The sequence below is a fragment of the Rheinheimera maricola genome (assembly GCF_016918075.2).
Taxonomy (GTDB): domain Bacteria; phylum Pseudomonadota; class Gammaproteobacteria; order Enterobacterales; family Alteromonadaceae; genus Alishewanella; species Alishewanella maricola_A.
In genome coordinates, this window is the sequence record NZ_JAERPS020000006.1 from 1 (window position 1) to 115343 (window position 115343).

Here is a 115343-nt window from a genome sequence, read left to right on the forward strand (position 1 = left end):
AGTGAAAATGAGGTTTTACGTGCTGTTTGCTTACTAAATGCGCTTTTTGCATATTTTAACTACAAATTGACTGCAAACAAGCTGTTGTTTATGGTTGCGGTTTATTACCTAACCGCTAAGATAAGGCTGCTTTATCTTATTAAAGCATTCCGATAAATAGAACTAAGTGCTTAGGATATGATTATGTTACCCACTTTACGTGCTTCTTTGCCGTATACACTGGCATTAGCGGTGTTGGCTTATCTTGGCTTTACCTTTCTTCCTGTGCTGGGGTTTGCTCAGGAAATTTTCGTGGTAATTGGTATTATGTTGGCCGGTATATTAGTGCCGGTGTTGATTGATGTAAAAGGCCGGGCGTCTGTGGCTTCTTCAGCAGCACCTTTGGCGGCAAATGACTACAAAGGCGATACGACTACCTTATATGTAGGTAATTTACCTTATCGCGCAAACGAAGATGCGGTGAAAGAATTATTTCAACGTTTTGGTGTTGTTGTTAATGTACGCCTGATGAAAGACCGTCAAACAGGTCGCCGCCGTGGTTTTGGCTTTGTTGAAGTGGCCGCTAAAGACGGCAATAAAATGATCCAAAAGTTGAATGACTTTAATTTTCAGGAAAGAACATTAAAAGTGCGCGAAGCCAAAGAGCGTCAGGATAGCGACGACGCTGAAGAGTAAACGTTAGCAGTTTATAGAAGGGAAGCATTGGCTTCCCTTTTTTAATGGTAAATATCAGCCGATGGATATTCGAGGTTGGCTCAAACTGTTCTGTGCCTTAAAATAGCCGTTTTGGTTAAGCAGAGCGATAAATGAGCGTAGGTCAGGTTTTCCCCGAGCAGTATTCACAGCAACTTGAAGATAAGGTTGCCGCCGTGCAGCAACTGCTGTCAGATTTTAATGCACCGGCAGCAGAGGTATTCCGCTCTGAACCCGCTCACTACCGTTTACGCGCTGAGTTCCGGATTTGGCACAACGGCGATGATATTTATCATGCCATGTTTGACTCGCAAACACGTGACAAAGTACGTATTGACTACTTTCCGGTAGCCTGTCGCACCATTGCTGACTTTATGCCACAGCTGCTGGAAAACATTCAGTTTAATCACGAGCTACGCTATAAATTGTATCAGGTAGATTATCTGGCGACCTTGTCCGGCGAGCTGCTGGTTTCGCTGATTTATAAGCGACCGTTAACCAACAGCTGGCTGGAGCAGGCGAAACAATTAACCGATAAATTGGCCGGACAATATAAGGTGAAGTTTATCGGCCGCTCGCGCAAGCAAAAGCTGATGGTAAGCACTGACTATGTCACTGAACAATTTGAGTTAGATGGGCAGCCGTTGCAGTATCAGCAGGTAGAAGGCAGCTTTACTCAGCCCAATGGGGAAGTGAACCGCCATATGCTGAGCTGGGCGAAGCAAATTGCAAAGCAACTGTCCGGGGATTTACTGGAACTGTACTGTGGTAACGGTAATTTCTCAGTGGCACTGTCTCCCTGTTTTAATAAAGTTGTCGCAACAGAAATTTCCCGCACCTCAATCAAATCAGCACAATATAACATTGCGCTGAACAAGGTCGACAACCTGCAAGTGTTGCAGATGTCTGCCGAAGATGTCGCGGCGGCTTTGCAGCAGGGCACCACGCTTAAACAGCTGGATTTAGCCGATATGCAACTGAATACGGTGTTAGTTGATCCACCCCGTGCCGGACTGGACAGTGGCACAGAGCAATTAGTCAGCCGCTTTAATGATATTATTTATATCTCCTGCAACCCGACAACACTGGCAGAGAACCTACAAGTGTTGAGCAAAACTCATGATGTGCTGCAATTAGCTGTATTTGATCAGTTTCCTTATACCCATCATATAGAAAGCGGTGTTTGGCTACGTAAGCGCCAAAGCCCGTAATATCAACATCAGCTTTTAGGTTTGCGGCCATAACCGGCCGCGCCATGCGCCAACCAGCGTAACTGCGTGATGGTACGGCTGGTTAAATAGCTATACTGCTCCGGCGGTGCATCCAGCGCATCGGCGCCGGTATGAAATACCAGTATTACCATCGCTTCAGCCTGAGCGCGGGCCAGTTCATCCGGGCAAGTGGTTTCTTTACGCAGATACTCGGCCAATTCGGCAACAAAATGCTGAATTTCACGTGCTACGGCACTGCGGAATGCTGCCGATGTACCGGAACGCTCACGCAACAATAAACGAAACACGTTGCTGTTGCCGGTGACAAACTCCATAAAGGTCTCAATTGATGTGCGGATCACGCTGCCGTTTTTTTCAATACGTTGCCGCGCCTGGCGCATTAGCTGCCGCAGCATTAAACCAGCTTCATCTACTAACGTCAGCCCGAGCTCGTCCATATCGGCAAAGTGGCGGTAAAAAGATGTCGGTGCAATACCCGCTTCCCGTGCGACTTCACGCAAACTTAAACTGGCAAAGCTTTTATCAGCGCTCAATTGCGAAAAGGCTGCGTTAATAATCGCCCGCCTGGTACGTTCTTTTTGCTCTGCTCTGGACACGAAAATCTCTCTATTCACCGAAACAGTCTATTTTATACCTTGACCGGCCGTTTGTGGCCAGTAGAATGAGCGAACAGTTGTAAGCTAAACGGCATTCTATGAAACAAGCCCCGATTATTTGGACCAACGTCCTGCTGTTCTCTGTTACTACGCTGGTTGCTGCTATTGGTGTACCTTGGTACGCTTTAACTGTTGGCTTTGGCTGGTCTGAAGTAATTGCCACAATTATTTGTCTTGGCTACTGTGGTATGTCTATTACCGCCGGCTACCACCGGCTATGGGCACATAAAACTTATGAGGCTCATCCATTTCTACAGTGGTTTTTTGCTATTGGCGGAGCTTTCGCGTTGCAAAATAGCGCGCTGCATTGGTCAGCTGATCATAGGGTACATCATCGCCACGTTGATAATAACGACAAAGATCCCTATTCAGCGGGTCGCGGATTTTGGTACAGCCATATTGGTTGGATGTTACGTGATTACCCTGGTGTGGAAAAGCCCTGCTACAACGCAGCTCGCGACTTACAAAAAAATCCCATCGTAATGTGGCAGCACCGCAATTATCTCTGGCTTACTATTGCGACTAACTTTGGCATTCCCTTGCTACTAGGCATCATCAGCGGCAATATACTTGGCATGTTACTATCTGCTGGCTTTCTACGGCTAGTACTTAGCCATCATTTTACGTTTTTTATTAACTCACTAGCACATATTTGGGGTAGCCAGCCTTATACTGATCAAAATTCTGCACGTGACAATGGTGTCCTGGCTTTTCTGACCTACGGTGAAGGCTATCATAATTTCCACCATATATTTGAATCAGACTATCGCAATGGTATTAAATGGTACCAGTTCGATCCAACAAAATGGTTTATTAAAACCGCTTCCTGGATAGGCTTAACCCGCAACTTGCGTGTGGTGCCGGAGGAACGTATTGCGCAGGCCAAAGCCAAAATGCAGCTGCAACGTGCTATCGCCAATATTAAACAACGGCCAAATGCTGAGCAACTACTGCAACTATTGGAACAAGAATACGAACTGTTGATAGCCAGAATGCAGGATTACTACCAATTGAAGAAGCAAATGTTGCAACAGCGCAAAGAGCTTATTGTCGCGCAGTACCAAGCTGTGGACTTCAAACACAGCTATGCTGAGTTTCAGCTACATCTGCAACAGCAGCAACAACACTGGCAACGGCTGGTTACCGCGTTTAGCTAATTGAAAAAAGAGACTTAGGTCTCTTTTTTTGTGCCCGAGACCTGATATGCTCAAGTCATGAGCCTGTTGTTAATGAGATATACCCGTGAGCCAGAAGAAAACCACTGCAAAGCCTAAATTTGATTTCGACGCCATCGTTATAGGCACGGGCCCTGGCGGTGAGGGAGCCGCTATGTATTTGGCTAAAAGCGGCTTAACCGTTGCCGCTATAGAACGCTATCAGTCCGTAGGCGGGGGCTGTACACACTGGGGCACCATTCCGTCCAAAGCATTACGGCATTCAGTTAGTCGGTTAATTGAATTCAACGAAAACCCGCTGTTTCAACTTGATGAACAACATACCAAACTGACTTTCTCACAAATTTTGAAACATGCCGCCGGCGTGATCCGCAAACAAGTACGACTGCGCACCGGCTTTTATGACCGCAATCAGGTAAGAATATATCAGGGTGAAGCGCAATTTATCGATAGCCAGCGCTTAAGCATTCGCAGTGATGACGGTAGCTGTTTTGAATTGAGTGCAAAAACCATTGTTATCGCCAGTGGCTCCCGCCCATACCGGCCTGCAGACGTTGACTTTACCCACAGCCGCATTTACGACTCTGATACCATTTTATCGCTGCAACATGACCCCAAACATATCATTATTTACGGTGCAGGCGTTATCGGCTGTGAATACGCTTCTATTTTCCGCGGCTTAGGTGTCCGGGTTGATTTGGTCAATACCCGCGACCGCTTACTCTCATTTATGGATGCTGAGATATCTGATTCATTAAGCTATCACTTTTGGAACTCTGGCATGACGATTCGTCACGGCGAAGAGTTCGACCGCATCGAAGGTAAAGAGGATGGCGTGGTGTTACACCTGAAATCCGGCAAAAAAATGAAGGCGGATTGTTTTTTGTTTGCTAATGGCCGTACCGGTAATACCGATATGCTGAACCTGGCGGGCATTGGTCTGGAAGCGGACAGCCGCGGCCTGGTAAAAGTGAACAAGCAATACCAAACCAGTATCGACAATATATATGCTGTTGGTGACGTTATTGGCTACCCCAGCCTGGCCAGCGCAGCTTATGACCAAGGGCGCCTGGCAGGTGAAGCCATTGTTAAAGGTAATTTAGACGGACACTTGATAGCTGATATTCCGGCAGGCATTTATACCATTCCGGAAATGAGCTCCGTTGGTAAAACAGAGCAGGAACTTACTGCTGCTAAAATCCCTTATGAAGTCGGTCGCGCCCAGTTTAAACACCTGGCACGGGCGCAAATAGCCAACACCAGCGTTGGCAGCTTAAAACTATTGTTTAACCGTGATACGTTAGAAATACTTGGCATACATTGCTTTGGTGAACGTGCAGCAGAAATTGTACACATTGGTCAAGCTATCATGATGCAAAAGAATGGCGGCAATACCTTAGAGTATTTTGTTCACACCACATTTAATTACCCAACAATGGCAGAAGCTTATAGGGTTGCAGCTCTAAATGGCCTCAATCGACTGTTTACTGACTAAATGTTTGATATAAAACATTAATTAATCAGGCAATAAGCTTAAGTATTTATCTTTGTTTTGCCAGATAAATCGTTGTAAACTCAATTTAATAATAATTAAATAAATAGCATGTGTGGAGTTTTTTTATGGTACGGCTTCAATACAGTTTGATATTGCTGTTACTAACTTGTACTTGGCAGGTCAAAGCAGATTTTCCCACAGCAAATGCCTTATTTGAGCAACAAGAATATGCCTTGGCGAAACCAAAACTTGAAACTTTGGCCGAGCTTGGGCACTTGGAAGCACAATATTTGTTATCCCGCATGTATGCTGAAGGCTTGGGAGTCGATCAAGATATCAAGCTGGCTTATGCCTGGACATTGATTGCCCGAGATAGGCAGCATCCGCAGGCTGATGTGCAATATCGCAAGTTAAGGACGAAGCTACCTTCACGAATGGAGGGTAAGGAAGTATTTACTTCACTTAACAACCAGTATGGTGAAGCGGCATTGGCTGGTAACTTATATCCAACTGCCAACCGCTATGTATCGGGTAGCAGCGCACTAAAACCGATTGCGCAGCCGGAGCCAGATTATCCCAGCTATTTTGAGCGGGCAGGTGTTGCTGCGTGGGCGGTAGTTCACTACGACGTTAGTGAGAATGGCACTGTTGAAAATGCAAAAGTGATTGCTACATTTCCAATAGATGGTATCAACGAGTATGTTTTAACTGCGATACGAAGCTGGCAGTTCGAGCCGCCGAAAGATTTGTATGGCGACCCGATGCGCATGGAGCTGCAATCGCATACCTTCAAGACGAAAAGTACTAGCGGCTCACAAACCAGAAAATTTCAACGCGAGAGTGAAGAATACATTAGCGCAATTCTAGCGGCGGCCAAAGCTGAGTCTGCAAAGTACCAGTATTTGTATGCGGTGCTGGCTGAAAACGGTATTGTTAAGAACGAGAACCCTATCAACTGGTATCTGCAAGCTGCTATAAACGGGCATCAGCCGGCACAGTATCGCCTGGCGCAATGTCTTATTACTGGTAATGGCTGCGATAAAGATCCCAGCAAAGCAGTAAACTGGTTGGCTATATCGGCTGATGGCGGAGATCCACGTGCGGCCTATCTATTAGCCCGGGAATTACTCGATAGTAATAACGTTAAATACGATCCACGCAAAGCGGCAGCTTATCTGGAGGTAGCAGCATTACAGGAGTACATGCCAGCAATCACCGAATATGCGTCATTGTTGGCAATGTCTGACGACCCAACATTGCGCGATCCACAAAAGTCAATCCGCTTGGCTGAGCAAGGCCGCACCATCGATGCAAATAATCCTAATTTACTGTCGACATTAGGCGTAGCCTTTATTGAGCTAGGGCAGCAAGGGCGTGGCGAGTCGATGCTACGCCAAGCAGTAGATGAAGCCAGAAAGCGTAATTGGACAATAGAAAATTTTGAAGATTTACTAGCTGATTATCAAACAGTTACTGCTGATAACAACTAATCTGAAGCCCCGGTATCACCGGGGCTGCGTTTTTTAGCTACTCGGTAATTTCAGCATTCATATGATAAGTACGGCTAAATGCATGTACTGCGTCAATAAACACACTAACCCGTTCTGGATCGACATCTGGCGTAATACCATGGCCTAGATTAAACACATGCCCAGAGCCTTGACCGAAGCCATCTAAAATCATCTGCACTTCCTGACGGATACGCTCAGGAGAGCCAAGCAGAATTGACGGGTCCATATTGCCCTGTAATGCCACTTTATCACCCACCCTGGCTTTAGCATCACGGATATTAATAGTCCAATCCAAACCCAATGCATCGCAACCGGTATTGGCTATAGCCTCTAGCCAAAGACCACCATTTTTTGTGAACAATGTCACTGGTACCTTACGGCCGTCAGCCTCACGCGTTAAGCCGTCTAAAATCTGCTGCATATAACCCAGCGAAAACTCCTGATAATCGCGAGGAGTTAACACCCCTCCCCACGTATCAAAAATCATCACAGACTGTGCACCGGCAGCAATTTGAGCGTTGAGATATAGCACAACGCTTTGTGCCAGTTTATCCAGCAACAAGTGCAATGCTTCGGGCTCACTAAACATCATCTTTTTGATCGTACCAAAGGTTTTACTGCTACCCCCTTCCACCATGTAAGTTGCCAGCGTCCAAGGACTGCCGGAAAAACCAATTAATGGCACACTGCCATCAAGCTCACGGCGAATAGTTCGCACCGCATCCATTACATAGCGCAACTCCTGTTCTGGATCCGGAATGGGTAAATTCGCAATATCCAGAAAATCCCGTACCGGCCGCTGGAACTTAGGTCCTTCGCCCTCACCAAAATACAAGCCTAAACCCATCGCATCGGGTATGGTCAGAATATCGCTAAATAGAATAGCCGCATCCAAGGCATAGCGTCGCAACGGCTGCAAAGTCACTTCACACGCCAACTCTGGGTTCTTGCACAAGGACATAAAATCACCAGCCTGGGCTCGTGTTGCGCGGTATTCTGGAAGATAACGGCCAGCCTGGCGCATCATCCATACCGGAGTCCTGTCTACCGGTTGTTTTAATAAAGCTCTAAGGTACCGATCATTTTTTAATTGCATAGGTTGTCCACCATTTACACATTTCCCGGCATTTTAGCATTGTGACAGCCCAGCGCCTATGATTTCGCGGTAAATGCTGTGTTCAGCTTTTTTCTGTTCTATGCTTGTCAGCAGTATATCAATCTGCTATAACATTGCTGCGCTAGTGAAGAATAACAAGTAAGAAGCTCGTTGAAACGGGACCACGCAAAATTTAGTTAAGCCACTTTTAAGTGGCTTTTTTATTGCCTGCATTTTGCTGTAGTTGCATAATAATTTTGCCTGATAGTGTTTGTATCGACGGCACTTCTGGTAGCGCAGCTAAATCAAACCAGTGTGCTTCTTCAATTTCCTGTGGCTGGCAAATAATGTCACCACCGGCATAATCGGCAATAAATCCGGTCATTAATGAATGTGGAAATGGCCAGGGCTGGCTACCAACATAACGTAGGTTGGTAATATCAACGCCAACTTCTTCTTTGACTTCACGTACTGCTGCTTGCTCTAACGTTTCGGCAGATTCAACAAATCCAGCCAGAATAGAATAAAAGCCTTTCCGATGACGGCTGGAACGCGCAAGTAAGATTTTTCCATGATGAGCAATACCAACAAGTACACAAGGCGCAATGCGCGGATAACAGCGGTGACCACATTTGCTACAAAGTGCGGCCAATTCCCAACTTACTAGATTCATTGCGCTGCCACATTGACCACAAAACCGGTGTGTTTGCAAAAACAGCGCTACCTGCACAGCCCTTGCCGCTAATTGAAACACGTCATCGCCATTATCCAGCAGCTCTCTGGGCGTAACCCAGGCCGCCTCATCCGCTATATAATCGTGGTTTACCACTAAATAGACAGGCTGTGTAGCAAGTTCGCCTATCAAGCACACCTGGTCTGGCTCTGCCGATAAGGTAAGATTAGCAAAAATTCCTTGTGGTAATTGACCCTGAGCATTGAGCCAGATCCGCCCCCGATTAACTACAAACCAGAGCGCATACTGATTTGACGATAAGCTAATACTATGTTTGATCATTAGCAGTCCTCTGCTGTACCCTGTGGTTACAGGCTATCATAATGCCGTTCACTGGGCTGACCAATAAAAAAACGGTTGATCTTTAGTGCAAAATTCATTTAATTAGACACTATAGCAGCACAGCCGCTGCACTTAAGGAGAAGGCAATGTACACCCGTGTGCATACAGCGCGACAAAAATGGGGTGGCTCACTAACCGCCATCGATAACTGGCTGGATGAGAGACAGCAACTTATCGTGAGTTATTGCAAATTGGCTGCCCTACCGCCATTTGATAACAAGCGCACCACTTTGCCTTCACAGGCCGCGGTACAAGAGTTTTGTCAACTAATGGTAGACTATTTGTCGGCAGGACATTTTGAAGTCTATGAACGCATTGTGTCGGAATGTGCAGTTAACGGCACAGACAGCCGCAAACTAGCCGATAGTCTGTATCCAAAAATTGCGCTATCAACTGACCTGGCTTTGAATTTTAATGATTTATACGCTGATCATCTCAGCACACGTCACAGCGCGGCGTTTGACAGAGAATTGTCAGAGTTAGGGCAGGCACTGGAAGAACGCTTTGAATACGAAGACGAGTTAATTAACACTTTGTATGAAAAGCACACAGACACTAGCGTATCAGCCTGATAACCAATAAAAAAGCGGCATCAGCCGCTTTTTTGTTGTTGCTAAGTTAGCTTACTCTGCAGTTTCTGCTGCAACGATTTCCAGTAATTCAACTTCGAATACCAGCACACTGTTAGGCTTAATCACACCCATATCGCGCTCGCCGTACGCCAGTTCTGAAGGAATAGTGAACTTAAACTTAGAGCCAACATTCATCAGCTGCACACCTTCAGTCCAACCTGGGATCACACGGTTTAATGGGAACTGGGCCGGTTCGCCACGATCAACAGAGCTGTCAAACTTTGTACCATCTACCAGCGTACCAACATAATGTACTTTAACGGTGTCGGCAGCCGCAGGTTTAGCACCTTCAGCCGCTTGCAACACTTCGTATTGTAAGCCTGACTCGGTTACCGTCACGCCTTCTTTTTTGGCGTTTTCTTCAAGATAAGCAGCACCTGCAGCAACCGCTTGTGCTGTTTCAGCTTCAGCAATGGCAGCTTGTTTTTCACGGAATTGCTCTTCCAGTGCCGTCATCATTGCTTGCACTTCTTCGTCATTTAATGACGTTTTATCTGCGATTGCATCTTGCACGCCACGCAAAATTAAAGCGCTATCCAAAGACAAACCCATTTTAGTGTATTCATCTAAAGTGCTGTCCAGGTAGCGGCCAACAGAAACGCCTAAACTGTATGACTGCTTCGCTGTATCGGTGTCCAATACAGCAGGTTTCTGTTCAGCTTCTTTCTGGCAGGCGGCTAAAGTAACAACGGCCAGGGCGACCAGAGACATTTTGGTAACTAAGCGCATTCGGTTCTCCAAGTTTTACGCAGCCAGGCTGCAAAAGTATGTTTTAATAGTGTCCAAAGAACTGGCCTATACTAACGGTTTGTGCGGATGAGGTTAACACCTGACATGAAATATCCTGTGTTTTTTCTGCTATTGCTGCTCACAGGTTGTGAAAAGCTGACATCTTCCCCGCCAATACATCAGTTTACACATGTAGCTCAAGGTAGTTATGCGGCAGCTGTGTCGGCAGATGCACGTTATGCCGCTGTGTCATCGATTCAACACGGTGTTGCATTGTGGGACCTGCAAACCAACGCGTTAAAGTATCAGTGGAAACATCAAGACAGCAGTGACAATCTGGTGTTTAGTTTGGCTATAAGCCATAACAACAGCCATGTATTCACTGCAGATCAGCAAACTTATGCACTTTGGAGCACTGCAACAGGTGAAAATATCGGTTTTTGGCAGGTAGACGCCGCAACAGTGCGTGATGTCGCCGTGTCGGATAACGGTGCACACTTGTTAATCGGTAAAAGCAATGGTGGCGTGCAGCATGTTACACTCGCATCTGGCCGCAGGCTGGAGTTTCTAGGCCATACTGAACGGATAAATAGCGTGGCGATGTCACCGAATGGGCGCTATGCCCTAACCGGCGGTAATGACTACAAAGCCCATTTATGGGACACCCGAAGCGCGCAAATTGTTTATAGTTTCAGCCACCCCAGCCGGGTAACCAAAGTAGCACTGGACCCACAAGGCCGTTATGCCTTTACTGCTGACAGCCAGGATTTGGCGCAAATCTGGGATATTCAAACCGGACAGTTAGTTAGCCAATTACAGTTTATTGCGCGCCAGCAGGTATTCAGCGCAGTGCAATTTAGTGCCGATGGCAAGTACCTTGCAACCGGTGCACCCTCCCGTAAACTGGCATTATGGGATGTAAAAACCGGGCATGAACTCCAGCAATGGCAGGTTGGGGTAAAGCCCGACAGTCGTCCGCCGAGTGCTGTCGTGCACGCCGTTGGCTTTTTGAACAATAATAAATTGATTAGCGAAAGCTCCAGTGGCATCGCCGAAGTATGGGAGATTAAACATGACACCAAATGAGCAGGAATTACAGCTGCACATTGTTGAGCTGGAAAGCAAACTGGCGTTTCAGGAAGACACTGTTAACAGCTTGAGTAACGAGCTGCTGGAGCACAATAAAAAAATTGACCGCCTGCAGCAGCAAGTAATGTTATTGGCAGAAAAACTGCGTAACCTGCCAGATGACCAGGGCATACTTCGGCCGGAAGAAGAGCCGCCACCGCCACATTATTAATCTTACTCGGGCTTAAACACCCCTATCACTTGTTCGGCGGCGCGGCTGGCTTTCGTTATCTGCGCCTCGGGCTGCACCATCTGGTGACCGCATTCTACGCATTCCACTTTTTCCACATTATTTTCAATAAACAACATCATGGTATCCACTGCTTTGCATTTTGGACAGCTGGCGCCAGCAATAAAACGTTTCTTTTTACGTGTTGTCATGTTGTGCCTCTTCTGGCTAGCGTAGCAATTTTATTCGCCAAGCCTTGGTTTGTTGCGGTTATACGGGTAAATTAGCAGCCCAATTCAGTTACACAGGAAAAAACATGATCCAGCTGCAACAGGTGGAACTGCGCCGTGGTATTCAGTGCTTGTTTCAGGGCGCTGATCTTACCGTATTTCCGGGGCAAAAGGTGGGAATTGTCGGTGCTAACGGTTGTGGTAAATCCAGCCTGTTTGCGCTGCTACTGAATAAACTGCATGCCGACGCCGGTAATGTCAGCATTCCATCCGGTTGGCAAATTTCTACTGTAGCACAGGAAACTCCGGCACTGGATTGCAGTGCTATGGATTACGTATTGCAGGGTGACGAACAGTTGTTTCCACTGCTGCTTAAAGTACGTACCGGTTGTAGCGAAAGTGATCTGGCGGCAGTCCATCTTCAAATTGAAGCCTTAGATGGTTACCGCGCCGAAGCCAAAGCCGGCATTTTACTGGATGGCCTTGGCTTTAGCGGCGAAGCACAGCAGCAGGCGGTAAAATCATTCTCCGGTGGTTGGCGTATGCGCTTAAACCTTGCACGGGCGCTAATGCAGCGCGCTGAACTGTTGCTGCTGGATGAACCCACTAACCACCTCGATTTAGACGCGGTGCTATGGCTGGAAAAATACCTGGCTAATTATCAGGGTACCTTACTGCTGATAAGCCACGACCGGGATTTTCTCGATGCGGTAACCGACAATATCGTGCATATCGAACGCCAGACACTCACACTATACAAAGGCAATTACAGCCAGTTCGAGCGCCAGCGCGCCGAGCAGCTATCGCAACATCAGGCTAATTTTGACAAGCAGCAACGACAGGTAGCGCACCTGCAAAAATTTATTGACCGTTTTAAAGCACAGGCAACTAAAGCTCGTCAGGCACAAAGCCGGATTAAAGCATTAGAGCGCATGACCATACTGGCACCGGCACATGTCGATTCGCCATTTAGCTTTAGCTTTCGTGAACCCAAAGCACTGCCTAATCCCTTGCTGAAAATGGACAACGTGCACGCCGGTTATGCTGATAAGGTAATTTTAAGCCAGATTAAATTTCAGCTGTTACCCGGTAGCCGCATTGGCTTACTTGGCCGCAATGGCGCTGGTAAGTCGACGCTGATTAAATTGCTATCCGGCAGTATGACGCCGCAAAGCGGCGAAGTTTGGTATGCCAACGGTGTTAGTCTGGGATACTTTGCTCAACATCAGCTGGAAACCCTGCGCCCGCAAGACTCACCGCTGCAGCACCTAGTGCGCTTGGACCCATTAGTTCCCGAGCAAAAGCTGCGTGACTTTTTAGGTGGTTTTGGCTTTCACGGCGATAAAGCACTGGAAGCCTGTGCCCCGTTTTCTGGCGGCGAAAAAGCCCGCTTAGTACTGGCGTTAATTGTGTACCAACGCCCCAACCTGTTGCTACTGGATGAACCGACCAACCACCTTGATTTAGATATGCGTGAAGCTATCGTAATGGCACTGCAAGAGTTTGAAGGCGCTATCGTTATTGTCTCGCACGATCGTCATCTGCTAAGCAGTTGTACTGATGAATTTTATCTTGTAGCACACGGCCGGGTGGCCCCGTTTGACGGTGATTTAACGGATTATTATCAATGGCTGCAGCAAGACGCCCGCCAAAGCGCCAGCGCCGCTCAGGCAGACGTGCCTGCAAGCAGCAACGTGGTGCGTAAAGATCAAAAGCGGCTGGAGGCCGATTTACGTAATTTGCTACGGCCTATCAAACAAAAAATCGATAAGCTGGAGCAACAACAGGAAAAGCTGACCAAAGAGCTGGCGGCTATCGAAGAAAAAATGGCCGACCCGGACATTTATGATGCCAAACGAAAAGCCGAGCTAACGGAATTACTAGCCAAACAAGCCAGCGCCAGCCAAAGCCTTGCCGGTATTGAAGAAGACTGGTTTATGGCACAGGATGAGCTGGAGCAAAAAACCACCCAGTTCTGGCAAAGTAATGCCTAACAGGGGCGGCAAGCTGGCTAATCCGATAAGCACCGAACAGCTATGGCAGTTTAGCCTTGCGCTTTACCCCAAAGTAAAACACTTGTGTCTACAGTGGCAAGACGAGCTGGGCGCTAACGTCAACCTGCTGCTGCTACTGAGTTATCTGGAGCAACAGCAGCTGAGTTTAACCGGCACTCAGCTGCAGCAGCTCAGCGCTGAGCTGGCTTTATTCAGTACACAGTTTACCCAACCACTGCGTCAGCTACGCAAAAACGTAACCAACAGTGGCATCGCCCCAGAGTTGCAGCAGCCATTAAAGCAAAGCCTACTGCACGCCGAGTTAGCGCTGGAACGCTTAGAGCAACACTTGCTGTTGCAACATTGTCCAGCGTTAACCGCTCAGGCAACACCGCTGCTTGAGTCCTATTTTAGTCTGCTGGCTGCTGATTCGGCTAAATATGCCGCCCAGATAGTTGATCTGCGTCAAAGCTACCGTAAACCCGCCTGAGTCAACCGCCAATCTTTGATCTGCATCAGCTAAGCCGGTTGTCCCTTTGCCTACACTTGCAGTAACAACACAGCAAGAGGGCAACGTGATGAACCTGTGGCAAGAATTTATAAATGATCCAGTAATTTTTATCTCGTTTACCGGTTTAGCCATTGTGATTGGCTTATGTATCTTTTACGCCGTGTATTTTATTTACAAAGTAGAGCACGAGCAGCCGGAAAACCGCTAAGCGGCACAGTGTGGCAAGGCCGCAGCACGAAACAACAGCTCACCCGGGCAAGGGTCAGGGTTGCTGTGCAGCTGCGGCTGCGCCAAATGCTGCAAACTAAAGCCGTGGCCAGCTAACCAATCATTCAGCGCGGCGGGCACTACGCCACTGCTAAAACGCTCAGCGCTAAGCAGCAGAGCAAGATCGGCCAGCCACCGTTGCTGGCTAAAGCGCGGCTTACCCTGCCAGTCTAACTGCATCTGGCTGGCGATAAGCTGCAGCGGTGCTGTGACGCACTGCCGTAGTTGCTGTAGCAGCTGGCCAATGGCAGCGGAGGGCAAATACATCAATACCCCTTCGGCCAGTACCAACGTAGAGCGCTTTGGCACGAACACCCCGCTTTGCTGCAGTAACTGCGGTAAACTGCAACAAGACAAATCGGCCGGCAACAAAGTTAGGTTTACCGGCATAGCCTGCAGACGCTGTAATACCGCCTGTTTCAGCGCCATGGTAGACGGGCGGTCGATTTCTATAACCTGCAACTGGCTATACTGCGCACTAAGCTGCGTGCCCAAACCATCATAGCCTGCACCTATAATCAGCAGTTGCTGTATGCCTTCTTGTTCTATAGCTTGCTGCACCCAGCCAGCAATGTACTGTTTGCGCCACTGATAATGCGCCAGGATGCCGGGAAGGCTATATTGCAGCAGCTTATTGAGCACAACACGGCCGAGTTGCTTGCCTAGCAAACGCAGCAATAACCTGCCACGCCAACCACTGTGCAACAACGCCTGCTGCGCCAACTGCTGGCTAACGCTGGCTGGCTCCATAGCTGCTGCATCTGGCCAACATTGGCCGGCACAAATTAACAAACTGGTATTGCTCATACCGCCTCCTGACTGAACAGGGCGCTGTAATGTCGGTACCAATTACTTTGCAAGCGCTGCGCCGGATCATAACGGCGTTTCGCCTGCAGAAACTCAACAAAGTTCGGGTAACAGGCCAGCAGTTGTTGTTTTGTGGCAAACGGATGGTAGGTAAGAAAATAACTGCCCTTATAGCGGATAGCGATGTCGATCAGCCGGCGGAAATGACCGGCAGCCGTGTCGATTGCGGTGGCATGATGATCAATATGCAGATTAAAAATGACACAGGCATAATCTTGCTTAGCCCAAGCCAATGCTGTTTCGCTATCCTGGCGGATAAAGCGCACCGTGCCATAAATTAAATCGACCTGGTGCTGGCGAAAATCGGCTGCGCAGTCTGCCATAAACTGCTGCAGCGCAGCCTGCGGCACATAGAGCTCGGTAATCATTTCACTGCCGGCACAGCCACGGCCTAACTGCTTATCCAGTGCCAGATGATAATCATCCAAATAGATACTTAACTGATGGCTGTCAGACCAATAGCGCTGGCCGTGTGACGTCAGATAAAACTGTGAGAATTGCTCAAATGCGGCGGCTTTGTCGGTATGCGCCTGATATAACAGCTGTTGCCAGTTGGCTTTGCTTAGTCTGAGCTGCTGCGGCGCAATGGGCCTAGCTGCTACCGGCTTGTAACAGGAAAATACGCCATGGCGTAAAAAGCCGGCGGACTCTGGCGCTGTTTCGAACTGAAAATCGCCATATAAATAGCCCGATTGTACCCGTTGCGGCACGGCTTTAATCATGTCAGCTAAACTACAAAGTTCAACTTCTCGCACCACCTGTTGTCGTGGCACCAGCTGCAGAGTTGCGGTTACCACTATGCCAAATAAGCCATAGCCGCCAACCACTAGCCGGAATAACTCAGCGTTGCTCTGCCGGCTACAATGTAATAGCTCGCCATCAGCATTAACCAACTCAAAGCTGACAACATCCGCTACAAAAGGCGCCATATCCAGACCCCGACCGTGGATATTTGCCGCTATTGCACCGCCTACACTTAGCCGGTCAGCACCGGTTTGCTTCTGCCTAATACCCCAGGGGTTGGCACAGCCATGTTGCATAACATGCAGTTTACGCATTAAGTCCGGCCACTGAATACCAGCCTGCACGCTGACCTGCCCCAGCTCTGCGTCAAAATGCTGCAACTGATTTAACTTGCTCAGGTCCAGCAGTACACCACCAGTTACAAATTGCTGCCCCCCCATGGCATGACGGCCACCTGCAACAATTACCATACTGCCATCTTTATTGGCTTGCTGCACAGCAGTGATTACCTCAGCTACGGTTACCGGCTGGATGCAGCGCTGCATAACAGTTGAATTGAGCTTGGCATGCACATCATTAACCCTGATTACGTGTTCTGGCTTTTGGCACATAAAAATACGTCCTGCTAGTTGATTGTTAGCCAACACTAGCCGGCAGGTATTACGTTATGCTATACAATTAATCAGAGTATTATATTACGCTACCTATAGCGGCAGATAAGGCGACTTTGATGAACCAGACCAGTCAATTGATTACAGCATTAAAGCGCAGCCTTAAAGCCAAAGGCATGAGTTATCGTCAGCTCGCCGAGCAACTTCAACTCAGCGAAGCTAGTGTTAAACGCATTTTTGCCCAACAGAATTTTACCCTGAGCCGGCTGGAGCAAATTTGCCGGGTTTTGGATACCAACCTGTACGAACTGGCGAAAAGCAGCACATTGGCAAAGAACAGTCTGCCAAGGCAATTAAGTATGCCTCAGGAGCAGGCGCTTGCAGATGATCCAACGCTGCTGGCGTATTTGTACCTGCTGTTAAACGGTTGGCAATTTGAAGATATTAATAGCCGGTACCAGCTGGACGAGCTTAAAGGCATCCGGCTGCTGGCCACATTGGACCGCTTGAAATTGATAGAGCTTCAGCCTCACAACAAGGTGAGATTGCTGGTAGCACGCGATATACAATGGCGACTAAATGGCCCCGTGCGACGGCGCCATGAACAGCAGATCAAAATGATGTTTATTGATAATAGTTTTACTGCCCCCGAACATTGGTTACGATTGGAAACAGCCGAGTTATCCAGTGCCTCTATCAGTATTCTGCAGCGCCGCTTAAACCAATTAAGCGAGCAGTTTGCCGAACTGGCAGAGTTAGATATGGCAACCGGGCCAGCAGACAAAAAAGGGGTAGGATTACTGGTAGCGTTAAGGCCCTGGGTATTTGATATGGTACTGGCACCACCCGCTAAGCGCTAAGCGGGCTATTCCAATTGCAGATATTGCAGTTTATCAGGCACGCCATTCCAGCTATCCGCGTCGGCAGGCGCCGCTTTAACGTCAATGATATTTGGCCAAACGTCAGCCAAATCAGCGTTAAGTTGAATAAAACCATGCTGCTCTGGCGGCACCTTATCTTCCTGCACTATGGCATTGGCAGGGCATTCCGGCTCGCATAATGCACAATCAATACAAATAGTTGGGCTTATTGCCAGGAAGTTAGGCCCTTCAAAAAATGCATCTACCGGGCATACTGCCACGCAGTCGGTGTATTTACACTTGATGCAATTATCCAGTACCACAAAAGCCATAACACTACTATTTCCTGTTGTCTCAGGCTTTGGATCATACTGCAGCGCCCAGAAAAATCAAACAGCAGAGCAAACTGCTACGGACATTCGCTGCAGCTTGGCGTAAAATAGCGTTCATCTTGTGAGCGGCGGGCCTATTGCCTGGTCGCAATGACACCGATACGGACCCATTATGTTGCGCCTGACTGAAATTAAACTACCGCTAAATCACGACGAACAAGCGCTAACTGCCGCCATTCTCGACAAACTACAGATAAGCGCTAAGCAACTGCACAGCTTTACTGTGTTTAAGCGCGGCTTTGACGCCCGGAAAAAGTCGGACATTCAGTTAATTTACACCCTGGATATCGAAGTCGATAACGAAGCGGCATTGTTAAAAACGTTCGAAAAAGATCAGCATGTTAAGCCCTCACCGGATACCAGCTATAAATTTGTTACCACGGCGCCAGCCACACTAACCGAACGGCCGATCGTGATTGGCCTTGGCCCATGTGGTTTATTTGCCGGCTTACTGCTAGCGCAAATGGGCTTTAAACCCATTATTCTCGAGCGCGGTAAAGAGGTACGTGAACGTACCAAAGATACTTTTGGTTTTTGGCGCGGTAAAGAGCTTAACCCCGAGTCGAACGTGCAATATGGTGAGGGCGGTGCCGGTACCTTTTCTGATGGCAAGCTCTACAGCCAGGTAAAAGATCCGAAGCATTATGGCCGTAAAGTCATGAGCGAATTTGTTGCCGCCGGCGCACCAGACGAAATTATGTATGTTAGCAAACCGCATATCGGTACTTTTAAACTGGTGGCGATGGTTGAGAAAATGCGCGCTAACATTATTGCACTGGGCGGCGAGATTCGTTTTAGCAGCCGGGTAGATGACTTGCATATCGATAACGGTCAGATCAGCGGTTTAACGCTGTCTACCGGTGAACAACTGTATAGCAAGCACATAGTGCTGGCGGTGGGCCACAGCGCACGCGATACCTTTCAAATGCTGTATGACAAAGGCGTGTATGTTGAGGCTAAGCCGTTTTCGATTGGCTTTCGTATTGAGCATGAACAATCGATGATAGACGAATGCCGGTTTGGTTCCAACGCCGGCAACCCGATTTTAGGCGCAGCCGATTACAAGCTGGTGCACCATTGCCGTAACGGTCGCAGTGTTTACAGTTTTTGTATGTGCCCGGGTGGCACCGTAGTGGCTGCAGCCTCTGAACACGGCGGCGTGGTCACCAATGGCATGAGCCAGTATTCACGCCATGAACGCAACGCCAACAGCGCCATTGTGGTGGGTATTGACCCGGAACGTGATTACCCGGGGCACCCGCTGGCAGGAATTGCCCTGCAGCGCCAACTAGAGCAATTAGCCTTTAAAGTGGGCGGAGAAAACTACCATGCGCCGGCGCAGCTAATTGGTGATTTCCTGGCCGGCAAGCCATCTACTGAGCTGGGAGAGGTTAAACCGTCGTATACACCCAATATTAGGCTAACTGATTTAGCTCAGGTACTGCCAGAGTTTGCCATCGCCGCCATTCGTGAAGCGATACCGGCCTTTGACAGTCAAATTAAAGGCTTCGCCAAAGCCGATGGTTTACTGACCGGCGTGGAAACCCGCACCTCGTCACCTATTAATATTAAACGCGGCGCGGATTATCAAAGTATTAATACCAAAGGTTTGTATCCAGCCGGTGAGGGCGCAGGTTATGCCGGCGGTATTCTATCGGCCGGTATCGATGGTATTAAGGTGGCCGAAGCAGTGGCGTTGTCAATACTGGCAACTAATGTTAGCTCGGTGCGCTAACCCGTACTTTGCTGTGGTGCAGACTGATTTAATAACACCCGGTTACCACCACGCTTTTTTGCCCGGTACATGGCGCCATCGGCTAGCAGCAATAGCGCCTTAACATCGATACCATGCTGAGGGTAAAGCGCCACACCAATACTGGGTGCAATCTGCAGCAATTGGCCAGCCAATGCAAAGGGTTTATCCAGCGCCAGCCTCACCTTTTCGGCTAACAATAAGGCGCTGGCTGCTCCGTCAACCTGCTCCAGCAAAATAACAAATTCGTCACCGCCAAAACGCGCTACCGTATCACTTTGGCGTATCCCGGTTAATATGCGTTTGGCGGTATGCTGCAATAGCTCGTCTCCAACATGATGCCCATGCTGGTCATTAACTTGTTTAAACTTATCTAAGTCTAAATACAGCAGAGCAAATTGGCCTTGTTCACGTTCGGCTCGCGCCAGCGCAGATTTTAAACGATCGTGAAACAGCTCTCGGTTAGGCAACTCTGTCAGCTGGTCATACAAAGCATTGCGGCGCAGTCGCTGCAGCATCTGTTTACGCTCTATCGCCACAGCCACCTGCACTGAGACAAACTCAAGTAATTCCACTTCGCTGAAGCTGTAACTTGCCGCACCGGCATCATTTTGCACCATTAAGGCACCGATCACCGCACTGTGTGATTTCAGTGGCACACCAAGCCAGTTTATAGCTTTGCCAACAACCAGCGGGCGCAACTTAACCGGTACATCTGCTTGATTGTCGACATTGAGTAAAATGGTTTCCGCACGATTAATCACTTCAGCACACAACGCCAGCACATCACAACTGTCGTTATCATCAGCTGTCGGCGACAACGCCGCATTGTGAGCAAAGGTTAGTGCGGCATTATCTGAGCCTGGTAACACGATGGCAAAGCGCCACATAGGTATTAAATCAGCAATAATGTGCTGAATACACTGATACAGTGCAGCCAAATCGTCACAGGCAAACGCGGCTTCTGATATGGCATACAGCGCAGCCTGACGCGCTTCAATTTTTTTGCTACGGCTAATATCACGCGCCACCGCTACCCGGCGTTTGTCGGTAGCAGACCAGCGTGCCGACCATAGCAGGTGTACTATTTTGCCGTCTTTACGAATATAGCGGTTTTCAAAATCAACTTTAACGGTGCCAGCATTAATCTCGGCAGCAGTTTTTAACGTGCGTTCACGATCATCTGGATGCACCAGCTCTATCATTAGTCGACCCAGCATTTCCGCTGGTGTGTAACCGAAGATACGCTCTGCACCGGCGCTGACAAATTCAAAGCGGCCAAACTTATCTACCACGCAAATGGCATCAAGCAGTAAATCAATATAGTTGCTCAACGCTTTATAACTATCAGTATTCATACAGTGACAGCAACAAACAGCATAGAAGTGCATAAACCTTAGCACGGCTGCAAGCAGTTAGCAGGCTATCTCCACTGATTTTTATACAAAAATCAGCTAGCCTGCCCTCTAATGGCGCCAGATGCCGCTCAAGCAGCGGCCAAATGTGGCGCTAACGCTGCAATAAGCCAGTAAAACAGCGATAATAACAGGGTGCAACAGCACCCTGCTGGCTTAAGGTTTAAACATAACCGGGCTGGTGAAGGGTTTTACACCCAGCACCGGATAGATCTCATCCGGCTTGTAGTAATGCTTACCTTTAAATACCAGTGCTACTTTGCGGATATCGGCAATATTACTTGTCGGGTCGCCATTGATTAGCAGTAAATCGGCATCTTTGCCAACACTAACCGAGCCACTGTGATATGCCGCACCCACCAGCCGCGCTGGCTCATAGCTGGCGATCCGCAAAACATCCAGCGCGGGTATGCCAGCCATGGCATACAATTCCAGCTCGCGGTGCAGGGTAAAACCGGCAATATGATCGGTACCGGGCACTATTGGCACACCGGCGTCATACAGCTTTTTTACCATGCGCAGCATGGCCTCGGCCGACTTTTGATACACCGGTTGCAGTTCAGGCGCAATATTCATTGCAGCGCCTTTTAACTGCCTGACGACGCCGGGCGGCAAGTGAGTAGCGATAGCCGCAAATTCCGGATCAATTTGTTTATTTTGCCCCAATAGCAAACTGCGAAAAGTAGCAACGGTAGGGTCGACCACAATTTGTTTAGCGGCCAACAACTGAATAAAGTCCTTTACCGGTTTGCCGGCTAAATCCAGGCTGCCTGCTTTCTCACCCACTAACGAAAACCTTAACTGGGTACGCGTATCCACTTCGGTACCAGCCAGAAAGTTTAAAAACAGCATATTTACATGCTGAATTTCATCAAAACCCTGCTCTACGGCCTGGCGTGCGGTCATAAACGCCGGCACATGGCCACTTAGACGCATGCCTCGGCGGTGTGCATGTTCGGCAATCGGTTTTACCCAGCTAGGGTCTATTGAGCTGTAAATCTTAATTTGCAGATAACCGTTGTCAGCAAACCAGTCTATTTTATCATGTGCTTCCTGCAAGGTATTAACCGACAAGCCAGCCGAATATTCGCTTTGTTTATCAAAAAAGCCAGCACGATAGACACGGTTGCCAATTAACTCATCACTGTTAAACAAGCCGGCAATTTCCATAATATTGTCATGATTGTTGCCGATATCACGCACGCTAGTTACGCCGGCAGCGATATTAAGTAAGCCGTCGTTTTTCGATAAATGGCCGTGCATGTCCCACAAACCGGGAACTATGGTTTTACCGCGCGCATCCAGTACCTGCGTACCGGCTGGCACAGTTAGCCCGCTGGCAACTGCCATTATTTTACCGTTTTGCAACAGGACATCAGTATTGCGCAGCACTTTGCGTGTCAGCACATCGACCACATTGCCGCCTTGCAGCAGCACGCTGTTGTAGTTGTAGCTCAGATGTTTGGCTATATCGGCCAGATAGTCATTCTCGGCCTGCTTTTGTATTTTTGTTAGTTCGGCAAAGTTCTCCAGGCTAAAGCCGTCGCGGATCACCCGCATAAAACCGCCGAAGTCTTGGGCGAAATAGTGGCCGTCTTGGTCAAACCAGCCAAACGATGGGTTAAATGCCAGACCACTAATGGCATACAAAGTGACTTGTTTACTGTTGCCGCCATTGCTTACTGTCACTGTTTTCAGCGCATCCAAACTGGCGGTGCCACCAGGAAATAAGTCAACTGAGCGGGTTGGCGATGCCAGTAAAGCTTTCATCAGCACATGGCTGGCTGCACCGGCCTCATCCGCAGGAACATAATAACGTGTTGCGGAAGTTTGCAGCATGCCGTCATCTTTATTGCCAGACCAGCGGGCTACACCGTCAAGCAGACTGAATTGCTCAGCTATAGGCGCGCCAAAAGCTGAAGTGCCGCTAGCGGAGAACGCCACGGGTATGCCTTTGTCATCGACTTGCAGCGTTTCTTTTATGGTTACCACACGGTTGTTCCAGCTCATATTTAATGACGCACTGTAGTTGCCGTCATCCAGCTGAGTAATAACCTGCTCCCCGGCTTCACCTTTTTCAGAGTACAACTTATTGACGATCTTCTGCCCCTCTGCAGCAACGCCAACGCATTGCAGCATGATCAAGCTGCAGATCAGGATAGAACTGAGTTTCATGACGGGTCCTTGTTATCAGCAAATAAACTAAGTAACTATAGCAGGTCGTCAGATTCCGGCAGGTTCAAATGGGTTATCTCAGGCTTTCTGCGCCAGGCTACTGATTAACTGCTGGCAATTACGCCACACCAGTGCATAGATGGTTAATTGCGGGTTGGCACCCAAGCTGGTGGGTAATATCGAGCCGTCAAACACCGATAAATTTTGCAGTTGATGATGCCGGCCGTTTTGATCGACCACGCCCTTGGTAGCACTGGCGCTCATATTACAGCCGCCCATAACATGGGCCGACACCACGGTTTGCTTGAGCGCCTGCATAGATAATTGCAGTATTGCCACTTTAGCTTCGGGCCAGCTGTTATACAGTTTGGCATCGTGATGAATGGGTAAAACTTGCTTAGCGCCGGCGGCAAATTGCAGCTCGGCCATTGCCAGTAGTGCTTGGCGCATGCCCTGCCACAGGTAATCAGTTATCGGGTAATCCAGCACGGGCTGTTGTGCGTCATCCAGCTGCACCGTGCCGCCTTGGCTATGCGGATGAAAGCCATCACGCAGCAGCGCTATCGTCACCTGCAACTGGTTAAATTGCTGCATTAAGGCGGCATGTTGCTCTCCGGTACCGGTAAGCTTGGTGGCCATTAATACCGGATGCAGCGGCGGTACTTCCAGTTTAAAGCCAGGCTGTTGCCTATCGGCGGGCCAGACAAACTGATCGGAGTAAATAGATTGCGGCGCGCCGCTATGGCCGTTTATGGCCTCGTCAAACAAGGCGCCACAAATCACCGTCGGATGGAGGTAAGTGTGCTTACCCAAACGGCCGGACGGGTTAGGTACTTTCGAGCGCAGCAGCAAAGCCGGTGAGCCGATAGCACCGGCCGCGACAATATAGTGTTTAGCCGTAATGCGAATGCGAATATCGCTACGCGGCTGAAAGTGCTGATCGACCGGCACAGCGTCCAATCCAGTAATACTATCGCCCTGCCAGTGCAGTTGGCGCACTGAAATACGCGAGATCAGCCTGGCGCCGAGTGCCATAGCGGCTGGAATCGTGCTGACCAACATCGACTGCTTGGCATTAATCGGGCAGCCCATACCGCAATAACCTAAATTGGCGCAACCGTTCACGTTACGGTTAATTACCGTGGAGTGCCAGCCTAACGCTTCGCAGCCTTGCTGCAATTTGGCGTTATTGGCGTTGGGTGGTACCTGCCATGGGTGAATATTCAGTCGCTGCTCGGCTTGCGCAAAATAAGGCGTTAAATCATTATCACCGCTAAAGTTCAGGCCAAACTCGTGCTGCCAATAGTCCAGCGTCGGCTGTGGCGTGCGAATAGACGTGGTCCAATTTACCGTGGTAGAGCCGCCAACAGTGCGGCCCTGCAGAATGCCGATGGCCTGATCGCGGGTTTTACGCGCCGCGCCTTCCTGATACAAATTTGGATAGGCCCAGCGCTCTTGCATGACAAAATCATCACGGGTGTAATAGGCACCTTCTTCCAACAGCAACACCTTAAAACCAGCCTGAGACAATTGCTCAGCGGCAATACCACCACCGGCACCCGAGCCGATAATAACGATATCAGCTTCAAACTGCTGGTCTTGGGTAAATTGGCTGGCATCATGATGGCTTTTTTGCATTAACGAAACCTCGGGGCGCTGTAGGCCAGTGCTTGCCAGTGCTCGCTTTGGCCATAATAAGCGCCATATAACAGCTCGCGCAGGCCATGATAGGCTTGCTGCAATAGCGCTAAATAACTGTCGTGCCACTGGTTGAGCAATTGCAGCCGCTGGTTGATGCTAAGGTCGGCCAGCGTGTTGACATGCCCGGTCAGTCCCAGCTGAGTAACGCGGTTAGCCAGCAGATTAAACAGCTGGTTTAGCTCTTGCTGCTGGCGCAATGGCAAAAACGGTAGAAAATCGCTGATAGCGATTTTAGTGCGATCAAGCTCAGCAGCGGCTAAGGTCGCTTCTTCTGGTAAAGCACCGTACAATAGCGCCGGTAGCAACGCCGATAACACCAGATCGCGGTTGCTGCTATCCGGCGCCAGGCTATGCTGCCAACCCCAGATAGCTAAACCGCTGCCCAGGCTGGCTGCTGCACCTAAGCTAATGCCAGTTAAGATAAATTTGCGCCGATCCATAGTGCCGCACCTGCTGTAAAAGTGAACTCATTGTTTATCAGGATACGCTAATTTGCAAGCCCAGATCAGACCAGTAAGCCAAAGCCTATTTCAACCTGCCTGGTGGCTAAAGCACGCTCATCTGCAAACCATTTTTGCCAAATATTTAAGCCCGAAACAGCAGGTAAGCACCCAGGCAGAAATGTTTAGCTTACCCGACGGCGATGAGTTACAGCTGAATTGGTTAGCGGCCACTGACGACCAGGCGCCGTTAGTTATCCTGCTACATGGTTTAGCCGGTGATATTAACAGCCACTATATTCAGGCCATGTTGGCACAGTGCCAAACACTTAACTGGCCAGCTGTACTGATGCACTTTCGTGGCTGTAATGGTAAACCGAATAAACTGCCGCGCGCTTATCACAGCGGCGATACCGCAGATGCTGCGCTGGTAATAAACGAGGTGCAACGACGCTACCCAAACCGGCCTTTGGTAGCAGTCGGTTATTCGCTGGGTGGTAATGTACTGCTGAAATACTGCGGTGAACAGGCTGAAAAAAATCCGCTGGCTGCCGCAATAGCCGTTTGCCCGCCGTTATCTCTGGCAGCCTGCGCCAAACGCATCAATAGCGGTGCCAGCAAGCTATATCAGCGTTATTTACTCGGCCGGCTAAAACGCAGCACCTTAGCAAAACTGCAACAATTCAACGAGTTTCCGTTGCCGTTAACGCCACAGCAGGTGCAGGGTTTTAGCAGCATTGAACAATTTGACGAGCATTACACCGCGCCAATTCATGGTTTTTTAAATGCACAAGACTATTACAGCAAAGCCAGTAGCAAAGCATTTTTGCGCCATATCTGCATACCTACTCTGATTATCCATGCCAAAGATGACCCGTTTTTGTCTGACGACGTGATCCCCAAACCCGACGAGCTTAATCCGCATATTCATTACGAGCTTACCAGCGGCGGCGGCCATGTTGGCTTTGTGTATGGCAGCGTGCTAAAACCTAAATTCTGGTTAAATCAGCGTATTCCGCAGTTTATTATTGAGCAATTAACAAAATGATTATTCCTTATACCGAGATCGCCGAAGACACCCTAAACAACCTGATTGAATACTATGTGCTGCGCGAAGGCACTGATTATGGCGAACAAGAAATGGCTATGGCAGAAAAAGTGGCGATGGTACAGCGTCAACTGCAAAGCGGTGAGGTGGTTATTGTCTATTCAGAGCTGCATGAAAGCATCAACCTGATGCCAAAGCAGTTGTTTTTACAACAAGCTGAGCATACCGACGCGTCATAAAAACATCATCCGCTTTACATCAAAATGTCATGACAGATGCTGAAACTGATTTATTAATTCCATAATAAACTCAGGATTTCAGCATGTTAAAACGTTCTATACTCGCACTTAGTATTGTAACCATATTATCGGGTTGTTCTTTAGAAGGCGACGATGGTGCCGCTGGCGCTAATGGCGCGACTGGCCCTGCTGGTCAAACTGGTCAAACAGGACAGCCGGGCAAAGACCTGCCGCGCGAACTGAATATTGAAGTAGTCGGCCGTTTTAACACCGGCATTTATGGCAAATCTGCTGCTGAAATAGTGCAGTTTCATAAGGCGTCAAATTCTGCCTTTGCTGTGAATGCCGCAGAAAACCGTATTGAAGTGATTTCGTTAGCAAATCTGCCCATCGCTGCAGTCGGTAACGGTATTACCGACGATAGCTTAAGCTCTGTACCTTTTACTTTCCCTAACAGCGTGACAGTGAAAAACAGCGATGGTACCGATATGACCGTCGCCCTGGGCGAGGCTAATTCAATCGCCATTTATGGCGATGTGCTGGCCATTGCCGTAGCAGCCCCGCTGAAAACCGATAACGGCGCCGTGCTGTTTTATAGCTTAAGCGCTAGCGGCGTTGGTACTCTGGTTAAAGCTGTCGCAGCAGGTGCGCTGCCGGATATGGTTACCTTTACCCCGGATGGCACTAAGGTATTGGTGGCCAACGAAGGCGAACCAGATACCGATTACAACGCCGACCCGGAAGGTAGCATTTCGGTGATTTCATTAACCGATGGCGCACCGGCCGATGTGGCCGACACCATTAATCTAACCAGCGATATGGTGTTTAGCTCTGATCTACTCTCAAGCAGCGATTACAACACAGATGCAAAACGTCGCACCTTGCTACAAACTGCTGGCGTTAAATTTGCCGGACCGGCTGGTACCACAGTGGCGCAGGATTTAGAACCGGAATACATCACGGTAGCGGCTGATAGCAAAAAGGCCTGGGTGTCACTGCAAGAAGGCAATGCCATTGGCATTATTGATTTAACCGACATGACCATTGAAGTTAAGGCACTGGGCATGAAAGACTGGGGCCAGTATCTGATAGACGTCAGCAATGAAGATGAAGTGGCATCATTTCGCAAACTGCCTAACGTATATGGCCTGTATCAGCCAGATTCTATAGCCTCTTATCAATGGAATGGCGCCACCTTTATTGTCTCGGCTAACGAAGGCGACTCACGTGATTGGGATGCGTATTCAGAAGATATCCGCGCCGCCGATATTATCGACCCGGACGAATTGAATAAAACCTTTAGCACTGAACTGCAAGCGCTGTACGACGCCACTGGCGGCGATGATGGCTTAGGCCGGTTAAAAGTCACCGCAGCACTGGTAGACCCGGATAACGACGGTGTAGTAGAAAAACTGTATGCCTATGGCGCCCGTTCGTTCTCTATCTGGGATCAAAACGTCAATATGGTATTCGATTCGGGTGACGATTTTGGCCGTATCTCTGCGGCCATTCTCGGCAATAACTTTAACAGCGCCCATACCGAAAACAAAGGTGATAACCGCTCTGACGACAAAGGCGGCGAACCGGAAGCCATTGATGTCGGCACTATCGAAGGCCGCACCTACGCTTTTATTGCTCAGGAGCGTAGTGGTGACTTGTTTATCTATGATGTGACCAACCCGTTCCAGGCCAGCTTTGCCAGCCACTATATTAACCGTGACTTTAGTGCCGATTTTGAACTGGACGATGACTTAACCGAGCCATGTGATACCACCGAAGGTATGGACTGTACTGAAGTCCCGCTAGCCGGCGATTTAGGCCCGGAGAGTATAAAGTTTGTGCCTGCCAGCGACAGCCCGAACGGCAACCCGCTGCTGATTATTGGCAACGAGGTTAGCGGTAGTGTAACGGTATATCAGGTAACTGAACTTTAACTCAGACTAACTATACCAAAGCGGGTCGGCAACATACTGGCTCGCTTTGATGAATATCTCTTAGTATACTGCTGTCTTCTAAGTAAAACGGAGTGTTGTAACCAACCTGTATGAGCCTTTTAATTGCATTTGCGCTTTTGTCAATTGCGGTATCCTTTGTTTGTTCTATCCTCGAAGCAGCCCTGCTATCGATTACCCCCAGTTATATTGCCCAGCAAAAGCTCACGCGGCCTAAGCTGTATGAACAGCTAAAAGTGTTAAAAGATAAGATTGATCAGCCATTGGCGGCCATTCTGACACTAAACACAGTTGCGCATACCGTCGGTGCTACCGGTGTTGGCGCTCAGGTGACTATCGTATTTGGCAACGGCTATCTGGGTATCACCTCAGCGATAATGACGGTGCTAATTCTGGTACTGTCTGAAATTATGCCGAAAACCATTGGCGCCCGTTATTGGCCAACACTGGCACCGGTGCTGCCTTCGGTGCTTAACGCAATGATCACAATGTTAAAGCCATTTATCTGGTTATCAGACCAAATAATGAAGTTGTTTGGTGGTGGCCAGCACGAGCATGATTTGCGTCAGGAAATTAAAGCCCTGACGGTATTAGGCCGTGAGCTGAATAAACTGGATGAAGATGAGCAGCGGGTAATCGCCAATATTCTAGATTTGCATGATATTAAAGTGCGCGACATTATGACACCGCGTACCGTGTGCGAAACTGCCAGCCCGGACGAAGCGCTGGACAGCTTTGCCGAGCGTGTCAAGGTAGGCCAGTTCTCACGCTATCCGGTATTGGACAAAGACGAAGCACCGCTGGGTATCGCCTTTCGCTACGACATGCTTAATATTACCGACCAGCAAACCGTCGCCGATTTAATGAAACCGGTAAAAGTGGTTTCCGACAAAATAAGCGTCGAGCAGCTGATGACACAGCTGATGCACGAGCGCCAGCATATGTGTTTAGTGTATGACGAGTACGGCAGCTGGCTGGGTTTGGTAACGATGGAAGACGTAATAGAAACTATTATAGGCCAACCGATTATGGATGAAACCGACGATATTCCGAATATGCGCCGCTTTGCCAAACGCCGTTGGGAACATAAGCTGAAGAATATGTCAGACGACTGAACTAAACTGCACCAAAACAAAACAGGCCGCAATTGCGGCCTGTTTTTATTTAACAACAACTTACGGTTTTAACGGCGCTTTTAACGCTTCTGTCATACCGTTAATATCACCGGCTTTTAAGCCAATCTCCGACAGCAATGAATCCAGAATAGGCGCCTGGGCGCGATAGCGCAGCGCGCTGTTTACTACCTGATCGGCCAGTGAACCGTTACCGCCATCATTGGCAACACCGTCACTACCGCCGCCCTGAGTTCCCATACCATTAACCTGCAGGATCTTAATATCGCTGATCTGCTCCATTGGCTTCACGCTCTGGGCAATAATATTCGGCAAATGTTCAATCAGCGCAAGTCTTATCTGCATGGCAATTTGCTCGGCTGACAAGGTATTTGCCGCTGCGTTAATTGCCTGTTTACCTTCTGCTTCTACTGCATAGCTGCGTGCCTTAGCATCAGCTAACAGCAATTCAGCATCCGCTTGACCTCTGGCCGTTAAACGCTCTTTATCGGCTTGGCCTTGAGCTGCAACCCGCAAGGCTTCCGCCTGATCTTCGGCAGCTTTTTTCTCTGCTTCAGCCGCAACCACCAAATGGATCGCATCCTTTTCCGCCTGCTGCCGCGCCTGGATCAGCTCAACTTGCTTGGCCCGTTCTGCTTGCTCAGTTTGTCGCACGGTAATAACGCCTTCTTCCTGTTTTACCGCTAAGGCACGCGCTTTATCCGCCTCGGCTTTAGCTTCAGACTCGGCACGGGATTTCTCTGCTACCGCGATAGATTTCTCTTGAGATGCTAACTCGACTGCTTTTTGTCGCTCAATCTCGGCTTGCTCTACTGCACGCTGCTTAGCGATATCCATTTCACGCACAGCACGGTCTTTTTGAATGGTCTCATTATCGATATCGCGCTCAGACATAATGCGCTTTAAATCAATTTCACGCTGTGAGGCAATTTGTGCTTCTTCGGCTTCACGCTTTTTTTCTGCCTGTTCGCGGGCAATTTCTGCCATTTGCGACGCCCGGCGAATAGATACTTCACGCTCTTGTTCTAAGCGGGCGTACTCTTCTTCACGCGAGATGTTTAATTTTGCTCGCTCTGCTTCGAGGTTTTTTGTCTTAATAGCTAAGTCGGTTTCCTGCTCAATGTCGTTGCGAATTTTACGGCGTGATTCAATGGCCTGCGTCAGCTTAGTTAAACCTTCGGCATCAAACGCATTTTGTGGGTTAAAATGCTCAAACGCAGTTTGATCTAAACCGGTTAAGGATACCGACTCCAGCTCTAAACCGTTTTTCAGCAAGTCTTCCGATACTACGTGCTGTACTTTTTGCACAAAATCAACGCGCTTTTCATGCAGCTCTTCCATCGCCATTTCAGCGGCAACAGAACGCAGCGCATCAACAAATTTACCCTCTACCAGCTCTTTCAGCTCTTGCGGGTTCATGGTTTTTAAACCCAATGTTTGCGCCGCATTCGCAATCGCATCTGCGGTCGGTTTTACCCGCACATAAAACTCAGCGGTCACATCGGCGCGCATGCGGTCACGGGTGATTAAGGCTTGCTCGTTAGCGCGGCGCACTTCCAAGCGCAGCGTATTCATATTGACCGGAATAATTTCATGCAATACCGGCAGTACCAAGGCGCCGCCATTCATAATCACTTTTTCGCCACGAAATCCGGTACGAACAAAGGACACTTCCTTAGTCGCCCTTTTATATAGCCGTGCCAAAATCATGCCCAGTATCAGCAAACCGACCAGTACCGCTCCGGCGATGATTAAAATATCAATTAAATTTAATGCCAACATTTACTGCTCCTTTTTAAAAAACCTTCCGTTGTGGCAGGTACTTAGCCCTGCTCTGACAAATGCGGGTTAGGGTTTAACATCGCTTTGTATACCGCGCCCTGACGCGACAACAACAGCACTTCATTGCCTTGGGTAAACTCTTGCGCAGCATCATCCGGTTCCAGCTGCACATAATGGCTATAACCGTGTTGGTCGCGTACTTTAGCTTCCGCCGGATAACCTGGCCGCGCCGTGCCCAGTGTAATAACGGCAATACGGCCAATCAGGCTGTCTTCGCTAACCGCAGTGGTTTCATCACGCGGCATTATGGCTTGCAGCACGCCGCCACCGAGCCGCACTAACGGCAGGCTGAGCGCCAATACCACAGGTACCGCTAACCAACCCGGAGCCAATATACCCAAGATACTTTGCAGCACACCCTGCAACAGTAAACCGAGCAGGCCAAAGCTGAGCAAAAACAGCACCAGCAGCATCAGCAGTGGCACTTCACCTATGCGCAACCAGCCAAGAAATCGGCTAAGTGCAGTATCAGTGTCAATCTGGCCTACTTCTGCGTGCGGGCTAATATCAGACTCGGGTAATAAGCTATCTAATGCCGACGATACGCCGGCACCAAATAAGGCTGCTACGCCTTCGAGCAGCGCAATCATCAGCATTAACACCAGTGCGATACTAAAGGCCATGTTCTCACTGGCCAGCATCAGACTAAACACTAACTTTTACCTGCTTTAAGCGCCGCCAGGCGCTCGGCAACGCGGTTCTTACGGGCTAACTCTTCCAGCTCTGCTAATTTGCCGGCGTTGCCAAGGTTGGTGTCGCGCCCGGCAATGCCAGAAGCTTTCTCTAACACCCGGCCAAAGGCATCGCTGGCACGGCTAGCTTTATCTGCAGCAGCATCACCACGCTGAGTGGCGGCTGCAGCAGTTTGCGAACTCGCCTGCTGTGCCTGGACAAAGGAGCGCAGTTCAGCCTGCATTTCGCGCTTTTTCGCCTGCAGCGCCTGCACAAAACCTTCCAGCTCTTTTTCCCGTGCCGCGCCATCAGCAATGGCCGCTTCCAGTACCGGAATGCGCGCTTCAATATCCATCTGCTCGGCAATACCGGCTTCAGCTAAATCATCGCGGCCATTGGCTACTGCTACTTCCAACTGACTGGCCAGCGCTTCGTAGCGGCTGTTTTCTTCCATCAGTTTTTTGCTGGCCAGATGCTTCTGTGCCACTTGCTGGCCAAGCTCAGTGCGGGTGTCAGCAATGGCGGCATCCAGCTCCCGGATGGCTTGTTCCATCACCGTTTCCGGTGCGCTGTTTTCTACTGCGTCTACCAGTGCATTAACACTGCCGCTGACCAGACGCGCGACACGGCGGGTTATACTTTCACTCATTGCGGTGCTCCTTGTATTGCCAATTTGTGTTCATGGATCAGGGTTGCCAAGCCAAGCATGCCTTGTACCAGCTCGGTCTCGGCACCTGCGGTTAGTGCCAATGGCATTAACAATTCATTCAACCGGCATAGCTTTAGCATGACTTGTTGCTCGGTCTGTTGCAGCTCTCGGCTATTTAAGCTGCTGCAACTGGCGGCCATAGTTTGCAACGTCGCCAATAAATCAGGTAGTGCATCCAGCACTCGCACCAACAGTTCACTATGCTGACTTAACTGCTGCTGCCGCACCAGTAACTGGCGCTTTATTTGCCCCAGCCATTCCTGCATCTGGGCCAAATTCTGGCCATAATCAGTAAAACCCTGATGCCGACGCCGGGTTTCCGCCAGTAATGCGCGCAATTTATCCGATGGTGTATGAGCGCCATCATATTCAAGGCCACTAATAAATTCGGCATCTTCGACACTGATCCTGGCGCTGAAAGGCACCGTTTTCGTGCTCATATTGCGCTCCTTACCACTCGCCTGTGTGCGTTTATAGTTTATTGTATTCAAATGAATTCAAAAGTAAACAAATATAACCGTTATATTGATACTTTTGCTACCTATGTTGTTAAGCCATAAAAAAACCAGAAGCTAAGTTCTGGTTTTTTATCAATAAATGGCTGTAATAGTTGAACGGTTGTTACACCTTAAACTTACTCACCAGCTCGTTCAATTGAATAGCCAAGCGGGTTAATTCACTGGCGCTGGCTGTAGTCTGGCTAGACCCTTCCGCCGTTTGTGAAGCTAAGTCGCTAATGGTAATAATATTGCGATCAATTTCACGTGCCACCTTAGACTGCTCTTCTGCAGCGCCGGCAATAACATGGTTCTGATCACTAATCGCCATAATATTCTCAGCGATAAGCTCCAGCGCGTCTGCCGCAGATTTTGCAACATTTTGCGCATTATCAGCATTGCCACTAATTAACTGCATCGCATTAACAGCTTCTTTAGCAGAAGACTGCACTTGCTGGATCATTTGCTCTATTTCGCCGGTAGAGGTCTGGGTACGATAAGCCAAGCTACGCACTTCATCAGCAACAACAGCAAAACCACGGCCTGCCTCACCCGCGCGGGCGGCTTCAATCGCCGCATTTAGCGCCAATAAGTTAGTTTGGTCGGCCACGCTGCGGATCACTTCCAGCACCTGGTTAATTGACGACACTTTGTCTGCCAGAGTATTAATAACCTGAGTGCTCTGACGTACATCAGAATTCATTTTTTCGATCACGCTACTGGTTTGTACCACTTTTTGCGTACCGTCTCTGGCCAGGCTAGCCGACTGTGAAGACGCCTCAGAGGTTTTTAATGCTGTACCCGCTACTTCATCTACCGCTGAGCTCATTTCAGTAATCGCGGTAGCGGCCTGTTGCACTTCATCATTTTGCAGTTGCAGTGCTTTGGCAGACTCATCAGTAATCACATTCAGCTCTTCAGCAGCTGACGCCAGCTGACTAGACGAGCTGGCAATATGGCCAATGGCATCACGCAGTTTTTTCTGCATTTGTTTTAGCGCCTGTGCCAGTTCTGTCAACTCATCGCTGCCATCAACAGCAAGCGTCTGCGTTAAATCGCCATCAGCGATAAAGCGTGCGGATATAACCGCTTGCGCCAGTGGCTGATTTACACTGCGAGAAATCAGTATCGCTATTACCGCCGCCACTACCACGGCAATAATAATAAGCATAATAACCGCCATTTTTGCTGAGTCATAAGTGGCAATCGATTCAGCACGCGCGTTAGTCGCAGCCCTTTGATTTAATTCGTTCAATTTACTCAGCTGCGTTGCCATTTCATCTGCCAGCGGATTCATCTGGTCAAGTAAGTCTTGTGCTGCACCGAGCTCTTCTTGCTTTAACAATTCTAAGGCTTTTCGTTGTAGCTCAAAATACTGCAGCTCAACCTGTTCGAATTGCTCAAAAACTTTGCGCTCTTCCGGCATATAGATAGTAGCGGCGTAATTTTTTTTCGCCTTTTGTACATCGGCATTAATGGCGTCAATACGCGCAAAGGTTTTGCCCTCTTGTGTCAGGTCGATAGCTAGTAGCAGCCTTAGTGTTAACGCTCTTGAGCTGGCTGCAAATGACTCTACCTGCCCCAATGCACTAATCGCCGGTAACAACTTGGACTCGACAATATCAGCCTGCGTTCTGACTTTTGACAGACTTTGCAAACCGAATAACCCGGTTATCGTAAGCAGCAGCGCGAGTGCGCCAAAGGCTGCTAGCAATCGTTTTTGTATTGTTATTAACCGTAACATCTGTCACCTCTGTTTGCCTGCCGGGCAGTTATCTAACTTATGCTTACATTACATGAAGCGATGGGAAATGTCTTACTAAACAGTATTTAGCGACCATACTCGTGTTTACTTTAGCCAGATTGTTTCGTGCTTGCCAGCTGTTGGCCTAAATTATGTTTAGCGTAGTAGCAAAAAACATCAATAAAAAAAGCCGCATCTGCGGCTTTTTTTATTGATGTGATGATTACAACTGCGGGCCGGCCGCTACCAATGCCCGCCCTTCGTCGTTGTCAGTAAACTTAACAAAGTTATCGACAAAACGTTTAGCTAAGTCTTGTGCTTTAACGTCCCAGTCAGCTTGGTTGGCATAAGTATTGCGCGGGTCAAGAATAGACACCTCATCCACACCTTGCAACGCGGTAGGCATAGCCAGGTTAAAGTACGGCAACTGCTCAAACTCAGCGTTTTCAATACTGCCATCCAAAATAGCATCAATAATGGCGCGAGTAGCTTTTATTGAAATACGCTTGCCACTGCCATTCCAGCCGGTGTTAACCAGGTAGGCTTCAGCACCAGAATCTGCCATACGCTTCCCCAACACTTCAGCATATTTTGTTGGGTGTAGGCTTAGGAACGCGGCACCAAAACAACTGGAAAATGTTGGCGTTGGCTCAGTTATACCGCGCTCTGTACCGGCCAGCTTAGCGGTAAAGCCAGACAAAAAGTGGTACTTGGCTTGATCTTTGGTCAGTTTAGACACTGGTGGTAATACGCCAAAGGCATCAGCGGTCAAAAAGATTACTTTCTTCGCGTGGCCGGCTTTAGATATAGGTGTGACTATATTATCGATGTGATAAATCGGGTATGAGACACGGGTATTTTCGGTCTTTGAACCATCATTAAAATCGATTTCACCATCTGCCAATACTGTAACGTTTTCCAGCAGCGCGTCGCGACGGATCGCGTTGTAAATATCCGGCTCATTCTCTTGCGACAGGTTAATGGTTTTAGCGTAACAACCACCTTCAAAGTTGAACACACCGTCATCATCCCAACCGTGTTCGTCATCACCAATCAATTGGCGCTTAGGGTCGGTTGACAAAGTGGTTTTGCCGGTACCTGACAGGCCAAAAAACACCGCAACATCACCGTCTTTACCCACGTTGGCAGAGCAGTGCATAGAGGCAATACCCTGTAATGGTAAAAAGTAGTTCATCATTGAGAACATACCTTTTTTCATCTCACCACCGTACCAGGTACCACCAATTAGCTGAATTCGCTCACTCAAGTTGAAGGCAACAAAGTTTTCCGAATTTAAGCCATGTTGTTGCCAATGCGGATTAACGCATTTTGCACCGTTCATCACGATGAAATCGGGTTGGTAAGTTTCCAACTCAACATCCGTAGGTCGGATAAACATGTTCTTAACGAAATGCGCCTGCCAGGCCACTTCGGTAACAAAACGTACCGCTAACCGGGAGTCAGCATTGGCACCGCAGAATGTATCAACAACAAACAAACGCTTGCCTGACAGCTGCTTAGTCACTAAAGCTTTCAGTTCACTCCAGACTTCAGTTGTAATGGCTTTGTTGTCGTTTTTACCTTGATCAGACCACCACACCGTGTCGCGTGTTGTGTCATCGCGCACGATGTATTTATCTTTTGGTGAGCGGCCAGTAAAGATACCGGTATCGACTGAAACCGCGCCCAGTTTGGTCAGTTTGCCTTGTTCATAACCTTGTAAATCAGCACGGGTTTCTTCCGCAAACAACTGATCATACGAAGGGTTATAAATAATTTCCGTGACATCTGTGATGCCGTATTGGCCCAGATCCAGATCGGACATGATGTAACTCCTAAGGGTACTGTAGGTAAGGGTGCAGTCTCTGGCGGACTTAACTTTCAGGTATTCTTGTCACAATGTCATACTTTTCTGTGCAAAAACCCAGCGCCATAATAGCGTTTTTCCCAGCCAAAAGATAGTTAGCAAATAGTATGATTTGGCCAAAAACCGCGCCAGTACTGGCATCTGGCAAAGCTATGCAGTTTTTGCAGATAGTTATGAAAAAAGCTGTTGTAGCAGATGAAAGGTTTCAGCGTTAAATGCTAAGGCTACGCTCTGTGCGCCGGGCTTTAATTAATTGTGGCCACGGAATGCTGGCTTGTCCCATCACCATAAAATCCGGATTAGCCAGCGTATCGCGCTGGTTATAGCTTAATGCGAAAAATTCACTGTCCAAAATTTTACCTCCGGCTTCCTCGACAATGACATGTACGGCGCCGGTATCCCACTCACCGGTAGGCCCCAGTCGCAGATAACAATCCGCTTTGCCCTCAGCGACCAGGCAGCTTTTCAGTGAACAACTACCCAAGGCGATATATTCCACCTCGTCTTGGCTTTGCAGCAAATCTACTATCGGCTGTAGCGGTTGACGCCGGCTGATAGCAATTTTTAACCTATCGCCAGGCTGATGATTGTTCACACTGATACGGTTAATTAAATTGCGCTGTTGTTTAAATGCGCCATGGCCACGGCTGGCGTAATACACTACATCTTCTTTCGGCCAATAAATAACCCCCAGCGCTGGCCAGCCATGCTCCACCAACGCAATGCTGACGGCAAAGTCGCCGCTGCGGGCTACAAATTCCTGGGTGCCATCCATCGGGTCAATTAACCAATAACGTGGCCAGTCCTGGCGCTGTGACAACGGCGCCAGGTTTGATTCTTCAGAAATAATCGGGATGGTTGGGGTTAACTCGGACAAGCGGTCGATAATAATACGGTTGGCGGCTAAATCGGCCGAAGTCACGGGGCTGGAGTCTGTTTTTTGTTGCTGTTGAAAATCGCCGCTTTGGTACATATGCCATAACTCTGCACCTGCTTCACGAGCGGCCGATTTTACAGGGTCAAGCAGTCTGCTTAAAAACATCCGGATTCGCTTCCAAATATTGCTGCGCCAATAACAGGGCGGCGACACTTCTGGCTTCGGTAAAATCGGCCTGCTGCAGCAACGCCGCACTGTGCTGCCTCGACCAACGCACTAACTCTAATGGCTCTGGTTCATCGCCTACCAAGCTTTCTGCATATAAATCAAAGGCAAGAACTATATGCATTGTAGCATTAAAATAGCCAGGAGCTAACGCCAACGATTTTAACTGAATAAAACGACCGGCACCAAAACCAATTTCTTCTTTTAACTCTCGGTTTGCCGCGGAAATGATGTCTTCACCCGGATCGATTAAGCCTTTTGGGAAACCTAACTGGTAGTCATGAGTACCGGCGCAATATTCCCGCACCAGAAAAAAATGTTCCGCGTCCGGACAAGCGATAATCATTACGGCACCGCGGCCGCTGCCACGCATGCGCTCGTACGTTCGCAACTCACCATTGCTGAATTTCAGTTCCAGCTGCTCAATTTTAAACAAACGGCTTTGCGCCACAATATCAGCAGATAGAATGTCCGGCTTTTGTTTGCTGCTGTGTTTATCATCCTGCCGCTGCGTCATGCTGCCACCTCTGATACAATCCCAGGCTGCTACTATAAAACGATTAACGGGAAAAACCTATGCTGAACTGGGCTGAAATCGACACCGTGCTACTGGATATGGATGGCACCTTGTTGGACTTGCATTTTGACAATTACTTCTGGTTACAGCATTTACCCAAACGCTGGGCCGAAATTAGCGGCATCAGCCAGAGTGATGCAGAGGCGCAGTTAAAAGCCGAATATGCTGAACTAACCGGTAAACTTGAATGGTATTGCCTGGATTACTGGGGTAAACGGCTGCAACTGCCGATTAACGAGCTTAAACGCGAGGTTATGCATAAAATTGCTATGCGCTCTGATGTGCCGGAATTTCTAACCGCGTTAAAACAAAGCGGCCGTAACATCGTGCTAGTAACCAATGCCCACCCCGACAGCTTGTCATTGAAAATAGAACGCACAGAACTAACAAAGTATATTGATACGCTTATCTCAACGCATGAATTTGGCGTAACAAAAGAAAACTGGGCATTGTGGCAAAAGCTGCAGCAGCGCCTCGGGTTTGACCCGACACGAACACTGTTTGTTGATGACAGCCTGCCTATATTAACCGCAGCGCAGAACTTTGGTATCAGACACTTGCTGGCGGTGGCGAACCCAGACAGCCAGCAACTAAGCCGGCAAATTACTGAGTTCCCAGCTATAACCGACTACAGTGTATTGTTGGATGACATCCGCAACTACGCTGGTGGCAACAACTAAAAACGAATCGGATAACGCCCCTGTGCATCTGCTTTGCCAAGGAACTGCATCGCCTGATGCACTTCTTCTGGCATAGCGTCGTCTGGTTTCAAGGTACCATTGACCAGTAACTGCTCAGCGTTAATCACTGCTTTAATATCCATACCCAGTAAATTATTGCCATCAGTGGTTAGCACTACGGTACCGTTATCACAGCGCAGCTCACCAAACAAATTTTGCAGTTCCAACCAGGTTCCGGTTGGTGTTTGTAGCCTGGCATCTTGCCAACTGGCATTACCCTGCAAGTTACTGCACCAGGGTTGGCCTTGCTCAAATTGTGCAATATCAAGCACCAGCTCACCGCTGGCATCTACCGGCAATGGCAAAGGCAACATGGGTAAAATTTGCGCAACAGGTAACTTTAACAGGCTGTGTTGCAGGGCAGCACCAGCAAAACCGTAACTGGCGTTGCTTTTCAGGTACGGCTGACTCGGCTGCTGGGCACTACCACTTTGCAGCGCAAACTGCAGCTTACCGGTTAACAACTGCCAGCCATTTAAATGCCAGCTCACCGAGCTGAATTGCAGCTGCTGATAGCGCACAGCGCTGACGTCGCCCTGCCATAAGGTGCCAGATATGGCGCCTAGATGCAAAGATGCCGGCAATGGCACCAGTTTTAACCACCAACTGGCCGGCGTACACAACAACATAAACAACAGATAGCTGCTTACCCCAATTATGCTTAACTTGGTCTTGCTCATAGGCCCTGCTTACTCCACTACCATACGTCGCACCCGCACAATGCCGGGCTTTTCTGCGGTAGCAATATCTAAACTTACCAGTTTCACGCCATGCTGATACTGTAGTGCATGGAGCCAGCCCAACAGCCGCTCGAAACTAACATCATCCAGCACCAGTGTTAGCTGGTCGTTAGATGGTTGCATCCGGCTAACACTGATTGCATTGCTGCGAGCACTGTTGCTGATAATTTGCGGCAAACTTTCGTTGCGGCTAACCGCAGGCCCGGCTGCAGAGAGTTGCGGCAACAATTGTTGCAATTGGCTAAGCTGACGCTGAGCCGCCTGCAGCTTTTGCTGCTGTGCGTCACCGGCTTGATGTAGGGGTTGCCATAGCAACCAATAAAACATGCCCACTACCACTACAACTGCAGCACTACCCACCAGACGTTGCTCGCGTTGCTGCAACGAAGCCCACCAGCTTAATAATTGTTGCTTCATACTTTGCCCCGTATCGCGACACTGCCCTGCACCTTCCCAGCGTCATTGCTCAGTGCACCCTGCTCAACGCTAAAGCCAGCTTGCTCCAGTGCAGTTTTTAACTTCTCAAAGCTCTGAAAACCGTCACCCTTAGCCTGAAAGCGCAGTTCGGTGCGCTTGCCATCAAAACGCAGGTTTTCCAGGCTGATATCCGGTACCTTGGCCAACTGCTGCTGCAGACTATGCAATAATGTCAAAAAACCCTGCTCGGCATCGCCGCCAACTGCTGCCAGCTTCTGTTGTAATTGCAAATTAAGATTAACAATGCGTTCATTCGGAAAAGCTTGCAGGTACAGCTCGCGGCTTTGCTGCTGCAATACAGCACTCTGCTGGTTTAACTGCCAATTGTTTAACCCCAGCTGCAGTAAATACAGGACTAAACAAGCAGCGCCCAATATGGCGCTACTGCGCCATAGCTGCAAATTGCGGTTGACCTGACGCTTAGGTTTGTAATCGCCTTGCAGCAAGGTGAAATCATGCAGCTGCAGTTGGCTGGCTAACAATGCCAGAGGCAGCTCAGGCTCTGCCAGCTGATGACTTTGCATTAACTCCTCTGGCCACGGGCTGTAACTGGTTAACATCGGTAATGCGGCCAACTGTAAAAAGTCGCCCCACCAGGGTGCATCCACAGCAGACACTTGCCAGCTTGTTTGTTTTAGCAACCATTGGCCCTGCAGTTGAATACAGGCCGGTAGCTGCTGTTCCGGCAACAATAGGGCATCGGGTAACATGCGGCTAACACTAAAGCCAGCGTCCTGCAACCAGCTTAGCCACTGCTCCAAACGCTCGCGTTGGCATACCGCCACCTGTTGGCTATAGTTGCCATCGTGCTGTATGGTTGCCCCAAGGGCGAGAAACAGCTGCTCAATATCTTCAGCTTGCTCCTCCTCCAGCATATACGGCAACGCCTGTAGCAGTTGCCGATTCGGCTTGGCAGGCAAGTTAACTTGTTTTAGCACCACGTCGGATGCCGGCACCAGCGCAATAACCGGCCGACTACCCAGCCGTTGCGCCAGCTCGGCCAATTGCTCGGCGCCAGATAGCTCGCCACTGGCAATGACATCCTGATTATGGCTGGCCCATACCAGCCAGCTAATGCTCTGATCTGCCCGGCTACCTAGCCGGATCACCAACTGTTCACTCACCCCTGGCCTCCAAATCGCCGAGCCAATATCTTGACCTGATTATTCTCATTTATTTTTAGTATCGACGTTAACACGAAACCACTCTCTAAATACGCTGCTGTCGCCGTTAACTGAAAGCTATCCGATTTTACTGACAGCATGCTTTTCGCCTCGTCCGGCACTGTAATACTGCTAAGTTGAGGTAGCGCAAACAATTCATCCAAGGTGGCAAAACCTTGTTCTGGCCTGTCAGCGATAATATCCTGCGCTGTTTGCTCAGTGAGTTCGGGGATCAGTGCAGCCAATAATATCGCCGTGTCCTGGGTCAATGTATTCACATTCAGCAGCAAGCTATTGTCTTGGGGCACCACGCAAACATAAGGTAGCAAAAGCTGATAATCTGCCGGTGTTATGTCCAGTATGACCCGCAATTCCGACACACTAGCCATCAGGCTGTTAGCACTGTAATACGGAAATTGCAGTGACGCATAATCATCTTCTTCTGCGCTGCCTGCCGCACTGAGTAAACTGTCTTCGTCCAGCCAATCTCCAAGCCGTGCAGTCAGATACTCCGCCGGCATGTTCAGCTGCGGCGCTTTAAGCTCCAAAAAACGCTGAAAGGCTTTTTGCGCCGCACTTTGTTCTACCTTGCCACCGCTTTGCGGCGCGACATTCTCCAGTGCATTTAAATTAAAACAACTGCGCAAGTCGATAATATCGCCGCTGATATTGCCATCATCTACCGGAAAAGTAGCGCCCTGCAGTGCCCAGTCTTGTGACAAATTCACCGTTTCCTGACCAGCCAGCGTGCGCGACAGCAGCACCCGGCTAAATTGCTCAGCGCCCATGGCATACCAGAATGCTTGCTGTTGCTGTTGTATATTTTGTTGCCGCTGTAATTGCAACTGCAACCGGCCAGTCATATTTACGGAGATCACCACCACAATGGCGATGATCATGAGGACAGCAACCAACGCCACACCCCGTTGCGAGCCTGGATACCTCACCCTCTGCCTCCCGCCGCTACTACAGCGTCAGGAAGAATAAAAATGCGTTGCAGGCTACCGAGGCTCTCATCAGTGAGTGTTACCCGTACCGCCCGTGGAAAATTAGCATCCTGCCAGCTTTCCAGCCATTCTTCGCCTTGTAGATAATGCAGTTCGAACCCGGTCAGACCGGTTTGCAGCTTTTGCACTTTCGGTTCTGTACCAGTAACGGCATCTGGATATAAGCTAAATAAGCGCTGCAACGTGCCTTCTTGCAAGCGGTAAGCCACCGTTTGAATTTCACTGCGTGGTAAAATCATCCCCGGATTACGCCAGCCATGGCGGGTAAAGCTGACACCATGACCTTCGCTATCCAACAGAAACTTTTCACCAAATAAACGATACTTTGCCGGCGTCTCGCCGTTAATGCGCACATGCCGCAGACTAATTTGCATAAAATCACGCTCCAGCATCAGCATAGTACGCTGCAATTGTACCAGGCGCTCATTGGCATGTTGTGATAGTTCATCACTTTGCGTTACGCTGCTCAACACGGCAACCGACGCTAGTCCAACAAAAGCAAAAATGGCGGCTGCCAGCAGCATTTCAATAAACGTAAAGCCTTTGTTGTGCTTAACCACTAGGCTTACCTTTATAACTTTGTAGCTGATACAGCACTTCATCCGGGGTTTCAGCCAGGCTGACGCTGATTTTTATCAGGCGTAAATCATCATCCGTTAATTTGCTTAGTTGCTGTTGCCACACCCAGCTACGATTGGCCATCTCCAGCTCACCTTGCTGTTTTTCTTTACCAGGCCACTCTGGCTCAAGCATGGCCAACTGCATTTGATTACTCGCGATATAGCTGGCTATTGTTAAATCGTCTAGCTGACTTAAACTGCGAATATGCGCCGAACTGGCCTGCATAATAGCCATACCGGCGGTGGCAAAAATAGCCATAGCGACCAGCAGTTCAAGTAAGGTAAAGCCGCTGCGTTTCATGGTTTTTCCGTGGTGGCCATGGTTCGGCTTAGCGGAATGGCAAAATCGGTACTGATACTGCTGTACAGTAGAGTCAGATCTGAGCTTTCGGTTAACAACAGTTGGAATGGACTAATCTCACCAGAGGATAAAATAAACACCTGCGGCAACACTGGCACCTCGGTTTCATCATCAGTCTGTTCAGCATCCTCAAGCTGCCAGTCTAGCTGGCTAAGTAAGTTACTGTCTTCACCTGGCAAGCCTTCCAATTCCAGGCTAAGGCTAATATCAGTGGGTAGCTTGTATTGCTGTAAACCCGCTGGTTCCTCAGCCTCTAACCACTTGTTATCTGCAGTGTTGTAATACAAAAATCCGTACCGATCGGCCCGCACATACAGGCCCCATTCCTGCTGCTTTAACATTGCTGTTTCTGCAACAAACTGAAACAACTGCTGAACACGTTCTGCTTCTTTGTCCAGCCGTTCTTCCCGTGATTCGCCGCTGAAATTCATCACTACGGTAGTAGCCAGTAAGCCAATTAACAGCATAACCAGCATCACCTCTACCAGAGTAAAGCCGCGACGATAGCACTGAGTAGGCAGCTGGCGGCACATTAGTTGCTGCTGCTCTCGTTGGCATCCAGATTCCAGTTGCCGATGTCGTCATCACTGCCAGCCGTGCGGTCCGGCCCTTTGCTTAAAATGTCAATCCGGCCCACCTGGCCCGGGCTGACCAGAATATAATCTTCATCCCACGGGTCTTTTGGTAAACGGCGAATAAAGCCACCTTCAGGGAAAGACCGCGGCACTGGCTGCGACGTTGCAGCAGTAACCAATGCCTGCATACCCTGCTCCGTGGTTGGGTAAAAGCCATTACGTAAACGGTACATATCCAATGCACTTTCTAACTGCTGAATATCCACTACCGCCTTTTGTCGTGCGGCTTGCTCCTGGTTGCCAATCAGGTTGGGCACCACCATGCTGGCAATTATGCCCAGGATCACGATAACCACCATCACTTCTAACAGAGTAAAGCCGCGCTGCGGCTTCGCTTTTAATTGCCTTAACATATTAACCACCACCTACCATATTGTTTAACGCTAAAATGGGTTGCAAAATTGCCATTACAATAAATAACACCATGCCTGCCATTACGGCGACCAGTACCGGTTCAAACACTTTTAATGACACGCTGACCAAGGTTTCAAACTCGCGATCCTGGGTGTTGGCCGCGCGCTCCAGCATCGAATCCAGCTGGCCACTTTTTTCACCACTGGCAACCATATGCAGCATCATGGGCGGGAATAACTTGGTCTGTTCCAAGGCGTTACGCAATGAGGTACCTTCCCGTACCCGGGCGGTGGCATCAGTAACAGCTTGCTTCATATAGGTATTGCTTAATACATCGGCGCTAATACGCATTGCCTCTAACAATGGTACTGCCGACGCATTTAGAATACTTAAGGTCCGGGCGAAACGGGCGGTGTTCAACCCCTTGGTCACTTTACCCATAATACGGCTGCGCAACACCAGCGCATCCCAGCGAAAGCGCACTGCAGGCTTCAACAAGGCGCGTTTAAACATGACCAACGCCAGTATGATACCCAACAGCACTAAGATACCGTAGGCCCGCAGAAAATCGCTGGCGCCAATTAAAAACAAGGTTGAACCCGGTAAGCTTTGGCCCATATGTTCAAACTGGCCAACTATTTTCGGTACCACAGCCGCCAGCAAGATAGAAATCACCAATACGGCAAAGCACGTCAGGATAATAGGGTACAGCAGCGCCTGCAGGATTTGGCTGCGCATATGCTGGCGCTGCTCGGTGTAATCAGCCAACCGGTTTAACACCTGGTCTAAATGGCCGGATTTCTCCCCTGCCGCGACCATGGAGCGAAACAAATGGTCAAACACATGCGGAAACTCAGCCAGGCCCTCGGCCAGGCTATAGCCTTCAACAACTTTAGAGCGCACCGCCATCATCATATTTTGCAGCCGCGGTTTATCGCATTGTTCGGCCACTGCCAGCAGAGCACTCTCAATGGGCAACGCGGCTTCAACCAATGTAGCTAACTGTCGGGTAATTAGGGCCAGCTCAGAGGCAGAAATCTTGCGTTTAAACCATTGCTTGCCACTGGCTAACAGCTTTTCTTGCTGCGATGCCAGCTCTACGCTAACCGGGGTGAGCTTTTGCTCACGCAACAGTGACCGGGCATGCCGGGCATTGTCAGCCTCAAGCACGCCCTTGCTGTTTTTGCCTTTGGCATCTATCGCCTGATATTCAAACGCCGGCACTTAGACATCCTCACGCGTAACACGCAGCACTTCTTCCAGCGTGGTTTCGCCGTTTAGTACTTTGCTAAAGCCGTCTGCCCGAATACTCGGGCTATGTTGACGCACATATTTCTCAATCGCTTGCTCACCTTTGCCGTTATGAATAAGCTCTCGAATATGCTCATCTACCAGCAGCAGCTCGTGAATGCCGGTTCGGCCACGATAACCCGTGTGATTACAATGCTCACAGCCGGTGGCGCGATAGATAACTACGCCGTCTTTTTTTGCTGCACCCAACAAGCTGCGTTCTTCTTTATCAGGCTCGTGCGCAGTTTTACAGTGCGGGCATAATGTACGTACCAGCCGTTGCGCCAGCACGCCGAGTAAACTGGATGACAATAAAAAGGCCTCAACACCCATATCTTCTAAGCGGGTTATGGCGCCAGCTGCGGTATTGGTGTGCAAGGTAGACAATACCAAGTGGCCGGTTAAACTGGCCTGCACCGCAATTTGTGCAGTTTCTAAATCACGTATTTCACCCACCATCACCACATCCGGATCCTGGCGCAAGATGGCCCGCAAACCGCGGGCGAAAGTCATATTAACTTTGCTGTTTACCTGCGTTTGACCAATACCTTCCAGCTCATATTCAATTGGATCCTCTACCGTAAGAATATTGCGGTCTTTGGTGTTAATTTCCGTTAGGCCAGCGTACAGCGTGGTACTTTTACCCGAGCCGGTAGGGCCCGTTACTAAAATAATACCGTGAGGTTTTAAAATCAGCTGTGAAAACGCCTGCTGTACCGACAACGTCATGCCGAGGTCAGCCAGGTTCAAGTGGGAATTATTTTTATCCAACAAACGCATCACTACCCGCTCGCCATGGCTAGACGGCATGGTAGACACCCGCACATCTACCGCTCGGCCGGCAATACGCAAACTGATGCGGCCATCCTGTGGTACACGTTTTTCGGCGATATCCAGCCTGGCCATAACTTTAATCCGCGATACCAGTAAGCTGGATAAACGCCGGTTTGGCCGCAATACTTCGCGCAAAATGCCATCGACCCGAAACCGTACGATCAATGCTTTTTCAAAGGTCTCTACATGAATATCTGAGGCGCCCAGTTTAATGGCTTCACCTAGCATGGCATTAATCAGCTTGATAATGGGCGCGTCGTCTTCGTTCTCCAGCAAGTCTTCACTTTCCTGAATATCATCCGCCAGCGAGGCTAAATTCACTTCATTGCCAATATCTTCCATTAGCTGCTGAGCTTCACTGGAGTCACGCTGATAACTGGCCTCCAGCATGGCTTCAAACTCGGTGGCCGATAAGCGCTGCATCTGAAATGGCTCGGCCAGCATGCGGCGTACTTCCAATACCGCTGCCGGCGCAGTGCCGGTGTGGATGTATAACTGCCAGCCGTGTGGTTGTTGCTGCAGCAAGACACCATGGCGTTTAGCAAAACCAAACGGCAGGCGAATGCGACTGCTGGCCGGTTTTACCTGTTCTGCTTCCAGCGCATCCATTAGTCTTGCTTCCCTGCTTTGCTGCTATCCGTTACGGGCTGCTGATTCATGTAATCATCGAATGTCGGCGGTAAAACCAGCGACTCATCCCACTCCGGTAACACCACCTGATTGGTGAATGGCATTAAACGGATACCTTCTTCGTCACGTTTTAGCTGCTCAGCACGTATATAGTTATATTTGGTCTTAGAAATACCAGAAATCTCCGAGCCTTCCCGCACTATGGTCGCTTTAATAAACACCATTAGGTTACGTTTTTTCTTTGAAACGCTGGTCGACTTAAACAAATGCCCCAGAATAGGAATGTCACCTAATAGCGGCACCTTTGACTCACTCTCCTGCACGTCTTCATCAATTAAACCACCCAACACCACAGTCGCGCCGTCATCTGCCATGACGGTGGTTTTAATTTCACGTTTATTAATGGTGATGTCCACCGCAGTAGCGCCGCCGATACTAGACACTTCCTGCTCAATGGTTAGCTGCACCGCGGTGCCTTCGTTAATTTGCGGCGTAACCTTTAGTTTAATACCCACTTCCTGGCGTTGAACCTGCTGAAACGGGTTAGTATTATTGGCGCCGGTGGTTGAACCGGTGATCACCGGTACTTCCTGGCCAACCAGGAAGAAGGCTTCCTGGTTATCCATGGTAGTAATATGTGGCGTTGCCAGTACGTTTGAGTTAGTGCTGGTACGCACGGCCTGTAAAATCGCCGCCCAGTCGCCTTTATAAAAGCCCAGCATAGCGCCGTTCAAACCGCTAAGCACATTTGCCAGCACTGAATAATCGCGGTTAGAATCTGGTGTGTTGGTAGTAACCGGATTCCCGTTACCGTCTATGATGACAGTTGAGGATCCTTTAGTAATTTGCGATGCTACCGCCGCACCACCGGCAACACTAATAATAGGAATTGAATTACCACCAGAAAAATTGGTACCACCACCGTTGGCATTTAGCCATTGCACACCAAAATCGGTACCGTCACCTTCGAATACTTCAACAATAATGGCTTCTACCAGTACCTGGGCGCGACGAATATCCAGCTGGCGCAATACTTCTTCCAGCGAGCGCATCATATCCGGCTGTGCGGTAATCACCAACGAGTTAGTATCTTCATGTGCATCAATACTAATTGCCCGGCCCGGATTTGCCGCACCACGCCCGCCCTGGCCACCGGCCGCAGCTGTACCCTGCACTTCTGCCACTATTGATTCGCTCACGCCTTTTAACACCGGCACCAGCTCTTCAGCTTTGGCATATTTTAAGTAAAACACCCGGGTATTGCCGCTGGTTTGTAATTCGCTGTCTAACCGCTTAGCCAACTCTATTACCCGTTGCCGGGCTTGTAATTCACCACTGACTATCACACTGTTGGTGCGCTCATCAGCCACAATGCGAGGTACCAAAAAGTCGGGCTGCTCGGCCCGGCCCTGGCTTTTGTATATGCTTTCGAGGATCCGCACAATTTCCGGCGCTGAAGCAAACTGCATTTTGACAATTTCCAGCTCCTGGTCGCCAGCTTTGTCTACCCGCTGAATAATATCCACCAAGCGGTTTACCACCGCAGCTGGGCCAGTCATCATAATAACATTGGATGGGTCATAGTTCACCACATGGCCACCGCCAGCCTGGTTGCTAAACTGACGTAACAGTGGGGCCAGCTCGCGTACCGACACATTACGTACCTGTACCACCCGGGTTACCATTTCGTCACCCTGACCTGGCTGTTCGTCGGTTACTACCGGAATATTGCTGGTTTTGGCATCTTTGTTGCGCACTACTTTTAATACGCCGTTGTCCATCTCCACCACAGCAAAGCTATACACTTCCAGCACGTTTAGGAAAAACTGGTAGTACTGTTGCTCGTTCAGCATTTCATAGCTGCGCACATTAATGCGACCACGCACTTGCGGGTCGACAATAATGGTTTTTTTCAGGTTCATACCAACAATATTGATAAACTCGTTAATATCGGTGCCTTTAAAGTTCGGGGAGTACATAACCTCTTCCTGCGCGACTAAAGCGCCACCCGGAACCACAACAGTAAGCGCAGCCGCAACCAGCAAGCTGGCCAGCGAACGGCGGGAGAATAAAGAAAATTGCCCTGATTTCATTATTTTACAACCAGTTAGTTTTAATAATTATTGTGACAGACTGACCAGAATATCCCTGATCTCACCATCGCGTTCTATTTTAATTGCCGCCTCTTTGGCGTCGCGCAATTCGTTAATGGCGCCCATCGCTTGCTGCATATCGGTTAACGCAATGCCATTTATTTCAACTGCCAAATCGTTGGGCTGTAAACCCAACTGGCTAAACAATGCAGGGTCTTTACCCGGCATTAAGCGGTATCCCATTAATTGGCCATTATTGCGATGCGGTGTAACGCGAATATAGTCAAAAAACCGCATTGGCTCAGCTATTATTTGCTCGCGGCTGATGTCCAGCTCTTCGTTAACCTGCAGCGGCCGCATTTCCATCGGCTCTGGCTCTGGCACCGGCGCCATTTCATTGCCATCTTGCTCTGCAACGGGCTCATCAGCACGGCCAAGGCCGGCATTCGCCTGCGCCACACGGGTATATTCAATACCATCCAGCATCAGGGTTTCAAAACGGCCAGCCTGCTGTAACAGCACACGGTCTGACAGCACCTGTTTTAATACCGCATTAGTGCCATCAATCTTATCGTCTACGGCATAGGTTGATTCGATGCCACGGCTTTCAATAATGGCGCTACCTTGGTTGGGATCTGCACCTACGGCTACCAGGCCGGTAAGCTTAACATTGAGCTGCGTTTTAGGCGCTTCCGTTACCACCGGTGCCGGCTCTGTAACCGCCACCGCCGTTGCTTGGCCAAATAAGGCGAAGCTGGTTAACGCTGCCAAACTAACACCAGAAGGTTGCTTGGCTGACTGCGACGACACAGAGTTGCCAGGTGTTAAATTATTGCCTGTTGGCGTAGGTATTAGCTGCCAGCTTAACTGCGCCAGCAACCAAGCCAAAACAATAACCAATAGCAGATTCAGCACTTGCTGTACCCGGTTTAGTGGCACCTTTTGTAGCTGCCCCATTAACTGCTGTGTGTTTAATAACGGCTTCATTGCACACTTCTGCCTAAAAAGAAGAATTTATCTTACCCAGTTGTCTGGCAGGCAACAAGGCCGGCACCAGTTTTCACAAGGTATTAACCATGTTTTTTTAATTGCTGTCACCATTTTGACTGCTTTGGCACTATAATGGCGATCTTAGTTCGACAACCTCAGTTATAAATTATGTCATCAGCAAAAGCTGCTGCGCAGTCTGACAGCCAATCGTTACGTTTAGATAAATGGCTGTGGGCCTGTCGCTTTTATAAAACCCGCGCTCTGGCCAAAGAGATGATCGAAGGCGGTAAAGTACATTATAATGGCCAGCGCTGCAAAGCCAGTAAAACGGTAGAACCCGGTGCAGTGGTAAAATTGCCGCAAGGCACCGACGAAAAAGTCGTGATAATATTGGCATTATCCGATAAACGCCTGGCGGCACCACTGGCACAACAGCTATATGAAGAAACCGCCGACAGCATTGAACAACGGGCAAAACGGGCCGAGCTGAGAAAAACCAACAGCTTGTTTGCACCGCATCCGGACACAAAACCTGACAAAAAAGAGCGGCGTAAGTTGCTTTTATTAAAATCGCAGCAGTAAGAGAACAGCATGAATTCAGATCATTTATTCCGCTTTTTATTTCAGAACCGTAATGTGCGAGGCGAACTGGTGCAATTGGCAGGCAGCCTGGACCAAATGCTGTTGCACCATGACTACCCGCAACCGGTAAAGCAGTTATTAGCTGAACTGGTCGCTGCGACCAGCCTGCTTACTGCAACTTTAAAGCTAGATGGTGACATAGCGGTGCAAATTCAGGGCGACGGCCCGGTCCGTTTTGCCGCTGTGAACGGCACCAACCAGCAGCAGTTTCGCGCTGTAGTGCGGATGCAAGCCGAAATCTCCGGCAGCAGTTTTCGTGAACTAATTGGCGAAGGTTATTTACTGGTCACCATTACGCCGAAACAGGGCGAACGATATCAGGGCATTATTCCATTAAGCGGTGACAGCCTCACCAGCACGCTGGAAGCCTATTTTGCCCAGTCAGAGCAATTACCTACCCGCTTATACCTGTATACCGATATGCAACCTCAGCAATGCCGCGCTGCCGGCTTTATGCTGCAAGTGTTGCCGGTCGACCAACAAAAAGCCAAAGCTGATTTTGACGATTTAGTCATATTAAGCGACACCCTAACGCAGGACGAAATACTCAACTTACCTGCCGAGCAATTACTGTATCGCTTATTTCACCAGGAAGAAGTCGAGCTCTTCCCAGCCCAGCCGGTGAGTTTTGTTTGTGGCTGCTCTAAAGATAAGTGCGCTTCAGCTATTGTTAGCCTTGGCCGTGAGGTAATTAACGAGCACATCGCCGAAGGCAAGCTGGATATCAGCTGCGAATACTGCAACACCAGCTATCACTTTAGCCCGGACGATCTAAACGCGTTGCTGCAAAAAATGTAGTTTGGCAGAGCTGCCGTTATATGGCGGCTCTAACCTTCGTAACATAGCCATTGGCAAGGATGCCGTCGGGCAATCTAATCGCTGCTTAATATCACCGTCCAACACAGCCTGTAATGGTGATAAAAATCAGTTTATTAGCTATGACTACGGTCCGCTCCCAATTTAGATCAATTCATTATATTGATTGTGTTGGGTGATTTATTTCAATAGATCCGATGACCCTTTGTGCCTATAGTGCAGCCCTGAACGCACATGCCGTGCGTTGGCCTTGCGGAGTTAGCTTTATGCAGCAGAGTACAACAATGACCGTCGCTATGCGGCTTGGTTTGGGTTTTGGGGTAATCCTGGTGCTAATGGTCGCGCTAACCTTGTTTGGTGTGCAGCGAGTTAGCCAAATTAATCATACGCTTTCTCAGATCACTGAAGTTAATTCGGTGAAGCAACGCCATGCGATAAATTTTCGCGGTAGTGTGCATGACAGAGCAATAGCCCTGCGCGATGTTACGCTGGTGGCAGATATGTCGGCGCTACCTGCTGTACTGGCTGATATCAACCGTTTGCAGGCGTTCTATCTGGAATCCCGATTGCCGATGGATCAGTTGTTTCAGCGCAGTGCAGATATCAGTTATGAAGAGCAGCAGCTGCTCGACAACATTCATCGTATAGAGCAAGCTGCCCAACCTTTGGCGGCTGAAGTTATTCGCTTGCGCCAGCAAGGACAGCAGCAGGCCGCCCAGCAGCTTTTGTTGCAGAAAATGAGCCCTGCTTTTGTGGGTTGGCTAGCCAGTATCAACGCTTTTATAGATTTTCAGGAGCAAAAAAACCAACAGGCAACGGATTACATACGCGGTGTAGCCGCCGGTTTTGCAGTGTCTATGGTGTTGTTAACCTTGGTAGCTATTTTCATCGGCAGCGCTACCGCGTGGTATATAAGCCGCTACTTCCATCACGCTTTGGGTGGAGAACCCGCGCAAGCAGCACAGATAGTTAGCCAGATAGCAAGTGGCGACCTGACCACACAGATAAAACAAAGCAAACCTAACAGCATGTTAGCGGCTGTAGCGAGTATGCAGCAGCAGTTGCGCCAAACGCTGAAACAGGTCATTGACGGTGCGGCTACTGTTTCTGCGCAATCAAAAGAGCTTGATATAGCATCAAAAGAAGCATTGCGCTCGGCTGAGTTGCAAGCGTCGGCTTCTACAGCCTCTGCCGCCAGTATTGAACAGATGACAGTAAGTTTGCATGAGGTAGCCCGTACTGTGCAATTGACAGAGCAAAACTCTGAAAAAACTGCAGAGCTGTCTGGACAGGGTGCAAAACTGGTTAAGCAAGCCGCAGCTGAAATCGCTGAAGTAGCCAAAACGGTGCAGCAATCAACCGGCCAGATTAGTAGTTTGCAGCAGCGCTCAAAAGAGATTGCCGGCATCGCAGGCGTTATCCGCAGTATTGCAGAACAAACAAACTTGTTGGCGTTGAACGCTGCCATTGAAGCAGCCAGGGCTGGCGAGTCGGGTCGTGGTTTTGCCGTAGTCGCGGATGAAGTAAGGCAACTGGCCGAACGCACCAGCAAAGCCACCACGGAAATCGCCGCTATGATTCAGTTTGTGCAGGACGACACACAGCAGGCTGTGCAAGCGATGGAAACCTCGGCACCACGTGTTAGCCAGGGTTTAACGCTGGCTAATCAGGCTGCGGCTATGTTGGAACAAATCAGATTGCAAGCAGAAGACTCCTTGCACAATGTCCGCGATGTGTCCCGTTCTACCAATGAGCAATCTGCTGCGGTTAGTGAATTGGCCAAGCATGTCGAACAAATTGCAACAATGGCACGAGACACAGCAGTTACCATGCAACAGAACCGTGGTGTGGTGGCAGCGCTACAAAAAATAGCAACGGGCTTAACCAATCAGACTAACCGATTTAAAACAGACTAATAAAGTCAGTATTTACCATAAAGTCAGGCGTAATTTGGTCAGTATCTTCGTGCTAAGTTGTAATTTAGACTTAACTGCTGCAGCATTGAAACAACAAGGGCGTAATCTTTTGAATTACGCCCTTTTCGGTTGTAGGAGCCTTTGCCTTTTTTCGCCTTAACCGCGCGAGTTTGAAACAACTTACTGGTGACTAGGGCCTTTATCGCATTATCGCGGATCTCGCCGCGGCCATGCTCGAACGCCGCTGGTTTACTCATCTTGCTACTCCTGTTGAAAAAACGCGCAACGTGTAACTGCGCTCTTGGGTCTTAGTAAGGGGGATAAGTTCAGTGTGAAACAGAAATTGCAAAAGTTGGCATGGCGGCAATTCGCATCCTGCATAAATCAATGAATTATCCGTCACACCTTTAGCAGTTTATCCGTTGCAGTGAAGCTGCTATCTTAACCGCTAATTGGCCTGCAGGGCAAAACGCCCTTGCTGTTAGCCAGATGGATGCCTCAAGGAGAAGTGCTTGTCAGAACAGCCAGCCTGCATTGCATTTGACGATCTCAGCGGTAGCGTGACGGTGAACGGCGTCAGTTACAATTTGCGGCCCAAGACCTATGAATTGCTGAAGTTACTGGCGTCTGCGCCTGGCCGGGTGTTTAGTAAGGCGGACATTTTAACCGCAGTCTGGCCTGATACCGTGGTAGAAGAGCAGGCCATTTTTCAGTGCGTTAATGAAGTTAGAAAAACCTTTGCTGCCACGGAGGCGATTAAAACCTACCCGCGCAAAGGCTATGCCTGGGTATTAGCGGCGGAGCCAACCGCAGCGGCAGTAGCTGGTAAAACGGCCTCACAGCAGCCGCCGCTATGGCCCGTGTGGGTAGCAGCTACGCTGGTGCTGGTAATCGCACTGAGTGCATGGCTTAGCGTGAGCGACCGCAAAGCCGCGCCAGCCAGCACGATGCAAAGCGGCAAAACACTGCTGGTGCTGCCGGTTAACGTGCAACAGCTGGACAGCAGCCAGCACTGGCTACGCTACGGCGCTATGGATGCGTTGATCCAGCAATTGCAGACCGATAAACAGCTAAACGTGTATCAGCTGGCCGATGTGCTGGCCATTTTACAACGCTTGCCGGCGGCGGCAGAGCCTGACATCAGCGCGTTGTTTGCCGTATCCGGTGTCAGCGAAATAGTACAGCTGGAACTAACCGGCGTACCGGGTGATTACCATCTGCTGTATACCCTGTACCGGCCGGACAGTCGTAATAAAGGTCTGCTACATAGCAACCGTATTGAGCAAGGGCTACCTTTGTTAGCACAACAGCTTAGTACGGCGCTGGCGGGTCACCCGGCGGCCGCACCAGGTTTTGATCAGCAATTTCAAAATGATTTACTGGCAACGGCGCTAACGTTTCTGGCTGCTGATGAGTTAGATTCAGCCCGGTCATTTATTGAAAGCGCGCTGGTAAGCGAGCCAGACCATGTATTTGCCCTGTATTTACTGGCCGGTATTCATCTGCAGCAACAGCAGCCGCAAAACACCCTGACACTGAGCAAACGGGCTTTGAGTCTGATTGGCGCCAACCCATCGCCGAACACGTCACCCTATCACGCACGTTTACTGTTCCTGCAGGGTACCGCCCGGCTGCAGCTTGGCGAGCTGACCGCTGCCGCGCCGCTACTCACTGAAGCTGCCGCTCTGACGTACCGCGATCAGGACTGGTTGTATTATGCTTACAGCCAGGCAATGGCGGGCAACAATGCTTTGTTGCAACGCGATTTCGCCACAGCTTACCCCTTACTCAGCACGGCACTGCAGTATCAGCAGTTGTTGGCGTGCCCGCAGGGAATTGCTCAAAGCCAGCTCGATCTGGCCAGCTATTTTTTGCTGACAGAGCAACCCGAACAGGCACAGCAGTACCTGCAGCAGAGTAAACAGCTGGCCACCCGCCAGGGGCTGGTGAAGCTGTTACCGGACATTGCCCATCTGGAACTGGCACTGCAGCAACAGCCGTTATAGCACCGCACTACGCCATTTATAGCTAACTTATAGTCAACTTAGAGCGCTCTTTAAGGACTGTCGCAGTGACATAACCGACACTCAGTGCCAGGCCGGGTAAACGTTACCGGGCCATCTATGAAGGTCAACCCGATGTCATACTCAGCCTGCGCTTTAGTGCGGCTAATCGCCTGCTTGCTACCGTTAAGTATCGCCAGTGTAACGCAAGCACAGCAGCCCCCTGTCAGCGCTATACCCCCTGCGACGAATACGCCCTTGGCGTTCAGCGGCGCCAATATTGTCTCCGCTCAGTTAGCCCAGCCGGTGCTTAATGCCAGCGTGCTGGTTAAAAACGGCCGCATTGTTGCGCTGCAACCTGCTGACGCGGCGATACCGGCGGAATATCAACATCTTGATGTCAGTGGCAAATGGCTGCTACCGGGCTTGATTGATGGCCATGTTCACTTGGCGCAGTCGGGTGGAGCTTTTACCCGGCCAGACATCATTGCTGCCGAAGCCGTATTGCCCTATCAGCAAGATCAGTTACAGCTGGCCATCGCCTTACCACAGCTGCTGCAAACCTATGTGATGTTGGGTGTAACGGCAGTATTTGATATGGGCGGCCCGGCCGCGCGCCTGCCGCTTTATCAGCAACTCAGTCAAAACCCCACTATGCCGGCTATTTACGCCGCCGCCCAGCTACTGGCACCGATGGCCGTACCGCCACTTAGCCCGCATGACGGTGCAACATTCAGCCAGGCTACCTCGGCAGCACAAGCGCTGGCGCTTACTACCGCACAATTACAGCAGCCAGCTGCAGTGCTGAAGCTGGTATGGAGCCATGAAACCGGCCTTAACTCTGAACAACTGACACTGTTGTATGCCGACGCTATTGCGCAGGCCAAGGCGCATGGCCGGGTAGTTGCCGTGCATGTAGAAGAACTGGCTGCTGCCAAAGCCGCCATGATTGCTGGCGCCGATATACTGGTGCATGGCGTGGTGACAGAGCCACTGGATGCAGAATTTATCCAACTGGCGCTAAAACACCAGGTTAGTTATATGCCTACCCTGAGCGCATACCAGCACTATAAAGAAATCTTTCTGCAACGGCTTAGCTTTAGTCAACTGGAGCAACAAATGGCCGATCCTGGCGTACTGGCGTCGTTTGCATTACTGAAGCAACACAGCACTAAAACCGGGCAACTGTTTCAGCTACTAAGCCACTATAGCCAGTTTATTGATGCGCCAGCCACCAGCCTGGCCCAACTTAGCGCAGAAGAGCAGGACATCGTCGCGCAGCTTAGCCGGTTGTTTTCTAACGTCAGCAGCAATATTCAGCAACAAAACCTGCTACAAGCGCTGGCTGGCGGTTTAAATGTGGCTTTTGGCACCGATGCCGGCAACCCCGGCACATTACATGGCTTGGCGATTATCAGAGAAATGCAGGCCTGGCGCGACGCCGGTGCCAGTAATAGCCAAATTTTCCGCGCCATGACATTGGGTAACGCCCGGGCGCTGCGGCTCGACACCACTATCGGCAGTATCAGTGTTGGCAAGCAAGCCAATTTTATTATTCTGCCGCAGAACCCGTTGGCAGCAGACTATCGCTTTGCCTTGCCGGAACGGGTAGTGCAACACGGCCAGTTGGTCAACTTCACTACAGCAGACCATGTTGTTACCAACAGCAAGGAGGCCTTATGAACCTGTCGCGGCTGTTTGTTATAGCGGCAGCAGCCCTGCTGTCGTGGCAAGCCTGTGCCATTGTTATCCGCCATGATGTGGCCGATCAGCAGTATTGGGCCACGACGGCGGACTTTCCGCCGCTGGCAACGCTATACACCATTGGCGTGCACGGCAGCCTGATTGCGCCGCAATGGATAGTAACCGCTGCCCATGCTGTGTTCTGCGTTGAACCCGGCGCGCATATCCAGGTAGGCGGTCAACAGTTTGCGGTCAGTGCCGTGTATGCCCATGCCGGTTACCGACTGGATAAAGACAATGATATTGCCCTGATTAAATTACAGCAGCCGGTAACGGCATTAGCGGCTGCCCGCCTGTATCGCGACACCGATGAACAGGGCCAGGCACTGTGGTTTATTGGCGCCGGTGCCAGCGGCAATGGCAATACCGGACAGACCATCTCGTTAAAACAAAATAACGGCCAGTTACGTAAAGCGCAAAATACCGTGCGCAGTACCTCAGCTACCGAGCTGTTTTTCCGCTTTGATAAAGGCAACAGCGCCTTGCCGCTGGAGGGAGTATCTGGCAATGGCGATAGCGGCGGGCCGGCGTTTATCCGCCGTGGCGAGGACTTTTATCTGCTTGGCGTTAGCTCCAGAGCAAACTCCTGGTTTAAGGCGGTGGGTGAATACGGTGTTGAGGAAGCCTATAGTCGCATTTCGCACCATGCCGGCTGGTTGGAGGCGGTGATGGCAGAGAGCCCGCAGCAGCTGACACAGCACACTACGCAAAACCGCTTTATACCACCAGGCACCGCGGATCTGCCGCAACTGTGCGCCAGGCTAAACTTTTAAACATCCTGCGCTAAATAAGTGGTGAATTTGTCTGTTTGCTGAGAAGGAAAATACTATCTAAAGTATTTTCAGGGGCTGCTATGGCAGCCCCCTGTTTTGTCAACACGCCCTAGTAACCCATACCTTTATTCACTATCGGTACATCATTCTGGCTACCGGGGCGGGTGCCTGTTAAACGATAACCGTTAGCCAGGTTGCCGTCGTGGCAATCCAGCCGCTGCCTAATGCAGCCGTCTAACACCGCCTGCAAGGCTTCTGGATGCCAGGCATTGAACCAGTCGCCGTGTAACGACATACCACCTGGTGTCGTGGTACTTACCTCATACATATCTGAGGCAAAACGCCAGCCCCGGCTGGAGCGGCTTTGTGGATCGTACACTTCGGGTTTTACGCCATAGGCATAATGAAAACTGACACGGATAATAGGCACCGGATGACTGGCAGGGCACACTGTGCCATTTGGCCCACCAGTATTTACCGGATACGCCAGGTGGCTTTTGTGATCAGCTGAGTCAAGATCAGTGCCGTTCCAGCAACTGGGGAAAAAGATATCCATTCGCAGTCGATCAGGCGCTGTACATTCTGGAATACTGGCGCTCCAACGCGGATTAGTCGCGTCACTTGATTCCCAAGATTGGCAGTGCCAACGCACAATCGACGTGTCCTGCTCCATACCAGGCATCCCCATATGACTGCCGGCAATCATCTTTAACCCCAGCGGTATAGGTTGAATTGACGATAAATCATCAACACCGGCCGAGTAATAAAAAATTTCGTGCGCTTCATCATCGCCGCCTACCACTGCCGGCACAATTTGCCACGCCGGATCGCCACTTTCATCTGTCAGACGTTGACTGGTTTGCGGGTCGTACAAAGGTGCCAGTAATGCTGGCACCCAATAGGCTGAGCGGTTTAACGTATTCCCCTGACAACTAGACTCGCCGCTGGTAAAAAGTGAAGCGATATCGCTGTTTTCATCCAGCAAGGTATTACCATAAAAGCGATGCAGGTGGGCTGCATCTTTCTGGCCGGGATACACTATAGGATCGTTATAGCCAGAGTGAGACAAATCACAATTTATCCGCATAATGCCGCGCCAGCTATTGTCATTGGTTGCGTCCGGTTGCACGGTAGTTGCTATCAGCTCCGAGTGCACTGAGCTGAAATAAAGGGGCCGACACTAACCACAAACAGGATTTCATAGATTACTCCTTATACGGAAAATGCCAGAGACTCTGCTGCCTTAGTTTAAGCAGCGAACAGACTCTCTGACCAACCTGTTTATTGTAAAGCGGAGAGTGTCAGATGTGTGTCAGCACAGCGCAAAGTTACGTAAAGCTTATGACACAGGCGGACGATCGGCGATTAGCAGCGGGAGTTTCAGCGTTACCCGCAGACCCGACGGAACTCGATTCTCGGCGCCAATGTCGCCTTTATGGGCAGCCATAGCCGCCGAGGCAATCGCCAGCCCAAGGCCGGTGCCACCGGTCTCGCGGTTGCGGGCGGCAGAGGCACGATAAAAGGGCCGGAATACTGCCCGCAGGTCTTTTTCTGCCAGGCCGGGGCCGTCATCAATCACCGTCAGACTGAGTATGCCGTGTGCTTGGTTACACTGCAGACTTACCTCTGAGCGGGCATAGCGCAGGGCGTTTCTGAGTACATTCTCCAAAGCGCTATGCAGTAAACGATGATCAGCTTCTATCACCAAGCCGCGTGGAAAGTCGCATGTGAAATGGGTTCCTTTTTCTTTGGCTTCAAAGCTAATATCTTCACACAGTGGATCGAGCACAGTTTCCAATTGCATGGCCTGTAATTCAATAACCTGCTGTGCAGCATCCATTTTGGCTAAGGCCAGTATTTGTCCAAGCATGGTGTCAATACGGTTAGCTTCTTTTTCGATGCGTTTCAGTTCTGGAATAGGCTGCTGCTCTCGCTGATAAGCAATACCAATGGCAACCTGCAAACGAGCCAGCGGTGAGCGCAGTTCATGGGAGATATCTGCCAAAATACGTTTTTGGCTTTCAACCATCGCCTGTAACCTGGCTGCCATATCATTGAATTCCCGCCCCAGTTCGCCCACTTCATCACGCCGTTGGGCGGCATAATCAACACGACTGGCCAGATCCCCGCCTGCCATTGCCCTGGTTGCTTGAATAAGCTTACCAATTGGGCGTGAAATGGACCAGGCGAACCCAAAACACAGCGCGCCACTTAAACATAGGAGTATAGCTATAAGCACATAAGGCATTTCACGGATGCGCATTAACAAGTCTGGTGGTTGCATCTTGCCTGCGAACAGCAGAAAATTTTGGTCATTCAGCGTCAAAGGCAGTGGGCCGGTAAACTGCCAGTGCAGGCTGTCAAGTTGCAGCATTCCTTGCTGCTCACTGAGCAGTAAAAAGGGCTTCAGTTCAAACCTTCTGGGCAGCGGGAAACTGCTAATAAAGCGTTGCTCTGATACTGACAGCAGCAACAGATCGGTCTGACCACGGGTGCCCAGGCGTCGCAACAGGGCGGGCAGCGGCAGCACCTCGCCACTACCACGATGAAACAGGCTATTCAGCCGTGCACCTGTCTCTTGCAATAGCTTTATTTGCCCGGCATCGGCTTGCGAGTAACGTAGTTGTTCACTTAAATGACGAGAAGCCAGTAAGGTAGTGATAACAATGATTATCGCGCTTATCCAGAACCATAAAAATATGCGGCCAAACAAGCTGTTAGCAGGGTTAAGCCGTTGCCAGCGGCTGTAGCTCATGCTTGCTTCACCAATATATAGCCAGACCCTCTGATGGTTCTGATGATATCTTGCGGTTGAATATCAGCCAGTTTGCGGCGAACGTTGCTAACATGCATATCGATGCTACGGTCAAAGGGGGTCAGTTTACGTCCCAGCACCTTTTCACTGAGTTGTTCTTTACTCACGAGTTGGCCAGCATGCGCCATCAATAGCTGTAACATGCTGAACTCGGTACCCGTAAGGATTAACATTGTGTCGGCCAGCTTGGCTTGTTGTGCAGAGGGATCCAGATAAAGATCATTAACCCGAATGGGCTGGCTTTGTGTCAGCGTGGGCAACTGCTCCAGCCGACGCACAATGGCTTTAATTCGGGCCGAGAGCTCTCTGGGGTTAAAGGGTTTAGGTAAATAATCATCGGCGCCCAGCTCAAGCCCAAAGATTCGATCGAAGTCATCGCCTTTGGCAGTCAGCATTATTACTGGCGTCATGTGGGTACGGCGTAATTGCTTGAGTACCTCGAATCCATCGAGCTTTGGCAACATTACATCCAATAAAATCAAGTTGAAATGCTGGCTGCTTGTCGCCATTTCCAGCCCCTGCTGACCATCATGAGCGATAGTTAGTTGATATCCCTGTGGAGTCAGAAAGTCTGTCAGTAATTCCGTCAGCTCATAGTCATCATCAATCAACAATAGGGAAGTCGTCATAGGCTTTAATCCAGCTATCTGTCTGCGCTGATACTAACGCTGCCTTGCTATTTAAAACAAGGCCTCCGGCAGACTTTACACAAGTTTTACAGTGCTATTTCGTTACGCCGTAGGCTCAGCGAAATGGGTCGCTAAACTTTTCGTCAATCAGCATCGCCTCATCGGTCAGCGTATGCATAAACGCCAGTAAGGCGGCCTTTTCCTCTGCGCTGAAATTGAAATTGTTAACTTGTCCATCGCTGCCCAGCAAGGGTGGTTGCAAGTTTGGATGCCGCTGAATACCACTGCTGTAATGTTCTATCACCTCTTCCAGCGTGGCAAAGCGGCCATCATGCATATAGGGCGCAGTAACCGCAATATTACGCAAAGAAGGCGATTTAAATCGTCCACTGTCACGTGGATCCCCTGTCGTTTCCGCCAGGCCAACGTCTTCGCCAGACTGAGCATCCAATCCATTCACCGTGGCCGATGAGTTGCCCAGAGGCCCGCCGGGTAACGGTCCGGTAAAGGCCTCACTGCTATGACAACCCGCACAGCCAACTACGTTACCATTTCTAACTTCTTTAGCCAGATAAAATAAGGACTTACCCTGATTTTCCTGCGCTGTAAAGGCAGGGAAATTATCCAGAGGCGAAGCCACTTCTGCCCGTGCTGTATCATATTTTGAGCCGGTGCTCACCATAGCCCTGATAAACTGTGCCAGAGCATCGGCAATGCGGCCACTGGAAATATCGGCATCACCAAAGGCTTGTGCAAACAAGGGCGGATAATAGTCCTGCTGACGCACAATCTCTTCCAGCTCTGGCAACACCAGGCCCATTTCCACCGGGTCCTGAAATGGCATTAGTACCTGCTGTTCCAGCGTACCAGCCCGCTCATCCCAGAAAAACCGCCCATTAGCATAAAACCGGGCATTGGTCAGGCCCATGGAGTGCCTGCGGGTTTCACCACCGTCAAAGCCGACACTAAGGGTTCTGGCATCGGAAAAGCCATTTACCTGAGCATGGCAGGATGCACAGGCCACCGTGCCGTTAGCACTTAGCTTTTTATCATAAAACAGCACCCGGCCCAGCGTAGCACCAGCATCAGTAACCGGATTGTAGACCGGGGTATTGTCAATATTGCTTGCGGCATACTGAAAAGGCATCTGTGCAGGAAAATCATTCTGGGTATAGTGGGCAGGCAATTCTATCTGCGCATAGTTATGTGGGGTTTGCGGAAGATTAAGTGCGGCCAAAGGATCAGGGGCTGTACCAACATTCGTTTCTGATTCGGCAATAGGGGTTTGTGCCTGTTCACCACCGCAGGCAAACAGGAATATTGCGCTGGCCATAGACAAAGCAGCTTTAACATGTTGATATTTCATCACTATATTTCCTGAGCATTTTCTATTTAATACTGTTTTGACAGCACGGGTTGGTCAAAAGAGGCATAGGTTGTAGAGTCATTCTACCTGTTCAAGCGTCAAGAACTGCCAGCTGCATGTAAAGCCTTGTAAAGATGCCGGATCTACGAAAGTAGTAGAAAGTGGAGAAAGAAGGTGGTCTTTAAATGATGCTGCAGTGTTCCTACAGCAATCCAGATGTCGCGTGATGTCAGCAACAGGCAAAAAAAGTAAAGTATTTGTCAGTGCACGGCGCTGGTGTTGTGGTCTTAACAACAGCACAGCGCTGCCAGGCAACCTAACCTGCAGTTAAAAACGTCTGGTAACTGCGATTATGGCTGACCTGCTGATACTGGTAACCCAACTTATCCAAATAGGCAGCAATATCATCATGGCTGGCGGCTTCAAAACCAGCCAGCACATCACCGGTGGCGGCGCCGTGGTTACGGTAATGAAACAGCGTGATATTGCAGTGCTCGCCCAGGGTATTTAAGAAATTCATCAGTGCGCCGGGGTATTCCGGAAAGTTAAACTGGTACACCTGCTCCTGTAACTGCCGTGGTGGCATACCGCCGACCATATGCCGCACGTGTAGCTTGGCCAGCTCGTCGTCGGATAAATCCTGATAGTCGTATCCGGCGTTGCTAAGCAGCTCTTTTACCGTGTTCAGCTCCTGCTGGCCGTGGCGTAGTTTAATACCAACAAATATATGCGCCTTGTGATCACTGGCATAGCGGTAGTTGAACTCTGTAATCGCCCGCCCGCCCAGGGTTTGGCAAAAGCGGCGAAAGCTGCCTTTTTCTTCCGGTATGGTAACGGCAAACACGGCTTCTTTTTTCTCGCCCAGTTCACAGCGCTCAGACACATAACGCAGCGTATCAAAGTTTAAATTAGCCCCGCTTAACACAGCAGCAAACTGCTGTGGCTTGCTTAGCGTGCTGTTTTTCAGCTGCTGGCTGTACTTTTTTAAACCCGCCAGCGCTAAAGCACCGGCCGGTTCGGCTACGGCGCGTAAGTCATCAAATATATCTTTTATCGCCGCGCATATTTCATCACTGCTTACGGTAACTACTTCATCACAAAAACGTTTTGCCAGATTAAAATTCTCTGTGCCGATGCGTTTTACCGCCACGCCGTCGGCAAATAAACCCACCCGCTCCAGCGTCACCGGCTCGCCAGCCGCCAGCGCAGCTTTTAAACAAGCGGCGTCTTCCGGCTCTACGCCGATAACTTTAACATTCGGCTGTATGGCTTTGATATACACCGCCATACCGGCCATTAAGCCACCGCCGCCAACCGGAATAAACACCGCATTTAGCTGGTTATGCTGGCTAAGCAACTCTTTGGCCACCGTGCCCTGGCCTGCGATAACGTCGCAATCATCAAACGGTGGGATATACAGCGCGCCTTCGCTGTTGGCCAGGTTAATGGCGTAGCTGTTGGCCTCGTCAAAGGCAGTGCCGTGCAACACCACATTGCCGCCCAGCGCTTTCACTGCGGCGACTTTGATTTCCGGTGTGGTGATAGGCATAACGATGGTGGCGTTAATGCCCAGTTTACTGGCCGATAACGCTACGCCCTGGGCATGGTTACCGGCCGAGGCGCACACCACACTGGCTTCGGGGCTGTGCTGTTTTACTTTATGCAGTTTATGAAAAGCGCCGCGCAGTTTAAACGAGTATACCGGCTGTTTGTCTTCGCGTTTTAGCAGCACATTATGGCCCAGGCGCTGGCTGAGTTTAGTCATGGCATCCAGCGGGGTTTCTACCGCGGCCTGATATACCGGCGACAGCAAAATTTCACGCAGATACTGCTGCATCAAGTCGGTATCTGTTTGCTCTGCTTGTACTGTTGCCAGGTTACTCATTATTGCTCCGGTTGTATTAATTTACTGCATACTCTCAAGCGAAGACCAGAAACTGCTAAACAAGGCGTCTCCGGCAGGGAAGCCGGAGAGACAAATTCGTCAGGAACGAATTTGAACTGCGCCAGCAGCCCTTCGGGCAAGCTCCATGGAAGGAGCTTGTAACCCTACAGGGACGTATTTACGGCGTCCTTGTGTGCAGTTTGTGGTCGTAGCCTGCAACTCAGGTTCATACTCAGCGCCAAGGAAATACTTTCTTCGCCGCCTTCAAGGAGCACATCCCTGTGCCCTCTCAGCCTGCGCGGCATCCCTGCCGCTGCTACGAAAGTACACCTTGTCCCTTCGTCTCAAGTCTTGCTGCTTGTGCCATCCGGCAAACTTAAGTTTCAAGCGCAGACAGGTAACAACTAAGCGGGGCCTCTCCAGCAGGGAAGCTGGAGAAGAGTTTACATGGACGTATTTACAACGTCCCCGCGTGATGTTGCCTGTCGTAGCCTACAAATCCAGTTCAAGCTCACGGCAAGGAAATGCTCTTTTCGCCGCCTTCTACAGCACGTCCCTGTGCTGTCTCAGCCTCCGCGGCATCCCTGCCGCTGCTGCAAGAGCACACCTTGCCTATCGCCTTACGTCTTGCTGTTTATTCTTCTAACTTAGACAAATCCCGCACAGCACCTTTATCTGCGCTACTGGCCAGCAAGGCATAAGCTTTTAACGCAGAGCTAACCACTCGCTGGCGGCTCTCTGGCTTCCACCCCAACTTACCTTTGGCATCCATCGCGGCACGGCGCTGCACCAGCTCGTCATCGCTGATAGCAATGCCAATTTTGCGCTGCGGAATATCAATTTCGATTTTGTCGCCTTCCTGCACCAAGGCGATAGCACCGCCACTGGCGGCTTCCGGTGACACATGGCCGATCGACAAACCCGAAGTGCCGCCGGAAAACCGGCCATCTGTGATCAAAGCACAGGCTTTACCCAAGCCCATCGACTTTAAGTAACTGGTTGGGTAAAGCATTTCCTGCATACCCGGGCCACCTTTGGGGCCTTCATAGCGGATAATTACCGCATCGCCGGCCACGACTTTGCCTTTTAAAATGGCGTCTACCGCATCGTCCTGGCTTTCAAAAATGCGCGCGCGTCCGGTAAAGACTAAGTTTTCCGGCTCTACTCCGGCGGTTTTAACAATACAGCCTTGTGGCGCCAGGTTGCCAAACAACACCGCCAAACCGCCATCTTGCGAGTAAGCATTTTCTTTGCTGCGAATACAGCCATCAACACGGTCGTCATCCAGTGTCGGATAACGGCAATTTTGCGAAAAGGCCTGGGTAGTGCGGATACCGGCCGGACCGGCCAGATACATTTGTTTAGCCTCTTCATTGCCGCTGGTTTTGATATCCCATTGCTCCAGCACCGCGGCTAAACTACTGCCTGCCACATGCGGTACATTGGCGTTTAACAAACCGGCGCGGTTTAGCTCGGCCAAAATGCCAATAACACCACCGGCGCGGTGCACGTCTTCCATATGGTATTTCTGCGTTGAAGGCGCTACCTTGCACAAATGCGGCACTATGCGCGATAAGCGGTCGATATCAGCCATACCGAAATCGACTTCCGCTTCAATTGCCGCGGCCAGTAAATGCAATACGGTATTGGTCGAGCCGCCCATGGCGATATCCAGCATCATGGCGTTTTCAAAGGCGGTTTTATTGGCGATATTGCGCGGCAAGGCGCTGGCGTCATCATGTTTATACCAGCGGTTGCACAGCTCCATTATCCTGAAACCGGCCTGCACAAACAGCTCTTTGCGGTCTGCGTGGGTCGCCAGCAGCGAGCCGTTACCCGGCTGGCCCAAACCCAAAGCTTCAACTAAACAGTTCATTGAGTTGGCGGTAAACATACCCGAGCAGCTGCCGCAGGTCGGGCAGGCGCTACGTTCAATTTGCTCGCTGTCGCTGTCGCTTACTTTGGGGTCGGCCGCCGATACCATGGCATCGACTAAATCCAGCTTGATGATCTGATCGGATAATTTTGTTTTACCCGCTTCCATCGGCCCACCAGAGACAAAAATAGCCGGTACGTTTAAACGCATCGCCGCCATTAACATGCCTGGGGTAATTTTGTCGCAGTTAGAAATACACACCATGGCATCGGCGCAGTGGGCGTTGACCATATATTCTACCGAGTCGGCGATCAGCTCGCGCGACGGCAGGCTGTACAACATACCGCCATGGCCCATGGCAATGCCGTCATCCACCGCTATGGTATTAAACTCTTTGGCAATACCGCCGGCATCTTCAATGCTTTTTGCCACCAGCTTGCCTAAATCGCGCAGGTGCACATGGCCGGGTACAAATTCGCAAAATGAGTTTACTACCGCAATAATCGGCTTACCAAAATCGGTGTCTTTTACGCCGGTGGCACGCCAAAGGGCGCGGGCACCTGCCATATTGCGGCCTTCGGTAACGGTGGCGGATCTTAACTTTGGCATTGCGGTACTCCGTGTATTCGGTAAATAAAAAAGTATAGGTTTAATTCAGTGTTATGCGCTTAGTACAGCCAGTTCGGCTGATACCAGTTCCAGTTGCTGCACGTCATACAGTTTATGCAACTGGCTGGTTAATAAATGAATGGGCTTATCACCACTAACGGTCAGTGTAATATTCAGGCTGTTGGCATCACTGCGCGGGGTCAGCTGTAACCCGGCTAATTCATAGCCGCGATAGCGGGTAACCTGCAACAGGCGCTCAACCACGGCCGGGGTGTTAGTGGTGGTAATGTTCAGTACATGGTTCATGCTTTAGCCTCCGTGATCATCTCTTCATTAGCAGCACCCGGCGGTACTAATGGCCAGACGTTGTCTTTATCGTCAATACATACATGCAGTAAATAAGGTCCTGGCCAGGTAAACATGGCTTCCAGTGCGCTTTCGACTTCGTCTTTTCGGGTAATACAGTGGCCCGGTATGGCAAAGGCGGCGGCCAGTGCAACAAAGTCCGGGTTGTCGGATAAATCGGTTTCGCTGTAGCGCTCGTTAAAAAACAACTGTTGCCACTGCTTTACCATGCCTAAGCGCTGGTTATCGACAATGACAATTTTTACCGGCAACCGAAAACGTTTAATGGTCGCTAACTCTTGCACGTTCATCATAAAAGAGCCGTCACCACTAACGGTGATTACTGTGTCTTGTGGCCGGGCTAACTTGGCGCCAATTGCCGCCGGCAAACCAAAACCCATAGTGCCCAAGCCGCCGCTGGATAAATGGTTACGCGGGCTGCTAAAACGCATATGCTGCGCTACCCACATCTGGTGCTGGCCGACATCACAACACACCACGCTGTTATCCGGCATGCGCTCGCTTAATTGTTTTAACATCAACGGTGCATAAATACGCTCGCCTGGGTGGTCGTAACGCCAGCCATGTTGCTGCTTTAACTGCGCACAATGGCTAAGCCACTCGGCGCAATCAGTGCCGGCCGATATTGCCGGCAAAATCTGCTTCATATCACCCAGCAGGGCTGCATCAGCGAAGCGCACCTTGTTTATTTCGGCCGGGTCGATGTCGACATGGATAACCCTGGCGTGCGGCGCGAATTTTTGCAGATTTCCGGTAACGCGGTCATCAAAGCGGGCGCCCAAACAAATTAATAAGTCACACTGCTGCACCGCTAAATTCGCTGCCTGGGTGCCGTGCATACCCAGCATACCCAAATAGTGCGCGTTGTCTTTAGCAACCGATCCCATGCCTTTTAAGGTGGTAACCGATGGCATAGGGTTAGCGGCTAAAAACTGTTGCAGCTGTGTCATGGCGCCGGCCATATGCACACCACCACCGATATAAGCCATCGGCTTTTTCGCTGCAGCTATTAACGCACGCGCCTTGCCGGCATTGGCCAGCGAGGTATAAATTGCTGCAGCTTTGGCCGCCGTTGCCGGCTCGCGGTGATACGCAATTTCTGCCAGCTGCACATCTTTAGGGATATCAACTAACACCGGGCCAGGGCGGCCACTTTTCGCAATGGCGAAGGCTTCATGCAGCGTGGCCGCCAGCTCGTCTACGCTGCGCACCATAAAGCTGTGCTTGGTCACTGCCAAGCTTAAACCTAATACATCAATCTCCTGAAATGCATCGCTGCCCATCACCGCTTGCGACACCTGGCCGGTAATGGCCACTACTGGTACTGAATCCAGCATCGCATCGGCCAGTGAAGTGATTAAGTTAGTTGCACCCGGACCAGAGGTGGCCATACACACACCAACCTTGCCAGAGGCTCGGGCATAACCGATGGCTGAGAAGGCGCCACCTTGCTCATGCCGGCACAGGTAGTGTTTTACGTTGCTTTGATACAGCGCATCGTAAATCGGCATAATGGCACCGCCGGGGTAGCCGAAAATGGTATCGACCCCGTGTTGCTGCAGCACCTGTAGTACCAATTCTGCGCCTTTCATGTTCTGTCCTCTTGCCCTGGTTAAATTTTCTAACGCCCTGAAACGACAAAACCCCCGGTCCTTGCGGAGCGGGGGTTTTGTTGGAATTCGCTGTTACGCTACTTTTTTTCCAAAACACCGCCCCCGCGGAGATTAATAATCACCACGACCACGAGGACAATAATGTTCAGAACAGCAGCTAAACGCATAATATGATTCTTACTTATCTACTTGGTTAAAAATTATTTTAGTTATATAGCCTGCAAAGCAGACTGAATTGCTATTAGAAATAGCCGTCTATCAGTCTGAAGTCAACAGGTTTTTCTGATTTGCTAAAAATTTATTCCGTGTAAACTTAAACTATTCATTAGCCAGCGTGGTAGCAGCGTGGATCAGTTAGAGCTGTTTGAACTGCCCAACCCTTGTATCGGTGTGTGCCAAAGCAACAGCCGCGGCTACTGTATTGGCTGCTTACGCTCGCGTGATGAACGCTTTAACTGGCACGCTAAGCCGGTGGAAGAGCGCGCACATATCTTAAAGCTGCTGTCACAGCGGCGCGCCAGATTAAATGCGAAAGCGAAAAAGGATAACGACTCACCCACAAGTGGTGAGTCACTGGAGTTGTTTTAAGCCGCTTAAAAATGTATCTAGGCTTTTTTAATCAAGCCAATTAAAAACAGCAGCACCACCGCACCGACGGTGGCGGTGATCAATGAACCAATAAGCCCATATGACGCCAAGCCAACGGCACGAAATAAAAAACCACCAATAAAAGCCCCCACTATGCCCACAACCATATTGCCCAAAATACCGAAGCCACGGCCTTTCATTATCTTGCCAGCCAACCAACCGGCGATGGCACCGATAATTAGAAACAGAATAAAATTCATCACAAATCCTCAGTTATTGTTAACCCAGCATCGGCGTGCTGGTAGGTTAAGCAAAGCATAAAACCGTTTAATGGCAAGTAATGTGTTGGTAAGTCAGCCGGTAAGCTATGCCTAAGTACCTGCAATAATGGCACGGCGGAGTATTTGCTATAAGCTTCCGCGGCCGTCCAGCGTTGATAAAACGCTAATTGATCAGTGGCACCTGTCAGCGCTGGGTATTCGCGGCTGAAATCATCAGTATTGCGTGGTTTCAGCTGCTCTATATCTAGCCCTAGCTTATTAGTGCGGCTGACAGCCACAGCGATAGCCTGTGCCGAGTGACTGATTGATAGCTGCCACAGTTCGCTGCACACCTTTAATGCCGGCGCAGCGTCGGACGGTAAGCTAATGTCTGCGTTAGCCGGAGAAACACCCTGATACCGCAGCAACAATTGCCGCGCTAATGCCCGGCCATTACAAAACTGTAGACTGCGCTTTGTGCTAAGGCTGTTGGCATACTGCCATTCCGTATCCGTCAGGCTACTGCGGCACTGTGCTTTGGGCCTCAACTGCAGCCGATAACCAAGCCAAATCATCTGTCGATCTCTGTCCATATTGCGCTAAATACGCCGCAGCATACTGTGAAGCCCTTTCCTTGTCACACCCCTAACCGGTGTTGACGATAAAGCGCTAGCAGTGACAAGGCGTAGTTGCTGCGGTAAACTTGCCACTTTTGTGTTGCAGAGCCACTGAGCCTTTGAATCGTATCGCTATAGAACAGTTATTACCTCATCGTGGCACTGCGCTATGGTTGGATACAGTTACCCAATTGAATGCTGACAGCATTAGCGGCCAAACCGTTGTTGGTTGTCTGGGGCAATACGACCATAACGGTAACAGTCACCTGCTGTACGAAGCTGCCGCCCAGTTGTGTGCGGTGCATGGTGCCCGCCACGCGGGTAGTGCCAAGAGCGCCTATGTTGCTAAAGTACAACAGCTGCAAATACATCAACACTATAGCGCCACGCTGGCAGTCACAGTGCGCTGTCAGCTGCTAAGCCAGAATCAGGCCGGCGCGCTGTATCAGTTTAATCTTTACCAGAATTCACAATTGCTGCTTAGTGGTAATTTATTGGTGGTAATTGAATATGCTTGAATTATCAGCAGTACATTATGCCTATCCGGGCGCCGATTCTGCTGCGTTGCAGAATATTAGTTTATCGCTGCACGCTGGCGATATTGTTGGTGTGCTGGGACCAAATGGCGCCGGCAAAACCACGCTATTTTCTTTGCTCAGTGGCTTAACTCAGCCCAGTCAGGGCCAGTTGCGCTGGCAACATAATACGATACGGGTAGGCTTGGTACCGCAACATCTGGCGTTTTATGGCCAGTTGAGCATCGCGGAAAATCTGGCGTTTTTCGCAGACATCTATCAGCTAACTGGTGCACTACGGCAGCAGCAAATACAACTGGTAATCGCGGCCTGTGATCTGAGTAGCCGTCTGCAGCAGCGCGCGGCGACTTTGTCTGGCGGCTGGCAGCGGCGGCTAAATTTTGCCATCGGCATTTTGCGCCCGGCAGAACTATATTTGTTTGATGAAGCCACCGTCGGCGTCGATGCGCAATCACGCCAACAATTATTAGCAGCTGTTCAGCAGCTGGCTGCTGCCGGCAAAACGCTGCTTTACACCAGCCATTATCTGCAAGAAACCGAACAAATTGCTAACCGCATCCTGATACTGCAGCAGGGTAAATTGCTACTCGACACGCCACTAAACCAGCTGGCAGCAACTACCCGCCAACTGATACTGCAATGGCCAGAGCAGGCACCAACAGGCTGGGCGTCTTTGCTAGTCGAGCTAAGCTTAACCGCCACACCGCTAGCCAAAGGCGAACTGATTGCACTGCAAAATGAGCAACAATGGGCGCGACTACAGCAGTTTATCGTTATGCAATCCTGGCAGCCGTTATGGTTGCACTATGGCCCACCGTCGCTAGAACAACTTTATCTGCATGTTAGCGGAGGCCAGCTATGAGGTTATGGGCATTACTGGCCAAAGAGTGGCGCTTATTGCGGCGCGACGTGCATGCCGTGGCGGTGTTATTTTTAATGCCACTGACCTTTGTGTTACTGATGGCATTTGCCCTGTCTGATTTAAATGCCGGTGTGCCCGCCGTTGCCAGCGTTAGCCTGAAACAGCAGGCAGATGACCACAACAGCCGCTTTTTTGCCGCTGCGCTTAAGCAACAGCTAACAATATTGCCCGATAACCAAGATAGCTTAGTTAGTGTCATCACCAGTGCTGACTTTACTGATTTGTTACAGCAGGAGAGCGACACGCCGACGCCACAATTACAGCTGCTTTTTAACGCCAGCACACCGCCAGTGCTGCGCCAACAGGTGCGCTCTGCGGTAACCCTGGCGTTAGCGCAAACCCGGCTACAGGCTTTTTTACGCACCAATGACATGCTATCTGACGAACAAAGCCTGGCTGAACAACTGGCGATAGTGCGCCAGCAAACCGACAGCACACTAGACGAACAGGACACCGGCAGCCAGGGCCAGCTGTTACCACAAGCCAATGCCAGCCAGCACAGCGTGCCGGCCTGGTTAATTTTCGGCATGTTTTTCGTTATGCTGCCGATGGCTAATACGCTGCTATCGGAGCAACAAAGCGGCACCTTGCTGAGATTAAAATCGGCAGGTCTACCGCCGTTGACCCTGGCGCTGGGCAAATGTTTACCGTACTTTATGATCAATTTGTTGCAGTTTAGCCTGCTGGTATCGGTCAGTTATTGGTTATTACCACTGCTCGGCCTGGCACCGCTGCAGTTAAACGGTAGCCCGCTGGCCTATCTGCTACTCGCCTGCAGCATAGCGCTGTGCAGCAGTAGCTTTGGCTTTTTTATTGCCAGCCTGGTGCGCAGCAATGAGCAGGCGCTGATGCTAAGTGGCGGCTGCAATATTATTCTTGCTGCCATCGGCGGCATTATGGTACCCAAGGCTGTCATGCCCGAAGCCATGCAGCAGGTTGCCGCGTTATCACCGATGAGCTGGGCGCTGGACGGTTGTCTGGCATTATTAACCGGTCACGGCGCTATTACCGATATTGCCCCGGCAGCCGTCAAACTGCTGCTATTTGCCTGTGTCAGCTTTGTGCTGGCGTACTTTATTTTTCAATACAAACTGAGCCGGATAAAATGGACCGCACTTTATTAAGCGAACAATTAAAACACTTGCTGGTAATCGAATGTGACAAGGAAGACGAGCTAAACTGGCAGGATATTCGTAACGACGAACCATTATTTGGCAGTAACAGCCGGCTGGATTTAGACAGCTTAGACGCACTGCAATTAAGTTTGGCAGTGCAAAAACAATATGGTGTGCGCATTGAAGGTGCCAACCAGGGCCGTAAAGTACTGCACAGTATCGACAGCCTGGCCGATCATATCCTGGCCAGCGCATGACTCCGGTTTACCTTAGCCAGCTGCAGCTGCAATCGGCTTTAGGTGGCACGCTGGCTCAAGCGGCCAGCGGCTATATTCAGGGCAAGTTGCCTACGCTAATGTCAGACAACGCGGCGTTGCCGGGCGGTTATTTTGCCGTTGACGCGCCGAAACAACACTTGCATAACCGGCTGCAACAGTTGCTGCAAAGCACACTGAATGCTGCCGAACTTAACGCCGCAGATTGCCTGCTGCTAGTGGCTTCTACGGCGCTGGATGTTAGCCTGCTGGAGCAACGTTTAGCGCAAGGCGAAGCGTTAAGTATGGCGATGTTACCGGCGTTTGACGACTTTGCGGCCAGCATCAGCGCTACGTTTAATTTTGCTGCCATTCGTATAATTAACACCGCCTGCACCAGCGCTGCCAATGCGTTGTTGTATGGCCAGCGCATGTTACAGGCCGGGCTGTATCAGCGGGTGTTGGTACTCGCTTTTGAACCGCCGGGCAATATTACCCGCACTGGTTTTAGTGCCTTAGAGCTCACCAGCCATAGTGGTCAGTACCGGCCGTTTCATCCACAACGTGACGGCCTGATCCTCGGAGAAACCTACGCCACCGTTATATTGAGCAGCACCGCGGATAAAGCACCACAGGCAGTATTGCTCGGCGGCTACAGCGCCTGCGACACCCACAATATTACCACTACGGCTGAAGATGGCAGCCATATCGCCGCTGTGATGCAGCAAGCGTTGCAGCAAACTGCTCTACAAAGTAGCGATGTTAGCCTGCTTAAACTACACGGCACCGCGACAGCGGCAAACGACAGCGCTGAATACAACGGCGTTATGCGGGTATTTAACCAACCATTACCCGCATTAACGGTATTAAAGCCGTACCTTGGCCACACCCTGGGTGCCTGTGGTTTATCTGAGTTAGCGTTATTATTCGCCGGCTTGCAACAGGGAGCATTGCCGGCGTTACCCTATGCCACAGCTGCCAGCCTACCCTTTAGCCCTGCGCCGCAGCACATTGCGGCGCAGGCAGTGATCATGGCCAACTTTTTTGGCTTTGGCGGCAATAATGCCAGTTTACTGTTGAGGAGCTGCTGATGTTCAGCGTCATTGCACAACATCAATTACAGCTGGATGCCAGTACCAGCGATAAAGCATTGAAGCTGCAGCTGAGTCAGCATCTAAGCCAAATGCCGCGCCGGATGGATCGGTTGGCACTGCTAACCTTGTTGTTGGCGCTGCCTTTTCGTGGCCAGCTTAAGCCTGGTTGCGGCATTTATCTGGCGGCCGACTATCCCTCCCTAGCCAATATGTATGCTTTACTCGACACTGTAGTGGTACAGCAGCAACTACCGAAACCGTTTGAGTTTGTTAACAGTGTCAGCAATGCTGCCTGTTTTTATGCCGCGCAAATGTTGCAGCTGGATGGCCCGAATATGTTTATTGGCGCAGGCCGCGAACCCTGGCAGGCGCTGGCCGAACTGGCGTACGCCGATTTACACTGCAATGTGGTGCCAGAAGCACTTTTGATCCGCTGTTTACAGGGCAACAACCAGCTAAGTGGCGAGGCGGTGCAGCTGCGAGCGGGTAACTGGCAACCGGCGCAATGGCAATTCAGCGAGTTTGCCACTGCACCGCGCTAGTGCACGTTCGTTTATACGGTGACACCAAGCTTAGAAACCGCTGCGACTCCAGGCGGCCAGTTGTTGCATTAACTCACGCTCATGCTGCGCCAGCACGCGCAGTGATGCCGCCAGCGGCGCAAAATCTGTGTTGGCCTGTTTGGCTTTGCAGTACTGCACCAGCTGCGAAGCAAAACCGCGCCAGCCATCACCGATCTGCGTCATCTCATTAGCCGCTTGCTGCAATAATGGTTCATTCAGCTTGTCAGCAGCCTCTTGCAAAAACGACGCGTACATAAAACGAAAGCCTGCCCCACCGGTGCCAATTTCTTCTTGCATCCGCACTATATGCGTCAGGTAGAGCCGGTTATATTTCACTGCTGCTGGATCTAACCTGGCAATTTTATTTGCCAGATGCAAAATGCCGCGCACGCCAATCCAGGGTAACGGCAACCCATCCAGAATACGGCTGGTCGCCTTAATACTTTGGCGTATTAAGCGCGGCCAGTTTGGCTCAGCTGGCGTATTACCTAAGGTATACATTAAACCTTTTGGCGCCAGCGCCCCTTTGGCAAAGCGGGCTTTAGTCAGCGCAGCGGCATCGCACTGCACGACGTCTTCAAATACCGGATCACTAATAAGATAGTTATCCTGCTGTTTGCCATACACCAGTAAATTATGCGCATTAAAATGAAAACGCATTTCTGCTGGAAAATATGGTAACCAAAATACGCTGGTTTGCAGCCCTACCGCCTGTTGCTTTGCTAAGGCTTGATCTAACGCCTGCTGACCCGCAGCGGCATTACTAAAGCGCTGCGTCTGTATGGCCAGCCCCAGGCGTTTATTTAAGGTATTAATAATATGCTTTGGCGGCATGCGGTAAGCAATCAGTGGCATGCCATTCAGTTTGATAATAGGCAAATAGGCAAAGGCCAAAGCTGACGACAAGCCGAACACCATCGGCTCACTAATAGCAAAGCCGGCATTGGTTAGCAGGCTGGACATCACACCGCTTTCGCAATGCGCACTTTGTTGGTGGCTAAAAGTCATATTATTCCTGCTGATTGCCAACTGACTGATACGCTAGCAGCTGAGCCAGCGGCACGGCCAGCGCGTCGCTGTAACGTTGTAGTATTGCCTCCGGTAAGCGCCGATAGCGGGCCGGGTTAAAATGACGTCGGATGCGCCAACACCAAAAACCGCTGACCTGACTTAGGCCGGCTTCATCCAGTCTCGCCTGATACATTAAAAACGGCAGTGGTGACACCAACCCTTGCTGCCATTGCAGGTACGCCTGCTCCGCTTGCTGTTGCAGCGTTTGCACTGCCAGCTGGGTTGCATAAGCTTCGGTATCCCAACCACTGCTCTGGCTTGGCGTGTAACGGCCATCGTCCGTAGTCACATACAGCAGTTTTTTATGGCCGCCGTAGCTGCTGCTGTCGTGCTGCGGCACTTCGTTAAGCTTCATGGCCTACCACTTCTAGTAACATAAAAGCACTGGAGAAACGGCCACTCTCCGGGATGTAACACAGAATTGTCTCGCCTGGTTGCAGGCGGCCGCTGTGAAACAGCTCTTCGAGCATAATAAATATTGAGGCTGAGCCGGTATTGCCTTTGCTGGTCAGATTGGTAAACCATTTACTTTGCGGGATAACAAAGCCAACATTCTCAAGCCCCTGCAACAAACGATCACGGAAGTATTCTGACGAATAGTGTGGCAAGAAATGATCAATCTGTTCGCTTTGCAGTGGATGTTTTTGCAACACCCGCCGCAGTGCTTGCTCTACCGTCACCGGCACTATGTTGTCGTTTAACAGTTTAACATCCTGTTTTACCGCCATAACCGACTGCTCTGCGCGGCTGTCAGCGTCAAAGCGGGTCCAGCCCTGCAGGCCACTTTCAGTGTGTTCGGCGCCGGCGTACATGCAGGCCGGTAGCTGGTTTGCAAACGACATCACTTCGATCCAGTGAATGCGCAGGCTCAAGCCATCGGCGGCCGGTTCATTTTGCAGCCAGACAGCGCCTGCACCATCTGACAACATCCAGCGTAAGAAATCTTTTTCAAACGCCAGCTCTGGCTGCTTGCCCAGCTGCGCTAGCTTGACATCAGCTTCGGCACTAAAGTTACGCGCATGCATCATATTTGATGCCACTTCTGAGCCGCAAGCCACAGCATTGCGACTGTTGCCGCTGGCGACACTCATCCAGGCGTACTTCAGTGCAGTAATACCACACAGACAAATACCAGCAGTCGCCACCACTTCACACGGTGGGTTGCCCAGTTCACCATGTACCATTACCGCATGGTTGGGCATCAGTTGATCCGGCACTGAGCTACTAGCGGCTAAACATTCAATGCTGTTTAACCGTTCTGGCGTCTGACACAGCTTACGGATCGCGGCAGCAGCCAGTTGGGCATTATTCATGCCCGGCTCACCACTGACAGGGTCAATTACATAATGCCGCTGCTTAATACCATTGCTGCGCAGTATTAGCCGCCTGGCACGGGAAGGCTTGTCGCCAACCAGCCCCAATCTGGCTTCCATTTGCTCATTAGACACCGCATCAAACGGCAGCTCGGCTGCAATGCGACTGATATAAACCGGGTGTATCGACATCAAATTCCCTTCATCTCAGCTGTTATACTCAGGTTTAGCAGGCTATTCACCGGATGGCGCAGCGAAATAGCGTTTTTGTATCGCGATCCGCTGTTTGGTTAGCGGCGCCAATAATTTTTTCGCTAAAGCCGTAACCGGTACAACGGTAACAATCAGTGTTAGTAAAAAGCAAACATAAACCATTAAACCCGCTTTACGACGTAAGCTGTTTTCTGGCCCCAGTTTGCGTAATAAGCGCGCCCAGATACTAAAACTATGATTACCCACCCGCTCACTAGCGATCAGTTTCTCATTTATCGTTACCGCCTGTAGGCCTTGCAACATTGGTGCTGTAATGGCCGTGTTATCTACTTGCAGACGCTGCTTAATGCGCTCACCAAAGCGGCTAGCCGCGGCAATATCCTGCTCGCTGATACCGGCTTTGGGCAACCAGCGCCGGGCTTGTTGTTTACCGGTAAACATCCACATGGGTGTAGCGAGAAAACTGGCCGCACTGCCGCATTTATCTACCAGCGCAATATTGTCGACTAAACGGGCTTGCAGCCGTTGTAAGTGCAGCTTTACTTTTTCTTGCGCCATTAACCACATATTGCGACAGCCAATCAGGGTAACTACCGGCGTGTCAGCAAATAACTGTTGCGCCAGCGAGCTTTGCAAAAAGCTACTAACCGGTAACGACGGCGCTAAAAACCAGACTTGATAAGCCAGAATGATCAGATCGTATTTATCTGCCAGATCCCGGTCTGGCGCTTGCAATGGTTGCGGAATTTGCAGCACCGTTTCCGGAAATACCGTAAAAAAGCGTACAAAAGGCCAGGGAAAGGGGTAAGGCGTAACGGGTTGCAGGGCGAGAAAATCCAGTTGTATATCGGCCTGATGCTGTAAAGGTGCACAGACCGAGCCTACCAGTCGGTTAAGCTGGCCGGTTTGTGAGTAATGAATTACCAATACTTTACGCATCAGAAAGGCGCCCGCGTTACATATTAAAGCGCGGATTTTGCACGCTAAATGCAGCAGGGGTCAATCAATAATGATAGTCGCTTTTTTTAATTTACTTTATACCCACACTTTATATATGATACGCCGTTTTTAGTAGCGAAATTCGTAACGTGCCGGGTAGCAACTTGTGATGGAATTTTTCTTAACCGATTGGGCGGTATGGACACCGGACTCAACCCAAGGCGATACCGGCTTGGGTGCGCAACCTATGCCCGAGTTAACCCAAGTACCGGCCATGACGCGCCGCCGTTTAAGTAAACTGACCAAGTTAACCTTTGACGTTGCGTTAGCCGTACAACCGATTGATGATACGTTGGCATCGCAGCAATCGATCAGTACTATTTTCGCTTCACGCCATGGCGATTTACACAAAACCCTCGGTTTGCTACAGCAGGTCGCCCAGCAAGAAGCCCTGTCACCCACCCAATTTGCCTTGTCAGTACATAATGCCATTAGTGGCCAGTTAAGTTTATTCAAGCAAAACCGTGCTGACACTAATGCCATTGCCGCTGGCGCCGACAGCCTGCATTATGCCGTGTTGGAAGCCGCCGCCCGCTTGCAAACCGAACCTGAGCTTAGTCAGATACTGGTACTGTACGCCGATGAGCCTGTGCCAGAAGTGTATCAGCCGTTTTGTCAGGACCCGGCTCAACCAGTGGCGCTGGCGTTGTTGCTAAGCCGCAACCAGGGTGAAAAGATGCACTTTGTCCGCCACAGTGCACCAACGCAGTCAGCTTCGACGCAGCAAGTGCTGCAATTGCTCCCCTTGCTGCAACAACAATGCAGCACAGTCAACATCGCTGGCCGCCAGTGCCAGTGGCACTGGCAACGGGGCTAACATATGCAAACATTGAATCACTGGTACCGTATCCTGGCGACAGGTTTTTGCTTCGTTGCTTTTGGCGTAGGCGGTGTCTTACTGTCGCTAACTGTACTGCCGCTGCAACGCTTAATGATCCGCGATAACGAGCAACGTAAAAGCCGCGCGCGTCATACGGTGCATCTTACCTTTCGCAGCTTTATTAAGCTGATGCAGTGGGTGCGCATATTTAATTTTGACTTCACCGCTGAGCAAGCGCTGCGTCAGGCCCGCGGCCAAATTATTATTGCCAACCACCCGAGTTTAATTGACGTGGTGGCGCTGATTTCGATGACGCCAAACGCCGACTGCGTGGTAAAAGCCCAATTGTTTCGCAACCCCTTTATGCGCGGCGTCATTAGCAGTACCGGCTATATCAGCAATGCCGATCCCGATCAGTTGCTGGATGACTGTGCCGCATCGTTGGCACAGGGCAGCAACCTGATTATTTTCCCGGAAGGTACCCGCAGTAAACCCGGCCAGCCGCTGCAGTTTCAACGCGGAGCGGCTAATATAGCGCTGCGCTCCGAAAGTGATTATCTGGCGCTGCGTATCAGCTGCCAACCCAGCACGCTAACCAAAGAAGAGCAGTGGTATAATGTGCCTCAGCACAAGCCAACACTGGCGATACACGTTATTAAACCGATAGCAGTACAACGCTATCGTAATCTGTCGTCCCCTTCACTGGCTGCGAGGCAGCTGACAAGGGATTTACAAGATTTTTATCAGCAGGTATTGAGTTAACTATGGACGCTTTAAAACACGAATTGAAACAACTGATCATCGAGACGCTGGAGCTGGAAGATATTGCGCCGGCAGATATTGATGACGACGCGCCCTTGTTTGGTGACGGTCTGGGGCTGGATTCTATCGATGCATTAGAACTGGGCCAGGCGTTAAAGAAAAAATATCAAATCAAACCCGACGCCAACGCCGAACAAAATAAGCAGCACTTCGCCAGCATCAGCAATCTGGCACTTTATGTGCAGCAACAACAGCAGTAACCGGAGCCGCAATAATGAAAACAAAACAGGACATCTTCGTCGTATTACAACAACTGATGGTGAAGGAATTTGAATTAGACGCTGAGCAGGTGCAGCTAGAGGCCAATCTATATGAAGATTTGGATCTGGACAGCATCGACGCCGTTGACCTGGTGGTAAAACTGCGCGAGCTTACCGGCAAGAAAATCGAGCCCGATGCGTTTAAAGCGGTGCGCACTGTTGCTAACGTGGTTGACGAAGTTTACGCCTTAATCGACGCCTGATGCTGCAACATCCTTTAGTTAAAGCCCTGTTGCAACTGGCTCTGCTGGCGTATCCCTTTTACATCTGGTGGGCTATAACACACTGGCATCCAGCTGCCGCTTTAGCGCCGCTGGCGCTATTGGCGCTGGCAAAAGCCCTATTTGGCCAAAGCCCGCTGTCGCAGCGCGGTTTTTTTTTACTCAGCGCGATAGTGCTACTGGCTGCCAGTATACTCGGCAAGGCAGAGCAAGCGATGTTGTATTACCCGGTGTGGGTTAACAGTGGCATGTTGTTGCTGTTTGGCTGGTCATTGCTCTACCCTCCGACGGTAGTAGAACGGCTGGCGCGCTTGATCGACGGTGAACTGGACGCTAAAGGTGTAGCCTATACACGCAACGTTACTCAAGTTTGGTGCGCCTTCTTTTTGCTTAACGGCAGTATAGCGGCGCTGACGGCCTGGTGGGGTGACTGGGACCTGTGGGTATTATACAACGGCTTTATTGCCTATCTGTTAATGGGTTTACTAATGGCCGCAGAATGGCTGGTAAGACGTCGTGTTAGAGCAAAAAAGTAGCTATTGGCTACTAAGCTGGGCATCGGCACAGCAACTTATAGCGCTGGACGATGCTGGCCAGCGTTATAGCTATAGCCAGTGGTATCAGGCAGTGCAGCAGTGCTACCAGCATATCCAGCAGCAGGACGGTGACACTGTGCTGCTATATCAACCGGATGGCCTGCAATTTAGTATCTGGTTAATTGCACTGGCGCTGGCCGGTAAACATATAGTGCTGTCTGCTGATGGCCAACCCGCCACTCTGGCCTTGGCGGCCAGCCATTGTGACTGGCAAGCAACGCAGCATTTTAGCTGTTTAGAGATCGCCGTCTCGATTACTGCACCACCGCAGTTACAACTGAGCTTAAGCCCGCAGTGTTGTGTCAGCTTTTTTACCTCAGGCTCCAGCGGAACTCCCAAACTGATTGGCAAAACCTTGTCGCAGTTACTGCGTGAAGTACAAACCCTGCAACAACAATTTGCCGCCCAGTTGCAAAGCGCCACACTGGTAGCGGGCACGGTGTCTGGCCAGCATATTTATGGCTTGCTGTTCCGTTTGCTTTGGCCACTGTGCGCCAACCGGCCTTTTTATTGTCAGCAGCTTAGCTACCTTGAACAATGGCAAGCGTTACTGCAGCAACACAAGGTCATTTTTATTGCCAGCCCGGCACATCTGGCCCGCTTTGACGATATTGCTAAGCTAACAGCTAACTCGGCCAGTATTAGCGCTATTTTTAGCTCTGGCGGGCCTTTGGCAGATGAGGTACCGGCACGCTATGTTGAGGCTTTGGGCCAGGCGCCGATAGAAGTGTTTGGCAGTACTGAAACCGGCGGTATTGGCTTTCGCCAACGCCAGAACAGCCAAAACTATTGGCGCGCTTTTGCCGGTGTGCAACTGACCAGCGACGAGCGTGATGCCTTAGTACTGCAGTCTCCGCATCTGCCCGATCAGACGCCGTATCAAACCGAAGATAAGGTGCAACTATTGCCAGATCAGTGTTTTATCCTGCTTGGCCGGCTTGATCGCATTGTAAAACTGGAAGAAAAACGTTTGTCTCTGCCAGAGCTGGAGCAATTCTGCCAGCAAAGCGAATGGGTTAATGCCGCCGCCGCGCTGGTATTAACGCAACCCAAAGTCCAGCTGGCACTGGTACTGGCATTATCAGAAAGCGGCCAGCTAGTGCTGCAAACGCAGGGCAAGCTGGCACTAAATCAGCTACTAAAACAACATTTGTTGCAACGCTTTGAACGGGTACTACTGCCAAAGCGATTTCGTTATCTGACGGCGCTGCCGTACAATGCCCAGGGTAAATTACCCCGCGCACAATTGGAGGCGCTGTTTCACCATGACTAAGTTATTTCCTACGCTGACGCTGATCAGCCAAACTGAGCAACAGCTCAGCCTGCAGCTGGATATCAGCGCCGATATTCACTGGTTTGCCGGCCATTTCCCTGACGCGCCGGTACTACCAGGCGTAGCGCAGCTGGATTGGGCCGTACATTACAGCCGGCAGTACTTTCCATCACTGCAGCAGCTACAGGCGGTAGAAGTGTTGAAATTTCAGCAAATGATACGGCCAGGGCACCAATTACTGCTGGTGCTTGAACGCAGTGCCGAACACACGACGTTGTTCAGTTATAGCCGCAACGGTGAAAAAGTCGCGTCTGGCCGCTTAAAGTGGAGCCCAGCAACTGATGCGTAATTGCTTTGTCATTCCAATTTACAATCATCATGAAACCATAGCCGCGACTGTGGCAGCGTTATTGCCGTATCAGTTACCGCTGATTATTGTTGATGATGGCTCGGATCTGCCCACAAAACAGGTGCTGGCGCAACTGGCTCAGCAGCACAGTTTGATACAGCTGCTGACACTGGCGGAAAATGGCGGCAAAGGAGCAGCGGTAACAGCCGGCTTGCGCCATGCACTGCAGCTTGGCCTTAGCCATGCGCTACAAATTGACGCCGATGGCCAGCATGACACTAAAGATATACCGGCATTTTGGCAGCTATCAGCAGAGCAGCCACTGGCACTGATCAGCGGTGCACCGCTTTACGATGATTCTATGCCACGCAGCCGTCGTATTGGTCGGCATATCACGCACTTTTGGGTACACATAGAAACCCTGTCGCGTGATATCAAAGATTCTATGCTGGGGCTGCGGGTCTATCCACTAACAGCAACCGTCGCATTGTTGGACCAGGTAAAACTGGGCCAGCGTATGGATTTTGATATTGAAATTATGGTGCGCTTGTACTGGCAAGGTGTAGTGGTGCAGTTTCTTCCCACTAAGGTTATTTACCCGCAAGGCGGCCGCTCGCATTTTAACCTGCTGCGTGATAACTGGTTAATCAGTAAAATGCATACCCGATTGTTTTTTGGCATGATATGGCGCGCACCCAAGTTACTGTGGCGCAAATGGCAGCGCGTATGACCTCACCTAAAGCCAGTCACTGGGCAAAAAAGCAGGAAAACGGCAGCTATCTGGCAATCTGGTTGCTACTACGACTTTATCGCTTTGGTGGCAAATATGTCATTTTGATCGTGCTGGCGCCGGTACTGGGCTATTTTTTTCTGAAAGACCGCAGTGCCAGAACTGCATCAATGCAGTTCTTACAACAAGTGCATAGCTATAAAGGCACTCAGAGCCCATTTGCACAGCGCCCGGGTTACTGGCGCAGCTACCAGCATTTTTGGCAATTTGCCATGGCAGCACTGGCAAAAATTGACGGCTGGCTCGGCCGTATTCCTGTCGGTAGCGTTAGCTATGAAGGCAGTGTCAGTTTTGACAATATTATACAAACCGGTAAGGGCGCTCTAATAATTGGTAGCCATCTGGGCAATCAGGAAGTGTGCCGGGCTTTAGTGCGCAGCAAATATACAGTGCGGATTAATGTGTTAGCGCATACGCAGCATACTGCGGCATTCAACCGCATACTGAAAGAAAGCAACAGCGACGTTGATCTAAACCTGATTGAAGTGACGGAGTTAACCCCAACGGTCAGCGTTATGCTAAGCGAATGTATTGAACGCGGTGAGTTGGTGGTGATCGTCGGCGATCGTATTTCAGCACAAGCGCCTGAGCGCGCGGTCTGGGCTGACTTTCTCGGTAAACCGGCGCCTTTTGCTATTGGCCCCTGGGTATTAGGTAGCGTACTACAGTGCCCGGTATATCTGATGTTTTGTATGCGGCAAAAAAACGGTTACAAGCTGATATTTACTCATTTTGCCGAGCAGTTGCAGCTGCCACGTAAAGAGCGGCAACAGGCGTTACAATCTACAATACAGCAGTATGCGCAACAACTGGAGCAGGTAGCTTGCCGCTACCCGTTACAATGGTTTAATTTTTATGACTTCTGGCACCTACCCACGCCCAGTCAACAAAAAGCCCAGTCAACAGAAGGAAACGCCAGGTGACAGCAGTACTTGAAGCCGGTTTATCACAGCCAGCACAACACGATCAGGCCAGCATTAGTTTTGGCAATGGCCGCATTAGCATTGCGCAGATTAATGCGATTGCCCGTCAGGCTACTCCGGTAAACCTGAGCGACGACGCCCACTTTGCAGAGAAAATTAACGCCGGCGTGGCCTTTTTGGACAAGCTGCTAAAAGAAGATGGCGTGATTTACGGTGTTACCACCGGCTACGGCGATAGCGTTACGGTGAAAGTGCCATTAGCGCAGGTGTATGAGCTGCCTATTCATCTAACCCGTTTTCATGGCTGTGGCCTGGGCGACTACTTTAGTAAACAGCAAGGCCGCGCCATTTTAGCAACCCGGTTATGCTCGCTTAGTCAGGGCTATTCCGGCGTTAGCTTTGAGCTGCTTAATCTGCTGGTGGCATTTTTAAATCATGATATTGTGCCGCGTATCCCTGAGGAAGGCAGTGTCGGTGCCAGTGGCGATTTGACACCACTTTCTTATATCGCTGCGGCCTTGATTGGTGAACGTGAGGTGTATTATCAAGGCCAGATACGGCCTTCTGCCGAGGTGATGGCAGAATTAGGCCTAACCCCGGTCACCTTACGGCCAAAAGAAGGTTTGGCCATTATGAATGGCACTGCGGTGATGACGGCGCTGGCCTGTCAGGCGTACCAGCGTGCTGAATATTTAACCCGTATGTCCAGTCGCATTACGGCACTGGCCAGCCTGGCGCTGCAGGGTAATAGTCACCACTTTGATGACATTTTATTTAGTGTTAAGCCGCATCAGGGCCAGAACCAAGTAGCAAGTTGGATCCGCAATGATTTAAACCATCATGAACACCCGCGTAATTCCAGCCGTTTACAAGACCGCTACTCTATTCGCTGCGCACCGCATATTATCGGCGTGTTGCGCGATGCACTACCATGGTTTAAACACACCATTGAAAATGAACTGAATAGCGCCAACGACAACCCCATAATCGATGGTATTGGTGAGCACGTGCTGCACGGTGGCCATTTTTACGGTGGCCATATTGCCATGGTAATGGACACGATGAAAACCGCCGTTGCCAATCTGGCCGACTTGCATGATCGACAAATGGCACTGTTGATGGACACTAAGTTTAACCACGGCCTACCGTCTAACTTATCGGCCGCCAGTGCTGAGCGACGTTACATTAACCACGGTTTTAAAGCGGTGCAAATTGGCTGCAGTGCCTGGACCGCCGAAGCATTGAAGCTAACCATGCCGGCCAGTGTGTTCTCGCGCTCTACCGAGTGCCATAATCAGGACAAAGTCAGTATGGGCACCATAGCAGCACGCGACTGCTTACGGGTGTTGCAGCTAACTGAGCAGGTAGTGGCAGCGTCCTTACTGGCGGTGCAGCAAGCCGTGCAATTACGCATTGCCCAGGGTGAGCTGTGCTTTAGTAGTTTAACCGCCGAGCTGCAGCAGATGCTGCACAGTTTGCAGCAACAGCATGCTGTAGTAGCCGAAGACCGGCCACTGGAGGCCGAATTGCGCCAGTTAGTGGCGCAGTTACAACAGCAGCACTGGCCGCTGTATACGGAGAGCAACGATGCGCAGTGCTGAAATCATTATTGATGTGCCGTTTTTTGATGTCGATGCCATGCAGGTCGTGTGGCACGGTCATTATGTAAAGTATCTCGAAGTGGCCCGCTGCGAGTTATTACGCAGCTTCAACTATGACTACACCGATATGTCAGCCTCAGGCTATATGTGGCCTATCGTCGATCTGCAGATTAAGTATGTCGGGTCGGCCTTGTTTGCCCACAAAATTAAGGTGAAGGCGACACTGAAAGAGTGGGAAAACCGGTTGAAGATAGACTATTTGATCACCGATGTAGCCAGCGGTAAAAAGCTAACCAAAGCCAGCACGGTACAGGTTGCAATTGATATCAATAGCAAAGAAATGTGTTTTGAAAGCCCAGCGGTGTTGTTTGACAAACTTGGGCTACCACAACCATGATTCGCCTGGGCTGTGTTCTACTGCTGGCCTTGCTATTAATGCCGGCGCAGGCCACTGACAGCCAGGCTCTGCTGCGCTTTAAACCCTTGCAGGGCCAACTAAGTTTCAACCAGAGTAAACAGCTACAAGGCTTACCGGTGGCGCTGAAAAGTAGTGGCTATATTCTGCTGCAAGACGGGCAATTGCTGTGGCACACCACCACGCCGGTCGACAGTAAACTATTGGTTAGCCCGGCCGGCGTCAGCCAGTGGCAGCAACAGCAGTATGTTGCTGTAGCTGGCAGCGAGTTTGTCGGCCAGCTGATGCTGGCCGTATTGCAACAGCAGCATCAGTTTATTAACGACCACTTTGCCCTGAGCGACGCTGACAACGATTGTCAGCTGTTGCAACCTTTGCAGGCACCACTGAGTAACCTATTTGTGCAGATCCGCCTATGTGGCGAGGCGACACTGCAGCGAATTGTGCTGCAGGAAAGCAACGGCAACAGCACAACCATTGACTTACAACCAGAGGCCAACCTTGACTAAGCTGGCCCGTCTGGCGCCATATAGCTGGCTGGCCATTATTATCTGCTTACTGGCCTATCTGTTATTGCAGTTACCGCAGCGGCAATGGAGCAGCAGCATCACCGCGTTGCTGCCCACCTCCGCCGAACCCTGGCAGCAACAATTGCTAACACAGGTGAACAGCAGCCGGCAGTTAACACTAAAGTTATCTGGCCTGGCTTTGCCGCAGTTACGTCAGGCTGCTACCAGCTTGCTGCAACAGCCCATTCAGGGGCTAAGCTGGCATCAGCCGGGCACGATGTTAACTCAGCTACAACAGCAGTATCAACAGCACCAGTCTTTGTTGCTTTCACCACAAACCCTAGACTTGCTGCAACAAGGCCAATACCAGCCCTTAGTAGATGCTGCCTGGCAACGGCTATACAGCCCGGCACCGCTATTGAGCGAGGCGCTAAGCCAAGACCCGCTATTGCTAACTCAGCAGTTTATGGAACAACAAACGGCTGGCAAGCTAATGCTGCAGCAAGCCTGGTTTGAAACGCGGCAGGGTGATGCCGTAGTGCTGTACGCAGAAACCGCCACTGACCCGTTTGACCGCGTGCCGGCCAGCGCTTTGCAACAGCAACTGGCTCAGCAGCTTAGCGCACTTAGTGCGCAATGGCCGCAGCTGCATATAGCCCGCAGTGGTGTGTTATTTCATGCGGTGCACGCCAGCGCCAACGCCAGTTTTGAAATGCAGTTTTATGGCACCATCTCGCTACTGGCCATTCTGCTGTTACTGGTATTCAGTTTCCGCAGTGCCCGGCCATTATTGCTGGCTACTGTCGTACTGCTACCAGCGCTAATAGCCGGCTTAGCGGCACTGCTGCTGGTATTTCAGCAACCACATGTGCTGGCATTGGTATTCGCCACCACATTAATTGGTATCGCGATAGATTATTCGTTTCATGGCATGCTGGCTGCCAATCAGGCTAGAAGTACTTTTAGCGCTATGCTGCCCAGCCTGGCGCTGGGCTTGTTAACCACGCTGCTGGGCTATCTGGCACTGCTGTGGTTGCCCTTTGGCTTACTGCAGCAGGTCGCGGTGTTTATGCTGGCTGGCCTGGTGGCTGCCTTTATCAGTGTCTGGCTGCTGTTGCCGCTGCTGCTGGCACCACGACAACTGCATAACAGTTACTGGTTACAGCATAGCTGTGCCCGTATTACGCAAGGTTATCAACGCGCGACAGCGTTATGGGTATGGCTGATTGGTCTAAGTGCTAGTGCAGTAGTCGTGTTTTTGCTGCTACAAGGCCGTTTTAGCGACGATGTCCGCTTATTTAGCCAAAGTCCACCCGGTTTGCTGCAGCAGGAAGCCGAAGTTCGCGCCCTGGGAGCGCAACAATGGGACAGCCGTTTTCTGGTATTGCTGGCTGACAGCACCGAACAAGCACTGGCACAAGAGCACGTTTTGCAAAGCACCTTAACGCAATGGCAGCAGCAAGGTTGGTTTGCGCGCTGGCAAGGGCTAAGCCAACAACTGACATCACAGCAACAACAGGCCGCCAGCCAACAGTTACTGCAACAAGCCTATCAAAGCCCGGCGCTGCAAACTTATTTATCGCAGTTGCAACTGCAGGCACCGTCGGCACGCACAGACTGGTTAACCACGGCTAACTTTACTTCACCCTTGGTAAAGCAGCATTTTCGCGTCGGAACGCAAACGGCAGCTATTGTGCTGTTGCAGCAGGTAAGCGAAGCGGCGTTGCTGCAACAGGCGGTGGCGCAGCTGCCAGCGGTATACTTGCTTGATCCAATCGCTGACACCAATAGCAGCCTGCAGCAGCTACGCAGCCAGCTACTTACCTGGCTGCTATTAGCATTATTACTCAGTATTGCGGTGCTAAGCTGGCGGCGGGGCATTAAAGCGGCATTGGCCAGCGCATTGCTGCTAACGCTGGCAATAGGCGCCGCGCTGTGTTTCAGCTTATGGCGGCAACAACACCTTAATGTGTTTAATCTGGTGGCGGCGTTGTTAGTATTGGCTCTGGCATTAGACTATGCCGTATTCTTTACCTCTACCCTGCATAAAACTGAAGTGATGCAAGCGGTATTGCTGTCGGCTGCCACCAGCTGCCTGGCTTTTGGTATGCTGAGCTTCAGCCAAACGCCGGCCGTTGCTAGCTTTGGTTTTACCGTGTTTTCCGGCGTGGCGCTGTCTGCATTGTTGGCGCCGCTATTAACCCTGATCTGCCACAAGGAGGCTGTTTCTGGTGGAACACTTTGACGTAGTGATTATTGGTGCCGGCCCATCTGGCGCCTGCGCCGGTGCCTTGCTAAGCAAGGCCGGGAAAAAAGTATTGTGTGTTGAAAAGCAACATTTTCCGCGCTTTAGCATTGGCGAAAGCTTGCTGCCGCACTGCATGCAGTTTCTGGCAGAAGCCGGGTTAGAGCACGCCGTGCAACAACAGGCAGCCGCAAACGGCTTTCAGTTTAAAAACGGCGCGGCATTTTTGAAAAATGACTTTCGCACCGCCTTTGATTTTACAGACAAATTTAGCCCCGGCCCCGGTACGACCTTTCAGGTAAAAAGGGCCGCCTTTGATAAAATTCTGGCCGATGCTGCGGCAGAACAAGGTGTGCAAATACGTTACGGTGTAACCGTTAACCAGGTTGATATTAACGCGCCCGAGCGCACGGTGCTTAACGTTAGCGACGACAACGGCCAGCAGTATCAACTTAGTGCTGGCTTTATGTTGGATGGTAGCGGCTTTGGCCGGGTATTACCTCGGCTGTTAGATCTGGAGCAAGCCTCTGATTTCCCGGTGCGCCAAGCTAGTTTTTGTCATATCCGCGACAACATTAGCGATCAGCGCTTTGATCGCAACAAAATTCTCATCACGGTGCACTCTAGTCTGCCGGATGTCTGGTTTTGGTTGATCCCGTTTAGCGACGGTACCGCCAGTTTAGGTGTCGTGGCGAAGCAACAACGCTTTGATGCCGCGCTGAGTGCTGCTGATAACTTATGGCAACATATCAACCAGACACCTGAACTTGCTGAGCTACTGGCCAAGGCCGAACCGATTAACCAAGCGCAAAGCTTAACCGGTTATTCTGCTAATGTGCGCAGCCTGCACGGCAACCGCTTTGCGCTGCTGGGTAATGCCGGCGAGTTTCTTGACCCGGTGTTCTCCTCTGGCGTTACCATAGCGCTACGCTCTGCGGCGATGGCGGTGCCTTTGGTGCTTCGGCAGCTGGCTGGTGAAACGCCGGACTGGGAAGCAGAATATAGCAAGCCACTGCGTAAAGGCATCGACACCTTTCGCACCTTTGTTACCGCCTGGTACGACGGCCGCTTTCAGGATGTCATTTTTAGCCGGCAGCGGCAGGCCAAAGTCACCGCTATGATTAGCTCAATTCTGGCCGGCTATGCCTGGGATCAGACTAACCCCTATGTCGCTGAACCCGAACGGCGGTTAAATGTGTTAAGGGAATTATGTCTGGACGCAGAGTAATACTGGCTATCTGTATACTGCTGCTCGGTGGCTGCCAAAACTGGCGGCTGCCCGCAACAGCAGGCTGGGTAGCACTGGATGATGGCCACTATCAATTAGTCGACTACTGGCCCGGCGCACCACAGCAACTGATGCAGCAACTGAGCTGGCAAGATGAAACGCGCCAGCAGCAATTTCTACTCACAGCATTGCTGCAAGCGGAAGGCTACCTGCTGGTCGCACTATCGCCACTGGGGCATGAAATGTGGCGCTTGCAATATCAGCGCGGCCATCAGCTAACGGTCTCCGGTATGGCGCCATTTAATCAGCCGGAATTTGCCAGCCGGCTATTAGCCGAAATGCAATTGGCACTGCTGCCGCAGCCATTGTTGCACAGCCGTCTACAAGCACTTAGCCTGCGCCAGCAAGACGGCCAACGTCAGATATTACGTGATGATGGCTCGGTGTTAATGACTATCACGCAGGCTGGTCAGCTACAACCGGGTAAGCAGATCCAGCTAAGCAGTCAAACTTATCAGTTACAAATTAATACCTTACAGCAGGATCTGTTATGACAACATTAAGCAGCCTAAGCGCTCTGGGTCTATGTTGCGCACTGGGCAGCAACAAAGCTGAAGTGTGGCGTAATGCCATGGCCGGCAGCCAGGCCGGCATGCGGCAACGCTCCGATTTACTTGCCGCTGGTCAAAGTGTCATTGTTGGTGAAGTCCGTGCCGCACTGCCTGATCACAGCGCTTGGCCCATGTATTACCGTACGCGTAATAACCAGCTGGCCGCATTAGCCTTTAGCCAAATTGCTGACGAGGTTGCCGCTTTACGCAGCCAATTTGGTGCTGAGCGCATTGCCGTTATTATTGGCAGCAGCACCTCGGGTATTGCTGAGGGTGAGCAAGCATTAGCGTTGCAGATGCAGCAACAGCAGTTCGCGCCAAATTTCGATTATCAGCTGCAGGAAATGATGGCACCGGCTGAATTTATCAGTTGGCTGGCGAATGTCAGCGGCCCAGCCTATGCCATTTCTACTGCGTGTTCGTCCAGCGCCAAAGCGTTAATCAGCGCACAAACTTTGCTACAAGCGGATTTGGCAGATGCAGTGATTGTTGGCGGTGTCGATTCGCTGTGTCAGTTGACATTGCGCGGCTTTGCAGCGCTGGAAGCGGTATCAACCGGTTTATGTCAGCCTTTTAGTGCCAACCGTGATGGCATCAATATTGGTGAGGCTGCCGCGTTATTTATAATGCAGCGTGGCAACTGCGGCATTGCCTTGCTCGGTGGTGGCGCTAGCAGCGATGCGCATCATATGTCCGCACCACAGCCACAAGGGCTGGGCGCCATAAGTGCTATTAACCAAGCCTGCCAGCGCGCCGGTATTAGCCCGCAGCAACTGGATTATATTAATTTACATGGCACCGCTACTGCATTAAATGACAGCATGGAAAGTGCTGCACTGGCTGCGCTTGGTCTGCAGCAGGTAGCGGCCAGCTCCAGTAAGGGCATGACCGGCCATACACTGGGCGCGGCAGGCGCAATTGAAGCCGCACTATGCTGGTTGATGTTGTCCGATTATAATCCGCAGCATTATTTGATCCCACATTGCTGGGATGGCGCAGCAGACTTGCAACTACCGCAGCTAAAGTTGGTACAGCAAGGCCAGCAGCAAGCTGTACGGTATTGTTTATCAAACTCTTTTGCTTTTGGTGGCAACAACGTCGCGTTAATATTAGGAACCACAGCATGATAACGGGTTACCCGATAGCACAGGTACTGCCGCATGCACAGCCAATGATCCTGCTTGATGAATTTATTGAAGCGGGTGCCGAGCATGCTGTATGTAAAGTTAATATAAATGCCCAAAGCGCGTTTTTTGATAGCCATAATCGCTCTGTGCCAGCCTATGTCGGCATTGAATATATGGCGCAAACCGTAGCAGCCTATGCTGGGGCGCATAAGTTGGCCGCGGGTGACAGTGTGCGGCTGGGCTTTCTGCTGGGCTGTCGCAAATATCAGCCAGTCGTACAGGCCTTTGCCGAAGGTGCCGAACTTAGTGTCAGTGCCAGCAAGGTGGTGATGGACGAGTCGGGTCTTAGTGTGTTTGACTGCAAAATTTCGCAGCACGGCGAAGTGCTGGTAAGCGCCAAGCTTAACGTGTTTGAACCGGAAGATTACCGGGTTTGGTTAACGGAGTAACAATGAAACGAATATTAGTCACCGGCTCAGGCCGCGGTATTGGCAAAGCCATCGCCTTGCAACTTGCCAAAGACGGTTTTGACATTGCCGTGCATTGTCGCAGCGATCGCGCCAGCGCTGAGGCGGTAGTGAGCGAAATCCAAGCATTGGGACGCCACGCCTGCATACTGCAGTTTGATGTGGCTGATCGCGCCGCTGCCCGCGCTGCACTGGAGCAAGATATTGCCTGCTATGGCGCCTATTATGGTGCAGTATGCAATGCCGGCATTACCCGTGACGGGGCCTTTCCGGCATTGAGCGAAGATGACTGGGATAGTGTGATCCACACTAATCTGGATGGCTTCTATAATGTACTACATCCGCTGATAATGCCGATGATTCAGCTACGCAGCGGTGGCCGCATTGTCACTATCGCCTCAGTATCCGGCATAGCGGGCAACCGCGGCCAGGTAAACTACAGTGCTTCTAAAGCCGGCTTAATTGGTGCCACCAAAGCGCTGGCGATAGAACTAGCCAAACGCAAAATTACCGTCAACTGTGTAGCACCAGGTTTAATAGATACCGATATGCTGCAAGACGTGGCGCAGGAAGAGCTGATGAAAATGATCCCGTTACGCCGCGCCGGCAGTGCTGCCGAAGTTGCTGCCACCGTGGCCTTTTTATGCTCTGAGCCAGCCGCTTATATCACGCGGCAGGTTATTTCAGTTAATGGCGGGTTAGTCTGATGCAGCGGGTCGTTGTAACTGGCATGTCAGTTGTTACCGCTTTAGGTGATAACTGGCCAGAATTTAAGCAAGCATTACAGCAAGGCCGTAACGCTGTTGCCGTGATGCCAGAGTGGGACTTGTACACCAACATGAGCACCCGGTTAGCCGCGCCGGTAACTAATTTTGCCAAGCCAGCACATTATTCGCGCAAATTAGTCCGTTCGATGGGCAGGGTGTCCTTAATGGCAACCCGCGCTACCGAATTGGCACTGCAGGATGCCGGCTTACTTGACCACCCGGCACTGACAGATGGCCGCTGCGGCATTGCTTACGGCTCGTCTACTGGCAGTACAGAGCCGGTATTGGCGTTTGGCCGCATGATGGCCACCGGCGATATGACCGGCGTTACAGCCACCAGCTATATCCAGATGATGGGCCACACCACAGCAGTAAATGTCGGGGTGTTTTTTGGCATTAAAGGCCGGGTGCACACTACCAGTTCAGCTTGTACTTCGGGATCGCAAGGTATTGGTTATGCCTATGAAGCCATAAAATATGGCAAACAATTGCTGATGGTCGCCGGCGGCGCCGAAGAGTTGTGTCCAACTGAGGCAGCAGTTTTTGACACCCTGTACGCCACCAGCACAAAAAACCATACGCCCAAATTGACACCACGACCGTTCGATGCCGGCCGCGATGGGCTGGTGATAGGCGAAGGCGCTGGCACCCTTATTCTGGAACAGCTGGAACATGCACTGGCGCGCGGTGCCACTATTTATGCGGAAGTGGTGGGCTACGGTACTAACTCTGACGGAGTGCATGTTACCCAACCCACCGACAGCACCATGGAAACCGCCATGCGACTGGCGCTGCAAGATGCTAACTTACCCGCCACGGCCATTGGCTATATCAATGCCCATGGCACCTCAACCGACCGCGGTGACATCGCCGAAAGCCATGCCACTGCCAGGGTATTTGGTCCACAGCAGCCCATCAGCTCGTTAAAAAGTTATCTGGGCCATACGCTGGGTGCCTGTGGAGCCATAGAAAGCTGGGCCAGTATAATGATGCAGCGCGACAATTGGTTTGCTCCTACGCTGAACCTGACACAGCTTGACCCTGCCTGCGCCGAGTTAGATTACATCCGCGATAGCGGTCGCCAGCTACACACCGACTACGTGATGAGTAATAACTTCGCTTTTGGCGGTATTAATACTTCACTGATTTTTAAACGGTGGCCTGATTAGATGCGCTGGTGCAGCATTATAGCACTGTGCTGTATTACTGCGTGCTGGCATGCCAGTGCTGAGCAGGCAGCCTGGCAATTAGGTGTCGGCGTGGCTTACAGCCAATTACCTGATTATCCGGGCGCTGCGCAACAACAGCAATATTTGCTGCCATTTCCCTACTTTACTTACCGTAGTGACAAGCTGAAATTAACCCGTTCTGAAGCGCTGGGGCAGCTATTTTCCGTCGGCAAGCTGTCGCTAAACCTGAGCCTGGCCGCAGCTTTACCGGTTAACAGCGACGACAATATTGCCCGCCAGGGTATGCCAGATTTGCTGTGGCTTACCGAAATTGGTCCAACAGCAGATTATCAGCTGCTTAAAAACGACCAGCAACAGCTGCAACTACGCCTGCCGCTGCGCAAAGCCATTGCCACCGATCTGCGGCACTGGCATGATGCCGGCTGGCGGTTGGAACCGCAGCTGCGTTGGCAGCAGAAATTGGCCGCTGAGTTGCAGTGGACCAGCCAGCTGACAATGAACTGGAGCACCAACAATTATCACCAGCGTTTGTACGGCGTAAGCCCTGCTTTTGCTACTGTAGAACGGCCACAGTACGCTGCCCGCTCTGGTTATGCCGGCTGGCGCTGGTCAAATGGTGTTACCTGGCAACATAAACGCTGGTGGTTGGGTGCTTTTATCCGTTACGATAATCTACAGGGCGTCAGTTTTGCCGATAGCCCTTTACTTCAACGCCGGCATAACACCAGCTTTGGTGTGGCACTGGCATGGATATTTAACCAACAAGGACATTATTATGAATAAAGTTTTAACCGTACTGGCACTATCTGCCACAGTAATCAGTGGCGCAGCGCAGGCCCGCAATGACGTACTCAACTTGCCATTAGCTGGCATTATCGGTACAGATAAAGCAAAGCAGGCGTTGATTGACGTACCGTTTTACTTCGCTGGCCAAGACCATCCCGCCGTGAGCAATAACTGGGGCGACATCAGCACTAATAAAAAAACCAATGCTGTCGGCAAATCGGATGATGAAGCTTGCCAGTGGGTACTGTTGTCTGCCATTAAAGCACTGCAAGAAGCGGCGAAAAAGCGTGGATATGATGCGGTAGTTAATATCCGCTCAAACTATAAGAACAATGAATTTAGCAGCGCAACAGAATTTCAATGTGGTGCCGGCAATATCATGGCTGGTGTGGCACTCAAGGGCGAGCTGGTCAAGTTTTAAAGACTTTTGTTCAGTAAAACGTCTTAACAAGGGCCGGCACTTTTATTGCCGGCTTTTTATTTTGCAGGTAAAAATGCATCTACCAAGCCTGGATAGGGCCGCTGGTAGTCCGGTAATGTTTTCTGCAGCTGTGAAAAGGTTTTTAGTAATGATTTCAGCGCGACTTTATCAACGATAAAATGCGGTAACTTACCACTCGGGTCAGCCTGGCCATGATACTCAATTTTCATCCGGCCATTGGGTAGTGGTGTCAAGGTCCACTTTGCCTGCACCTGCTGCATACGGACGTAACCCTGCACCTCGGGAAAATGCTTGCCCATATCGGTAACCACCATAGTCAAGACACCGCTCGCGGCGTCTTGCTGCCACACTGACTGTGTCACCATATCCCGCTTCGACACCGGCCATATGGCGCTAAAATAGGTGTGCACTAGGTGAGTATTGGCATCTGGCTGGCCCAGCAGCTGAGCTTTTTCGGTATTCGCAGCCCATTTGGTGATATGTGCTGTGTCTTCCAGCAGATGCAAAAAAGACGCTGGCGTTGCACTTACTTCAGTTTGGGCTTTAACTTGCAGCAGCTTATCGGCATTGTGACGATATTCTACCCGGGTTTCACCAACCGCTTTATATAGCTGCCATGCAGCACTTTCGGCCGCACTTGTCAGGCAGACCAATAATAAACTACAGAGTAAAAGGCGCATTGCCGTTATCCTTTTAACAGCGCCAGCTGTTCAGCAGCTAGCTGTCGGTACTCACCCTCGGCTAAGTCATCTGGCAGCTGCAAGCCGCCGATTTTCTCGCGATGTAACTTCTCTACCTTGTTGCCGATAGCGGCAAACATGCGCTTTACCTGATGGTAGCGGCCTTCGTGAATGGTAAGTAGGGCTTCAGTGTCGCTAATTATTTCCAACTCAGCTGGTAAGGTGACGTTTTTCTCGTTGCGCAGCATTACGCCTTCGGCAAATTGCACAATCGCTGCGGCAGGGATTGGATCCGCTGTCCAGACGCGGTAGGTTTTCGCCACATGATGCTTGGGGCTACTGATGCGGTGTGACCATTGGCCATCATCGGTTATCAACACTAAACCGGTGGTGTCTAAATCCAGCCGGCCAACAGTGTGCAGTCGCTCAATTAACGGCTCGTCCATGAGGGTAAATACGGTTGGGTGGTCTGGGTCTTCAGTAGAGCAGATATAGCCATCCGGCTTGTGTAGCATAAAATAGCGCAGACCAATTAACTGCAGCTGTTCGCCGTCGAGGCACACCACATCGCTATCTTTTACCTGCAGGGCTGCTTGCTTTACCTGCTCACCATTAAGGGTTACTAATTTTTGCCGGATCACTTTGCCGGCCTGACTGCGGGTTAAGCCGGTGCAGTCACATATAAATTTGTCTAAACGCATAAGTCACCTATTTTTGTTGCGCCTAGTGTAACCAATTTCTATGTGGCAGTCGTTAATTCAGTGCGATTTCATGTAGTAAGCGCCGACACGATAAAATTGGGGTTACGTAGGTTTTCACGCTGGTACACCCGGTTGCTTATGCCATCAAAGCTGACACTGGCGCCCGCTTCTAATGCAATAACGTGCCCGGCACCGGTATCCCATTGCATTGTCGGGCCAAAGCGCGGGTATACATCAGCGCTACCTTCGGCTACTAAGCAAAACTTCAATGAGCTACCGACCGGCACCATTTCATGTTGCCCAAATTGCGCCAGATAACCGGCTAAATCCGGGCTGGGGTGACTGCGGCTACCGACGACCTTAACCAACTGCTGCGCGCTGGCGCTGTTTGCCTTAATAGCTGTCACGGCGGACTGTTGTTTTAAAAACGCGCCTTCGCCTTTAGCGGCATAGTAGGTTTTTGCCAATACCGGCGCATGAATCACCCCCAGCACCGGCTCGCCGTTTTCGATAAGTGCGATATTGACGGTGAATTCGCCGTTGCGCTTAATAAACTCTTTAGTGCCATCCAGTGGGTCTACCAGCCAGTAATGCTGCCAGTGTTGGCGGATGTCCCAGCTGATATCAGCGGCTTCTTCTGACAAAATCGGCAGCTCTGGCGTTAATGCCGTTAACGCCTTAACAATTAACTGGTGCGCAGCTAAATCGGCTGCTGTCAGCGGTGAGTCATCCGCTTTGCCGGTGATATTAAAAGCGGCGTTGTCTTGCTGATATACTGCCAGGATAGCCTGACCGGCTTGTTCGGCGATATCAATAATGGCCGGCAAATAGTTCATTAGATGATCTCCCGCTGCTTTAGCAATGCCAGCAGTTGCTGCACGCTATCTTGCAGCGGCGTTGCGGAGGTGTCCAGCACTAGATCGGCAGCTTCTGGCGCTTCGTACGGATCAGATATACCGGTAAAGTGGCTGATTTCGCCGGCGCGGGCTTTTTTATACAAGCCTTTTACATCGCGCTGCTCGCACACCGCCAGCGGGGTGGCAATATGCACTTCAATAAATTTGCCCGGCGGAATAAAGCTTTTTACCAGCTCACGCTGATTGCGGTATGGCGAAATAAACGCACTTAACACCAGCAAACCGGCGTCTACCATTAAACCGGCTACCGCACCCACCCGGCGCAGGTTTTCAGTTCTGTCTTCAGCGCTAAACCCCAGGTCGGCACATAAACCGTGGCGAACGTTGTCACCATCCAGCAAATAAGTGTGTTTACCCTGCGCGACTAACGCCTGCTCCAGGGCATTAGCGACGGTAGACTTACCCGAACCGGATAAACCGGTAAACCAGATCACCGCGCTGTTATGGCCAAATAGTGCCTCACGGTTGCTTAGGCCAATATCATGTTGTTGCCATTTAATATCAGTATTTGTCATTGTTCTTGATCACTTAAAACGGATAAATCAGTGGTAAAAATATTAACACTACCGCACCGTATACTAATGCCATCGGTACGCCGAGGCGAATATAGTCGCGTAGCTGATAATTGCCAGCCGAGTAAACCATCAGATTGGTTTGATAGCCAAACGGCGAAATAAAACTGGCAGATGCACCAAAAGCGACCGCCATAAAAAACGGTACCGGATCGACGCCGAGGTTTTGCGCGATAGCATAGGCGATGGGGAACGTAAGCGCTGCTGCAGCATTATTAGTTACCAGCTCGGTAAACAGCCAGGTTACAACAAATACCGCCACTAACGCGCCATAGGCACCATAACCATCTACCAGGGTAACTAAGCCGTTAGCCACCTGCGCAGCTACACCGGTTTGGATCATTAACTGAGCAATACCTATCGCTGAGCCAACAATCACCCACAGTTCGAGTGGAAACCGATTTTTAATTTCGTTAACGCTGACAGCGCCGCCCATAACATAAGCCAATAGCAACACCGGCAGGCTTTTAATCAATGGCAGCACGTCTATCAGTGACAGGGTCAGCGCCAAAACAAACCCAGCTAACACCCAATGACTGCGTCGCTTTGGCAACGGTGTGGCGATAGACAGGCCATTGACGTAAATAAACTCCTGGTTTAATTGATGCTGGCCGGGAAAATGTTTACCTACCGATAAAATCAGCACGTCACCGGCATGCAGCATTAAATCACCCAAGCCGCCCTGCAGCCGCTCATGGCCACGGCGCACAGCAATTACAACGGCGTCATACTCATGCCGAAAGCGAATTTGCTTCAGGCTTTTGCCAACCAACCGTGAGCTGTAACTTAATACCGCTTCCAGCAGCTCGCCCTGTTGCTGATCCTGACGTAATAGCTCCAGACCAGGAAACTGTTGCAGCCGCGATACCGCCTCAATATCACCAACAAAACGTAGCTCATCACCGGCGCTGACAACGGTATCCGGCGTCACCGGGCAAATACGCTGGTTGCCGCGTTGAATTTCGGCCAAATACAAGGCTTGCAGTTCACGCAGTTGGTTTTGCTCTACTGTTTTACCAATAAGCTGGCTGTCGTCGCGAACATGCGCACTTAGGTAGTACGGTGTGGCCTGCTTGCTCTGCTTGCTGTTGTCTGGCAACCACCGGCTGCCGATTATCAGCACCACAACACCGGCAGCCAACACCAGCGCGCCTAGCAAAGTAAAATCAAAAAAGCCCAAGCCGGCATGGCCTGTATCCTGCACAAAGCCGTTGACGATAAGATTAGTTGAGGTGCCAATTAACGTTAACATGCCGCCTAAAATGGCGCTGTATGACAACGGCAACAGCAGCTTGGACGCAGAAAAATGGTTGTGATGCCGCAGTGTCGACATTAATGTAGACACCACCGCTGTATTATTTATAAACGCCGACATTAACGCACTGGACAAGCTAAGCCGGGCAATCACACTGCTTAAACGCCTGCCCTGAAACCCCCTGCTTAACCAGCTAACTAATTGCGACTTTTCAATGCCAATTGACACCAATAGCAACAGTAGTAGCGTAATTAATGATGGATTGGCGAAATTTTGCAGGGCCACATCCAGCGGCAACCAGCCCACCAGATAACTGGCTAGCAAAGCGCCGCCAAACCATAGCGCTGGTGAGCGTTTGCTGAAAACCAGCGCCGCCACCAATGCCAATAGCAGCAGGATCACACCATACTGCTGATAAGCCATCAGGGTTTGCCCTTAAACAGTTCACGCACGTCACGCGCACCCCAGTGTGGGAAATGCTTGCGGATCAACGCGTTCAGTTCTTGCTCAAAAACGCTGATATCGGCGGCTACAGGTTTTTCCTCTGCCAACACATTCTGAATTAAGCCAGCGGCTACCGTGGCATTACTTAAGCGGTCGATAAGAATAAAATTACCGGTACCGGGTTGGTTTTTAAAGGTGTCCAACGGCAGGGTTTCGGTTAACTCTAACTCAACCAGGGCAATGTCGTTCATCGCAACCTGCTCGGCGGCTTCTTGCGCCAAGGTGTTAATATTAACTTTATGATTTAACCGGTTAATACTGACACTACTCTTACGCGTTGCCAGTTTTAAATCGTACAACCGGCCGGGTTCAAGCGGCTGGTCGTTAAACCACACCAGATAAGCCAGTGCACGGTTGGTCAGGTTAACGCTGTCTGTCGACGGCACCAACCAGTCGCCACGGCTAATATCAATCTCATCGTTCAGTGTGATGGTAATAGCCTGGCCCGCTGTTGCCGAAGGTTGCTCACCTTCAAAGTTAACAATTTGCTTAATGGTACTTTTTTTGCCCGATGGATAAGCGGTAACGGCCTGGCCCACGGCTAAACGGCCGCTGACCAGCGTGCCGGCAAAACCACGAAAGTTTAGATCTGGCCGGTTCACATACTGCACCGGAAAGCGCGTAGCTGCGCCGCCGTACTGCGGTATTGGCAGCGTTTCCAGCAATGGCAACAGTGCCGTGCCGGTATACCAGGGCATGTTGGCTGATAAGGTTAAGATGTTTTCGCCTTTTAACGCGCTCATGGGTACTACGTCTACCGTTGGCACCTGCAGCTGCGACATTAATGCCTGCACGTCCTGCTTAATGGCGTTATAGGTGGCTTCGTTGTAGCCGACGATATCCATTTTGTTTACCGCAACGATTAAGTGCTTAATGCCTAGCAACGAGCAAATAAAACTGTGGCGGCGGGTTTGCGTTTGCACACCATAACGGGCGTCAATCAGCAAAATCGCCACGTCGGAGGTAGAGGCACCGGTAGCCATATTACGGGTATATTGTTCGTGGCCTGGTGTGTCTGCCAGAATAAACTTACGCTCAGTGGTAGAAAAATAACGGTATGCCACGTCTATCGTGATGCCCTGCTCGCGCTCGGCCTGCAAACCATCGACCAGCATTGCCAGTTCCAGCTCGCCGTCGCTATTGCGGCCTTTGTGGTCGCGTTTTAATGCGTCTAACTGGTCATCATATAATTGCTGGCTGTCGTGCAGCAGGCGGCCAATTAGGGTGCTTTTGCCATCATCAACGCTGCCGCAGGTTAACACCCGTAGCAAGCCTTTATCCTGGTGCTGTTGCAAATAACCACGAATACCTAAACTGTTTAGCTGCTCGTTTAACGAGGTCACTGTAGTATTTGTTACCGACATCAAAAGTACCCCTCGCGTTTTTTCATTTCCATGCCTGACTGATCCTGGTCAATAACCCGGCCCTGGCGCTCCGACGTGCGGGCGCGCAACATTTCTTCTACTATGCCTTCCAGCGTGTCAGCGGTTGACTCAATAGCGCCAGTCAATGGATAACAGCCCAGGGTGCGAAAGCGTACTGATTTCAACTCGGGCGTCTCGCCTGGCTCTAATGGCATGCGCTCGTCATCTACCATAATTAGTGTGCCGCTACGCTCTACTACCGGTCGTGGTTTGGCTAAATACAGCGGTACTATGTCTATGTTTTCCTGCAGGATGTACAACCAGATATCCAGTTCAGTCCAGTTTGACAGTGGAAATACACGGATACTTTCGCCTTCGTTGATAGCGCCGTTATACACATTCCACAGCTCTGGCCGCTGGTTTTTCGGGTCCCAACGGTGGTGTTTGTCACGGAACGAATACACCCGCTCTTTGGCACGTGATTTTTCTTCATCGCGTCTCGCACCGCCGAAGGCGGCATCAAAACCGTATTTGTTCAGTGCCTGCTTCAGGCTTTGTGTTTTCATTACGTCGGTGTGTTTGGCGCTGCCATGAATAAAGGGGTTAATATTCATCGCTAGCCCTTCCGGGTTTTTATGCACCAGCAGCTCAAAGTTGTACTCTTTAGCTAAGCGATCGCGAAACTCGATCATCTCGCGAAATTTCCAGTTGGTATCGACATGCAGCAGCGGAAACGGAATTTTTCCAGGTGCAAAGGCTTTACGGGCTAAATGCAGTAAAACTGACGAGTCTTTACCGATTGAATACAACATTACCGGCTTTTTAAATTCAGCCGCCACCTCACGGAATATATGGATGCTTTCCGCTTCAAGTTGCTGCAGGTGTGACAAAGCGCCTGTTAGTTCAGACATGATGTGATCCTCATTCCATCTGGGTAATGGCCTGGCTGAACACCGCAGGTTGCGGGCATTTACCAAACCAATGTAAATCCTGCTGCAAGCATACCACTTCACCTATCACCAGCAAAGCCGGCGAACCGAGCTTATGTTGCTCAATTTGCTGCGCCAGTTCATTGAGGTAGGTGGTGACGATACGCTGCTCGCGTCGGGTGCCATTTTCGATAATCGCTACCGGCGTGTCGCCACTGCGACCGGCGCCGATCAGCTGCTGTTGAATATGCGCCGCTTTCATCAGGCCCATATAAATCACCAGCGTTTGATTGGTTTTACTCATGCTGTGCCAGTCCGGCTCACTGCCGTCTGGCCGGCAATGGCCGGTAACGAACTGAACGCTTTGGGCATAATCGCGGTGGGTAAGCGGAATACCGGCATAAGCCGCGCAGCCGGCAGCCGCGGTAACACCCGGCACTACCTGAAAAGCGATATTGTGTGGCAGCAAGGCCTGGATTTCTTCGCCTCCACGACCAAAAATAAACGGATCGCCACCTTTTAAACGGCACACCTTTTTACCGGCCAGGGCTAAGTCGATCAGTATCTGGTTGGTGTCCTGCTGGGCGACTGAATGCGCGCCGGCTTTTTTGCCAACGCAAATGCGCTCGGCATCGCGGCGCACCAACTCCATGATCGGCGCTGAGACTAAGTAGTCATAAACTACCACATCAGCCTGCTGCATCAGTTGCAACGCTTTTAGCGTTAACAGCTCCGGATCGCCAGGACCCGCCCCCACCACATAGACTTCGCCAGCGTTATTCTGTGGCTGCTGCAATAGCTGCTGCAAACGCTGATCTGCTTGGGCAAGTTGATTCGCCTGCACGTCGCGCACTACGTCTGAGTCGAACACTTTTTCCCAAAACTGACGACGGGCGGCAAAGCCGGTGATTTTGGCTTTAACCTGGTCACGAAAGCGCCCAACCAATTCGGCTAACGGGCCCAGGTGTTGCGGCAGCAGCGCTTCAAGCTTTTCGCGCAAACGCCGCGCCAACACCGGCGCCGTACCAAAGCTAGAAATGGCAATTAAAATCGGGCTGCGGTCGATAATCGACGGGAAAATAAAGCCACATTTAGGTTGATCATCTACGGTGTTAACCAACATATTGCGCGCGGTGGCGGCGTCATATACCGTGGCATTAACATCATCATTATCTGTTGCGGCAATGACCAGTAACTTTCCGTCGAGCAAAGACGGTTCAAAGTAACCGTTAATCAACTCGGCTTTACCCTCCTGCTGCCATTGGACAAAATCTGCGGCGAATTCTGGCGCCACTACGGTCAATTTTGCACCGGCACTTAACAGGGTGCCGGCTTTGCGCAGTGCCACCGAACCACCGCCAACGATCAGCACCGGTTTGTCGGTTAATTTAACGAAAAGAGGTAAATACTGCACAAAAGCTCCTGCTGTGGGGTCGCTGGCGTTTAAGATTAGCGTATAGTCGCCAGAATAGCCGTCTGCATGGCTTTTACAAAATAGTTAATTACGCTCAGATATAACTAAAAGGAATTAGATTTCCATATTATATTTCTTTTTAAATTGACGCTCAGCGAGATAGACTTCCCCACCAAGAAAAAACATTTAAATTCACTTAAAATTAACTTATTTGTCACTATTTTTATAATTGTGAACATGTGGAGATATAGAATGAAAACTTATTCTTTACTGCTAAGCTTAGTTACATTTGAATGTTTGGCACAAAATGCCTATTTTTGTCACGAGTGTAACAACGTAACAACTGCACAAACTCAAGCATTGCAATATGCGCCGGAACTAAGATGTGACTCTGAACCAATATTATTGCCAGAGCTTGGCGAAGAGATAACAGCATGTTCGTCCGATATCAAAAGGGTGATTCTTGTAAACCCCACTGACAAAACAAAGGTTTATGCTTTCAATGTTGGACACAATCCGACGTCACCATATAGAACTTTTGTAGAGCCTGACACACTGGGTTCCGCTGAAAAAAGCCAGTTTTCAGAAATATCTCAGTTATATCAGCATGTTTCACAGGCTATCTCGCAATCTCAGCAGATTTCGGTCACATCTACACAAAGTCAAGGAATATCAATGGCATTTGCAAGTAGCTGTCCACAAGACACTGCTTTAGATGTTTTAACTGATCCCCAGAAAATGGAAAATTTAAAAATTCGGGCAAGGATCGCAATAGGCACAAGGTTGGGAGATGGCCAAAACATTGATTTGTCTAGAGTACGTTGGGATGGTCTTGGTATGCATTACGGAGGCGTTTCTGTACATTGGAGTATAACAACTAATCAACTAGTTTATGCAAAAAGCTTTGAAGTAAGCGAAGTCAGTAGTTCTGTGACAGATGTTCTGGTATTTAAACTTGAATACTTAGGGGTGGACAGTAGTAATAATTTGCCGCTGCTGAATTTCGAGCTTAATCATTCCTCGATTGCAGCGGGAATGACATTGTCTGGTCTGCAAGGGCAGTTTGGTGCCCTGACAATAACAGATGAGTGCATCCTAGAAAGACTAGAACAGTTAAATACACAAGGCGAGTTTCGTGATGGAATGGGCAACCCTGTAGACTTTAACAACTCTAACTCCGGTGGCACAGCTGCAGATGACTCCCCCGACCTTTGTATTTATGATTTTTACAACAGCCGCGGTGAACGCCAGTATACCTTTAGAGCTCCGTGTCCATAATTGAGCGTTTAAACGTTGCATAAAAAAACGGCAACCTAGGTTGCCGTCAAAGCTACAGAGAGAGTGAAGCTAAAGCTGTAAACGTAACAATGTTAGTTGCGGATCATATAATCAAAAGCACCCAACGCCGCATTAGCGCCTGAACCCATGGCTATAATAATTTGCTTGTAGGGTGCTGTAGTGGCATCACCGGCAGCAAATACGCCAGGTACTGAAGTTTGGCCACGTTCATCGACGATAATTTCACCGCGTGGCGATAATTCCACTGCGCCACGTAACCATTCGGTGTTTGGCACCAAACCGATCTGTACAAAGATACCGGCCAGTTCAATATGATGTTTATCACCGGTTTTACGGTCAGTATAGTTAATACCATTTACTCTGGTGCCGTCACCGGTCACTTCAGTCGACTGCGCTTCGGTGATAATAGTGATGTTGCCCATAGAGTTAGCTTTTTTTACCAGCACCGCATCTGCACGCAGCTCAGCGGCAAATTCCAGCACGGTAACATGTTCAACTATACCGGCTAAATCGATAGCCGCTTCGATGCCGGAGTTACCGCCGCCAATTACTGCCACCTTTTTGCCTTTAAACAGCGGGCCGTCGCAGTGTGGGCAGTACGCTACGCCTTTACCACGATATTCCTGCTCACCAGGTACGTTCATTTCGCGCCAGCGTGCGCCCGGGCTTAAAATCACCGTTTTACTTTTCAGCACGGCGCCGTTTTGCAGCTCCAGCTGCACCTTGCCGTCTTTACGCAGCGTTACTGCACGCTGATTATTCATAATATCTACATTATATTCGCGCACATGGGCTTCTAAGCTGTTCACCAGCTTTGGCCCTTCCGTGTACTGCACCGAAATAAAGTTTTCAATGCCCACAGTATCGGCTACCTGGCCACCAAAACGCTCGGCAACAATACCGGTGTTTAAGCCTTTGCGTGCAGCGTAAATTGATGCTGCAGCACCGGCTGGGCCACCACCTACTACCAGCACGTCAAAATCAGCTTTGTTTTTCAGTGCTTCGGCCTGGCGTTTCTCTGCGTTTACATCCAGTTTCTGGATGATTTTTTCCAGTGTAATGGCACCCTGAGAGAACAGTTCGCCATTTAAATACACAGAAGGTACTGCCATGATATTTTTATCGGCTACTTCCTGCTGAAACATGGCGCCGTCGATCATTACGTTGGTAATGCCAGGGTTAATCGCTGACATTATATTCAGTGCCTGTACCACTTCAGGACAGGTCTGGCAGCTTAATGACACATAGGTCTCAAAGGCGAAGCTGCCCTGTAACTGGCGGATTTGTTCGATAGTATCGGCAGACACTTTAATTGGGTGGCCGCCACTATGCAGCAGTGCCAGCACTAAAGAGGTAAATTCATGGCCCAGCGGCACACCGGCAAAGGTGATATGGGTGTCGTTGGCCACCGAGCGCACCAGCATTGCTGGCTTGCGGCTCAGGGCATTGTCATCGCGGCGCAATGACACTAAATCAGATAATTCGGCAATGTCGCTTGCCAGGGCGTTTACTTCAGCAGCTTTGGCGCTATCGTCTAAAGATACCACCAGTTCAACCTGCGTTTTCAGGTTCTGCAGATAGGTTTTTAATTGTTGCTTCAGGTTAGTATCTAACATGGTAACTCCATTGTGCGTAATTCAGATAGTGCGAAAAAAACTCAGCCGCTAAGGTCGGGCTGGGGTAAACCAGCCCGTGCAAACAAGATAGTTGGCAGTGGGGAAGCTGGAAACAGCTTCTTAGAGGAGCTGTTTGCCGCTTCCGGCACTGCAGTTGCCTGCAGTTTGCATCAGAGTTAGATTTTACCAACCAGGTCCAGTGACGGTGCCAGAGTGGCTTCGCCCGGAGTCCATTTCGCCGGACATACTTCGCCGTCGTGGTTAGCTACATACTGTGCAGCCTGTACTTTGCGGAACAGTTCTGCAGCAGAGCGGCCGATACCTAAGTCGTGAATTTCAGCAACTTTGATTTCGCCTTCCGGGTTAATAACGAAAGTGCCACGCAGCGCTAAACCTTCTTCTTCAATCATTACACCGAAGTTACGCGTGATAGCGCCTGTAGGGTCGCCAATCATTGGGTAGTTGATTTTTTTGATGGTTTCAGACGCATCGTGCCATGCTTTGTGCGTGAAGTGTGTGTCAGTAGATACTGAGTATACTTCTACACCGATTTCCTGGAACTTAGCATAGAAATCAGCCAGGTCGCCCAGTTCAGTTGGACATACAAACGTGAAGTCGGCTGGATAAAATACTACTACAGACCACTTGCCGGCTAAATCCTGATCAGAAACAGGAACAAATTTACCCTGATGAAAAGCAGTTGCTTTAAACGGCTTGATTTTAGTGTTGATAATAGAAGACATAGTCTTGCTCCTTGGGGTTAGTTAAAGGTTCATGTTTCAACGGCAGTCATGTTATCGCGCCGCCACTTTTTATCAAAACGAATAAAACAAATTACATTAATCGATTTTACTGATTAAAAAGTGCTGTAGATACTAATCTTGCCTTAATTGCAGAACAGAAGTGGGGGCGCTAGCGGCATTTCTCAACCAGTTTATTGCTCAGGGTTGATGTGGCGTGAGGTACTTTTGACTTAGCTGCAGATACTCGCCGCTGGCATATATTTCATCCAACGCCACTTGCAACTTTTGCACCACGCCATCCGGCACTGCAGGGTTTAGTGCCAGGTAATTTGCCCCAACCACCGACAAGTCAATTAATGGCTCTACCACATCAATGGTTTGGTCATAGCGCGCCAGCCAAATTGGCAAAATAAGTTCAGAGCCTATCAATAAATCGACTTTGCCTTGTAAAAACAAGCCCACCGCATCGGCTTTAGCGGCCAAAGCTAAAAGATTTACGCCGTGTTCAAAACCCTGGCTTTGTAAGTACAGCTCGTACACATCACCGCGAGCGACCGCAATAACATAACGTTTGGCGTCTTGCAGGTTGGTAGGGTTAACCTCGGGCCGGGTTTTCAGGCGATACATATTAGCTTTGGAATGCGCCAGCGGCCCAACCCATTTAAACATTGGCTCACGCAGGGCATTACGTGAGGTCGAATACAGCGCGCCATGCGGATCTTTGATTGCGGTTTCATAAGCACGAAGCCAGGGGTACAGCTGAAAATGGCATTGTAGCTGCGCTTTTACACAGCTACGCCGCACTAGCTCGGTATTCAACCCGGCAATAGTGTCCGCTTCAACATAGCTGTAAGGCGGAAAATGTTCAGTGTACAGATGCAACTGCTCAGCAAACACAGGTGCAGAAATAGCCAGCAATAAACTGCTCATTACAACGCAGCTGTATAGCGTGTTCATACCGCCATTTCGCCTCAAATTTTAATTATTAGCAAATACTATGGCAGAGGCTGAACAAAAGTGACACTGCTTTATTCTGCTTAGTATTCAGCCGAAGGCGAATAACCAAGGTGGTGCAGCCAGCTGACTATTGCCAGACGCATCTCTGGCCATAAGTAAGTCAGCTCTGGATGATAGCGGTCTGCGACCCTTATTACTTGCTGCGTATCAGAAGCGTGAACTGCTAGCGCGGAGAACGGTGCTACCTTATCGGTATTGGAGGCGAGGATCAGTAAGTTAGCCTGCGCTGGCATGTTTTGCAAAAAATCCAGCTCGGCATCTGTCCTTTCCGCTGCGTGCTGAATACTAAGTAACGCCTCTCTAATACGGTGTGCAGAGATAAATGTGTACCACCAGGCCTGATTACGGATGGTCTGAAATACTTCGCCGCCGGCTGCAACAAAGTTTTGCATTGGTGCAACTAAAATGCCGCCTTGCCAGTGCGGCAGTTGTTGACTTAGCGGTCCCATTGCGGCTGCCCCCATGGAGAAACCAAAACCAAACACAGCGTGCCCGGCAAATTGCTGCCTCACCAGATCAATACTGACTTGCGCATGATTTAAACCGAAATCGAAGTGGTTTGTTTCAGTAGGGCCAGGCAGAATAATCGGCCACAGCCCCTGCTCACGAAAATACAGCGCGGTAAATTGCATATCCGCTTTATGCATGCCGTATCCCGGCAGAATTAGGATGACAGGGGCATTATTTTTCAATGGTTTAAACCGGAACTGATGTGTATCCACTTGCCGTTGTTGGTTCACAGTAAACTCGAACGACCAGTCAAACTCTTCCAGTGCCGCGCCTTTCAGGACAGGCTGGCTGAGGTCAAGATAGTCTATGCAGCCTTTGTCTGAACAAAATTGCTTGTGCTCAGCAAATTCAAACTGACCGCCTGCTGTCAGGTCAAGCCCCCGGTAATGTTCCAGTTTGTGTTGCAAAATGCTACTGCAGCCAGTCAACAATACAAAAGAAACTAAAAAAACAAGCCGCATAATACCTCCTGCAAACGGCAGTATTTATACGGCAGTGTTTACAAAATGACAACAGTGATTTTAAATACCATCTCCATCCATATGCAGGCCGCATTCACGGCCAAAGCCGTTAAAGCGGGTGTCTTCTTCGCTCATGCCCAGTTCCAGCTTGCGGGTAGAATGAGTATCACCGACTGAGACGTAACCTTGCTCCCACAGTGGGTGGTAGCTTAGGCCATGTTCTTTTAAGTAATAGAATACGTCTTTATTGCTCCAGTCGATAATTGGCTGAATTTTTACCACGCCACGACTTATTTCTACTATGCCCTTGTCGGCGCGGCTGCTACTTTGGCTGCGGCGCAGGCCGGTGAACCAGCTGCCGACCTTGAGGTCTGCCAGTGCACGCTGCATCGGCTCTACCTTGTTTAATTGGTTGTACTGTTTAATACCCTCGGCACTTTGCCACAGCTGGCCGAAACGGGCTTCCTGCCACGCCGGGCTCTGAGCTGCCCGGTACACTTTCAGGTTAAGCTGTAGCTGCGCTGTCAGCTGATCGATAAACTGATAAGTTTCCGGGAACAAATAGCCGGTGTCGGTTAACACTACCGGGATATCTGGCTGTAGTTGCGTTACCAGGTGCAACATCACCGCCGCCTGAATGCCAAAGCTGGAGCTTAACATTGGACTTTGCGGCAGGTTGTCCAGCGCCCAACGCACGCGTTGCGCTGCGCTTAGCGGCGCCAGCAAATGGTTAGCCTCAGCCAACCAAGCTTGCTGGGTGGCGTCATCCTGCTGCAATATAGTGCGAAACTTGCTGCTATCAGGCACCGTAAAGGCTTTCTCAGCTGTGGAAGTCATCTTTTGGCACCACTACCGGCGCAACCACGCCAGTCCTTATCACAAAATCACCAAAGCCTTCGCTATTACTGCTGCGTTCAGACGCCCAGCGGCCAATTAAACCATCTAAGGTGGCCAGAATGTCTGTCTCGCCCACGTTATCCAGCAGCAGGCGCGGTATACGTGTCCCTTCGCGATTGCCGCCTAAATACAAATTGTATTTACCTGGTCCGCGGCCCACTAGCCCCACTTCGGCTAACAAGGCACGGCCACAGCCGTTCGGGCAGCCGGTTACGCGCAGCACAATATGCTCATCCGCCAGTTTATGCTTGGCCAACAGGGCTTCAGTTTTTGTTACCAGCTCAGGTAAATAGCGCTCGGCTTCAGCCATCGCCAGCGGGCACGTTGGGAATGAAACACAGGCCATTGAATTTTTGCGCTGTTCACTATGGCTGTCGTCAATTAAGCCATGCGCGCGGGCTATGGCTTCAATCTCGGCTTTTTGCGATGCAGGTACACCGGCAATGATCAGGTTTTGGTTTGCCGTCATACGCAAGTCGCCCTGATGTATTGCGGCAATTTTTGCCAGGCCGGTTTTCAACGGTTTAGCGGGGAAATCCAGAATACGGCCGTTCTCGATAAACAGCGTTAAGTGGTGGTTACCGTCGATACCCTCAACCCAACCAATACGATCGCCGCGCGTAGTAAAACTGTAGGGTTTTACCGGAGCAAACACCACGCCGGTGCGCGCTTCAACTTCGGCGCGGAAGGCGTCGATACCAATGCGATCGATGGTGTATTTGGTTTTGGCATTTTTACGGTTTGCACGGTTGCCGTAGTCGCGCTGTACGGTAACCACATGCTCTGCTACCGCTAAAGTGTGCTCTAGCGCAATAAAACCCAAATCATCGGCCATGCGCGGGTAAGTCGCGGTGTCACCCCAGGTCATCGCCAGACCCGCACCTACCAACACGTTAAAGCCAATTAACTGGCCATGTTCGGCTACGGCAACAAAGCTTAAATCGTTAGCATGCACATCAATGTCGTTATGCGGCGGTATCACAACCGCCGTTTTAAACTTACGCGGCAGGTAGTTGTCACCTAAGATCGGTTCAACTTCGGTGGTTTCAATTTTTTCTTCATCCAGCCACAACTCGGCGTAAGCCCGGGTTTTCGGCAATAAATGCTCGCTGATTTTTGCCGCCCATTGGTACGCTTGCTGGTGTAGCTCAGATTCAACCGGGTTTGAAGTACACAATACGTTGCGGTTAACGTCACCGGCAGTGGCAATAGAGTCAATGCCAATACCGTGTAGAAACTGATGCATGGGTTTAATATGCGGCTTTAATACACCATGAAACTGAAAAGTTTGCCGTGTGGTTAAGCGGATACTACCGTACATGGTTTTTTCTTCAGCAAATTTATCAATCGCCAGCCATTGCTGCGGCGTAATAATGCCACCCGGCATCCTGGCACGTAGCATAACATTGTGCAGCGGCTCCAGTTTTTGCGCGGTGCGTTCAGCACGGATATCGCGGTCATCTTGCTGATACATGCCGTGAAAGCGGATCAGCATAAAATTATCACCGTTAAAACCACCGGTAATATCGTCTTTTAGATCCTCAGCAATAGTGCCGCGTAAATGCTGGCTTTCAGCTTTCAAACGCTCGTTATCAGACAGCGCGCCGCTGGCGACTAATTCTGGCTTAATTGGATACTGGCTCATTAATACACGTCCTTCTGATAACGTTTGGCGACACGTAATTCGTCTAAGTAAGTTTGCGCCTGTTCAGCGCTTTTGCCGCCGTATTGCTGCACTATGTCGATAAGCGCTTGCTGTACATCTTTGGCCATACGGTTAGCGTCACCACAAATATACAGGTGGGCACCGTCTTCAAGCCATTGCCATACGTCTCGGCCATGCGCTCGCAGCTTATCCTGCACGTACAGTTTGTCTGCCTGGTCACGGCTAAACGCCACACTTAGCTTAGTCAGCACACCACGCTTTAAGTAATTTTGCAGCTCCAGCTGGTACAAAAAGTCTTGGGTAAAGTGCGGGTTACCAAAAAACAACCAATTTTTGCCTGCTGCACCGCGTGCATCACGCTCCTGCAAAAACGCACGAAACGGCGCTATGCCAGTGCCGGGGCCAATCATAATCACCGGCGTATCATCGCCTGGCGGCAGCCGGAAGTTATTATTGTGCTCAACAAACACTTTTACCTTATCGCCCTCAGCTAAACGCTCGGCTAAAAAGCCTGAGGCACCGCCTAAATGCGGCTGGCCATAGGCATCGTAGCTCACCACGCCTACCGTTAAATGCACTTCGTCTTCTACCTCGGCCTGCGATGAGGCTATGGAATACAACCGCGGTTGCTGCTTGCGCAAGGCATCTACCAACTGCTGCGCACTGAGTAAGCCCGGATAATCACGTACGATATCAATTATCTGCCGCTCGCCAATGTAAGCACGCAACGCGGCTTTATCGCCTGCCAACGCAGTTAACGTGGCGTTGTTGGTCGCTGCGGCGTATTTCTCGACAAAAGCCGGATACGATTGCGTTAACTCCAATTGCTCGATTAGGGCCTGCTCTACCGTTAGGGTGTCGCCGGCAAGCTGCACCGGTGTATCACGCGCTACCGCCGTTAATAATAACAATTCACGCACCAGCGCCGGGTCGTTTAAAAAGTATATGCCCAGCGCATCACCAGGTTGATAGCTTAAGCCGCTATCAGCTAATGAAATTTCAATATGCCGCACGTCTTTCGTTGAGTCACGGCCGGTTATTTTTTGCTTGGTGTACAGCTCGGCAGCAAAGGGTTTTTGCTTGCTGTACTGGCTTACCGCCCCCACCGTAGCATCACTACCGGGCCAAGCAATAACCTGCGCCGAAGGACCGGCAGCAGTTAATTCCGGCTCCAGCTTGGTAACAAGCTCATTACTCCAGTTATCGGCCTGGCTTTGATAATCTACATCTAAATCGATGCGAGGCAGCACTGACGTTGCACCTAACTCGGCTAAGCGCTGATCAAAATCTTGTGCGGTTTTGCAGAAAAACTCATAGCTGGTGTCACCTAAACCTAATACCGCATATTTCAAACCCGGTAGCTTTGGCGCCTTTTTGCTAAACAAAAAGTTATGCAGCCCAATGGCGTTTTCCGGCGGCTCGCCTTCACCATAGGTAGAGGTAACAATAACCAGATATTGCTCATTCTTCAGCTGGCTGGTTTTGTATTCGGCCATATCAACAACTTTAGCCACAATGCCCTTCGCCTGCGCTTGTTTGGCTAGTGCCTCGGCAACATGCCGCGCATTGCCGGTTTGCGAGCCAAATAAAATGGTCAGGCTGGCACTGGCAGCGGCCTGCGCCGGCACTGGCTGCCCAGAGAGTTGCCCGGCAAGCTGCGCGCTGGCTGCCAGATAACCGCTAACCCAGGCTTGCTGAATAGGGTTTAACTGGCTAACTAAGCCTTGCAACTGGTTTACCTGCTGCTCGGATAACGGACTGGCCTGCGCCACTAACGAAGATAAAAGCATAAAACACCCTGCCACACCATAATTGAGCTCATTTTAGCCATCTATATGTATGCCAGTAAAAGAATGGATCTCTCTTCTTTATTCCAATAAGTAATTAAAAAA

Annotated in this window: 115 protein-coding genes; 53 read left to right on the forward strand and 62 right to left on the reverse strand. The window is 50.3% G+C overall.

What is annotated here, in order from left to right:
- The first annotated feature begins 183 nt into the window (after nucleotides 1-183).
- The gene (locus I4W93_RS15445; RefSeq protein ID WP_205311695.1) at nucleotides 184-675 is read left to right on the forward strand and encodes an RNA-binding protein; all 492 of its coding nucleotides are present in this window, start codon (nucleotides 184-186) and stop codon (nucleotides 673-675) included.
- Between the two features lie 131 nt (nucleotides 676-806).
- Nucleotides 807-1904 carry a tRNA (uridine(54)-C5)-methyltransferase TrmA gene (trmA, locus tag I4W93_RS15450; RefSeq protein ID WP_205311696.1) on the forward strand — a complete coding sequence of 366 codons (1098 nt, stop codon included), beginning with the start codon at nucleotides 807-809 and terminating at the stop codon, nucleotides 1902-1904.
- A gap of 8 nt (nucleotides 1905-1912) precedes the next feature.
- Here trmA and fabR read toward each other — a convergent pair whose 3' ends face one another.
- On the reverse strand, nucleotides 1913-2539 hold the full coding sequence (gene fabR, locus I4W93_RS15455; protein WP_224673491.1) for an HTH-type transcriptional repressor FabR: 627 nt from the start codon (nucleotides 2537-2539) through the stop codon (nucleotides 1913-1915).
- A gap of 80 nt (nucleotides 2540-2619) precedes the next feature.
- Here fabR and I4W93_RS15460 point away from each other — a divergent pair, with 80 nt between their 5' ends.
- The 3 genes from I4W93_RS15460 to I4W93_RS15470 all read left to right on the forward strand — a co-directional run bounded on the left by I4W93_RS15460 (nucleotide 2620) and on the right by I4W93_RS15470 (nucleotide 6741).
- A complete protein-coding gene (locus I4W93_RS15460) occupies nucleotides 2620-3738 on the forward strand; it encodes an acyl-CoA desaturase (protein WP_205311697.1) in 1119 nt (372 codons plus the stop codon).
- Nucleotides 3739-3823: 85 nt separating this feature from the next.
- Nucleotides 3824-5251 carry a Si-specific NAD(P)(+) transhydrogenase gene (gene sthA / locus I4W93_RS15465; RefSeq protein WP_205311698.1) on the forward strand — a complete coding sequence of 476 codons (1428 nt, stop codon included), beginning with the start codon at nucleotides 3824-3826 and terminating at the stop codon, nucleotides 5249-5251.
- 125 nt (nucleotides 5252-5376) lie between these two features.
- A complete protein-coding gene (locus tag I4W93_RS15470) occupies nucleotides 5377-6741 on the forward strand; it encodes a TonB family protein (RefSeq protein WP_205311699.1) in 1365 nt (454 codons plus the stop codon).
- 37 nt (nucleotides 6742-6778) lie between these two features.
- Here I4W93_RS15470 and hemE read toward each other — a convergent pair whose 3' ends face one another.
- Both hemE and nudC read right to left on the reverse strand, forming a co-directional pair.
- Entirely contained in the window at nucleotides 6779-7858 is a 1080-nt protein-coding gene (gene hemE, locus I4W93_RS15475; protein WP_205311700.1) for a uroporphyrinogen decarboxylase, read from the reverse strand.
- 208 nt (nucleotides 7859-8066) lie between these two features.
- On the reverse strand, nucleotides 8067-8873 hold the full coding sequence (nudC, locus tag I4W93_RS15480) for an NAD(+) diphosphatase (RefSeq protein WP_205311701.1): 807 nt from the start codon (nucleotides 8871-8873) through the stop codon (nucleotides 8067-8069).
- 146 nt (nucleotides 8874-9019) lie between these two features.
- Between nudC and rsd the strand changes: the two genes are divergently transcribed.
- Entirely contained in the window at nucleotides 9020-9505 is a 486-nt protein-coding gene (gene rsd / locus I4W93_RS15485) for a sigma D regulator (protein ID WP_205311702.1), read from the forward strand.
- A gap of 51 nt (nucleotides 9506-9556) precedes the next feature.
- Here rsd and fkpA read toward each other — a convergent pair whose 3' ends face one another.
- Nucleotides 9557-10294, reverse strand: a complete 738-nt coding sequence (fkpA, locus tag I4W93_RS15490) for an FKBP-type peptidyl-prolyl cis-trans isomerase (RefSeq protein ID WP_205311703.1) — start codon at nucleotides 10292-10294, stop codon at nucleotides 9557-9559.
- Between the two features lie 105 nt (nucleotides 10295-10399).
- Here fkpA and I4W93_RS15495 point away from each other — a divergent pair, with 105 nt between their 5' ends.
- Both I4W93_RS15495 and I4W93_RS15500 read left to right on the forward strand, forming a co-directional pair.
- Complete coding sequence (locus tag I4W93_RS15495; RefSeq protein ID WP_224673492.1) at nucleotides 10400-11380, forward strand: WD40 repeat domain-containing protein; 981 nt, start codon at nucleotides 10400-10402, stop codon at nucleotides 11378-11380.
- Nucleotides 11367-11594 carry a SlyX family protein gene (locus I4W93_RS15500; protein ID WP_205311705.1) on the forward strand — a complete coding sequence of 76 codons (228 nt, stop codon included), beginning with the start codon at nucleotides 11367-11369 and terminating at the stop codon, nucleotides 11592-11594. The genes I4W93_RS15495 and I4W93_RS15500 overlap by 14 nt, the downstream gene beginning before the upstream one ends.
- Nucleotides 11595-11596: 2 nt before the next feature.
- Here the strand turns inward: I4W93_RS15500 and I4W93_RS15505 are convergent, their stop codons facing one another.
- The gene (locus I4W93_RS15505) at nucleotides 11597-11803 is read right to left on the reverse strand and encodes a YheV family putative zinc ribbon protein (protein WP_205311706.1); all 207 of its coding nucleotides are present in this window, start codon (nucleotides 11801-11803) and stop codon (nucleotides 11597-11599) included.
- Between the two features lie 104 nt (nucleotides 11804-11907).
- Here I4W93_RS15505 and I4W93_RS15510 point away from each other — a divergent pair, with 104 nt between their 5' ends.
- The 3 genes from I4W93_RS15510 to I4W93_RS15520 are packed head-to-tail and all read left to right on the forward strand — an operon-like array spanning nucleotide 11908 to nucleotide 14534.
- Nucleotides 11908-13815 (forward strand): ATP-binding cassette domain-containing protein, encoded by a 1908-nt coding sequence (locus tag I4W93_RS15510; RefSeq protein WP_205311707.1) that lies wholly within the window; start codon nucleotides 11908-11910, stop codon nucleotides 13813-13815.
- Nucleotides 13808-14305, forward strand: coding sequence for a TIGR02444 family protein (locus tag I4W93_RS15515; protein WP_205311708.1), 498 nt, complete (start codon nucleotides 13808-13810; stop codon nucleotides 14303-14305). The genes I4W93_RS15510 and I4W93_RS15515 overlap by 8 nt, the downstream gene beginning before the upstream one ends.
- A 46-nt stretch (nucleotides 14306-14351) precedes the next feature.
- Nucleotides 14352-14534 carry a DUF3149 domain-containing protein gene (locus I4W93_RS15520; protein ID WP_224673494.1) on the forward strand — a complete coding sequence of 61 codons (183 nt, stop codon included), beginning with the start codon at nucleotides 14352-14354 and terminating at the stop codon, nucleotides 14532-14534.
- Here I4W93_RS15520 and I4W93_RS15525 read toward each other — a convergent pair.
- Both I4W93_RS15525 and I4W93_RS15530 read right to left on the reverse strand, forming a co-directional pair.
- Entirely contained in the window at nucleotides 14531-15400 is an 870-nt protein-coding gene (locus I4W93_RS15525) for a class I SAM-dependent methyltransferase (protein ID WP_205311709.1), read from the reverse strand. The genes I4W93_RS15520 and I4W93_RS15525 overlap by 4 nt on opposite strands.
- Nucleotides 15397-16815: an FAD-binding oxidoreductase gene (locus I4W93_RS15530; protein WP_205311710.1), complete on the reverse strand. Its 1419-nt coding sequence runs from the start codon at nucleotides 16813-16815 to the stop codon at nucleotides 15397-15399. The genes I4W93_RS15525 and I4W93_RS15530 overlap by 4 nt, the downstream gene beginning before the upstream one ends.
- A 119-nt stretch (nucleotides 16816-16934) precedes the next feature.
- On the opposite strand from I4W93_RS15530, the gene I4W93_RS15535 reads away from it, so the two are divergent.
- Nucleotides 16935-17675 (forward strand): helix-turn-helix domain-containing protein, encoded by a 741-nt coding sequence (locus I4W93_RS15535; protein ID WP_205311711.1) that lies wholly within the window; start codon nucleotides 16935-16937, stop codon nucleotides 17673-17675.
- Between the two features lie 5 nt (nucleotides 17676-17680).
- Here I4W93_RS15535 and fdxA read toward each other — a convergent pair whose 3' ends face one another.
- Complete coding sequence (gene fdxA, locus I4W93_RS15540; RefSeq protein WP_205311712.1) at nucleotides 17681-18007, reverse strand: ferredoxin FdxA; 327 nt, start codon at nucleotides 18005-18007, stop codon at nucleotides 17681-17683.
- Nucleotides 18008-18179: 172 nt separating this feature from the next.
- Here fdxA and I4W93_RS15545 point away from each other — a divergent pair, with 172 nt between their 5' ends.
- The gene (locus I4W93_RS15545; protein ID WP_205311713.1) at nucleotides 18180-19802 is read left to right on the forward strand and encodes an NAD(P)/FAD-dependent oxidoreductase; all 1623 of its coding nucleotides are present in this window, start codon (nucleotides 18180-18182) and stop codon (nucleotides 19800-19802) included.
- Here the strand turns inward: I4W93_RS15545 and I4W93_RS15550 are convergent.
- The 4 genes from I4W93_RS15550 to I4W93_RS15565 form a co-directional block, all read right to left on the reverse strand.
- Nucleotides 19799-21178 carry a GGDEF domain-containing protein gene (locus I4W93_RS15550; RefSeq protein ID WP_205311714.1) on the reverse strand — a complete coding sequence of 460 codons (1380 nt, stop codon included), beginning with the start codon at nucleotides 21176-21178 and terminating at the stop codon, nucleotides 19799-19801. The genes I4W93_RS15545 and I4W93_RS15550 overlap by 4 nt on opposite strands.
- 213 nt (nucleotides 21179-21391) lie before the next feature.
- Nucleotides 21392-23410: an amidohydrolase family protein gene (locus tag I4W93_RS15555; protein WP_205311715.1), complete on the reverse strand. Its 2019-nt coding sequence runs from the start codon at nucleotides 23408-23410 to the stop codon at nucleotides 21392-21394.
- A 78-nt stretch (nucleotides 23411-23488) separates the two neighbouring features.
- A complete protein-coding gene (locus tag I4W93_RS15560) occupies nucleotides 23489-25048 on the reverse strand; it encodes a GMC family oxidoreductase (protein WP_205311716.1) in 1560 nt (519 codons plus the stop codon).
- A complete protein-coding gene (locus I4W93_RS15565) occupies nucleotides 25048-25551 on the reverse strand; it encodes a hypothetical protein (protein ID WP_205311717.1) in 504 nt (167 codons plus the stop codon). The genes I4W93_RS15560 and I4W93_RS15565 overlap by 1 nt, the downstream gene beginning before the upstream one ends.
- A 52-nt stretch (nucleotides 25552-25603) precedes the next feature.
- Here I4W93_RS15565 and I4W93_RS15570 point away from each other — a divergent pair, with 52 nt between their 5' ends.
- From I4W93_RS15570 to I4W93_RS15585, 4 genes are all read left to right on the forward strand, one after another.
- Complete coding sequence (locus I4W93_RS15570) at nucleotides 25604-26599, forward strand: hydrolase (protein ID WP_205311718.1); 996 nt, start codon at nucleotides 25604-25606, stop codon at nucleotides 26597-26599.
- A complete protein-coding gene (locus I4W93_RS15575; protein WP_205311719.1) occupies nucleotides 26596-26838 on the forward strand; it encodes a YheU family protein in 243 nt (80 codons plus the stop codon). Before I4W93_RS15570 ends, I4W93_RS15575 begins: the two co-directional genes overlap by 4 nt.
- 83 nt (nucleotides 26839-26921) lie before the next feature.
- Nucleotides 26922-28772, forward strand: a complete 1851-nt coding sequence (locus I4W93_RS15580) for a choice-of-anchor I family protein (RefSeq protein WP_205311720.1) — start codon at nucleotides 26922-26924, stop codon at nucleotides 28770-28772.
- 110 nt (nucleotides 28773-28882) lie between these two features.
- Nucleotides 28883-29905, forward strand: coding sequence for a CNNM domain-containing protein (locus I4W93_RS15585; protein WP_205311721.1), 1023 nt, complete (start codon nucleotides 28883-28885; stop codon nucleotides 29903-29905).
- Nucleotides 29906-29965: 60 nt separating this feature from the next.
- On the opposite strand, the gene I4W93_RS15590 is transcribed toward I4W93_RS15585, so the two are convergent.
- From I4W93_RS15590 to nudE, 8 genes are all read right to left on the reverse strand, one after another.
- The gene (locus tag I4W93_RS15590; RefSeq protein ID WP_205311722.1) at nucleotides 29966-31705 is read right to left on the reverse strand and encodes a flotillin family protein; all 1740 of its coding nucleotides are present in this window, start codon (nucleotides 31703-31705) and stop codon (nucleotides 29966-29968) included.
- 41 nt (nucleotides 31706-31746) lie between these two features.
- Nucleotides 31747-32418 (reverse strand): YqiJ family protein, encoded by a 672-nt coding sequence (locus I4W93_RS15595; protein ID WP_205311723.1) that lies wholly within the window; start codon nucleotides 32416-32418, stop codon nucleotides 31747-31749.
- Nucleotides 32418-33086, reverse strand: a complete 669-nt coding sequence (locus I4W93_RS15600; protein ID WP_205311724.1) for a PspA/IM30 family protein — start codon at nucleotides 33084-33086, stop codon at nucleotides 32418-32420. The genes I4W93_RS15595 and I4W93_RS15600 overlap by 1 nt, the downstream gene beginning before the upstream one ends.
- A complete protein-coding gene (locus I4W93_RS15605; protein WP_205311725.1) occupies nucleotides 33083-33586 on the reverse strand; it encodes a hypothetical protein in 504 nt (167 codons plus the stop codon). The genes I4W93_RS15600 and I4W93_RS15605 overlap by 4 nt, the downstream gene beginning before the upstream one ends.
- 181 nt (nucleotides 33587-33767) lie before the next feature.
- Nucleotides 33768-35387: a methyl-accepting chemotaxis protein gene (locus tag I4W93_RS15610; protein ID WP_205311726.1), complete on the reverse strand. Its 1620-nt coding sequence runs from the start codon at nucleotides 35385-35387 to the stop codon at nucleotides 33768-33770.
- 223 nt (nucleotides 35388-35610) lie between these two features.
- The gene (pckA, locus tag I4W93_RS15615; protein ID WP_205311727.1) at nucleotides 35611-37212 is read right to left on the reverse strand and encodes a phosphoenolpyruvate carboxykinase (ATP); all 1602 of its coding nucleotides are present in this window, start codon (nucleotides 37210-37212) and stop codon (nucleotides 35611-35613) included.
- A 253-nt stretch (nucleotides 37213-37465) separates the two neighbouring features.
- Nucleotides 37466-38296: a 3'(2'),5'-bisphosphate nucleotidase CysQ gene (gene cysQ / locus I4W93_RS15620; RefSeq protein WP_205311728.1), complete on the reverse strand. Its 831-nt coding sequence runs from the start codon at nucleotides 38294-38296 to the stop codon at nucleotides 37466-37468.
- Nucleotides 38274-38873 (reverse strand): ADP compounds hydrolase NudE, encoded by a 600-nt coding sequence (nudE, locus tag I4W93_RS15625; protein ID WP_205311729.1) that lies wholly within the window; start codon nucleotides 38871-38873, stop codon nucleotides 38274-38276. The genes cysQ (I4W93_RS15620) and nudE overlap by 23 nt, the downstream gene beginning before the upstream one ends.
- A 59-nt stretch (nucleotides 38874-38932) precedes the next feature.
- Here nudE and yrfG point away from each other — a divergent pair, with 59 nt between their 5' ends.
- Nucleotides 38933-39613, forward strand: a complete 681-nt coding sequence (yrfG, locus tag I4W93_RS15630; protein ID WP_205311730.1) for a GMP/IMP nucleotidase — start codon at nucleotides 38933-38935, stop codon at nucleotides 39611-39613.
- Here the strand turns inward: yrfG and I4W93_RS15635 are convergent.
- Genes I4W93_RS15635 through gspC form a run of 12 tightly spaced genes read right to left on the reverse strand, consistent with a single transcriptional unit; the run spans nucleotide 39610 to nucleotide 50864 of the window.
- Nucleotides 39610-40353, reverse strand: coding sequence for a type II secretion system protein N (locus tag I4W93_RS15635; protein ID WP_205311731.1), 744 nt, complete (start codon nucleotides 40351-40353; stop codon nucleotides 39610-39612). The genes yrfG and I4W93_RS15635 overlap by 4 nt on opposite strands.
- A gap of 9 nt (nucleotides 40354-40362) precedes the next feature.
- Nucleotides 40363-40830 carry a type II secretion system protein M gene (locus I4W93_RS15640; protein WP_205311732.1) on the reverse strand — a complete coding sequence of 156 codons (468 nt, stop codon included), beginning with the start codon at nucleotides 40828-40830 and terminating at the stop codon, nucleotides 40363-40365.
- Nucleotides 40827-42014, reverse strand: coding sequence for a type II secretion system protein GspL (gene gspL, locus I4W93_RS15645; protein ID WP_205311733.1), 1188 nt, complete (start codon nucleotides 42012-42014; stop codon nucleotides 40827-40829). Before gspL ends, I4W93_RS15640 begins: the two co-directional genes overlap by 4 nt.
- The gene (gene gspK, locus I4W93_RS15650) at nucleotides 42011-43000 is read right to left on the reverse strand and encodes a type II secretion system minor pseudopilin GspK (protein WP_224673496.1); all 990 of its coding nucleotides are present in this window, start codon (nucleotides 42998-43000) and stop codon (nucleotides 42011-42013) included. The genes gspL and gspK overlap by 4 nt, the downstream gene beginning before the upstream one ends.
- A complete protein-coding gene (gspJ, locus tag I4W93_RS15655; protein WP_205311734.1) occupies nucleotides 42997-43620 on the reverse strand; it encodes a type II secretion system minor pseudopilin GspJ in 624 nt (207 codons plus the stop codon). The genes gspK and gspJ overlap by 4 nt, the downstream gene beginning before the upstream one ends.
- Nucleotides 43613-43981: a type II secretion system minor pseudopilin GspI gene (gene gspI, locus I4W93_RS15660; protein ID WP_205311735.1), complete on the reverse strand. Its 369-nt coding sequence runs from the start codon at nucleotides 43979-43981 to the stop codon at nucleotides 43613-43615. The genes gspJ and gspI overlap by 8 nt, the downstream gene beginning before the upstream one ends.
- The gene (gspH, locus tag I4W93_RS15665) at nucleotides 43978-44574 is read right to left on the reverse strand and encodes a type II secretion system minor pseudopilin GspH (RefSeq protein WP_205311736.1); all 597 of its coding nucleotides are present in this window, start codon (nucleotides 44572-44574) and stop codon (nucleotides 43978-43980) included. The genes gspI and gspH overlap by 4 nt, the downstream gene beginning before the upstream one ends.
- Nucleotides 44574-45029: a type II secretion system major pseudopilin GspG gene (gene gspG, locus I4W93_RS15670; RefSeq protein WP_205311737.1), complete on the reverse strand. Its 456-nt coding sequence runs from the start codon at nucleotides 45027-45029 to the stop codon at nucleotides 44574-44576. The genes gspH and gspG overlap by 1 nt, the downstream gene beginning before the upstream one ends.
- 1 nt (nucleotide 45030) lies before the next feature.
- Nucleotides 45031-46254 (reverse strand): type II secretion system inner membrane protein GspF, encoded by a 1224-nt coding sequence (gene gspF, locus I4W93_RS15675; protein WP_205311738.1) that lies wholly within the window; start codon nucleotides 46252-46254, stop codon nucleotides 45031-45033.
- Nucleotides 46255-47763, reverse strand: a complete 1509-nt coding sequence (gene gspE, locus I4W93_RS15680; protein WP_205311739.1) for a type II secretion system ATPase GspE — start codon at nucleotides 47761-47763, stop codon at nucleotides 46255-46257.
- A complete protein-coding gene (gene gspD / locus I4W93_RS15685) occupies nucleotides 47763-49877 on the reverse strand; it encodes a type II secretion system secretin GspD (RefSeq protein WP_205311740.1) in 2115 nt (704 codons plus the stop codon). Before gspD ends, gspE begins: the two co-directional genes overlap by 1 nt.
- Nucleotides 49878-49904: 27 nt before the next feature.
- Nucleotides 49905-50864, reverse strand: a complete 960-nt coding sequence (gene gspC / locus I4W93_RS15690; protein ID WP_205311741.1) for a type II secretion system protein GspC — start codon at nucleotides 50862-50864, stop codon at nucleotides 49905-49907.
- A gap of 171 nt (nucleotides 50865-51035) precedes the next feature.
- Here gspC and hslR point away from each other — a divergent pair, with 171 nt between their 5' ends.
- The 3 genes from hslR to I4W93_RS15705 all read left to right on the forward strand — a co-directional run bounded on the left by hslR (nucleotide 51036) and on the right by I4W93_RS15705 (nucleotide 54241).
- A complete protein-coding gene (hslR, locus tag I4W93_RS15695) occupies nucleotides 51036-51449 on the forward strand; it encodes a ribosome-associated heat shock protein Hsp15 (protein ID WP_205311742.1) in 414 nt (137 codons plus the stop codon).
- A gap of 9 nt (nucleotides 51450-51458) precedes the next feature.
- Nucleotides 51459-52307: an Hsp33 family molecular chaperone HslO gene (gene hslO / locus I4W93_RS15700; protein ID WP_205311743.1), complete on the forward strand. Its 849-nt coding sequence runs from the start codon at nucleotides 51459-51461 to the stop codon at nucleotides 52305-52307.
- A gap of 284 nt (nucleotides 52308-52591) precedes the next feature.
- Nucleotides 52592-54241, forward strand: a complete 1650-nt coding sequence (locus I4W93_RS15705) for a methyl-accepting chemotaxis protein (RefSeq protein WP_205311744.1) — start codon at nucleotides 52592-52594, stop codon at nucleotides 54239-54241.
- Between the two features lie 38 nt (nucleotides 54242-54279).
- Here the strand turns inward: I4W93_RS15705 and I4W93_RS15710 are convergent, their stop codons facing one another.
- Entirely contained in the window at nucleotides 54280-54498 is a 219-nt protein-coding gene (locus I4W93_RS15710) for a ribosome alternative rescue factor ArfA (protein ID WP_205311745.1), read from the reverse strand.
- Between the two features lie 255 nt (nucleotides 54499-54753).
- On the opposite strand from I4W93_RS15710, the gene I4W93_RS15715 reads away from it, so the two are divergent.
- The 3 genes from I4W93_RS15715 to I4W93_RS15725 all read left to right on the forward strand — a co-directional run bounded on the left by I4W93_RS15715 (nucleotide 54754) and on the right by I4W93_RS15725 (nucleotide 58760).
- A complete protein-coding gene (locus tag I4W93_RS15715) occupies nucleotides 54754-56247 on the forward strand; it encodes a winged helix-turn-helix domain-containing protein (RefSeq protein ID WP_205311746.1) in 1494 nt (497 codons plus the stop codon).
- A gap of 132 nt (nucleotides 56248-56379) precedes the next feature.
- On the forward strand, nucleotides 56380-57927 hold the full coding sequence (locus tag I4W93_RS15720; RefSeq protein WP_205311747.1) for an amidohydrolase family protein: 1548 nt from the start codon (nucleotides 56380-56382) through the stop codon (nucleotides 57925-57927).
- Nucleotides 57924-58760: a S1 family peptidase gene (locus I4W93_RS15725; protein ID WP_205311748.1), complete on the forward strand. Its 837-nt coding sequence runs from the start codon at nucleotides 57924-57926 to the stop codon at nucleotides 58758-58760. The genes I4W93_RS15720 and I4W93_RS15725 overlap by 4 nt, the downstream gene beginning before the upstream one ends.
- Nucleotides 58761-58869: 109 nt before the next feature.
- On the opposite strand, the gene I4W93_RS15730 is transcribed toward I4W93_RS15725, so the two are convergent.
- The 8 genes from I4W93_RS15730 to ilvG all read right to left on the reverse strand — a co-directional run bounded on the left by I4W93_RS15730 (nucleotide 58870) and on the right by ilvG (nucleotide 69898).
- The gene (locus I4W93_RS15730) at nucleotides 58870-59889 is read right to left on the reverse strand and encodes a DUF1996 domain-containing protein (RefSeq protein ID WP_205311749.1); all 1020 of its coding nucleotides are present in this window, start codon (nucleotides 59887-59889) and stop codon (nucleotides 58870-58872) included.
- Nucleotides 59890-60099: 210 nt separating this feature from the next.
- Nucleotides 60100-61515: an ATP-binding protein gene (locus tag I4W93_RS15735; protein WP_205311750.1), complete on the reverse strand. Its 1416-nt coding sequence runs from the start codon at nucleotides 61513-61515 to the stop codon at nucleotides 60100-60102.
- Nucleotides 61512-62204 carry a response regulator gene (locus I4W93_RS15740; protein ID WP_205311751.1) on the reverse strand — a complete coding sequence of 231 codons (693 nt, stop codon included), beginning with the start codon at nucleotides 62202-62204 and terminating at the stop codon, nucleotides 61512-61514. The genes I4W93_RS15735 and I4W93_RS15740 overlap by 4 nt, the downstream gene beginning before the upstream one ends.
- Before the next feature lie 115 nt (nucleotides 62205-62319).
- Complete coding sequence (locus I4W93_RS15745) at nucleotides 62320-63570, reverse strand: cytochrome-c peroxidase (protein ID WP_205311752.1); 1251 nt, start codon at nucleotides 63568-63570, stop codon at nucleotides 62320-62322.
- A gap of 316 nt (nucleotides 63571-63886) precedes the next feature.
- Nucleotides 63887-65455 (reverse strand): threonine ammonia-lyase, biosynthetic, encoded by a 1569-nt coding sequence (ilvA, locus tag I4W93_RS15750; protein WP_205311753.1) that lies wholly within the window; start codon nucleotides 65453-65455, stop codon nucleotides 63887-63889.
- A gap of 634 nt (nucleotides 65456-66089) precedes the next feature.
- Nucleotides 66090-67940 (reverse strand): dihydroxy-acid dehydratase, encoded by a 1851-nt coding sequence (ilvD, locus tag I4W93_RS15755; RefSeq protein ID WP_205311754.1) that lies wholly within the window; start codon nucleotides 67938-67940, stop codon nucleotides 66090-66092.
- 51 nt (nucleotides 67941-67991) lie between these two features.
- Entirely contained in the window at nucleotides 67992-68246 is a 255-nt protein-coding gene (ilvM, locus tag I4W93_RS15760) for an acetolactate synthase 2 small subunit (RefSeq protein WP_205311755.1), read from the reverse strand.
- Nucleotides 68243-69898, reverse strand: a complete 1656-nt coding sequence (ilvG, locus tag I4W93_RS15765; RefSeq protein ID WP_205311756.1) for an acetolactate synthase 2 catalytic subunit — start codon at nucleotides 69896-69898, stop codon at nucleotides 68243-68245. The genes ilvM and ilvG overlap by 4 nt, the downstream gene beginning before the upstream one ends.
- Nucleotides 69899-70264: 366 nt before the next feature.
- On the opposite strand from ilvG, the gene I4W93_RS15770 reads away from it, so the two are divergent.
- Nucleotides 70265-70507 carry a DUF1289 domain-containing protein gene (locus tag I4W93_RS15770; protein WP_173501724.1) on the forward strand — a complete coding sequence of 81 codons (243 nt, stop codon included), beginning with the start codon at nucleotides 70265-70267 and terminating at the stop codon, nucleotides 70505-70507.
- 17 nt (nucleotides 70508-70524) lie between these two features.
- Here I4W93_RS15770 and I4W93_RS15775 read toward each other — a convergent pair whose 3' ends face one another.
- Both I4W93_RS15775 and I4W93_RS15780 read right to left on the reverse strand, forming a co-directional pair.
- On the reverse strand, nucleotides 70525-70767 hold the full coding sequence (locus tag I4W93_RS15775) for a GlsB/YeaQ/YmgE family stress response membrane protein (protein ID WP_205311757.1): 243 nt from the start codon (nucleotides 70765-70767) through the stop codon (nucleotides 70525-70527).
- Complete coding sequence (locus I4W93_RS15780; protein ID WP_224673498.1) at nucleotides 70767-71360, reverse strand: 4'-phosphopantetheinyl transferase family protein; 594 nt, start codon at nucleotides 71358-71360, stop codon at nucleotides 70767-70769. Before I4W93_RS15780 ends, I4W93_RS15775 begins: the two co-directional genes overlap by 1 nt.
- A gap of 143 nt (nucleotides 71361-71503) precedes the next feature.
- Here I4W93_RS15780 and I4W93_RS15785 point away from each other — a divergent pair, with 143 nt between their 5' ends.
- From I4W93_RS15785 to I4W93_RS15810, 6 genes are read left to right on the forward strand one after another with little or no spacing between them, the layout of a single operon-like run.
- Nucleotides 71504-71902, forward strand: coding sequence for an ApeP family dehydratase (locus I4W93_RS15785; RefSeq protein ID WP_205311759.1), 399 nt, complete (start codon nucleotides 71504-71506; stop codon nucleotides 71900-71902).
- The gene (locus I4W93_RS15790) at nucleotides 71895-72782 is read left to right on the forward strand and encodes an ABC transporter ATP-binding protein (protein ID WP_205311760.1); all 888 of its coding nucleotides are present in this window, start codon (nucleotides 71895-71897) and stop codon (nucleotides 72780-72782) included. The genes I4W93_RS15785 and I4W93_RS15790 overlap by 8 nt, the downstream gene beginning before the upstream one ends.
- Nucleotides 72779-73966 (forward strand): ABC transporter permease, encoded by a 1188-nt coding sequence (locus I4W93_RS15795; protein WP_205311761.1) that lies wholly within the window; start codon nucleotides 72779-72781, stop codon nucleotides 73964-73966. Before I4W93_RS15790 ends, I4W93_RS15795 begins: the two co-directional genes overlap by 4 nt.
- Complete coding sequence (locus tag I4W93_RS15800; RefSeq protein ID WP_205311762.1) at nucleotides 73948-74214, forward strand: acyl carrier protein; 267 nt, start codon at nucleotides 73948-73950, stop codon at nucleotides 74212-74214. Before I4W93_RS15795 ends, I4W93_RS15800 begins: the two co-directional genes overlap by 19 nt.
- On the forward strand, nucleotides 74211-75302 hold the full coding sequence (locus tag I4W93_RS15805) for a beta-ketoacyl synthase N-terminal-like domain-containing protein (protein WP_205311763.1): 1092 nt from the start codon (nucleotides 74211-74213) through the stop codon (nucleotides 75300-75302). Before I4W93_RS15800 ends, I4W93_RS15805 begins: the two co-directional genes overlap by 4 nt.
- Nucleotides 75302-75847 (forward strand): hypothetical protein, encoded by a 546-nt coding sequence (locus I4W93_RS15810; RefSeq protein ID WP_205311764.1) that lies wholly within the window; start codon nucleotides 75302-75304, stop codon nucleotides 75845-75847. The genes I4W93_RS15805 and I4W93_RS15810 overlap by 1 nt, the downstream gene beginning before the upstream one ends.
- Nucleotides 75848-75877: 30 nt before the next feature.
- On the opposite strand, the gene darH is transcribed toward I4W93_RS15810, so the two are convergent.
- From darH to I4W93_RS15830, 4 genes are read right to left on the reverse strand one after another with little or no spacing between them, the layout of a single operon-like run.
- Nucleotides 75878-76876, reverse strand: a complete 999-nt coding sequence (gene darH, locus I4W93_RS15815; protein WP_205311765.1) for a BtrH-related acyltransferase DarH — start codon at nucleotides 76874-76876, stop codon at nucleotides 75878-75880.
- 1 nt (nucleotide 76877) lies between these two features.
- Nucleotides 76878-77294: a DarG family dialkylresorcinol biosynthesis protein gene (locus I4W93_RS15820; RefSeq protein WP_205311766.1), complete on the reverse strand. Its 417-nt coding sequence runs from the start codon at nucleotides 77292-77294 to the stop codon at nucleotides 76878-76880.
- Nucleotides 77284-78444 carry a beta-ketoacyl-ACP synthase III gene (locus I4W93_RS15825; protein ID WP_205311767.1) on the reverse strand — a complete coding sequence of 387 codons (1161 nt, stop codon included), beginning with the start codon at nucleotides 78442-78444 and terminating at the stop codon, nucleotides 77284-77286. The genes I4W93_RS15820 and I4W93_RS15825 overlap by 11 nt, the downstream gene beginning before the upstream one ends.
- Before the next feature lie 42 nt (nucleotides 78445-78486).
- Complete coding sequence (locus I4W93_RS15830; protein ID WP_205311768.1) at nucleotides 78487-79404, reverse strand: hypothetical protein; 918 nt, start codon at nucleotides 79402-79404, stop codon at nucleotides 78487-78489.
- 169 nt (nucleotides 79405-79573) lie between these two features.
- Between I4W93_RS15830 and I4W93_RS15835 the strand changes: the two genes are divergently transcribed.
- The 21 genes from I4W93_RS15835 to I4W93_RS15935 are packed head-to-tail and all read left to right on the forward strand — an operon-like array spanning nucleotide 79574 to nucleotide 96885.
- Nucleotides 79574-80281 (forward strand): beta-ketoacyl synthase chain length factor, encoded by a 708-nt coding sequence (locus tag I4W93_RS15835; RefSeq protein WP_205311769.1) that lies wholly within the window; start codon nucleotides 79574-79576, stop codon nucleotides 80279-80281.
- A gap of 3 nt (nucleotides 80282-80284) precedes the next feature.
- Nucleotides 80285-81046 (forward strand): lysophospholipid acyltransferase family protein, encoded by a 762-nt coding sequence (locus I4W93_RS15840; RefSeq protein ID WP_205311770.1) that lies wholly within the window; start codon nucleotides 80285-80287, stop codon nucleotides 81044-81046.
- 2 nt (nucleotides 81047-81048) lie between these two features.
- Nucleotides 81049-81306, forward strand: coding sequence for a phosphopantetheine-binding protein (locus I4W93_RS15845; RefSeq protein WP_205311771.1), 258 nt, complete (start codon nucleotides 81049-81051; stop codon nucleotides 81304-81306).
- Nucleotides 81307-81320: 14 nt separating this feature from the next.
- Nucleotides 81321-81569 (forward strand): acyl carrier protein, encoded by a 249-nt coding sequence (locus I4W93_RS15850; RefSeq protein WP_205311772.1) that lies wholly within the window; start codon nucleotides 81321-81323, stop codon nucleotides 81567-81569.
- Nucleotides 81569-82123, forward strand: a complete 555-nt coding sequence (locus tag I4W93_RS15855) for a COG4648 family protein (protein WP_205311773.1) — start codon at nucleotides 81569-81571, stop codon at nucleotides 82121-82123. The genes I4W93_RS15850 and I4W93_RS15855 overlap by 1 nt, the downstream gene beginning before the upstream one ends.
- The gene (locus I4W93_RS15860; protein WP_205311774.1) at nucleotides 82104-83456 is read left to right on the forward strand and encodes an AMP-binding protein; all 1353 of its coding nucleotides are present in this window, start codon (nucleotides 82104-82106) and stop codon (nucleotides 83454-83456) included. Before I4W93_RS15855 ends, I4W93_RS15860 begins: the two co-directional genes overlap by 20 nt.
- Nucleotides 83449-83805, forward strand: a complete 357-nt coding sequence (locus I4W93_RS15865; protein WP_205311775.1) for an ApeI family dehydratase — start codon at nucleotides 83449-83451, stop codon at nucleotides 83803-83805. The genes I4W93_RS15860 and I4W93_RS15865 overlap by 8 nt, the downstream gene beginning before the upstream one ends.
- Nucleotides 83798-84535, forward strand: a complete 738-nt coding sequence (locus I4W93_RS15870) for a glycosyltransferase family 2 protein (protein ID WP_205311776.1) — start codon at nucleotides 83798-83800, stop codon at nucleotides 84533-84535. Before I4W93_RS15865 ends, I4W93_RS15870 begins: the two co-directional genes overlap by 8 nt.
- Nucleotides 84490-85518, forward strand: coding sequence for a lysophospholipid acyltransferase family protein (locus I4W93_RS15875; RefSeq protein WP_205311777.1), 1029 nt, complete (start codon nucleotides 84490-84492; stop codon nucleotides 85516-85518). The genes I4W93_RS15870 and I4W93_RS15875 overlap by 46 nt, the downstream gene beginning before the upstream one ends.
- A complete protein-coding gene (locus I4W93_RS15880) occupies nucleotides 85515-87119 on the forward strand; it encodes an HAL/PAL/TAL family ammonia-lyase (protein WP_205311778.1) in 1605 nt (534 codons plus the stop codon). Before I4W93_RS15875 ends, I4W93_RS15880 begins: the two co-directional genes overlap by 4 nt.
- Entirely contained in the window at nucleotides 87106-87516 is a 411-nt protein-coding gene (locus tag I4W93_RS15885) for an acyl-CoA thioesterase (RefSeq protein ID WP_205311779.1), read from the forward strand. Before I4W93_RS15880 ends, I4W93_RS15885 begins: the two co-directional genes overlap by 14 nt.
- Nucleotides 87513-88043, forward strand: coding sequence for an outer membrane lipoprotein carrier protein LolA (locus I4W93_RS15890; protein ID WP_205311780.1), 531 nt, complete (start codon nucleotides 87513-87515; stop codon nucleotides 88041-88043). The genes I4W93_RS15885 and I4W93_RS15890 overlap by 4 nt, the downstream gene beginning before the upstream one ends.
- Complete coding sequence (locus I4W93_RS15895; RefSeq protein WP_205311781.1) at nucleotides 88036-90288, forward strand: MMPL family transporter; 2253 nt, start codon at nucleotides 88036-88038, stop codon at nucleotides 90286-90288. Before I4W93_RS15890 ends, I4W93_RS15895 begins: the two co-directional genes overlap by 8 nt.
- The gene (locus I4W93_RS15900; protein ID WP_205311782.1) at nucleotides 90275-91516 is read left to right on the forward strand and encodes an NAD(P)/FAD-dependent oxidoreductase; all 1242 of its coding nucleotides are present in this window, start codon (nucleotides 90275-90277) and stop codon (nucleotides 91514-91516) included. Before I4W93_RS15895 ends, I4W93_RS15900 begins: the two co-directional genes overlap by 14 nt.
- Nucleotides 91498-92070, forward strand: coding sequence for a DUF3261 domain-containing protein (locus I4W93_RS15905; RefSeq protein ID WP_205311783.1), 573 nt, complete (start codon nucleotides 91498-91500; stop codon nucleotides 92068-92070). Before I4W93_RS15900 ends, I4W93_RS15905 begins: the two co-directional genes overlap by 19 nt.
- Complete coding sequence (locus I4W93_RS15910) at nucleotides 92067-93254, forward strand: beta-ketoacyl-ACP synthase (protein WP_205311784.1); 1188 nt, start codon at nucleotides 92067-92069, stop codon at nucleotides 93252-93254. The genes I4W93_RS15905 and I4W93_RS15910 overlap by 4 nt, the downstream gene beginning before the upstream one ends.
- Nucleotides 93251-93703 carry a hotdog family protein gene (locus tag I4W93_RS15915; protein WP_205311785.1) on the forward strand — a complete coding sequence of 151 codons (453 nt, stop codon included), beginning with the start codon at nucleotides 93251-93253 and terminating at the stop codon, nucleotides 93701-93703. The genes I4W93_RS15910 and I4W93_RS15915 overlap by 4 nt, the downstream gene beginning before the upstream one ends.
- 2 nt (nucleotides 93704-93705) lie before the next feature.
- Complete coding sequence (locus I4W93_RS15920) at nucleotides 93706-94428, forward strand: 3-ketoacyl-ACP reductase FabG2 (protein ID WP_205311786.1); 723 nt, start codon at nucleotides 93706-93708, stop codon at nucleotides 94426-94428.
- Nucleotides 94428-95657: a beta-ketoacyl-ACP synthase gene (locus tag I4W93_RS15925; protein ID WP_205311787.1), complete on the forward strand. Its 1230-nt coding sequence runs from the start codon at nucleotides 94428-94430 to the stop codon at nucleotides 95655-95657. Before I4W93_RS15920 ends, I4W93_RS15925 begins: the two co-directional genes overlap by 1 nt.
- Nucleotides 95658-96461 (forward strand): MipA/OmpV family protein, encoded by an 804-nt coding sequence (locus I4W93_RS15930; protein WP_205311788.1) that lies wholly within the window; start codon nucleotides 95658-95660, stop codon nucleotides 96459-96461.
- Nucleotides 96454-96885: an excinuclease ABC subunit A gene (locus I4W93_RS15935; protein ID WP_205311789.1), complete on the forward strand. Its 432-nt coding sequence runs from the start codon at nucleotides 96454-96456 to the stop codon at nucleotides 96883-96885. Before I4W93_RS15930 ends, I4W93_RS15935 begins: the two co-directional genes overlap by 8 nt.
- Before the next feature lie 56 nt (nucleotides 96886-96941).
- Here I4W93_RS15935 and I4W93_RS15940 read toward each other — a convergent pair whose 3' ends face one another.
- The 8 genes from I4W93_RS15940 to cysG all read right to left on the reverse strand — a co-directional run bounded on the left by I4W93_RS15940 (nucleotide 96942) and on the right by cysG (nucleotide 105242).
- Nucleotides 96942-97586 (reverse strand): START domain-containing protein, encoded by a 645-nt coding sequence (locus I4W93_RS15940; protein ID WP_205311790.1) that lies wholly within the window; start codon nucleotides 97584-97586, stop codon nucleotides 96942-96944.
- Nucleotides 97587-97591: 5 nt separating this feature from the next.
- Nucleotides 97592-98287, reverse strand: coding sequence for a 16S rRNA pseudouridine(516) synthase RsuA (rsuA, locus tag I4W93_RS15945; RefSeq protein WP_205311791.1), 696 nt, complete (start codon nucleotides 98285-98287; stop codon nucleotides 97592-97594).
- Nucleotides 98288-98355: 68 nt separating this feature from the next.
- The gene (gene cysQ, locus I4W93_RS15950) at nucleotides 98356-99123 is read right to left on the reverse strand and encodes a 3'(2'),5'-bisphosphate nucleotidase CysQ (protein ID WP_205311792.1); all 768 of its coding nucleotides are present in this window, start codon (nucleotides 99121-99123) and stop codon (nucleotides 98356-98358) included.
- Entirely contained in the window at nucleotides 99123-99719 is a 597-nt protein-coding gene (cysC, locus tag I4W93_RS15955) for an adenylyl-sulfate kinase (protein WP_205311793.1), read from the reverse strand. The genes cysQ (I4W93_RS15950) and cysC overlap by 1 nt, the downstream gene beginning before the upstream one ends.
- Before the next feature lie 13 nt (nucleotides 99720-99732).
- Nucleotides 99733-101454: an SLC13 family permease gene (locus I4W93_RS15960; protein WP_205311794.1), complete on the reverse strand. Its 1722-nt coding sequence runs from the start codon at nucleotides 101452-101454 to the stop codon at nucleotides 99733-99735.
- The gene (cysN, locus tag I4W93_RS15965) at nucleotides 101454-102899 is read right to left on the reverse strand and encodes a sulfate adenylyltransferase subunit CysN (RefSeq protein ID WP_205311795.1); all 1446 of its coding nucleotides are present in this window, start codon (nucleotides 102897-102899) and stop codon (nucleotides 101454-101456) included. Before cysN ends, I4W93_RS15960 begins: the two co-directional genes overlap by 1 nt.
- Nucleotides 102899-103810: a sulfate adenylyltransferase subunit CysD gene (gene cysD / locus I4W93_RS15970; RefSeq protein ID WP_205311796.1), complete on the reverse strand. Its 912-nt coding sequence runs from the start codon at nucleotides 103808-103810 to the stop codon at nucleotides 102899-102901. Before cysD ends, cysN begins: the two co-directional genes overlap by 1 nt.
- Before the next feature lie 10 nt (nucleotides 103811-103820).
- The gene (gene cysG, locus I4W93_RS15975) at nucleotides 103821-105242 is read right to left on the reverse strand and encodes a siroheme synthase CysG (protein WP_205311797.1); all 1422 of its coding nucleotides are present in this window, start codon (nucleotides 105240-105242) and stop codon (nucleotides 103821-103823) included.
- A 252-nt stretch (nucleotides 105243-105494) separates the two neighbouring features.
- Between cysG and I4W93_RS15980 the strand changes: the two genes are divergently transcribed.
- The gene (locus tag I4W93_RS15980; protein ID WP_205311798.1) at nucleotides 105495-106520 is read left to right on the forward strand and encodes a hypothetical protein; all 1026 of its coding nucleotides are present in this window, start codon (nucleotides 105495-105497) and stop codon (nucleotides 106518-106520) included.
- 92 nt (nucleotides 106521-106612) lie between these two features.
- On the opposite strand, the gene ahpF is transcribed toward I4W93_RS15980, so the two are convergent.
- The 7 genes from ahpF to I4W93_RS16015 all read right to left on the reverse strand — a co-directional run bounded on the left by ahpF (nucleotide 106613) and on the right by I4W93_RS16015 (nucleotide 115241).
- Nucleotides 106613-108157 carry an alkyl hydroperoxide reductase subunit F gene (gene ahpF, locus I4W93_RS15985; RefSeq protein ID WP_205311799.1) on the reverse strand — a complete coding sequence of 515 codons (1545 nt, stop codon included), beginning with the start codon at nucleotides 108155-108157 and terminating at the stop codon, nucleotides 106613-106615.
- 176 nt (nucleotides 108158-108333) lie between these two features.
- Nucleotides 108334-108900 carry an alkyl hydroperoxide reductase subunit C gene (gene ahpC / locus I4W93_RS15990; protein WP_205311800.1) on the reverse strand — a complete coding sequence of 189 codons (567 nt, stop codon included), beginning with the start codon at nucleotides 108898-108900 and terminating at the stop codon, nucleotides 108334-108336.
- A 198-nt stretch (nucleotides 108901-109098) separates the two neighbouring features.
- Nucleotides 109099-109830, reverse strand: coding sequence for a substrate-binding periplasmic protein (locus I4W93_RS15995; RefSeq protein WP_205311801.1), 732 nt, complete (start codon nucleotides 109828-109830; stop codon nucleotides 109099-109101).
- A 107-nt stretch (nucleotides 109831-109937) separates the two neighbouring features.
- Nucleotides 109938-110888, reverse strand: coding sequence for an alpha/beta fold hydrolase (locus I4W93_RS16000; RefSeq protein WP_205311802.1), 951 nt, complete (start codon nucleotides 110886-110888; stop codon nucleotides 109938-109940).
- A gap of 60 nt (nucleotides 110889-110948) precedes the next feature.
- Complete coding sequence (locus tag I4W93_RS16005; protein WP_205311803.1) at nucleotides 110949-111725, reverse strand: phosphoadenylyl-sulfate reductase; 777 nt, start codon at nucleotides 111723-111725, stop codon at nucleotides 110949-110951.
- Nucleotides 111709-113430: an assimilatory sulfite reductase (NADPH) hemoprotein subunit gene (cysI, locus tag I4W93_RS16010; protein WP_205311804.1), complete on the reverse strand. Its 1722-nt coding sequence runs from the start codon at nucleotides 113428-113430 to the stop codon at nucleotides 111709-111711. Before cysI ends, I4W93_RS16005 begins: the two co-directional genes overlap by 17 nt.
- Nucleotides 113430-115241 (reverse strand): assimilatory sulfite reductase (NADPH) flavoprotein subunit, encoded by a 1812-nt coding sequence (locus I4W93_RS16015; protein ID WP_205311805.1) that lies wholly within the window; start codon nucleotides 115239-115241, stop codon nucleotides 113430-113432. The genes cysI and I4W93_RS16015 overlap by 1 nt, the downstream gene beginning before the upstream one ends.
- Nucleotides 115242-115343: the final 102 nt, after the last annotated feature.

Coding starts and splice junctions, on each gene's coding strand:
- I4W93_RS15445 (WP_205311695.1), top strand. CDS start 184: ATGTTACCCACTTTACGTGCTTCTTTGCCGTATACACTGGCATTAGCG.
- trmA (WP_205311696.1), top strand. CDS start 807: ATGAGCGTAGGTCAGGTTTTCCCCGAGCAGTATTCACAGCAACTTGAA.
- I4W93_RS15460 (WP_205311697.1), top strand. CDS start 2,620: ATGAAACAAGCCCCGATTATTTGGACCAACGTCCTGCTGTTCTCTGTT.
- I4W93_RS15470 (WP_205311699.1), top strand. CDS start 5,377: ATGGTACGGCTTCAATACAGTTTGATATTGCTGTTACTAACTTGTACT.
- hemE (WP_205311700.1), bottom strand. CDS start 7,858: ATGCAATTAAAAAATGATCGGTACCTTAGAGCTTTATTAAAACAACCG.
- nudC (WP_205311701.1), bottom strand. CDS start 8,873: ATGATCAAACATAGTATTAGCTTATCGTCAAATCAGTATGCGCTCTGG.
- rsd (WP_205311702.1), top strand. CDS start 9,020: ATGTACACCCGTGTGCATACAGCGCGACAAAAATGGGGTGGCTCACTA.
- fkpA (WP_205311703.1), bottom strand. CDS start 10,294: ATGCGCTTAGTTACCAAAATGTCTCTGGTCGCCCTGGCCGTTGTTACT.
- I4W93_RS15495 (WP_224673492.1), top strand. CDS start 10,400: ATGAAATATCCTGTGTTTTTTCTGCTATTGCTGCTCACAGGTTGTGAA.
- I4W93_RS15500 (WP_205311705.1), top strand. CDS start 11,367: ATGACACCAAATGAGCAGGAATTACAGCTGCACATTGTTGAGCTGGAA.
- I4W93_RS15505 (WP_205311706.1), bottom strand. CDS start 11,803: ATGACAACACGTAAAAAGAAACGTTTTATTGCTGGCGCCAGCTGTCCA.
- I4W93_RS15510 (WP_205311707.1), top strand. CDS start 11,908: ATGATCCAGCTGCAACAGGTGGAACTGCGCCGTGGTATTCAGTGCTTG.
- I4W93_RS15515 (WP_205311708.1), top strand. CDS start 13,808: ATGCCTAACAGGGGCGGCAAGCTGGCTAATCCGATAAGCACCGAACAG.
- I4W93_RS15525 (WP_205311709.1), bottom strand. CDS start 15,400: ATGAGCAATACCAGTTTGTTAATTTGTGCCGGCCAATGTTGGCCAGAT.
- I4W93_RS15530 (WP_205311710.1), bottom strand. CDS start 16,815: ATGTGCCAAAAGCCAGAACACGTAATCAGGGTTAATGATGTGCATGCC.
- I4W93_RS15535 (WP_205311711.1), top strand. CDS start 16,935: ATGAACCAGACCAGTCAATTGATTACAGCATTAAAGCGCAGCCTTAAA.
- fdxA (WP_205311712.1), bottom strand. CDS start 18,007: ATGGCTTTTGTGGTACTGGATAATTGCATCAAGTGTAAATACACCGAC.
- I4W93_RS15545 (WP_205311713.1), top strand. CDS start 18,180: ATGTTGCGCCTGACTGAAATTAAACTACCGCTAAATCACGACGAACAA.
- I4W93_RS15550 (WP_205311714.1), bottom strand. CDS start 21,178: ATGAATACTGATAGTTATAAAGCGTTGAGCAACTATATTGATTTACTG.
- I4W93_RS15555 (WP_205311715.1), bottom strand. CDS start 23,410: ATGAAACTCAGTTCTATCCTGATCTGCAGCTTGATCATGCTGCAATGC.
- I4W93_RS15560 (WP_205311716.1), bottom strand. CDS start 25,048: ATGCAAAAAAGCCATCATGATGCCAGCCAATTTACCCAAGACCAGCAG.
- I4W93_RS15565 (WP_205311717.1), bottom strand. CDS start 25,551: ATGGATCGGCGCAAATTTATCTTAACTGGCATTAGCTTAGGTGCAGCA.
- I4W93_RS15575 (WP_205311719.1), top strand. CDS start 26,596: ATGATTATTCCTTATACCGAGATCGCCGAAGACACCCTAAACAACCTG.
- I4W93_RS15580 (WP_205311720.1), top strand. CDS start 26,922: ATGTTAAAACGTTCTATACTCGCACTTAGTATTGTAACCATATTATCG.
- I4W93_RS15585 (WP_205311721.1), top strand. CDS start 28,883: ATGAGCCTTTTAATTGCATTTGCGCTTTTGTCAATTGCGGTATCCTTT.
- I4W93_RS15590 (WP_205311722.1), bottom strand. CDS start 31,705: ATGTTGGCATTAAATTTAATTGATATTTTAATCATCGCCGGAGCGGTA.
- I4W93_RS15600 (WP_205311724.1), bottom strand. CDS start 33,086: ATGAGTGAAAGTATAACCCGCCGTGTCGCGCGTCTGGTCAGCGGCAGT.
- I4W93_RS15605 (WP_205311725.1), bottom strand. CDS start 33,586: ATGAGCACGAAAACGGTGCCTTTCAGCGCCAGGATCAGTGTCGAAGAT.
- I4W93_RS15610 (WP_205311726.1), bottom strand. CDS start 35,387: ATGTTACGGTTAATAACAATACAAAAACGATTGCTAGCAGCCTTTGGC.
- pckA (WP_205311727.1), bottom strand. CDS start 37,212: ATGTCCGATCTGGATCTGGGCCAATACGGCATCACAGATGTCACGGAA.
- cysQ (WP_205311728.1), bottom strand. CDS start 38,296: ATGTTTTTAAGCAGACTGCTTGACCCTGTAAAATCGGCCGCTCGTGAA.
- nudE (WP_205311729.1), bottom strand. CDS start 38,873: ATGACGCAGCGGCAGGATGATAAACACAGCAGCAAACAAAAGCCGGAC.
- yrfG (WP_205311730.1), top strand. CDS start 38,933: ATGCTGAACTGGGCTGAAATCGACACCGTGCTACTGGATATGGATGGC.
- I4W93_RS15635 (WP_205311731.1), bottom strand. CDS start 40,353: ATGAGCAAGACCAAGTTAAGCATAATTGGGGTAAGCAGCTATCTGTTG.
- I4W93_RS15640 (WP_205311732.1), bottom strand. CDS start 40,830: ATGAAGCAACAATTATTAAGCTGGTGGGCTTCGTTGCAGCAACGCGAG.
- gspI (WP_205311735.1), bottom strand. CDS start 43,981: ATGAAACGCAGCGGCTTTACCTTACTTGAACTGCTGGTCGCTATGGCT.
- gspH (WP_205311736.1), bottom strand. CDS start 44,574: ATGTGCCGCCAGCTGCCTACTCAGTGCTATCGTCGCGGCTTTACTCTG.
- gspG (WP_205311737.1), bottom strand. CDS start 45,029: ATGTTAAGGCAATTAAAAGCGAAGCCGCAGCGCGGCTTTACTCTGTTA.
- gspE (WP_205311739.1), bottom strand. CDS start 47,763: ATGGATGCGCTGGAAGCAGAACAGGTAAAACCGGCCAGCAGTCGCATT.
- gspD (WP_205311740.1), bottom strand. CDS start 49,877: ATGAAATCAGGGCAATTTTCTTTATTCTCCCGCCGTTCGCTGGCCAGC.
- gspC (WP_205311741.1), bottom strand. CDS start 50,864: ATGAAGCCGTTATTAAACACACAGCAGTTAATGGGGCAGCTACAAAAG.
- hslR (WP_205311742.1), top strand. CDS start 51,036: ATGTCATCAGCAAAAGCTGCTGCGCAGTCTGACAGCCAATCGTTACGT.
- hslO (WP_205311743.1), top strand. CDS start 51,459: ATGAATTCAGATCATTTATTCCGCTTTTTATTTCAGAACCGTAATGTG.
- I4W93_RS15705 (WP_205311744.1), top strand. CDS start 52,592: ATGCAGCAGAGTACAACAATGACCGTCGCTATGCGGCTTGGTTTGGGT.
- I4W93_RS15710 (WP_205311745.1), bottom strand. CDS start 54,498: ATGAGTAAACCAGCGGCGTTCGAGCATGGCCGCGGCGAGATCCGCGAT.
- I4W93_RS15720 (WP_205311747.1), top strand. CDS start 56,380: ATGTCATACTCAGCCTGCGCTTTAGTGCGGCTAATCGCCTGCTTGCTA.
- I4W93_RS15725 (WP_205311748.1), top strand. CDS start 57,924: ATGAACCTGTCGCGGCTGTTTGTTATAGCGGCAGCAGCCCTGCTGTCG.
- I4W93_RS15735 (WP_205311750.1), bottom strand. CDS start 61,515: ATGAGCTACAGCCGCTGGCAACGGCTTAACCCTGCTAACAGCTTGTTT.
- I4W93_RS15740 (WP_205311751.1), bottom strand. CDS start 62,204: ATGACGACTTCCCTATTGTTGATTGATGATGACTATGAGCTGACGGAA.
- I4W93_RS15745 (WP_205311752.1), bottom strand. CDS start 63,570: ATGAAATATCAACATGTTAAAGCTGCTTTGTCTATGGCCAGCGCAATA.
- ilvA (WP_205311753.1), bottom strand. CDS start 65,455: ATGAGTAACCTGGCAACAGTACAAGCAGAGCAAACAGATACCGACTTG.
- ilvD (WP_205311754.1), bottom strand. CDS start 67,940: ATGCCAAAGTTAAGATCCGCCACCGTTACCGAAGGCCGCAATATGGCA.
- ilvM (WP_205311755.1), bottom strand. CDS start 68,246: ATGAACCATGTACTGAACATTACCACCACTAACACCCCGGCCGTGGTT.
- ilvG (WP_205311756.1), bottom strand. CDS start 69,898: ATGAAAGGCGCAGAATTGGTACTACAGGTGCTGCAGCAACACGGGGTC.
- I4W93_RS15775 (WP_205311757.1), bottom strand. CDS start 70,767: ATGAATTTTATTCTGTTTCTAATTATCGGTGCCATCGCCGGTTGGTTG.
- I4W93_RS15780 (WP_224673498.1), bottom strand. CDS start 71,360: ATGGACAGAGATCGACAGATGATTTGGCTTGGTTATCGGCTGCAGTTG.
- I4W93_RS15790 (WP_205311760.1), top strand. CDS start 71,895: ATGCTTGAATTATCAGCAGTACATTATGCCTATCCGGGCGCCGATTCT.
- I4W93_RS15795 (WP_205311761.1), top strand. CDS start 72,779: ATGAGGTTATGGGCATTACTGGCCAAAGAGTGGCGCTTATTGCGGCGC.
- I4W93_RS15800 (WP_205311762.1), top strand. CDS start 73,948: ATGGACCGCACTTTATTAAGCGAACAATTAAAACACTTGCTGGTAATC.
- I4W93_RS15805 (WP_205311763.1), top strand. CDS start 74,211: ATGACTCCGGTTTACCTTAGCCAGCTGCAGCTGCAATCGGCTTTAGGT.
- I4W93_RS15810 (WP_205311764.1), top strand. CDS start 75,302: ATGTTCAGCGTCATTGCACAACATCAATTACAGCTGGATGCCAGTACC.
- darH (WP_205311765.1), bottom strand. CDS start 76,876: ATGACTTTTAGCCACCAACAAAGTGCGCATTGCGAAAGCGGTGTGATG.
- I4W93_RS15820 (WP_205311766.1), bottom strand. CDS start 77,294: ATGAAGCTTAACGAAGTGCCGCAGCACGACAGCAGCAGCTACGGCGGC.
- I4W93_RS15825 (WP_205311767.1), bottom strand. CDS start 78,444: ATGTCGATACACCCGGTTTATATCAGTCGCATTGCAGCCGAGCTGCCG.
- I4W93_RS15830 (WP_205311768.1), bottom strand. CDS start 79,404: ATGCGTAAAGTATTGGTAATTCATTACTCACAAACCGGCCAGCTTAAC.
- I4W93_RS15835 (WP_205311769.1), top strand. CDS start 79,574: ATGGAATTTTTCTTAACCGATTGGGCGGTATGGACACCGGACTCAACC.
- I4W93_RS15840 (WP_205311770.1), top strand. CDS start 80,285: ATGCAAACATTGAATCACTGGTACCGTATCCTGGCGACAGGTTTTTGC.
- I4W93_RS15845 (WP_205311771.1), top strand. CDS start 81,049: ATGGACGCTTTAAAACACGAATTGAAACAACTGATCATCGAGACGCTG.
- I4W93_RS15850 (WP_205311772.1), top strand. CDS start 81,321: ATGAAAACAAAACAGGACATCTTCGTCGTATTACAACAACTGATGGTG.
- I4W93_RS15855 (WP_205311773.1), top strand. CDS start 81,569: ATGCTGCAACATCCTTTAGTTAAAGCCCTGTTGCAACTGGCTCTGCTG.
- I4W93_RS15865 (WP_205311775.1), top strand. CDS start 83,449: ATGACTAAGTTATTTCCTACGCTGACGCTGATCAGCCAAACTGAGCAA.
- I4W93_RS15870 (WP_205311776.1), top strand. CDS start 83,798: ATGCGTAATTGCTTTGTCATTCCAATTTACAATCATCATGAAACCATA.
- I4W93_RS15875 (WP_205311777.1), top strand. CDS start 84,490: ATGGCGCGCACCCAAGTTACTGTGGCGCAAATGGCAGCGCGTATGACC.
- I4W93_RS15885 (WP_205311779.1), top strand. CDS start 87,106: ATGCGCAGTGCTGAAATCATTATTGATGTGCCGTTTTTTGATGTCGAT.
- I4W93_RS15890 (WP_205311780.1), top strand. CDS start 87,513: ATGATTCGCCTGGGCTGTGTTCTACTGCTGGCCTTGCTATTAATGCCG.
- I4W93_RS15905 (WP_205311783.1), top strand. CDS start 91,498: ATGTCTGGACGCAGAGTAATACTGGCTATCTGTATACTGCTGCTCGGT.
- I4W93_RS15910 (WP_205311784.1), top strand. CDS start 92,067: ATGACAACATTAAGCAGCCTAAGCGCTCTGGGTCTATGTTGCGCACTG.
- I4W93_RS15915 (WP_205311785.1), top strand. CDS start 93,251: ATGATAACGGGTTACCCGATAGCACAGGTACTGCCGCATGCACAGCCA.
- I4W93_RS15920 (WP_205311786.1), top strand. CDS start 93,706: ATGAAACGAATATTAGTCACCGGCTCAGGCCGCGGTATTGGCAAAGCC.
- I4W93_RS15925 (WP_205311787.1), top strand. CDS start 94,428: ATGCAGCGGGTCGTTGTAACTGGCATGTCAGTTGTTACCGCTTTAGGT.
- I4W93_RS15930 (WP_205311788.1), top strand. CDS start 95,658: ATGCGCTGGTGCAGCATTATAGCACTGTGCTGTATTACTGCGTGCTGG.
- I4W93_RS15935 (WP_205311789.1), top strand. CDS start 96,454: ATGAATAAAGTTTTAACCGTACTGGCACTATCTGCCACAGTAATCAGT.
- I4W93_RS15940 (WP_205311790.1), bottom strand. CDS start 97,586: ATGCGCCTTTTACTCTGTAGTTTATTATTGGTCTGCCTGACAAGTGCG.
- rsuA (WP_205311791.1), bottom strand. CDS start 98,287: ATGCGTTTAGACAAATTTATATGTGACTGCACCGGCTTAACCCGCAGT.
- cysQ (WP_205311792.1), bottom strand. CDS start 99,123: ATGAACTATTTGCCGGCCATTATTGATATCGCCGAACAAGCCGGTCAG.
- cysC (WP_205311793.1), bottom strand. CDS start 99,719: ATGACAAATACTGATATTAAATGGCAACAACATGATATTGGCCTAAGC.
- I4W93_RS15960 (WP_205311794.1), bottom strand. CDS start 101,454: ATGGCTTATCAGCAGTATGGTGTGATCCTGCTGCTATTGGCATTGGTG.
- cysN (WP_205311795.1), bottom strand. CDS start 102,899: ATGTCGGTAACAAATACTACAGTGACCTCGTTAAACGAGCAGCTAAAC.
- cysD (WP_205311796.1), bottom strand. CDS start 103,810: ATGTCTGAACTAACAGGCGCTTTGTCACACCTGCAGCAACTTGAAGCG.
- I4W93_RS15980 (WP_205311798.1), top strand. CDS start 105,495: ATGAAAACTTATTCTTTACTGCTAAGCTTAGTTACATTTGAATGTTTG.
- ahpF (WP_205311799.1), bottom strand. CDS start 108,157: ATGTTAGATACTAACCTGAAGCAACAATTAAAAACCTATCTGCAGAAC.
- ahpC (WP_205311800.1), bottom strand. CDS start 108,900: ATGTCTTCTATTATCAACACTAAAATCAAGCCGTTTAAAGCAACTGCT.
- I4W93_RS15995 (WP_205311801.1), bottom strand. CDS start 109,830: ATGAGCAGTTTATTGCTGGCTATTTCTGCACCTGTGTTTGCTGAGCAG.
- I4W93_RS16000 (WP_205311802.1), bottom strand. CDS start 110,888: ATGCGGCTTGTTTTTTTAGTTTCTTTTGTATTGTTGACTGGCTGCAGT.
- I4W93_RS16005 (WP_205311803.1), bottom strand. CDS start 111,725: ATGACTTCCACAGCTGAGAAAGCCTTTACGGTGCCTGATAGCAGCAAG.
- cysI (WP_205311804.1), bottom strand. CDS start 113,430: ATGAGCCAGTATCCAATTAAGCCAGAATTAGTCGCCAGCGGCGCGCTG.
- I4W93_RS16015 (WP_205311805.1), bottom strand. CDS start 115,241: ATGCTTTTATCTTCGTTAGTGGCGCAGGCCAGTCCGTTATCCGAGCAG.